104 protein-coding genes, 1 tRNA gene and 5 pseudogenes (2 of these 110 running past the window's edge) are annotated in these 115,343 nt (G+C 47.7%); 63 read left to right on the top strand and 47 right to left on the bottom strand.

The features are described from left to right. Both KUA49_RS08690 and KUA49_RS08685 read left to right on the top strand, forming a co-directional pair. Positions 1 to 287, top strand: partial view of a helix-turn-helix domain-containing protein gene (locus tag KUA49_RS08690; protein WP_008656559.1) — the 3' portion only. The gene continues 25 nt to the left of window position 1, outside the view; the window shows 287 of its 312 coding nt (coding positions 26-312); its start codon lies beyond the left edge, outside the window; the stop codon is at positions 285 to 287. Between the two features lie 82 nt (positions 288 to 369). Then, entirely contained in the window at positions 370 to 678 is a 309-nt protein-coding gene (locus KUA49_RS08685; RefSeq protein WP_008628594.1) for a helix-turn-helix domain-containing protein, read from the top strand. Between the two features lie 232 nt (positions 679 to 910). On the opposite strand, the gene KUA49_RS08680 is transcribed toward KUA49_RS08685, so the two are convergent. The 3 genes from KUA49_RS08680 to KUA49_RS08670 are packed head-to-tail and all read right to left on the bottom strand — an operon-like array spanning position 911 to position 3,754. After that, complete coding sequence (locus KUA49_RS08680; RefSeq protein WP_118355074.1) at positions 911 to 1,273, bottom strand: hypothetical protein; 363 nt, start codon at positions 1,271 to 1,273, stop codon at positions 911 to 913. Further along, complete coding sequence (locus tag KUA49_RS08675) at positions 1,270 to 2,493, bottom strand: site-specific integrase (RefSeq protein WP_318331592.1); 1,224 nt, start codon at positions 2,491 to 2,493, stop codon at positions 1,270 to 1,272. Before KUA49_RS08675 ends, KUA49_RS08680 begins: the two co-directional genes overlap by 4 nt. 31 nt (positions 2,494 to 2,524) lie before the next feature. Continuing rightward, positions 2,525 to 3,754: a tyrosine-type recombinase/integrase gene (locus KUA49_RS08670; protein WP_318331591.1), complete on the bottom strand. Its 1,230-nt coding sequence runs from the start codon at positions 3,752 to 3,754 to the stop codon at positions 2,525 to 2,527. Between the two features lie 290 nt (positions 3,755 to 4,044). Here KUA49_RS08670 and KUA49_RS08665 point away from each other — a divergent pair. From KUA49_RS08665 to KUA49_RS08645, 5 genes and pseudogenes are all read left to right on the top strand, one after another. Further along, positions 4,045 to 4,209: pseudogene (locus KUA49_RS08665) on the top strand (tyrosine-type recombinase/integrase); the annotation flags it as partial. A gap of 163 nt (positions 4,210 to 4,372) precedes the next feature. After that, positions 4,373 to 4,951, top strand: coding sequence for a hypothetical protein (locus KUA49_RS08660; protein ID WP_318331590.1), 579 nt, complete (start codon positions 4,373 to 4,375; stop codon positions 4,949 to 4,951). 311 nt (positions 4,952 to 5,262) lie between these two features. Next, on the top strand, positions 5,263 to 5,631 hold the full coding sequence (locus KUA49_RS08655; protein WP_089542644.1) for a helix-turn-helix domain-containing protein: 369 nt from the start codon (positions 5,263 to 5,265) through the stop codon (positions 5,629 to 5,631). An 11-nt stretch (positions 5,632 to 5,642) separates the two neighbouring features. Then, positions 5,643 to 7,037: pseudogene (locus KUA49_RS08650) on the top strand (YfjI family protein). Between the two features lie 87 nt (positions 7,038 to 7,124). Then, entirely contained in the window at positions 7,125 to 8,195 is a 1,071-nt protein-coding gene (locus KUA49_RS08645; protein WP_318331589.1) for a DUF6371 domain-containing protein, read from the top strand. 418 nt (positions 8,196 to 8,613) lie between these two features. Here KUA49_RS08645 and KUA49_RS08640 read toward each other — a convergent pair whose 3' ends face one another. The 10 genes and pseudogenes from KUA49_RS08640 to KUA49_RS08600 all read right to left on the bottom strand — a co-directional run bounded on the left by KUA49_RS08640 (position 8,614) and on the right by KUA49_RS08600 (position 16,294). Further along, positions 8,614 to 9,135 (bottom strand): immunoglobulin-like domain-containing protein, encoded by a 522-nt coding sequence (locus KUA49_RS08640; RefSeq protein ID WP_218413246.1) that lies wholly within the window; start codon positions 9,133 to 9,135, stop codon positions 8,614 to 8,616. Positions 9,136 to 9,366: 231 nt separating this feature from the next. Then, on the bottom strand, positions 9,367 to 9,849 hold the full coding sequence (locus KUA49_RS08635) for an energy transducer TonB (RefSeq protein WP_194252904.1): 483 nt from the start codon (positions 9,847 to 9,849) through the stop codon (positions 9,367 to 9,369). A gap of 454 nt (positions 9,850 to 10,303) precedes the next feature. Further along, positions 10,304 to 10,472 (bottom strand): annotated as a pseudogene (locus KUA49_RS08630) (DNA resolvase); the annotation flags it as partial. Positions 10,473 to 10,789: 317 nt separating this feature from the next. Continuing rightward, a complete protein-coding gene (locus KUA49_RS08625) occupies positions 10,790 to 11,707 on the bottom strand; it encodes a hypothetical protein (RefSeq protein ID WP_218413247.1) in 918 nt (305 codons plus the stop codon). Positions 11,708 to 11,753: 46 nt separating this feature from the next. After that, positions 11,754 to 12,140: pseudogene (locus KUA49_RS08620) on the bottom strand (ORF6N domain-containing protein); the annotation flags it as partial. Positions 12,141 to 12,330: 190 nt separating this feature from the next. Next, a complete protein-coding gene (locus KUA49_RS08615) occupies positions 12,331 to 13,170 on the bottom strand; it encodes a DUF4377 domain-containing protein (protein WP_256624898.1) in 840 nt (279 codons plus the stop codon). Positions 13,171 to 13,379: 209 nt separating this feature from the next. After that, positions 13,380 to 13,646 carry an Ig-like domain-containing protein gene (locus tag KUA49_RS17640; protein ID WP_367400367.1) on the bottom strand — a complete coding sequence of 89 codons (267 nt, stop codon included), beginning with the start codon at positions 13,644 to 13,646 and terminating at the stop codon, positions 13,380 to 13,382. A gap of 475 nt (positions 13,647 to 14,121) precedes the next feature. Continuing rightward, on the bottom strand, positions 14,122 to 14,220 hold the full coding sequence (locus tag KUA49_RS08610; RefSeq protein ID WP_302349039.1) for an Abi family protein: 99 nt from the start codon (positions 14,218 to 14,220) through the stop codon (positions 14,122 to 14,124). Between the two features lie 468 nt (positions 14,221 to 14,688). Further along, positions 14,689 to 14,967: a KilA-N domain-containing protein gene (locus tag KUA49_RS08605; protein ID WP_238405715.1), complete on the bottom strand. Its 279-nt coding sequence runs from the start codon at positions 14,965 to 14,967 to the stop codon at positions 14,689 to 14,691. 763 nt (positions 14,968 to 15,730) lie between these two features. Continuing rightward, a complete protein-coding gene (locus tag KUA49_RS08600; protein ID WP_203049391.1) occupies positions 15,731 to 16,294 on the bottom strand; it encodes a hypothetical protein in 564 nt (187 codons plus the stop codon). Positions 16,295 to 16,937: 643 nt separating this feature from the next. Between KUA49_RS08600 and KUA49_RS08595 the strand changes: the two are divergent. The 21 genes and pseudogenes from KUA49_RS08595 to KUA49_RS08495 form a co-directional block, all read left to right on the top strand. Then, positions 16,938 to 17,216: pseudogene (locus KUA49_RS08595) on the top strand (YqiA/YcfP family alpha/beta fold hydrolase); the annotation flags it as partial. Between the two features lie 92 nt (positions 17,217 to 17,308). After that, positions 17,309 to 18,343 (top strand): virulence RhuM family protein, encoded by a 1,035-nt coding sequence (locus KUA49_RS08590; protein WP_218413249.1) that lies wholly within the window; start codon positions 17,309 to 17,311, stop codon positions 18,341 to 18,343. Next, a complete protein-coding gene (locus KUA49_RS08585) occupies positions 18,343 to 18,609 on the top strand; it encodes a DUF1294 domain-containing protein (protein WP_218413250.1) in 267 nt (88 codons plus the stop codon). Before KUA49_RS08590 ends, KUA49_RS08585 begins: the two co-directional genes overlap by 1 nt. Before the next feature lie 20 nt (positions 18,610 to 18,629). Further along, positions 18,630 to 19,193: a flavin reductase family protein gene (locus KUA49_RS08580; RefSeq protein ID WP_153114279.1), complete on the top strand. Its 564-nt coding sequence runs from the start codon at positions 18,630 to 18,632 to the stop codon at positions 19,191 to 19,193. A gap of 28 nt (positions 19,194 to 19,221) precedes the next feature. Further along, on the top strand, positions 19,222 to 20,262 hold the full coding sequence (locus KUA49_RS08575) for a winged helix DNA-binding domain-containing protein (protein WP_218413251.1): 1,041 nt from the start codon (positions 19,222 to 19,224) through the stop codon (positions 20,260 to 20,262). Beyond that, a complete protein-coding gene (locus KUA49_RS08570; RefSeq protein WP_118141478.1) occupies positions 20,263 to 20,496 on the top strand; it encodes a hypothetical protein in 234 nt (77 codons plus the stop codon). A gap of 12 nt (positions 20,497 to 20,508) precedes the next feature. Continuing rightward, positions 20,509 to 21,177, top strand: coding sequence for a hypothetical protein (locus KUA49_RS08565; protein ID WP_218413252.1), 669 nt, complete (start codon positions 20,509 to 20,511; stop codon positions 21,175 to 21,177). A 2-nt stretch (positions 21,178 to 21,179) separates the two neighbouring features. Further along, positions 21,180 to 21,860: a DNA alkylation repair protein gene (locus KUA49_RS08560; protein WP_203049397.1), complete on the top strand. Its 681-nt coding sequence runs from the start codon at positions 21,180 to 21,182 to the stop codon at positions 21,858 to 21,860. A gap of 2 nt (positions 21,861 to 21,862) precedes the next feature. Next, positions 21,863 to 22,303 carry a ribonuclease H gene (locus KUA49_RS08555; protein WP_218413253.1) on the top strand — a complete coding sequence of 147 codons (441 nt, stop codon included), beginning with the start codon at positions 21,863 to 21,865 and terminating at the stop codon, positions 22,301 to 22,303. A gap of 337 nt (positions 22,304 to 22,640) precedes the next feature. After that, positions 22,641 to 22,940: a thioredoxin gene (trxA, locus tag KUA49_RS08550; RefSeq protein WP_203049399.1), complete on the top strand. Its 300-nt coding sequence runs from the start codon at positions 22,641 to 22,643 to the stop codon at positions 22,938 to 22,940. Positions 22,941 to 22,944: 4 nt separating this feature from the next. Next, positions 22,945 to 23,493 carry a GNAT family N-acetyltransferase gene (locus KUA49_RS08545; protein WP_218413254.1) on the top strand — a complete coding sequence of 183 codons (549 nt, stop codon included), beginning with the start codon at positions 22,945 to 22,947 and terminating at the stop codon, positions 23,491 to 23,493. Next, positions 23,465 to 23,980 carry a pyridoxamine 5'-phosphate oxidase family protein gene (locus KUA49_RS08540; protein WP_203040704.1) on the top strand — a complete coding sequence of 172 codons (516 nt, stop codon included), beginning with the start codon at positions 23,465 to 23,467 and terminating at the stop codon, positions 23,978 to 23,980. Before KUA49_RS08545 ends, KUA49_RS08540 begins: the two co-directional genes overlap by 29 nt. A gap of 141 nt (positions 23,981 to 24,121) precedes the next feature. Continuing rightward, complete coding sequence (locus KUA49_RS08535; RefSeq protein WP_203040703.1) at positions 24,122 to 24,580, top strand: ribonuclease H; 459 nt, start codon at positions 24,122 to 24,124, stop codon at positions 24,578 to 24,580. A gap of 113 nt (positions 24,581 to 24,693) precedes the next feature. Continuing rightward, a complete protein-coding gene (locus KUA49_RS08530; RefSeq protein ID WP_218413255.1) occupies positions 24,694 to 25,326 on the top strand; it encodes an HAD-IA family hydrolase in 633 nt (210 codons plus the stop codon). A gap of 3 nt (positions 25,327 to 25,329) precedes the next feature. After that, positions 25,330 to 25,563 carry a hypothetical protein gene (locus KUA49_RS08525; RefSeq protein ID WP_117664166.1) on the top strand — a complete coding sequence of 78 codons (234 nt, stop codon included), beginning with the start codon at positions 25,330 to 25,332 and terminating at the stop codon, positions 25,561 to 25,563. Positions 25,564 to 25,577: 14 nt separating this feature from the next. Continuing rightward, on the top strand, positions 25,578 to 26,168 hold the full coding sequence (locus tag KUA49_RS08520; RefSeq protein WP_117664183.1) for a sugar O-acetyltransferase: 591 nt from the start codon (positions 25,578 to 25,580) through the stop codon (positions 26,166 to 26,168). A 28-nt stretch (positions 26,169 to 26,196) separates the two neighbouring features. Further along, positions 26,197 to 26,865, top strand: a complete 669-nt coding sequence (locus KUA49_RS08515) for a hypothetical protein (RefSeq protein ID WP_218413256.1) — start codon at positions 26,197 to 26,199, stop codon at positions 26,863 to 26,865. Between the two features lie 2 nt (positions 26,866 to 26,867). Continuing rightward, entirely contained in the window at positions 26,868 to 27,548 is a 681-nt protein-coding gene (locus KUA49_RS08510) for a DNA alkylation repair protein (protein WP_218413257.1), read from the top strand. A 2-nt stretch (positions 27,549 to 27,550) separates the two neighbouring features. Further along, positions 27,551 to 27,991: a ribonuclease H gene (locus KUA49_RS08505; protein WP_218413258.1), complete on the top strand. Its 441-nt coding sequence runs from the start codon at positions 27,551 to 27,553 to the stop codon at positions 27,989 to 27,991. A gap of 351 nt (positions 27,992 to 28,342) precedes the next feature. Continuing rightward, the gene (locus KUA49_RS08500) at positions 28,343 to 29,233 is read left to right on the top strand and encodes a helix-turn-helix domain-containing protein (protein WP_218413259.1); all 891 of its coding nucleotides are present in this window, start codon (positions 28,343 to 28,345) and stop codon (positions 29,231 to 29,233) included. Between the two features lie 328 nt (positions 29,234 to 29,561). After that, positions 29,562 to 31,523 carry a KUP/HAK/KT family potassium transporter gene (locus KUA49_RS08495; RefSeq protein ID WP_218413260.1) on the top strand — a complete coding sequence of 654 codons (1,962 nt, stop codon included), beginning with the start codon at positions 29,562 to 29,564 and terminating at the stop codon, positions 31,521 to 31,523. Between the two features lie 20 nt (positions 31,524 to 31,543). Here KUA49_RS08495 and KUA49_RS08490 read toward each other — a convergent pair whose 3' ends face one another. From KUA49_RS08490 to KUA49_RS08480, 3 genes are all read right to left on the bottom strand, one after another. Beyond that, complete coding sequence (locus KUA49_RS08490) at positions 31,544 to 32,749, bottom strand: MFS transporter (RefSeq protein WP_203049414.1); 1,206 nt, start codon at positions 32,747 to 32,749, stop codon at positions 31,544 to 31,546. 18 nt (positions 32,750 to 32,767) lie between these two features. Then, on the bottom strand, positions 32,768 to 33,094 hold the full coding sequence (locus KUA49_RS08485) for a DMT family transporter (RefSeq protein ID WP_117586558.1): 327 nt from the start codon (positions 33,092 to 33,094) through the stop codon (positions 32,768 to 32,770). Positions 33,095 to 33,358: 264 nt separating this feature from the next. Beyond that, positions 33,359 to 34,582, bottom strand: coding sequence for a transposase (locus KUA49_RS08480; RefSeq protein ID WP_153093847.1), 1,224 nt, complete (start codon positions 34,580 to 34,582; stop codon positions 33,359 to 33,361). A gap of 171 nt (positions 34,583 to 34,753) precedes the next feature. On the opposite strand from KUA49_RS08480, the gene KUA49_RS08475 reads away from it, so the two are divergent. The 4 genes from KUA49_RS08475 to KUA49_RS08460 all read left to right on the top strand — a co-directional run bounded on the left by KUA49_RS08475 (position 34,754) and on the right by KUA49_RS08460 (position 39,309). Beyond that, positions 34,754 to 35,287 carry a Crp/Fnr family transcriptional regulator gene (locus tag KUA49_RS08475; protein WP_218413505.1) on the top strand — a complete coding sequence of 178 codons (534 nt, stop codon included), beginning with the start codon at positions 34,754 to 34,756 and terminating at the stop codon, positions 35,285 to 35,287. 177 nt (positions 35,288 to 35,464) lie between these two features. Continuing rightward, positions 35,465 to 35,902: a PepSY-like domain-containing protein gene (locus tag KUA49_RS08470; RefSeq protein WP_256624934.1), complete on the top strand. Its 438-nt coding sequence runs from the start codon at positions 35,465 to 35,467 to the stop codon at positions 35,900 to 35,902. Between the two features lie 305 nt (positions 35,903 to 36,207). After that, complete coding sequence (locus KUA49_RS08465) at positions 36,208 to 38,433, top strand: ATP-dependent RecD-like DNA helicase (RefSeq protein WP_218413503.1); 2,226 nt, start codon at positions 36,208 to 36,210, stop codon at positions 38,431 to 38,433. A gap of 15 nt (positions 38,434 to 38,448) precedes the next feature. Further along, positions 38,449 to 39,309, top strand: a complete 861-nt coding sequence (locus KUA49_RS08460; RefSeq protein WP_218413502.1) for a ThiF family adenylyltransferase — start codon at positions 38,449 to 38,451, stop codon at positions 39,307 to 39,309. A gap of 86 nt (positions 39,310 to 39,395) precedes the next feature. On the opposite strand, the gene KUA49_RS08455 is transcribed toward KUA49_RS08460, so the two are convergent. Next, positions 39,396 to 39,845 (bottom strand): PepSY-like domain-containing protein, encoded by a 450-nt coding sequence (locus tag KUA49_RS08455; RefSeq protein ID WP_218413501.1) that lies wholly within the window; start codon positions 39,843 to 39,845, stop codon positions 39,396 to 39,398. Between the two features lie 616 nt (positions 39,846 to 40,461). Here KUA49_RS08455 and tnpA point away from each other — a divergent pair. Next, a complete protein-coding gene (gene tnpA / locus KUA49_RS08450) occupies positions 40,462 to 40,914 on the top strand; it encodes an IS200/IS605 family transposase (RefSeq protein ID WP_218413500.1) in 453 nt (150 codons plus the stop codon). Positions 40,915 to 41,921: 1,007 nt separating this feature from the next. Here tnpA and KUA49_RS08445 read toward each other — a convergent pair. The 4 genes from KUA49_RS08445 to KUA49_RS08430 all read right to left on the bottom strand — a co-directional run bounded on the left by KUA49_RS08445 (position 41,922) and on the right by KUA49_RS08430 (position 43,823). Beyond that, entirely contained in the window at positions 41,922 to 42,251 is a 330-nt protein-coding gene (locus KUA49_RS08445; RefSeq protein WP_218413499.1) for a helix-turn-helix transcriptional regulator, read from the bottom strand. A 223-nt stretch (positions 42,252 to 42,474) separates the two neighbouring features. Continuing rightward, positions 42,475 to 42,942, bottom strand: coding sequence for a DUF5675 family protein (locus tag KUA49_RS08440; protein WP_218413498.1), 468 nt, complete (start codon positions 42,940 to 42,942; stop codon positions 42,475 to 42,477). A 106-nt stretch (positions 42,943 to 43,048) separates the two neighbouring features. Beyond that, positions 43,049 to 43,297 (bottom strand): DUF4248 domain-containing protein, encoded by a 249-nt coding sequence (locus tag KUA49_RS08435; RefSeq protein WP_203038412.1) that lies wholly within the window; start codon positions 43,295 to 43,297, stop codon positions 43,049 to 43,051. An 85-nt stretch (positions 43,298 to 43,382) separates the two neighbouring features. Next, complete coding sequence (locus KUA49_RS08430) at positions 43,383 to 43,823, bottom strand: N-acetylmuramoyl-L-alanine amidase (RefSeq protein WP_218413497.1); 441 nt, start codon at positions 43,821 to 43,823, stop codon at positions 43,383 to 43,385. A gap of 861 nt (positions 43,824 to 44,684) precedes the next feature. Here KUA49_RS08430 and KUA49_RS08425 point away from each other — a divergent pair. The 3 genes from KUA49_RS08425 to KUA49_RS08415 all read left to right on the top strand — a co-directional run bounded on the left by KUA49_RS08425 (position 44,685) and on the right by KUA49_RS08415 (position 46,669). After that, positions 44,685 to 45,737, top strand: a complete 1,053-nt coding sequence (locus KUA49_RS08425) for a hypothetical protein (RefSeq protein ID WP_218413496.1) — start codon at positions 44,685 to 44,687, stop codon at positions 45,735 to 45,737. A 154-nt stretch (positions 45,738 to 45,891) separates the two neighbouring features. After that, on the top strand, positions 45,892 to 46,500 hold the full coding sequence (locus KUA49_RS08420) for a DNA-binding protein (RefSeq protein ID WP_218413495.1): 609 nt from the start codon (positions 45,892 to 45,894) through the stop codon (positions 46,498 to 46,500). Positions 46,501 to 46,576: 76 nt separating this feature from the next. Beyond that, positions 46,577 to 46,669, top strand: coding sequence for a smalltalk protein (locus tag KUA49_RS08415; protein ID WP_203051860.1), 93 nt, complete (start codon positions 46,577 to 46,579; stop codon positions 46,667 to 46,669). A 66-nt stretch (positions 46,670 to 46,735) separates the two neighbouring features. On the opposite strand, the gene KUA49_RS08410 is transcribed toward KUA49_RS08415, so the two are convergent. Next, a tRNA-Arg gene (locus tag KUA49_RS08410) sits at positions 46,736 to 46,810 on the bottom strand. Between the two features lie 353 nt (positions 46,811 to 47,163). On the opposite strand from KUA49_RS08410, the gene KUA49_RS08405 reads away from it, so the two are divergent. Next, on the top strand, positions 47,164 to 48,852 hold the full coding sequence (locus KUA49_RS08405) for an IS1182 family transposase (protein WP_318331588.1): 1,689 nt from the start codon (positions 47,164 to 47,166) through the stop codon (positions 48,850 to 48,852). A gap of 343 nt (positions 48,853 to 49,195) precedes the next feature. Here KUA49_RS08405 and KUA49_RS08400 read toward each other — a convergent pair whose 3' ends face one another. The 14 genes from KUA49_RS08400 to KUA49_RS08335 form a co-directional block, all read right to left on the bottom strand. Then, positions 49,196 to 51,229 (bottom strand): M13 family metallopeptidase, encoded by a 2,034-nt coding sequence (locus KUA49_RS08400; RefSeq protein ID WP_218412249.1) that lies wholly within the window; start codon positions 51,227 to 51,229, stop codon positions 49,196 to 49,198. A gap of 373 nt (positions 51,230 to 51,602) precedes the next feature. Continuing rightward, a complete protein-coding gene (locus KUA49_RS08395; RefSeq protein WP_218412250.1) occupies positions 51,603 to 53,627 on the bottom strand; it encodes an ABC-F family ATP-binding cassette domain-containing protein in 2,025 nt (674 codons plus the stop codon). 446 nt (positions 53,628 to 54,073) lie between these two features. Further along, positions 54,074 to 55,348: an S-adenosylmethionine:tRNA ribosyltransferase-isomerase gene (locus KUA49_RS08390; RefSeq protein WP_218412251.1), complete on the bottom strand. Its 1,275-nt coding sequence runs from the start codon at positions 55,346 to 55,348 to the stop codon at positions 54,074 to 54,076. Positions 55,349 to 55,369: 21 nt separating this feature from the next. Next, positions 55,370 to 56,074, bottom strand: coding sequence for a phosphatase PAP2 family protein (locus KUA49_RS08385; protein ID WP_203038402.1), 705 nt, complete (start codon positions 56,072 to 56,074; stop codon positions 55,370 to 55,372). A gap of 21 nt (positions 56,075 to 56,095) precedes the next feature. After that, positions 56,096 to 58,693: a BatD family protein gene (locus KUA49_RS08380; RefSeq protein WP_218412252.1), complete on the bottom strand. Its 2,598-nt coding sequence runs from the start codon at positions 58,691 to 58,693 to the stop codon at positions 56,096 to 56,098. Between the two features lie 108 nt (positions 58,694 to 58,801). Then, entirely contained in the window at positions 58,802 to 59,575 is a 774-nt protein-coding gene (locus tag KUA49_RS08375) for a tetratricopeptide repeat protein (RefSeq protein WP_218412253.1), read from the bottom strand. A gap of 27 nt (positions 59,576 to 59,602) precedes the next feature. Then, entirely contained in the window at positions 59,603 to 60,643 is a 1,041-nt protein-coding gene (locus tag KUA49_RS08370; protein WP_203038399.1) for a VWA domain-containing protein, read from the bottom strand. A gap of 99 nt (positions 60,644 to 60,742) precedes the next feature. Then, complete coding sequence (locus KUA49_RS08365) at positions 60,743 to 61,741, bottom strand: vWA domain-containing protein (protein WP_218412254.1); 999 nt, start codon at positions 61,739 to 61,741, stop codon at positions 60,743 to 60,745. A gap of 280 nt (positions 61,742 to 62,021) precedes the next feature. After that, the gene (locus KUA49_RS08360; protein WP_218412255.1) at positions 62,022 to 63,098 is read right to left on the bottom strand and encodes a hypothetical protein; all 1,077 of its coding nucleotides are present in this window, start codon (positions 63,096 to 63,098) and stop codon (positions 62,022 to 62,024) included. 76 nt (positions 63,099 to 63,174) lie between these two features. Then, the gene (locus KUA49_RS08355; RefSeq protein WP_203049352.1) at positions 63,175 to 64,044 is read right to left on the bottom strand and encodes a DUF58 domain-containing protein; all 870 of its coding nucleotides are present in this window, start codon (positions 64,042 to 64,044) and stop codon (positions 63,175 to 63,177) included. A gap of 41 nt (positions 64,045 to 64,085) precedes the next feature. After that, entirely contained in the window at positions 64,086 to 65,081 is a 996-nt protein-coding gene (locus tag KUA49_RS08350; protein ID WP_218412256.1) for an AAA family ATPase, read from the bottom strand. 544 nt (positions 65,082 to 65,625) lie between these two features. Continuing rightward, positions 65,626 to 66,846 (bottom strand): MFS transporter, encoded by a 1,221-nt coding sequence (locus KUA49_RS08345; protein WP_218412257.1) that lies wholly within the window; start codon positions 66,844 to 66,846, stop codon positions 65,626 to 65,628. 13 nt (positions 66,847 to 66,859) lie between these two features. After that, the gene (gene panB / locus KUA49_RS08340) at positions 66,860 to 67,678 is read right to left on the bottom strand and encodes a 3-methyl-2-oxobutanoate hydroxymethyltransferase (RefSeq protein WP_203049354.1); all 819 of its coding nucleotides are present in this window, start codon (positions 67,676 to 67,678) and stop codon (positions 66,860 to 66,862) included. A 6-nt stretch (positions 67,679 to 67,684) separates the two neighbouring features. Beyond that, positions 67,685 to 68,371, bottom strand: a complete 687-nt coding sequence (locus tag KUA49_RS08335; protein WP_218412258.1) for an HAD family hydrolase — start codon at positions 68,369 to 68,371, stop codon at positions 67,685 to 67,687. A 227-nt stretch (positions 68,372 to 68,598) separates the two neighbouring features. Here KUA49_RS08335 and rsmG point away from each other — a divergent pair, with 227 nt between their 5' ends. From rsmG to KUA49_RS08295, 8 genes are all read left to right on the top strand, one after another. Next, complete coding sequence (gene rsmG / locus KUA49_RS08330; protein ID WP_203038391.1) at positions 68,599 to 69,222, top strand: 16S rRNA (guanine(527)-N(7))-methyltransferase RsmG; 624 nt, start codon at positions 68,599 to 68,601, stop codon at positions 69,220 to 69,222. Between the two features lie 13 nt (positions 69,223 to 69,235). Continuing rightward, positions 69,236 to 69,880, top strand: a complete 645-nt coding sequence (locus KUA49_RS08325; RefSeq protein ID WP_218412259.1) for an MBL fold metallo-hydrolase — start codon at positions 69,236 to 69,238, stop codon at positions 69,878 to 69,880. Positions 69,881 to 69,889: 9 nt separating this feature from the next. Beyond that, on the top strand, positions 69,890 to 70,531 hold the full coding sequence (gene ruvC / locus KUA49_RS08320) for a crossover junction endodeoxyribonuclease RuvC (RefSeq protein WP_218412260.1): 642 nt from the start codon (positions 69,890 to 69,892) through the stop codon (positions 70,529 to 70,531). 108 nt (positions 70,532 to 70,639) lie between these two features. Further along, a complete protein-coding gene (locus tag KUA49_RS08315; RefSeq protein ID WP_218412261.1) occupies positions 70,640 to 72,124 on the top strand; it encodes an ATP-binding cassette domain-containing protein in 1,485 nt (494 codons plus the stop codon). A 286-nt stretch (positions 72,125 to 72,410) separates the two neighbouring features. Further along, on the top strand, positions 72,411 to 75,620 hold the full coding sequence (locus tag KUA49_RS08310; RefSeq protein ID WP_218412262.1) for a SusC/RagA family TonB-linked outer membrane protein: 3,210 nt from the start codon (positions 72,411 to 72,413) through the stop codon (positions 75,618 to 75,620). Positions 75,621 to 75,627: 7 nt separating this feature from the next. Next, entirely contained in the window at positions 75,628 to 77,595 is a 1,968-nt protein-coding gene (locus tag KUA49_RS08305; RefSeq protein WP_218412263.1) for a RagB/SusD family nutrient uptake outer membrane protein, read from the top strand. A 31-nt stretch (positions 77,596 to 77,626) separates the two neighbouring features. Then, entirely contained in the window at positions 77,627 to 78,526 is a 900-nt protein-coding gene (locus tag KUA49_RS08300; RefSeq protein ID WP_218412264.1) for a discoidin domain-containing protein, read from the top strand. 673 nt (positions 78,527 to 79,199) lie between these two features. Further along, a complete protein-coding gene (locus KUA49_RS08295; protein ID WP_218412265.1) occupies positions 79,200 to 80,834 on the top strand; it encodes an ABC-F family ATP-binding cassette domain-containing protein in 1,635 nt (544 codons plus the stop codon). A 520-nt stretch (positions 80,835 to 81,354) separates the two neighbouring features. Here KUA49_RS08295 and KUA49_RS08290 read toward each other — a convergent pair. Together KUA49_RS08290 and KUA49_RS08285 are read right to left on the bottom strand one after the other, a co-directional pair. Continuing rightward, positions 81,355 to 82,986 carry an OmpP1/FadL family transporter gene (locus tag KUA49_RS08290; RefSeq protein WP_218412266.1) on the bottom strand — a complete coding sequence of 544 codons (1,632 nt, stop codon included), beginning with the start codon at positions 82,984 to 82,986 and terminating at the stop codon, positions 81,355 to 81,357. 147 nt (positions 82,987 to 83,133) lie between these two features. Continuing rightward, on the bottom strand, positions 83,134 to 84,147 hold the full coding sequence (locus KUA49_RS08285) for a hypothetical protein (protein ID WP_218412267.1): 1,014 nt from the start codon (positions 84,145 to 84,147) through the stop codon (positions 83,134 to 83,136). Positions 84,148 to 84,439: 292 nt separating this feature from the next. Here KUA49_RS08285 and prmA point away from each other — a divergent pair, with 292 nt between their 5' ends. Beyond that, positions 84,440 to 85,309 carry a 50S ribosomal protein L11 methyltransferase gene (prmA, locus tag KUA49_RS08280; protein WP_218412268.1) on the top strand — a complete coding sequence of 290 codons (870 nt, stop codon included), beginning with the start codon at positions 84,440 to 84,442 and terminating at the stop codon, positions 85,307 to 85,309. 46 nt (positions 85,310 to 85,355) lie between these two features. On the opposite strand, the gene KUA49_RS08275 is transcribed toward prmA, so the two are convergent. Together KUA49_RS08275 and KUA49_RS08270 are read right to left on the bottom strand one after the other, a co-directional pair. Continuing rightward, positions 85,356 to 86,216: a glycoside hydrolase family 25 protein gene (locus KUA49_RS08275; protein WP_203049460.1), complete on the bottom strand. Its 861-nt coding sequence runs from the start codon at positions 86,214 to 86,216 to the stop codon at positions 85,356 to 85,358. 97 nt (positions 86,217 to 86,313) lie between these two features. Further along, on the bottom strand, positions 86,314 to 87,963 hold the full coding sequence (locus tag KUA49_RS08270) for a diphosphate--fructose-6-phosphate 1-phosphotransferase (RefSeq protein WP_218412269.1): 1,650 nt from the start codon (positions 87,961 to 87,963) through the stop codon (positions 86,314 to 86,316). A 195-nt stretch (positions 87,964 to 88,158) separates the two neighbouring features. On the opposite strand from KUA49_RS08270, the gene KUA49_RS08265 reads away from it, so the two are divergent. From KUA49_RS08265 to KUA49_RS08245, 5 genes are all read left to right on the top strand, one after another. Then, positions 88,159 to 88,428, top strand: a complete 270-nt coding sequence (locus KUA49_RS08265; RefSeq protein WP_203040678.1) for a hypothetical protein — start codon at positions 88,159 to 88,161, stop codon at positions 88,426 to 88,428. A gap of 76 nt (positions 88,429 to 88,504) precedes the next feature. Continuing rightward, complete coding sequence (locus KUA49_RS08260; protein WP_217762995.1) at positions 88,505 to 89,062, top strand: 1-acyl-sn-glycerol-3-phosphate acyltransferase; 558 nt, start codon at positions 88,505 to 88,507, stop codon at positions 89,060 to 89,062. A gap of 160 nt (positions 89,063 to 89,222) precedes the next feature. Then, the gene (locus tag KUA49_RS08255; RefSeq protein ID WP_318331686.1) at positions 89,223 to 91,967 is read left to right on the top strand and encodes a fibronectin type III domain-containing protein; all 2,745 of its coding nucleotides are present in this window, start codon (positions 89,223 to 89,225) and stop codon (positions 91,965 to 91,967) included. 18 nt (positions 91,968 to 91,985) lie between these two features. Next, positions 91,986 to 92,327 carry a hypothetical protein gene (locus KUA49_RS08250; RefSeq protein ID WP_218412270.1) on the top strand — a complete coding sequence of 114 codons (342 nt, stop codon included), beginning with the start codon at positions 91,986 to 91,988 and terminating at the stop codon, positions 92,325 to 92,327. Positions 92,328 to 92,337: 10 nt separating this feature from the next. Beyond that, positions 92,338 to 94,647: a YgiQ family radical SAM protein gene (locus KUA49_RS08245; protein WP_218412271.1), complete on the top strand. Its 2,310-nt coding sequence runs from the start codon at positions 92,338 to 92,340 to the stop codon at positions 94,645 to 94,647. A 60-nt stretch (positions 94,648 to 94,707) separates the two neighbouring features. Here the strand turns inward: KUA49_RS08245 and hisC are convergent, their stop codons facing one another. From hisC to hisG, 3 genes are all read right to left on the bottom strand, one after another. After that, positions 94,708 to 95,742: a histidinol-phosphate transaminase gene (hisC, locus tag KUA49_RS08240; protein ID WP_218412272.1), complete on the bottom strand. Its 1,035-nt coding sequence runs from the start codon at positions 95,740 to 95,742 to the stop codon at positions 94,708 to 94,710. Between the two features lie 9 nt (positions 95,743 to 95,751). Further along, positions 95,752 to 97,035, bottom strand: a complete 1,284-nt coding sequence (gene hisD, locus KUA49_RS08235) for a histidinol dehydrogenase (RefSeq protein WP_203040673.1) — start codon at positions 97,033 to 97,035, stop codon at positions 95,752 to 95,754. An 85-nt stretch (positions 97,036 to 97,120) separates the two neighbouring features. Continuing rightward, complete coding sequence (gene hisG, locus KUA49_RS08230) at positions 97,121 to 97,972, bottom strand: ATP phosphoribosyltransferase (RefSeq protein WP_218412273.1); 852 nt, start codon at positions 97,970 to 97,972, stop codon at positions 97,121 to 97,123. A gap of 105 nt (positions 97,973 to 98,077) precedes the next feature. Between hisG and KUA49_RS08225 the strand changes: the two genes are divergently transcribed. Further along, the gene (locus KUA49_RS08225; protein WP_218412274.1) at positions 98,078 to 99,409 is read left to right on the top strand and encodes a transglycosylase SLT domain-containing protein; all 1,332 of its coding nucleotides are present in this window, start codon (positions 98,078 to 98,080) and stop codon (positions 99,407 to 99,409) included. A gap of 69 nt (positions 99,410 to 99,478) precedes the next feature. On the opposite strand, the gene KUA49_RS08220 is transcribed toward KUA49_RS08225, so the two are convergent. The 3 genes from KUA49_RS08220 to radA form a co-directional block, all read right to left on the bottom strand. Beyond that, entirely contained in the window at positions 99,479 to 100,588 is a 1,110-nt protein-coding gene (locus tag KUA49_RS08220; RefSeq protein WP_218412275.1) for a TlpA family protein disulfide reductase, read from the bottom strand. A 70-nt stretch (positions 100,589 to 100,658) separates the two neighbouring features. Continuing rightward, positions 100,659 to 101,312, bottom strand: coding sequence for a 7-cyano-7-deazaguanine synthase QueC (queC, locus tag KUA49_RS08215; protein ID WP_218412276.1), 654 nt, complete (start codon positions 101,310 to 101,312; stop codon positions 100,659 to 100,661). A 95-nt stretch (positions 101,313 to 101,407) separates the two neighbouring features. Further along, a complete protein-coding gene (gene radA, locus KUA49_RS08210; RefSeq protein WP_218412277.1) occupies positions 101,408 to 102,904 on the bottom strand; it encodes a DNA repair protein RadA in 1,497 nt (498 codons plus the stop codon). Between the two features lie 370 nt (positions 102,905 to 103,274). On the opposite strand from radA, the gene KUA49_RS08205 reads away from it, so the two are divergent. From KUA49_RS08205 to KUA49_RS08185, 5 genes are all read left to right on the top strand, one after another. Beyond that, complete coding sequence (locus tag KUA49_RS08205) at positions 103,275 to 104,522, top strand: phosphoglycerate kinase (RefSeq protein WP_218412278.1); 1,248 nt, start codon at positions 103,275 to 103,277, stop codon at positions 104,520 to 104,522. Between the two features lie 150 nt (positions 104,523 to 104,672). Then, positions 104,673 to 106,367 carry a putative transporter gene (locus KUA49_RS08200; protein WP_203040666.1) on the top strand — a complete coding sequence of 565 codons (1,695 nt, stop codon included), beginning with the start codon at positions 104,673 to 104,675 and terminating at the stop codon, positions 106,365 to 106,367. 156 nt (positions 106,368 to 106,523) lie between these two features. Continuing rightward, the gene (locus KUA49_RS08195; protein WP_218412279.1) at positions 106,524 to 107,546 is read left to right on the top strand and encodes an OadG family protein; all 1,023 of its coding nucleotides are present in this window, start codon (positions 106,524 to 106,526) and stop codon (positions 107,544 to 107,546) included. An 8-nt stretch (positions 107,547 to 107,554) separates the two neighbouring features. Then, positions 107,555 to 108,058: a biotin/lipoyl-containing protein gene (locus KUA49_RS08190; protein WP_218412280.1), complete on the top strand. Its 504-nt coding sequence runs from the start codon at positions 107,555 to 107,557 to the stop codon at positions 108,056 to 108,058. A gap of 7 nt (positions 108,059 to 108,065) precedes the next feature. Further along, positions 108,066 to 109,214, top strand: coding sequence for a sodium ion-translocating decarboxylase subunit beta (locus KUA49_RS08185; RefSeq protein ID WP_203040663.1), 1,149 nt, complete (start codon positions 108,066 to 108,068; stop codon positions 109,212 to 109,214). 111 nt (positions 109,215 to 109,325) lie between these two features. Here KUA49_RS08185 and KUA49_RS08180 read toward each other — a convergent pair whose 3' ends face one another. Next, complete coding sequence (locus KUA49_RS08180; protein WP_218412281.1) at positions 109,326 to 110,129, bottom strand: DUF4738 domain-containing protein; 804 nt, start codon at positions 110,127 to 110,129, stop codon at positions 109,326 to 109,328. A gap of 201 nt (positions 110,130 to 110,330) precedes the next feature. Here KUA49_RS08180 and KUA49_RS08175 point away from each other — a divergent pair, with 201 nt between their 5' ends. The 6 genes from KUA49_RS08175 to hisIE all read left to right on the top strand — a co-directional run. Next, positions 110,331 to 111,530, top strand: coding sequence for an SPOR domain-containing protein (locus KUA49_RS08175; protein WP_318331685.1), 1,200 nt, complete (start codon positions 110,331 to 110,333; stop codon positions 111,528 to 111,530). Positions 111,531 to 111,879: 349 nt separating this feature from the next. Continuing rightward, positions 111,880 to 112,413 (top strand): FHA domain-containing protein, encoded by a 534-nt coding sequence (locus KUA49_RS08170; RefSeq protein WP_177919379.1) that lies wholly within the window; start codon positions 111,880 to 111,882, stop codon positions 112,411 to 112,413. 300 nt (positions 112,414 to 112,713) lie between these two features. Next, positions 112,714 to 113,346: an imidazole glycerol phosphate synthase subunit HisH gene (gene hisH / locus KUA49_RS08165; RefSeq protein WP_218412282.1), complete on the top strand. Its 633-nt coding sequence runs from the start codon at positions 112,714 to 112,716 to the stop codon at positions 113,344 to 113,346. A 70-nt stretch (positions 113,347 to 113,416) separates the two neighbouring features. Beyond that, on the top strand, positions 113,417 to 114,133 hold the full coding sequence (hisA, locus tag KUA49_RS08160; RefSeq protein ID WP_203040659.1) for a 1-(5-phosphoribosyl)-5-[(5-phosphoribosylamino)methylideneamino]imidazole-4-carboxamide isomerase: 717 nt from the start codon (positions 113,417 to 113,419) through the stop codon (positions 114,131 to 114,133). Between the two features lie 140 nt (positions 114,134 to 114,273). Beyond that, positions 114,274 to 115,056 (top strand): imidazole glycerol phosphate synthase subunit HisF, encoded by a 783-nt coding sequence (gene hisF / locus KUA49_RS08155; protein WP_217762982.1) that lies wholly within the window; start codon positions 114,274 to 114,276, stop codon positions 115,054 to 115,056. A gap of 183 nt (positions 115,057 to 115,239) precedes the next feature. After that, on the top strand, positions 115,240 to 115,343 hold the start of the coding sequence (gene hisIE / locus KUA49_RS08150) for a bifunctional phosphoribosyl-AMP cyclohydrolase/phosphoribosyl-ATP diphosphatase HisIE (RefSeq protein ID WP_203040657.1). 544 nt of this gene lie beyond the right edge of the window; the window shows 104 of its 648 coding nt (coding positions 1-104); it begins with the start codon at positions 115,240 to 115,242; its stop codon lies beyond the right edge, outside the window.

Raw genomic sequence — 115,343 nt, 5'->3', positions numbered from 1 at the left:
AGGCATTCAACTATCTTGATGCCCAGTTGGAGAACTTCGTGAAGCGCATGGACAGAATCCGTGAGCGCAGTGAGGACAAGACCATGAACAAGTGGCTCGACACGCAGGACGTGTGTCAGACGCTCAACATCTGCCCACGGACAGTGCAGACGCTTCGGGACAACGGAACTTTGGCTTATACGCAAATCAGCCACAAGACCTACTACAAGCCGGAGGACGTGATGGCTATCGTAGCAGTAGTGGAGGACAAGAAAAAGGACATGCGCTTTCGCAAGCGCACAGGTTAGGCTGTCAATATACAACAGCCACTTAATCCAAAGCAGCAAGTAAACCGAGTAACGTAAGTATCAACAATAAAACGAGACAACTATGAGCAATGAAGTAATGACAAGAAACAGCGAGTGGATGAACCACATCGTGAACCACCTCAACCGAATGGTTGACAATTTTGAACGTGCCGTGATGAACTACCGCCCCATGCTTGGCGGTGAGCGGTTCATGACGGACAAGGAGCTTTGTGCCAGGCTGCAACTGAGCCGAAGAACCCTGCAGGACTACCGAAACAACGGTGTCATCCCGTATATCCAGCTTGGCGGAAAGATACTCTACCGCGAGTCTGACATTCAGAAGATTCTGATGGCTAACTATCGTGAGGCGTACAGAATGAAAGGTGTGTAGGAGAATTCCTTGATGAGTGTGTGAAATGAACAAGGCGACAACGTATAACTTACCGAGTGTGGCTGTTATAGGTTGTCGCCTCGTTTTATTGGCTATACCGAGTTGGTCGTGTTTGCCGAGTGGTCTCCGTATGGTCTGTATAAAATCTAATACCATGCTAAAACACTGCGGTGGTTCGCCCAAGTGGCTGGAGGCGCAAAGCCTCCAAGGAACGTTGCTTTATATGGCTGTTCTATGCCATTGCGTTCTCTGTAAAGATACAGACCAGTTTAGTGCGGCTTGTCTGCTTGCCGATGACGGACTGCATGATGAACTCCCGAAAGGCTCTGCTCTCAATGCTGTCAATACGGAAGGCTACCGCAATGACGAGTTCAAGGCTATACACATCATAGCTGATGCGGTCGTTCTTCCTGACATGACGGCGTACACCCTGCTCTTTCAGAATGCCGTCCTTGAATACAGCCTTGACAGCCTTGCGCACATAGTAGCCGAATACATTATACATGTCGGCAATCTCCTGCATGGTCATCCATACAGTATCGGTCGGCATGGATACCGTTCCGCTCTCGCTGATAGTTATAACTCCTCTGTTCATTTCCCGTCCTCCTTATTTTTATTCTGGTCAGTTTCTTTTGTTTCTCTGCGCTGCATCAGCTTGTCCATGTCCTTGGATATCTTGTCATCGGTGATGACGGCATAGACCTGGGTGCTTCGCAGGTTGGAATGCCCCATCATCTTGGCGATGCTTTCCATTGATATGCCCGAAGTAACCATGTTTACTCCGAATGTATGTCTTGCAACGTGTGCGGTAAGGTTCTCATTTATACCCAAAGCCACACCGAGTGAATGAAATTCAAACCACATGGAATCACGTGAAGAAAGAGGGAAAACAGGTTTGCTATCATCCGCTGTATTGTATAGCGACATTATTTGTTCAGCTATCGGATGCAAGGGAATGAACGCTTCGTTGTTGGTCTTTGCTCTTTTCTCACGGATGTATTTTCTACCGTCTGCCGTCATCCCGATATGGTGTGGATACAGGTTACGTAAATCGACATAAGCCAAACCTGTAAGGCTGGAGAAAACAAACATTCTGCGTGCCAACTCCAAAGCCTTATCCTCCATAGGAGTCTCCATAATGAGCAGCAAGTCATTTCTGGATATATGTCTACGTTTTGGTGAGCCTTTCTTTTCATATCCGACATCTTCCAATGGATTGAATTTCAGCAGACCTCTGTCAACAGCGATATAAACCAAGCGTTGCAGCCAACAAAGATTATGGTTCGTATTGGATGCACTATATCCTTTGCCAATCAAGAACAACTTATAAGATTTGCCAAATTCCTCAGTCAAATCTTCAAATGCAATGTCATTCATTCCTCGTAACCCGATGAACTCTCGCAAGTTGAGCTGCGATGTCTTAGATTGGCGATAAGAAGATGTTGAGTTAATACGGATGGAGCGCAGCCTAAGGCGTTCACGCTCCTCCTCGCCAGTGGCAAGCAATGTCATCGGGATAGTATTTGCATCAACAATAACATTCTTCAGAATCTCGGCGGTAACGATGCCCTTTTCCTTTGTTGCCTGCTCGTAGGCTTCGTCAATTCTTTGTCTGAACGCTTGCAGTTGTCCGTTCACTCTTGCATTCCTGGCTTCACCTTTTTTCGTGTCCCATTCTTCGGGAGCACAGTAAAGACCTGTTGCTATGGCTGACACTTTGCCGTCAATCGTGATACGGCAAAATATAGATGTGGTTCCGTCTGCCTTTACTCTGCCACGGTTGATATAATAAAACTGCTTGTATGTACTTCTCATTGTTATGTTCCTTTCTTATTTTGTGATAATATTACAGGACAAACTTGAAGTCCCTGTTGGCTTCGATGAACTTGTCCATATCCTCAAATAGCTTTTTCGGAGTGACACGTGCATAGATTTGCGTGGTCTGAATGTTGTTGTGACCAAGCATTCTGCTGATAGTCTCTATCGGAACACCTTCTTCGAGCGTAACGAGCGATGCGAAACTGTGCCGTCCAACATGATAGACCAAATCCATACTTATGCCAGATAGTACTCGGAGACTTTTCATGTTACCTCTCAGCACTCGAAATTCCTGTGGCGGTAAAAGAGTAGGTCTTGTCGGGTCTTTGTATTTCTCCAACATGGCAAGCGCCTCTGGCAGTAACTTCACACGTGCAAGCATCTTGTTCTTCTTTCTGTGGTATTTCAGCCAAAGGCTACCCTCCTCATCACGAAAGAGGTTTTCTTCCGTGATAGAAACAGTATCGGCATAAGCCGTGCCTGTATAGCAAGCGAAAAGAAAAAGGTCACGGGTCAAAGCCAACGATTTTCTTCGCTCTGGTATTTCGAGGTCACGAATTTTCAGGAAGTCCTCACGTGTCAATGCCTTTGGTGGATTCTCTTTCTTTTGAGGTAGCTTGAAGTGCATGAAATGATAACGCTCGGAGTGTCCTACCTTGAAAGCTATTCGGCAGGTCTTCTTCAAGATGGCGAGATAGTGGCGGACAGTATCAAGTGCAAGACCTCTCTCGTCCAAGCAAAAGTCCATGTACTCACGGATAAACTGCTCGTCAAGCTCACCGAATGCCACATCGTCAGTTCCATAACGCTTCTTGACGAACAATCCCAATGTCAGGCGAGTGTACTGGTAGTTTGGCAGCGTGCCTTTCTTGTAGTCGATGCCGATTCTTGACTCAATGTCCGCAATGATGGCGTCAAGCTGCTTCAACAAGGTCATCTGAGTGTCTGCACTGCATTGAAACAGATCCTTTATCGCCTTTGCGTCAAAATCCGTCTTGCGCTCCACAAGTGACTCGTAGGCTGAGTTTATTGCCAGCAACAGCTTGTCAATCTTGGCGTTCACTTCCACAGCCTCCTTGCTCTTGCCGTCAAGTCTGCTCTCACGTGGATTCCATAACTTTGGCGTACATGACAACTTGCAACCGAACTGCGCCATTGTTCGGTTAAGGGTGATGCGTCCCATGATGGGAGCCTTACCGTTCTTGTCCAATCCGCTCTTTTTAAGGTAGAGCAGCACCTTGAATTTTTCAACTTTCATCTGCTTACTTTTTTAGTTTGCAAAAATAATCAATCAGTAAGCATTCTCCGTCATTGAAAGTTGTGCAGAACAGTGCAACAAACACTGGTGACAAACTATTTGTTTTTCACCTCGTTAGCAGTGTTGGTTTCGGTAACTGACCGCTAACGGTTTGGTAACTGAAATAACTCAATATCCTGCTCGGCTTTGCTTTGCAGCCAATTGGCAGAATTATGAAATATTGCTCATTCTCAACCACTTGCAGTTCATTCCTCTCATATTCACTTTCCGTTGCTTTTGCTTAAATTGTGCATTGCTTCCGGCACTCGTATGCAACAATCCAAATCGCCTTAGGCACAGACATTTACACGGTTTCGAAGATGCTTACCCATAAGAATGTAAGCACAACACAGATATATGCCGACCTCGTGAACGCAAAGAAAAGAGAGACAGCAAATAAGATTTCTCTTAAATAAATCCATTGCATTCATTTCATGGTGCCCGATATTGAAAAAATGTTCAATATCGGGCTTTTTAGTTAAAGGCTCCTAAAAGTTTTACGTGAGTCACGCGTGACTCACGTGTCTGTTTCTGCAGTTTTTCCTATTTTTGCACCACAAATGATTAATAATACGCAATATGAAACAGTTTAAAAAAGAATTTTTGACACAGCATTTATTGGTTTTGTGTGCAATGTCTATCATTGGTGCACTTGTTCGCAACGAAGCTATGCAATATGGTGTAGACACCTTTAGCTGCAACTTGACGTTCGTTATCTCAACCACCATACTGATGGTTGTTTATCTCCATGCATTAGATAGTATCGTACGATTGCTTGCCCCATGGTTTAAGCATATCTTTTGTAATACAGTAAACAATACAGAAAGAAAGCGTCTGTCTTCTATTGTCATCAATGAAACAAATACATATGACGAGGGAGAAGAGCTAAATCTGGAAGATGTAACTTTCGTCTATGCAGATGAAGCCTCTTCTTGTATTACAAGCTATGAACAGTTGAGACAGGAAGCATTGGAAGACAAAGCCAAGAAGGAAAAGGTCTTGTTAAACTCAGCTATCGATTATACCAGAAGAACTTTTGCTGCCTACATGAAAGAGGAGCATTTGAACCAACTTTGTGACAACATCGCTATTTTCCAGTGTTGTGCCTCTACACACATGAGACATCATTCATTGTTGATAAGGCTATTCGTACTATAGACTTAATGCATTATGCTTGGAATATAGGAAATCTCTTCAAAAAGAAAGGCATTGATACAGCAACCTTTATAAAACAAGTTTTTGCTGATGCGCTGGTTGATGTGGAAATATCCACTATTATAAGGAAGTTAAGAATGGAAGGTACCTGCATCATTGAATTACTACCAAGCTTAGATGTTCAAGGCGGAATCAAGACTAATTATTGTTGCTGATAAGCATTGAGCGGTTATTCAGAGGTTATATCTCAGTGATATTTATCCCCATTACATAACTCATTTACTTTGTACCCGAATAATAAAAAATGAACAGATATGATAAATGAAAGTATCACCTTTGATAAGTTACCACAAGCGGTTTCTTATTTAACAGAACAAGTTATCGAGTTGAAGCAAATGGTATCAGCACTTCAACCTACATCATCAGCAAATAACCATATATTGGTTGAGATTGATGAGGCTGCTATTATTATAATGAAGTCGAAGCCAACCATTTATCGATTGGTTAACCAAGGCATTCTGCCATCCTATAAAAAAGGTAAGAAGCTATACTTCTATAAGGATGAGCTGCTTGCATGGATTGAGAATGGTCGAAAAGCTACCAAGGAGCAGAACCATTCTGAAATGCTAAAAGCCATGCAAGGAGGAATGAAGCGCAAACCCAAGTCAATGTATAATTTTTAACTCTATGCCAAATGACAGCTTTAAATAACAATAAGGAAACTTCCATCAATCCAATGATTATCATGGATAAGGCTATTGATATGAGTACTCGCCTATCAGGTAGCCAGTTTCCCGTAAGCATCTTTCCTGCCTAGATTCAGAGAATCATCAAGGAGGTACACGAATGCCACAGTTTTCCTACCGACTATATATCAGCAGCCATACTCACTGCATTGGCTGTTGGTATCGGCAACACGCACTTGGCACAGATGAAACAAGGTTGGCTTGAAAGTCCTATCTTATACATGGCTCTTATCGGAAGACCAGGAGCCAACAAGAGCCACCCACTTAGCTTCGCTATGAAGCCATTCCTCGATTACGACTATGAGCAAAACAAGTTGTTCGAGGAGCAATACTATAAGTTTGAGGAAAAGATGTGCATGTCTCGCAAGGAACGCATTGAAAATGGAGAGGATGGATTTCCGCAAGAACCTGTACGCAAACGTTTCTTGGTCTCTGATGTCACACCAGAAGGCTTGAGCTATATTCATGCGCAGAACAAGAGGGGTTTATGCCTATGGACAGACGAGTTGTCTGCATGGTTCAAGAACTTCAACCGCTATAACAATGGTTCAGAGGAACAGTTCTGGCTATCTGTCTTTAGCGCCAAGACAACCATATCTAACAGAAGAAGTTCCAAGAGTTCCATCTTCATTAAACGCCCCTATATCTCCGTAATCGGAACCATCCAAAAGAAGATACTTAGTGAGTTGGCGAAAGGCGAACGCTCCAGCAACGGCTTCATCGATCGCATTTTGTTCGTCATGCCTAACCTTCAGCAGAAAGCGAGATGGAGTGACCGAGAGTTGCCCGAGAATATAGAGCGAGATTGGCAAGCCATCATTCAACACCTTATTGATATGGAGTGTCCAATAAATGAGCAACAGGAAATCGAGCCTCATGTCTTATCATTCACAGAAGAAGCTAAGGCAAGGCTCTATGAATGGCAGCATCACTTCTCCGAGCAATGCGACAATGAAACAAATGATACCATTGTCAGCATCTATTGCAAGTTGGAGATATACATCATCCGTTTCTGTCTGATTATTCAATTGGCACGATGGACGTGTGGAGAATGTGATAAGGAAGCCATCGACCTGCTGAGTGTAGAGCGAGCCATCCGATTGACAGATTATTTCAAGAACTCTGCCATATCAGTACAAAATATCCTCAACGAGAATATGCTCACCACTCAACAACAAGCAATCGTCAACCATCTTCCTGCAACATTCACCACGGCCCAAGCTCATGATGTCGCCAAAGAGAACGACATGAAGTCAAGGACATTGGAAAGATTTCTGAATGATAACATCGGAGTCCTATTTCGCAAAGAGAAGCATGGAGAATATTCAAAGATTAACTCGTGACGGTATTGTCGGTTTTGTCGCTTTTGACGGTTTTAATACCAAAAGCGACAAAACCGACAGAACCGCCACATAAAAAAAAGAAATGAAATGAGTACACATAGATTCATATTAGAGCCATACAAAGGCATCGCTACCCGACATACATGTCCTGAATGTCATAAGAAACGTAGCTTCGCCCGATATATTGACACAGAAGGGAAGATTGAGTTTCCTCCTTACGTGGGTCGTTGCAACCATGAGCAAAGTTGTGGTTATCACTTCACTCCCAAGGATTTTTTTGAGAAGAATCCCGAGAAGAATGAGACATTCACAAAGGATGAGACTATTTCATATAAGAAGAGAGAAATGCCGAAGCCATTACCCACTTCTTATATAGACGAGAACATCATTCGAAGTTCTCTGAAATGTTATGAGGCAAACAACCTTTTCTTGTTTCTATCTTCTCAATTCGGTGAAACAGCTACTCTTTCTTTGATGGAGAAATATCATGTCGGAACTTCCAAACACTGGACTGGTGCCACGGTATTTTGGCAAGTTGACAATCAAGGTAAGGTGAGAACTGGTAAGGTAATGCTCTATTATCCCGAGACAGGTAAGCGAGTAAAAGAACCATACAACCATATTTCATGGGTACACTCGCTTATCCCCCACAAGGATTTCAATCTCTGTCAATGTTTCTTTGGTGAGCATCTTATCAATGCAGCCAAGACCAAGCCCATAGCATTGGTTGAAAGTGAGAAGACAGCCTTGATAGCCTCCTACTATCTTCCTCAATTCTTATGGATAGCAAGTGGTGGTAAGAATGGTTGCTTTAACACGAAGTCGTTATCTGTTCTGAAAAACAGAGATGTGATCTTATTCCCTGATTTGGGAGCGACAACAGTTTGGCAAGACAAGCTGCCAATGATGCAAGTTCTCGGCATCCGTGCAACGCTTTTCGACTTTTTAGAGCATCAAGCCTGCGAAGAAGATAAAGCTAAAGGCTTGGACATTGCTGATTATTTGCTCAAAATCAAGCCTGCAGAAGCAAGACTTCAAGCCCTCATCAAACAGAATCCTGCCATTCGGAAGTTGATAGATGTCTTCAAACTCGAAATTGTTGACGAGCCTCAACCACGTTTCCGCACTCCTAAAAGGCAACGTGGTTTCAGACTCTGAGATGATTTGAAAAATCGAGGTATCTGACGATAGCAAGTTATGTTTTGAGTTACTCAAAACCTTTCGAGTTACTCTCGAAAGCACTTGCCTATCGGTAGATACCTCTCCAAAGTCGAGTATCTGAATCAACCTATCGGTAAGCAGAGAATTGCATATATGATGACTTACTGTCGTATAGATTCATTGATTTACTGTCGTATATATATGCATATCATATGATAAAACGTTTTACATGGAATGAGTAGAAAAAGCCAATTTTTTCTTTCTACTATATATGTCATCGATTAATGATTCCTATTCTTGCGACAACTCCCAAGGCATACACCTACTATATGAAGATAAAGGCATTTTTCTTTACAATAGTTTCATAAACAACAATGCCACTTCACACACCTTTTAGTGCGCAAAGTGGCATTAATTATAAGACGTTGAACGAGCAGTAACCCGTTGTATCTCTGTAGCCTTCTGTTGTCTCTATTCTCATTTTCTTCCCAATGCGATATGTCCCTTTCGTATATTTCTGACGTACATTGCCCAGATCAATTTGAAATTTTCTGGCAGTGTTTGGTCGGATGCCAAGACCTATCTCTATAAAGGCAGCATTCTTCAATGGAATCTTTTCCCAACCTTTATTTTCCTTCTCGATAAAGTACTCATAACCAACGATACAAGTCCATGGTGAATTGTTGGTTATAGTCAACGTAACAACTTGAGGTTTATTCGTAAAATGCGTCTGCGAGAGTTCCAAGCCAAGGTTTCCTTGTACAGAGTTGGCCTCTTTTGCTGTTTTGGTCTCTTGCTCGGATTTATTCTCTTGCACATTACTAGTTAAAGCACTTGCTTCCGTTACTTGACTATTACTTTTATCCCCAACAGAGCAAGAAAGAAACAATAAACATGCAATCATGCATCCTAGCAAAAAAATAAAATTAATTTTCATACTCATTATTTTTTATGTTAGACAAAAATGAAAATTACAAAGGTCACTATCACTAACCTATTTTGTTTTGGCTTTATTATTAACAGTTTCTTCATAAACAATCATCTATTAAAATCCTGACTACTACTATTGCTTCCACTTCCAAAAGAACCAAAACCATTCCCACTTGAAGAAGAACGTGTATTTGAATTGCCTTTTTTATTGGACAGTAGTGAATTATGATAAATCGAGTTACTTCATTAAAATTGATTTATTATTGCTGCCATAGCCGATAATCTTGACATCTACTTTTGAATGGATTAAAGTTGGTGAACCTTGTATCTTGTATTGGAAGTAGATTGTATCTATTTTCTCTGTTGTGGCTATTTTAAGAGTTTTAACTTCGTCGAATATATCCAATGTTATCTTTTTGAATTTTTTATTGTCGCAAGCAACCACTTTTTTTTTAACAATATATCCTCGTTGGTCTGTCGTGTATTCAACAGCAACGTATGCTTCCAAATTATTTTTTTGAAACTCAATAGGATATTTACACTTTTTTTCCAATTCGTTTATGAACAACTCTCTATTTCTATAGCCAGGATTACCTGAGCTTACTTGGCGTACACCAAATAGTTGCGGAGATGTTCCCACAAGAGACACATTAGTATTGGAGTTGCATGAACCAAATACTACCAAAACTGTCAATAATATAATACCCACTAATTCCTTCATCTTTATTCTATATGATTTTATCCATGACTCCACTTTAAAAGTGGATTAAATTTGAATTAAACATATGCCTTGGAAAGCCTTTATGCAATCCTCGGCGTTAACTAACTCTGACAACCAGTTGGCGAACGAGTTGTTTATGCAACGTGAAAATGCCTCCTGTAGCCCAAATATAGCCCCAAAGTGGGGCGATTCGCTCTTTGAACTATTTTGTTGCCATCTTGGAGAAACCAAAACACTTTTTGCCTAAGTCCTTAATGGATGCACCTATGTGATATACACAGTTCGCTGCTCTCCTTTTTTTCTATTTTATCTGTCATATTTATATTCATTTTTCCAAAATCACAAATTGTAACTTTGAACATTACCATATTTAACAGCATTCAAAGGTAGTGCTTTTAGCCTTTAAGCCACTATTGCACAACCCCTTTTTGAAAAGAACGTAAAATCAATAGTATTATTGCGGTGATTGCATTTTTAGTAATCGCTTAACTCGTTGCACCATACTCACGCCCCTTCCACTTAACTTTTGCCACATCCCGAATGGAATACCCCTTGCGGAGCAAACTAATAACTTCCCTATATTCGGCTTTCATCTGTTCTGCCGTTTTTACAGAGCCTACCTTGCCTACTGCCACCATTCAAAAGTGTAGAACAAAGTAAGCTCCGTCATGCCTGTCTCTCCAAGAAGAATTGTTCATTCTACTAATCGCCCAACATCATACACTTTGGGGTAATATCGGTGTAATCGAAAGTTAAATACGTTAAATTATTACCTTTTCGTATCTAAACAGAATCCACACAGTCACTTTTCTACCGTTTAGGACGTATAGTATTGATAATCAACTGATAGCAGATTTTGTCATCGCATTTATTACATCTTATATATTCTGCGGCATAGGAGAAATGATGTAGATTCAATTATAATAGAAGAACTTGCCCATTATTGTTTTTCCAGCCATTTTTTAACACACCTTATAGCTCTGATTTGTTCGCTTTCGCTAAACTTAGAATCGTCTTTCGTTTCATTTCCTTCCAGAACAGCTTCATAAAGAACAAGAAAATAAAAATCGGAAGGGTTTATCATTCGTTCCATAATTAATGGAAGTATTTGTTTTCCCATTGATTTGAGAGGAATGAACTCAGGCAATTTTGCATATGAATGTATGCTTGCACTGTATAGTGTCTTAGGATTATGGTCTATTGCAAAATTCCATTTATCCACTAAAACTGCAAAACGATTTCTTATGCTATCTGGTACTTGTGAAGCCAATTCTTTTATTTTCTCTTTCTCTGTATTTGTTAGAAAATCCCTTGTTGATAGGCTGTCTTGTTTGTTGTCAGCATTGGAATTCCAAATGTTCTCTGGTTCATGTACAGTTTGCAATGGAACTTTAACAATAGAGTCAGAAGCCACTTTCTCATAGTCATTTGCAGAATGATCTGTTTGCTCCTTAAAACTTAAAAAGAAAAAATTTCTTCCCCAACCATTACCAAATATAACATCTAATGGTTCCCCTGTATCTTTCCATATTCTGACTCTTGCTGCAAATCCAAAATCAAATTTAACGGCAGTACTATCATATGTAAAAGTTACAGTATAGTACTTTCTTCCTATCAGTTTTTTAATTTCAGGAAAGCTGTCCCCATAATCCTCCTTTTGGAAAACTTGAACATCCGATACGTTAGCCTCTTTAAAAAATGGAACATACGCAGGACCAAAGGTCAAAGCCACGTTTCTTGCGCTATTTACAAGAGTACTATTGTCTAAGACCTCTGGTCGCTTGCATGAACTCAAGAATAGTGTACATAATACCGCTATTCCCCAAACTACAATCATTATAGATGGTATTTTTTTCATAATTCGTAATTTTTAATATTTATATTCTTGAAATATTGCGTATTGATTACTCTCTATTGATCCTTTCCAGCAATTCGTCTGGTGTAAGTATCTCCATCTTAGAGAAACCAAACCACTTTTTGCCCAAGTCCTTTATGGATGCACCTATGTGATATACATCATCGTCTATACAAAGGAAGCGGTCATGTGATAAACGGAATGTTTCAACATCAATCGGTGCATATTGAGCATTATGACGGTCTATGTCGAGTTGGAACTGACGGCTTATCTGCTGAGTGTAGATGATTGCAGACACGTTATTATCTCTTTTATTGAGCAATGTCTGTACAGTCTCGTCAACATAGTTGTCGATAAGGACACTACGTTTCTTCGCACTCTTAATCAAGTCGGACACGAAAGTATAGGCATCATAAACTTGCCCATTGTAGAACACACTACTGGTAATTAGCGAAACCGCCGAACAGCAGAAAGTGATCGGCGCATGGCTCTGTGATTATGCGGAACACCAACAACAATTTGATGAAATAAAACATCGCCACACACTCAATGAGGTTGGCGATGTTACAGAAAGTCGGTATGATTAGAAGATTGATAGGGGGCGAGGGGGAATCAGTCTGTAATGATTATTTCTTTATTATGATAAATTCCACCTTTTGAAGCCCCTTTTTATGGACGTTGGCAAGAATAAGCGCATATCTGACCTCCTCGCCGGAGTTCATGGAGCGGATACGTGTAAACTCGTCTTCAGGAACAACATTCTTGAACATCGGGCCGGATGACTCGTTACGCACCAGACGAATTTTGTCGGTAAAGGGTGAAATGACATACGAGTAAGTTGCTTGATAAGGCACACTATGGAATTTCACCCAGTTCGGGTCTTTATGATCAAGGATATTTACCAGCCATATACGCGCCTTATCGTAAGATGGTAGCGGCGAAACATTGTCATATTCAACTTTACTATCTATTTTACCTTCATCATCAACTACAATAGCGCTACCTACGCCATACTTTTCGAAAGGACACAAGTCATAGTATTCTATGTCTGCTTCCGTTTTTATCTCTTTGTCAATCGGAATTTCAGGGCCAGCTACAAGCCTGTCTTGAAGAACACGGATAAGTTCATATCTGCGGTCGGAAGCATCCGCAGGTGGATTGGCGAGGATTGTGCGCTTTACCGAGAGATAATATTCGTGCCCGCGTTCATAGGTAAAGCCTTTTATCTGTTTAAATCCAAGGTCTTGCCATTCTTCGGAATCACCTTCCGTCTTGACGAGCAAGCACTCTATGGGGTTTTTCTTCATATCATCGCCCCACGCATACGTCACGCCTGTTTCTGCCGACACCAGCATCCTGATTTCTTTGACTGAATCTTTAGGCTCATCATCATCGCTACAAGCAGCCAGTCCTGCCACGGCGAGGAATGTCATGAGCAGCATTCTGAAAAAATTTATATTCATCATTTTTTTTAATTTTAATTGTTCTCTACATACATAATAAACACCGAAAATGCAAAAATATTGCATTGCAAACACATTTTTAATTCCGAGGACTCTGTATCTTAGCCAAAAGCTCCTCTGACACCCATACCCTGTCAGCTCATGGGGAATTACATTTAAAGAAAACGTGATCCAACTATGTCACGTCTTGATTGTAGGTTGAAGGATAAGGTTCAGAGCCTTACAGACGTCTTCTGAATCCATCCACTTAGCCAGACTTCTGTCTTTAAATTTCTCCAATAGGCAGTCCAATTTTTTACTTCTACCTTTAAGATAGCAGAGTTTCCGTCTGAGTCGGTTACGGTTATAGTAGCATTTCCCTCAGAAACGCCACTTACGTATATCTCCTTCTCTGACTCATTTGAAGAACACGAAACCTTGGCAACACTATCATCAGAAGAAGTTGCTGATACTTTACCCTTAGCTCCATTAACATTCACCTTGCTGCCACTATCGGTATAGGTTTGTAAGAGTGTTAATAACAATCTGCTTACCAGTAATTATATCACCGAGTACTTCGTCTTCAGTGAGTTGGATTCCAGAATCATCATCGCTACAACTTGCCAAACAGAGCAAAGCTGCTAATGCCATAAGAATCATTCTAATTTTCATACGCTTCTTGATATTAAAGGGTTATAACTATTCAATAAACGCAAAAGAAATCAAAAACTTGCATGAGATTTCAAGATTATTTTATTCCTTGTGTTATTTCATCAATACAGGCTTATTATCGTAGCCGTTCATCTTGTTTGTCACTATTGGCGTTCCAAATAACCTCTGGTTCATGTACAGTTTGCAATGGTACTTAAACAATAGAGTCAGAAGCCACTTTCTCATAGTTATTTGGTGAGTGATTGGTTTGCTCTACAAAGGTTTTCTTCTTGGAGAGACAGGCATGACGAAGCTTACTTTGTTCTACACTCTTGAATGGTGGCTGTAGGCATTTCGTAACAGTGTCAAAGACGTTATCCAAGATTCTAAGACAATTGGTTGCAAGCCAAAGTAATGCGATATGCGCTTGCGTATCTTGTCTGCTTTCAGATTATGTAAACCATGTTCACATTGCCCATTGTCTGCAACTCATTGACTGTGATACATGAAGTGGTGCGATTAAAATTATCGAAAAAAGCAACTGTGGAATAATATTTTTTAAGATAATAGTTTGCTCTAATCCAAATTAAATCTGTATCTTTGCAACCAGATAAGCGTTCTGTAACACAAGAAACGGAAGAGGCTGAGAAACAATGCATTGCATTTGTTTCCAGAATCTTACAAAAAAGGCTAAAAAGAAGCGGTACAACTTCATCGCTAACAGGCTGAGAATAAGCACATTGCATTTGTCGCCCACTTTCTCTGCACTTGTAAAAAGGGTAGTTGTACCGTTTAAAAGATAAAAGCTTAACTATCAGCAACATCCACATGTTGCATCGGAAAATAACAGAAAATGGTAATAGGGAACGCAGTGCGTTCCCTATCTGTTTATCACGTGTTGCGTCTGTTTTGAATCCATGCCTTAACAGAAAGCACGAAGTTGTTGCTTCCTGCTGCATTTCTAATTGTATCGAATTCGGTACAATTAAAAAACGGATTATATAACTTTTCCCATTCACCGAGGTATTCTATTGTACTTTTGAGGCTCATCCATCTGAAAATAATATGCTCTTGCATTTGGCTATGTGCCATATCGGTCAAAGAGATATAATCCTCATTTTGAACATTAACAACAGATATTTCTGTATTTTCAACTTTTATCTTTGCCATATTCCTTAGTTTTTAGATAACCCAAATCAGTGGTTGCATATTGATAACCATCATGACTTGTATTCGATTAATATCTTTTATCGCCATTTTATAGCGTTTAGCAAAGGTAATAGAAAATTTTGAGAAACAGACTTACTATGCTGAAATTTATTATTTAGCATATCATTTCATCATAAATCCAAGAGAAAGCTATACTATCAGCAACATCTATATGTTGCATCGGAGAAAATAACCTATTTGCTACATATAATAACAGAAAAGTTTTTCATTTTTAATACCACTATTACCACGCATCTTCTAATCATCTGATTATTAAGAAGATGTGCGTGGTAATAAGCGGGTTTTTATTACCACACTATTACCACGCCATTACCACACCAGCTAGGTTCATGATGCTTCCTGCATCATGCAACAGACGTTCTGATCCCTGCAACCATCAGGAAAAGTCATTCCAACCATCAGGCAAACTTACCCGAAGCTTTGCCCAACTTTGCCCAAGGTTTTGGGTACTTGTGCCCAAAGTAATCGGTTAAAAGTGCTCATGTTCTCAGGTATCCGTGCTCATGTTCACGGGCATAAATCCTCATGTACATGGGCATAAACTCAGGACGTCACTTGCTACCCTTTACTATGCGTAAGGGCAGGAATTGGCAACGGAAAAGAAGCGACCGCTCACCTCAGAAATCATGAGTGAGCGGTCGTTTCCGGTCATGAAGGTCAAGGTCATTAAGGATTTCGGGGTATTTCGAAAGTCCCTCAATGCCTAACACAAAGCTTGCTTAATTATTTCATGCCACTGAGAATAAGAGAAATAACAAGATGGGTGATGTACATTTATCATTACACATTTCTTGCCAGAATCAAGAGTGTACTCATATCTTCTAGTAATTATATTTTTAAATTGCAATGGCTCTAGTTCTACACCTTTATACGCAGGGGTATTATCGTATGTTGGCTTTCCCCATACGAAAATAACATCCGGCTCATAACTATTTATAACAGATATAAAAGGCTCTTGAGCTCGGACATAAGCATCATGAGGAACTTGGGTAGTTGGAGTGGGAACGGCCAACTGAAGATAGTTGTAAAACATGATATTGTTCCAAAAGTCTGTTTCTTCAACTTCAGGTTCTGGTTGAAATCCGAAGAAAGCTTTGACAAAGTTGAGGTAAGTCTGAAGCCATTTTTCATATCCTGGAGATGGTATTGTTCCGTTTTTTCTCCAAACAATATAATCTTCCACCACCTTCTGGGTAGAAAAATCATCACACTTTTCAACACCACAATTATCACATCCATCACAAACGTGAACATGGCCTAAAACCATTATACGTTTCCCATTTATGCCCTCGGAGTAATGGCAGCCAACTCAAGGTTCAAAATATACATTGCTCATAAGCTACTATTTTAATTAATATTAATTTCCAATACAATAAAAGTGATTTAGGATTATTCAGATGTTTACAACTATCCATTTACCACTTTTTCTACCGCCTTCACGTTTCAAGATTCCCTTGGCTTAAAGACATCGAAGCTCAACAAATATGCATCCATTTTGCAACTTCTATTTTTTAAGGTACAAAGATAGGTAAAATATGTTAGAAACACGAATGATTATGAAGAAAAATGCAAATTACTCTGCATTTTACTAAGATTATATCTACCATACCTTACGCCTTTTTGTTTTAAGAGGTCATGAAGTGTCAAATTCATTATCGGTCATTTTTCAATACCTAAATCCGGTCATTAAGGTCACGGTCATTAAGGATTTCGGTTTTTCAAAAATCCCTCAACATCCCTCTATCTTATAAAATAAGGTTAAATCAAGTTCGCCCTGCAAACAAAATCCATCCATATAATCACTTTTCTGAATATTTTTTGTATTTTTGCAGATATATTACGCTAATATGGGAGTTGAGCATGGCTTATCCTCCTAGATTACAGGCGCATCATTATCAAATGATTTGAGCATGAAGAAGATATTATTCCTACACGGATTCTTCGCTACGGGCAGCTGTCCGATGGCGAGAGCCTTGAAAGAGGCGTTTGAGGGGACGGCGGTGGTGCTGACTCCCGACCTCCCTTTGCACCCCAAGGAAGCACTGAAGGAGATTCGCTCCATCATCGACCGGGAGCAGCCCGACTTGCTTCTGGGCAACAGCTGCGGCTCTTTCCTCGCCCAGATGCTGGCTCCTGTGGTGGGCATTCCTGCCCTGCTCGGCAATCCGTATTTCATGATGATGGAGTTTTCTGCAAACTTTTAATCGTTTCACAGAGATAGACAGATAATTATATAATAAGGTGTTGCAAAAATATTAGCGACGAGAAAATACGCAGAAAAATGGCAAAGAAATTTGAAATAAGAAATAGTACCGCTGAATTTCTTATCTTCGTGGCTGAGGGTAAGGAGCAAGGCATTCAAGTGCTATATAAGAAAGAAACAATATGGGCAACACAGAAGGCAATGGCAACGCTTTTTGACTGCTCTGCTGACAACATAGGATTGCATCTGAAGAACATATACGATGCTAAGGAATTGGACAAGAATGCAACTACCGAGAAAATCTCGGTAGTTCAACAGGAAGGAACGAGAGAGGTACGACGCAACACTTTGTTCTACAATCTTGATGCTATCATTTCAGTAGGCTATCGCGTCAACTCCCGCCGAGCCACTCTGTTCCGCCAATGGTGCACTTATGTTCTCCGACAGTATGCTATCCGTGGCTATGTGATTGACAAGAAGCGTATGGAAAATGGCTCATTCATCGGCGTGGACTATTTCGAACAACTCTTGGAGGAGATTCGAGAGATTCGTCTATCGGAACGCAATTTCTATCAGAAACTGACCGACATCTACGCCACAGCCATCGACTACAACCGTGATGCTCCAACAACACGCGAGTTCTTCAAGAAGGTACAGAACAAAATGCATTATGCTGTTCATGGACATACTGCCGCAGAACTGATAGTGGATCGTGCTGATGCAGAAAAAGAGCACATGGGGCTCACTACATGGGCCAAGGCTCCTAATGGGAAAATCATAAAGTCCGACGTAAGTATAGCCAAGAACTATCTGAAGGAAAATGAGTTGCAAGCCCTTGGACGATTGGTGAATGCCTATCTTGATATGGCAAAGGATATGGCAGAGCGCCATATTCCTATGACTATGGAGGATTGGGCTAAACGCATCGACAAATTCCTCGATGCAACCGACAGAGAAATTCTGCAAGACGCAGGACACATTACTGCCGAGTATGCAAAGGAATATGCCGAAAGCGAGTTTGAGAAATATAGAGTGATACAGGACCGTCTGTTTCGCTCTGATTTCGACAAGTTTGACGGCGAAGATCCGCAATTACCTTTGGATATTGAATAATGAGTTGCCTCGCCTACTATCTCCTTGCCATCAATGCTGTTGCATTCATCATGTATGGCATTGACAAATACAAGGCGAAGAAAGCCAAGTGGCGCATTCCAGAAACCACGCTTTTGTTACTGGCTGTACTTGGAGGAAGCATCGGGGCATGGATGGGGATGAAAGTCTGGCACCATAAGACGATGCACAAGAAATTCAAATACGCCATTCCTGCTATTCTGCTGATACAGATTGCGCTGATGGCGTATTTACACATGAATAGATAACAATATAAAGAACGAAGTATATGAAAAGTTTTGCACCAAAGCCGTGGTTTGCACCACAGCCTGTGCTGATTATCGGCACATATAATAAGGATGGAGTTGCCAACGCAATGAACGCTGCCTGGGCAGGACAGTGGGACATGAAGGAGATTATGATCTCAATGGGAAATCACGTCACCACAGACAACCTGAAGCTTGGTGGCGAGTTTACCGTTGCCTTCGCTACCAAGAAAACCATGGTGGCTTCCGATTTCGTGGGCATTGTTTCTGCCAAGAACGACCCGAAGAAGATGGAAAAGACGGGATGGAACATCGAGAAGGCGACTATGGTCAACGCTCCTGTGTTCACCGATTTCCCAATGACCCTGGAGTGCCGCATCAAGGAGAAGTACGACGAAAGCGAAACCGGTTATTATCTCGTTGCCGAAATCGTCAATATTCTTGTGGATGAAAAGTATCTGGCAGAAGACGGAAATCCAGACATGGAGAAGATGGAACTGATTGTCTTCGACCCTATTCATCACGGCTATATCCAGCTGGGCGAGAAAGTCGGAAACGCTTTCTCCGACGGCAAGGCTTTGAAATAATCAACGTAATTTTAACGACTCAGAAACAATGAATCCAATAGCAATACGCCTGCTTTCGCAGCAGCTCATCTGCCCTCAATTTGATACTCCCCAAAAGGTGGTGTCTCATTTTGGGGCCATGCAAGCCCAGGATTACCGGATGGTAAGATGGGCTGTGATGATGCGTACTCGCAAACCTTCTTCCTTCGCATTCAAGAATGCATACGATGAGGGTGAGATAATCCGTCTTCACCTGCTGCGTGGCACTTGGCAACTGGTTTCAAATGAAGACTATTGGTGGATGCTGGACCTGATTTCACCTAAGGCAACTTCTGTTGTAAAAGGATGGATGAAGAGTAATAAAATCAGCATTGATGATTCTGAGCTCAATCTGATTCACGAGATATTTGTTCAAAAAACCGATGAGATGCAGTCTGTAACAAGCAAAGACCTGAACGAGGCTTTGCTCGAAAAGGGCATCATCATGGACAAACATCGCCTATCCTACCACATTCGCTTTAACGAATTGAACGGTACTTTCTGCAGCGGCAATCTTCTTCCTACAAAGGCGACATACAGTCTCACGGAAAAGAAGGTTCCAAGAACAGCCAGGCTGGAACGTGATGAAATGCTGATGCTTCTGGCAAAAAAATATTTTCAGAGCCATTCGCCAGCCACATTCGAAGATTATGTCTGGTGGTCAGGACTGAGCACTTCTGATTGCCAACGAAGCATTGAGTTGCTTGGTTCAGAACTGAGGATTGAAAAATGGAAAGACTATCAGTTCTACCTACATGAATCATGTCGAACACGTGGATTCAGAAGTGGAAAGACGCATCTCATTGCTCCCTTTGATGAATATCTGATTGGTTATAAAAGCCGGGAATTAGTAATCCATCCACATCAAATGCCGTCTGCATACACTAATAATGGCATTTTCTTTCCTGTTATCGCCCATGATGGCAGAATTTGCGGCAACTGGAATCCTTGGGAGAAAAATCTCAACATCAGTTACTTTGATTCGATAGAAAAGGATTTGTCATTTGAGAAGCAATGGAATACATTTAATGAAACGATAAAGAAAAAATAAATGACTATTGATACAACAAACCTCTGTTCACATCTTCAGAAGAAGTTGTTTGAACCTGAGGGAGTATATTATCCTATCTGGCAAGCCATGCAGAATGATGAGGAGTTAACAGCCGTAGTTCGCTCACGACAGCTTCATATTTATCGTAATGGAAAAAAGATTCTCATTCTCGCTGGCAAGGCTCAGCCTAAGATTATCAGAGAGGATAAACTGAATGAATTGATAAAAATATAAAGAACGAAGCGTATGAATTTTCCAGAAATATATTCAGCAACAGGCATGATGGAGCTGATTCAGAAGATCGGCTTCCTCCCTCTTCTTGATAGCGGCATTGAAGGATTCTCTGCCGAAGACATCGTGGCGGAAGATTGCCGATATGTAACATTTCCTGAAGGCGGTTGGGACTGGCCGCTATGGAAATGGAAGGGTGAGATTGTGCAGGAAATGCCGTGTATGTACGGAAAGTTCTTCAATAAGAAAGCAGGATTCATCAGCCAGGAATGGTGGCCGGACTTCTGCAACTACAGAAGAAGCAAGTACCCTCGCCCAGATGAAGATTCGATAGAAGGAGCCATTCTCAGCACGCTTCAATCTACCGGTAGTCTCATCACAAGAGAACTTCTGGCAGCATGCGGTTTCACCGGCAAGGGAATGAGAAGCAAGTTTGACGGTTATCTCACCCGACTGGAAATGGCGACTTACATTGTGACCGAGGATTTCATCTACCCTCGTGACAAGCACAATCATGAATATGGCTGGGGTTGGTCGCTGCTCAACACTCCCGAAGATCTCTATGGCAGGGAGGCTTGCCAATGCAACCGTACTCCCCAGGAATCTTATCAAAGAATTTTCGAGCATCTGAAAGAAATCCTGCCTGATGCTTCAGATAAACAGATTATTAAATTAATAGGATAAAAATGACTTCACTTCAAGAAAGACTGTTCGCCATGCAGGATAAGCAGTATGCTGCTTTCCAAGCTAAACTGACACCGGGAGTGCCTGTGGAGAGTTTCATAGGCATTCGTGTGCCTGTGCTTCGCAAGTTCGCAAAAGAGTTTACAAAGGAGGCAGAATGTGAGGATTTCCTTCATCAGCTTCCTCACAAATACTACGATGAGAATATGCTTCATGGTCTCCTCATTTCCGAGGTGAAGGACTACGAGGAATGCATTCGTCTTACTGAGAAATTCCTGCCTTTCGTGGATAACTGGGCAGTTTGCGACATCATGTCTCCGAAGGTGTTTACCAAACACAAAAAGGAGCTGTTGGCGAAGATCAAAACTTGGAGTAAATCGTCACACGTTTATACTTGTCGCTTTGGAATAGAGACACTTATGTCTCATTACCTGGATAAAGACTTCAAGGCTGAACATCTTGAAATTCCAGCATCAATAAGGAGCGAAGAGTATTACGTAAAAATGATGGCAGCCTGGTTCTTCGCCACCGCCCTTGCCAAGCAATGGGACCAGGCGATTCCCTACATCGAGCAACACCGCCTTGCTCCCTGGACGCACAACAAGACCATCCAGAAGGCCATCGAGAGTTACAGAATCACGCCCGAGCAGAAGGAATATCTGCGGACATTGAAGATAAAATAATTATGACACAAGATACTTCTACTTATTACGTTTGGATAGGTGGCTCATGTGATTATGGCCATAAAGAGCGAGCTGGTGGTGCTGCCGTTGTGACTGAGCATAACGGCAACATCATCAGCCGTGATGTAATCAGCGATCTCCACACCACGGAGTTCCGAATGATGCTAACCCTCATGGTGAAGGTAATGCAGGAAATACCGGAAGGTTCCGACATTCTCTTCCTGACCAACGCTGCCTATATTCAGAACTTTGACAAGACTCCAACGGCTAAATCAGCCAATCCAGACTTGATCATTCAATGCATCGAGGAAAAGAAAAGGCACAAGTCAGTCGGGGTCAAGATTGTGCAATACCACAAAAGCCCATTGCTGATAGAAACCCACGATAGGGCTACGGAAGCAATGGCTAAGACAAGGAAGGAGTTTCACCAGAAAAATAAATAAATGTTTAGGGCCGTTTTCCAGTCATTAAGGTCATTAAGGATTTCCGGTTATTCAAGATATCCCCCAAGTTGTCCCTCAATGCTCCTCTATCATATAAAATAAGGTTAAATAAAGTACGCCCTGCAAACAAAATTCATCCATATAATCACATTTCTGAATATTTTTTGTATTTTTGCAGATATATTGCGCTGATATGGAGTTGAGCATGGCTTATCCTCCCAGATTATAGGCGCATCATTATCAAATGATTAGAGCATGAAGAAGATATTATTCCTACACGGATTCTTCGCTACGACGGCAGAACTTTTAATCGTTTCACGAAAATAGACAAATAATTATGGAGACATTCAATAACGTAATAAACAGTGGCCAGCTTGTTCTGGTCGATTTCTTTGCCACCTGGTGCCAACCTTGCAAGGCGATGCACCCCATTCTGGAGCAGGTGAAGAGTGTGTTGGGCGACCGCATCCGAATCATCAAGGTGGATGTGGACAAGTACGGCGAAACAGCAAGCCAATACCGCATCCAATCCGTGCCTACGCTGATGCTTTTCCGCAACGGAGAAGTATTGTGGCGCACAAGCGGTGTGGTAGATAAAGCCGAACTGCTGGCTACGCTTGATCCTTTCTTGAAATAATCTGATGAAAACAGAAAGAATTTTACTTCGATATTGGCAGGAATCAGATGCAGAGGCGCTCTTCAAGTACGCCTCCGACCCTGACGTAGGACCACGTGCTGGATGGCCGACACATAAGTCTGTTGAGGAAAGTCGGAAGATAATCCAGACATTCTTCCATAATGACACGACATGGGCGATTGTGTTGAAAGAAACTGGCGAGGCAATCGGCTGCATCGGCTACTACACCCATGAAACCAGCAACATCCCTATCGGAGAAAACGACTGCGAGGTGGGCTACTGGGTAGGAAAACCTTATTGGAACAAGGGAATCTGCACCGAAGCCTTGAAGCTGATGCTTGACTACTGCATCAACGAGAAGCATTTTGAAAACATTTGGGCAGACCATTTCACAGGCAATCCTGCATCAGGAAGAGTCATGGAGAAATGCGGTTTCGTCGATACAGGTATGTTGAATAAATGTAGCCAGCTCGTAGGTGGCGACAAAGATATGGTTAAAGTATTTAAGTACAAAGGATTAAAAAATGAGAAAGAAATCAAGAGCAATGGATAGTGAGTGGGCTTTGGAAGTAATGCACAAGGCTCCGTATATAACTGTCAGTTTTATTGACAAAGACGGCAAGCCTTATGGTTTACCTCTTTCACTCGCATCAGATGATGATGTGAATTGGTATTTTCATGGTGCCTTGGAAGGCAAAAAACTGGAGGTGATCAAGACTCATCCCGAGGTTTGCCTTTCAGCCGTAACCCGTTGTGCGCCTACGGTTGGTCCGAAGGACGGCAGTTTCACCCTGCAATACAAATCAGCCATTGCATTCGGCAAGGCAGAAATTGTGACCGAGGATGCAGAGAAGATTCATGGTCTCCGACTAATCAGTAAATGTTTCCTTCCTCAACACATGGATGCTTTCGACGAGAGCATCGCCCGTTCCCTTTCACGCACGGCTGTAATTCGCATCACACTTACTGAGCCACCAACCGGCAAGCGCAAGCAGTATGATAAAGAAGGTGTGGAAATGAAATATGGAAGAATGGAATAAAAAGGCAATTGCTCCTTTGATGTTGCATTATAAAACAAAGAATTTATGACTTCACTTCAAGAAAGACTGTTCGCCATGCAGGATAACTACCACACTTAGCAATATTTGTGGTACTTTTGTACGGAAATCAAGCGAATAATTATGAAACAAGATACTTCTACATATTACGTTTGGATAGGTGGTTCATGTGATTATGGCCATAAAGAGCGAGCTGGTGGTGCTGCCGTTGTGATCGAGCATAACGGCAATATCATCAGTCGTGATGTAATCAGCGATCTACACACCACAGAGTTCCGCATGATGCTAACCCTCATGATCAAGGTAATGCAGGAAATACCGGAAGGTTCCGACATTCTCTTCCTGACCAACGCTGCCTATATTCAGAACTTTGACAAGACTCCAACGGCTAAATCTGCCAATCCAGACTTGATCATTCAATGCATCGAGGAAAAGAAAAGGCACAACTCTGTCGGGGTCAAGATTGTGCAATATCACAAAAGCCCACTGCTGATAGAAACCCACGATAGGGCTACGGAAGCAACCTCTAGATTAAGAATAAGGTTAAATCATGTTAGCTCTGCAAACAAAATTCATTCATAAAATCACATTTCTGAATATTTTTTGTATTTTTGCAGATATATTGCGCTAATATGGGAGTTGAGCATGGCTTATCCTCCCAGATTATAGGCGCATCATTATCAAATGATTAGAGCATGAAACAGATAGAAACACTCGTCTTTGATTATGGAGGTGTCATCGTGAACATTGATGATGCCTCTGTTGTAAAAGCCATGGAGAGCCTGGGCGTTACGGCGTTCAAGCGACTAATCCATGTCCGCAAAATCAAGAGACTGATGCACCAATATATCAATGGTCTGGTGGCAGAAGCAGAAACATTGAAAGAGATGCTGAGCCTTTGCCGCAAAGGAGCCTCAACTGAGGATATTGAGAAAGTCCTGGAAGAGTTGTGTGGCAATCTGCCTGTGGAAAGACTGGAGGCATTGGTCAAGCTTCGGAAGCGATACAAGGTCTATCTGCTCAGCAACATCAATGACACGCTTTGGCAGAAATCGGTCAGTCTGATGAAGCAGTTGGGATATTCCACGGACGAGCTGTTTGATGAAGTTTTCCTCTCATACGCCATGCGGAAAGAGAAGCCATCTATCGAAATCTATGAAGAGATGACGCAGCAGACAGGATTGAATCCTGCCACCACCCTCTATTTCGATGACCGTGCCGAGAATGCCGAAGCAGGCAAGCGTTTTGGTTTCCAGAGTGTACTGGTAAAGACCAATCATCTGGAAGAGCATCAGGAATGGCAAGAAATTAACAAGAACATAGAATAGCTTATGACTATTGATACAACAAATCTCTGTTCACATCTTCAGAAGAAGTTGTTTGAACCTGAGGGAGTATATTATCCTATCTGGCAAGCCATGCAGAATGATGAGGAGCTGACAGCCGTGGTTCGCTCACGACAGCTTCATATTTATCGTAATGGTAAAAAGATTCTCATTCTCGCTGGCAAGGCTCAGCCTAAGATTATCAGAGAGGATAAACTGAACGAATTGATAATAACATAAAAAAGGCGATGATTATGAAAACAGAATCAGAGAAGTGTTTGGCAGGTATGCTTTATAACTGCCATTCGCCCGAATTTATAGAACGTAAATCCTTGGCTACAGAATGGATGCAGCGTTACAACTCTCTGCCATACACTGACCGAAGCAAGCGATATGAAATGCTAAAAGAGTTGTTTGGTAGTATTGGAAATAATGTAAGCGTAGGGGATGGTATTATTATTGGATTTGGTGACAATATATTTATTGGCAACAATGTAAGCATCAATTATCGTTGTATGCTGATAGACTGCAATAAGATAACCATAGGCGATAACGTGCTTATAGCTCCAGGAGTACAGATAAATACTGCTTCTCATCCAGTTGACCTGAATGAGCGTCTCACCAAGGATTGGAATCCTGATTCGGGAGAATACCGTTGGCGCACATATGCCTTGCCAATTACCATAGGAAATGGTTGTTGGATTGGTGCTAATGCAACTATTCTTGGAGGTGTAACGATTGGTGATGGAGCTGTTGTAGCCGCAGGAGCCGTAGTAACCCAAAATGTTGATGCAAATACTCTAGTTGGAGGTGTACCATGCAAGGTTATTCGTAGCTTAATATAGCTAGTACAAAGGATAAAAATAGATGAACATGAATTTTCCAGAAATATACTCAGCAACAGGCATGATGGAGCTGATTCAGCAGATCGGGTTCCTCCCTCTCCTTGATAGTGGCATTGAAGGATTCTCTGCCGAAGACATCGTGGCGGAAGATTGCCGATATGTAACATTTCCTGAAGGCGGTTGGGACTGGCCGCTATGGAAATGGAAGGGCGAGATTGTGCAGGAAATGCCGTGTATGTACGGAAAGTTCTTCAACAAGAAAGCAGGATTCATCAGTCAGGAATGGTGGCCGGACTTCTGCAACTACAGAAGAAACAAATACCCTCGCCCAGATGATGACTCAATAGAAGGAGCCGTTCTCAGTACACTTCAATCATCGGGTAGTCTCATCACAAGGGAACTTCGAGCTGCCTGCGGTTTCACGGGCAAGGGAATGAGAAGCAAGTTTGATGGTTATCTCACCCGACTGGAAATGGCGACTTACATCGTGACCGAGGATTTCGTCTACCCTCGTGACAAGCACAATCATGAATATGGCTGGGGATGGTCGCTGCTCAATACTCCCGAAGATCTCTATGGCAGGGAGGCTTGCCAATGCAACCGCACTCCTCAGGAATCTTATCAGAGTATTTTCGAACATCTGAAAGAAATCCTGCCAGATGCTTCGGATAAACAGATTATTAAATTAATTGGATAAAAATGACTTCACTTCAAGAAAGACTGTTCGCCATGCAGGATAAGCAGTATGCTGCTTTCCAGGCAAAACTGACACCGGGAGTGCCTATGGAGAGTTTCATAGGCATTCGTGTGCCTGTGCTCCGAAAGTTCGCAAAAGAATTTACAAAGGAGGCAGAATGCAAAGATTTCCTTCATCAGCTTCCTCACGAATACTACGATGAGAACATGCTTCACGGTCTCCTCATTTCTGAGGTAAAGGACTACGAGGAATGCATTCGTCTTACAGACAGATTCCTGCCTTTCGTGGACAACTGGGCTGTTTGCGACATTATGTCTCCGAAGGTGTTTGCCAAACACAAGAAGGAGCTATTGGCGAAGATCAAGACTTGGAGTAAATCGTCACACGTTTATACTTGTCGATTTGGAATAGAGACACTTATGTCTCATTACCTGGATAAAGACTTCAAGGCAGAATATCTTGAAATTCCTGCATCTGTAAGGAGCGAAGAGTATTACGTAAAGATGATGGTAGCCTGGTTCTTCGCCACCGCCCTTGCCAAGCAATGGGACGCAACGATTCCCTACATCGAGCAAAGCCGCCTTGCCCCCTGGACGCACAACAAGACCATCCAGAAGGCTATCGAGAGCTACAGAATCACGCCCGAGCAGAAGGAATATCTGCGGACATTGAAGATAAAATAATTATGATACAAGATACTTCTACATATTACGTTTGGATAGGTGGTTCATGTGATTATGGCCATAAAGAGCGAGCTGGTGGTGCTGCCGTAGTAATTGAGCATAACGGCAACATCATCAGCCGTGATGTAATCAGCGACCTACACACCACAGAGTTCCGAATGATGCTAACTCTCATGGTGAAAGTAATGCAGGAAATACCGGAAGGTTCCGACATTCTCTTCCTGACCAACGCTGCCTATATTCAGAACTTTGACAAGACTCCAACGGCTAAATCAGCCAATCCAGACTTGATCATTCAATGCATCGAGGAAAAGAAAAGGCACAACTCAGTCGGGGTCAAGATTGTGCAATACCACAAAAGCTCATTGCTGATAGAAACCCACGATAGGGCTACGGAAGCAATGGCTAAGACAAGGAAGGAGTTTCATCTGAAAAATAAATAAATGTTTAGGGGGCGTTTTCCGGTCATTAAGGTCACGGTCATTAAGGTCATTAAGGATTTCTGTTTTCAAAATATCCTCAGGCACTCAAGACATCCCTCAGCATCCCTCTATCTTATAAAATAAGGTTAAATCAAGTTAGCCCTGCAAACAAAATCCATCCACATAATCACTTTTCTGATTATTTTTTGTTTTTTTGCAGATATATTTCGCCAACATGGGAGTGAGCATCGCTTATCCACATTACTGGTAATACTTTCCGAATTTCAGGTATAAAGAAATATAGATAATGTGCGTATCTTTGCACCCGTAAAAAATGAATTAGAACGTTTTAGAAAATTAAAGCATAGGATTATGAAGGAATTTTTCTTTAATACCATACAGGAGTTCAATGACTACATAGGGGTGAAAACACTTCATCCTCTGGTAAGCATTGCGCGTGTAGAGAACACCTCTCCTATTCAGGAGGCTGTGCATCACTACGGACTTTATGCCCTCTTTCTGAAGGAAAACAAGGGGTGCAAATTGTCATACGGCAGAACAGAATATGATTTTGACGAGATGACCGTAACCTCGTTTGCTCCAGGACAATCGATTAAAGTAGAACCCATTCCAGGAGTTCCGCTTGCCAAATATACGGTATTGGTTTTCCATCCCGAGCTGCTCAACCGCACCCAGCTTGGCAAGAACATCTCCCGCTATGAGTTCTTCGACTATACAAGCAACGAAGCACTACATTTATCCGCTGCCGAGGTAAATATCTTCCGTGACGTGCTCTCAATGATTGGGCAGGAACTCGAGCATCCTATAGATAAACATTCGCGTGAACTCATCGTTTCTAACATCGAGTTGCTGCTGAACTATTGTCTGCGTTTCTACGACCGCCAGTTTATCACTCGCGAGGAGATCAACCACTCGGTGGTAAAGAAATTCATCTCTCTGCTCGATGAATACATTGCCCGGAAAGCGATGCGTGAAGGATTGCCTACCGTAGCCTACTTTGCCGACAAATGCTGCTATTCAACTAAATATTTCGGTGAATTAGTCAAGACTGAGACTGGCAGAACTGCAAAGAGTCTGATCAACGACCGGCTGCTTTCAGCTGCCCGCCAACTGCTTGTGGATGAAACCTTAACCATCACGCAAGTCAGTCAGCATCTCGGTTTTGAGTATCCTCAGCACTTCGTCCGCTTTTTCAAGGTGCAGACGGGCAAGACACCAAGCGAATATCGCAAAACTGCGTAAATATGTAGACATGTAAATATGTAGATATGTAGATATAATGATGCATCAAAGTTGGTGACCTTCATCAGATGAACCCCACCAACTTTCTTTTTTTACATCTTCCAAACAGTCATTTACAGTCGATTAAAACGAAAGTTAAAACGGATAAATCTTGTTAAACAAATCATCTTTTACCACTTATGTTCATACCTTTGCACCCAAATTTATAATCAAAAAAGGGATATTTTATGTTCACATAAGGATAATTCCTTAATGTAAAAAGGATAATACAAAGGATAATTCCTTAATGTAAAGAAGGATAATATTTTAATTAAATAAGAGAAGTTATATGAGAGAAAATTCGGAAAGTTCAGTAGCCTGCCATCATCGAGTAGGCTTCCTGGGATTGCTCATCACTCTGGGCATCGTGTTTGGAGATATAGGTACATCCCCACTCTACGTGATGAAGGCCATCCTGCACACGGGTGAAGCCATCAACGAGAGCACCATCCTGGGCGCATTGTCGTGCATCATCTGGACACTCACCCTGCAGACCACCATCAAATATGTATGTGTGGCTCTGCGCGCCGACAACAATGGCGAAGGAGGCATTCTCGCCCTCTACGCCCTGTTGCGCAAGATGAAGAGAAAGTGGATTTACCTGTTGGCCATCATCGGTGCCAGCACCCTGCTGGCAGATGGAATCATCACCCCTGCCATCACGGTTACCACAGCCATCGAAGGACTCGAAAGCATTAGTCCCCACCTGCCAGTCATCCCCATCACACTGGGCATCATCACCATCATCTTCTTCGTGCAACGCTTTGGCACAGAGAGTATTGGCAAGTCGTTCGGAGTATTCATGCTGATATGGTTCCTGCTGCTGGGCGTAACGGGAGCTTTCAGCATCACCTCTTACCCATTGATTCTGAAGGCCTTCAACCCCTACTATGCTGCCATGCTGCTGGCAAAATCGCCAGAGTGGTTCCTGATTCTGGGCGCCGTGTTCCTCTGTACCACCGGTGCTGAGGCTCTTTACTCCGACCTGGGTCACTGTGGCAGAAAGAACATCACCATCAGCTGGCTTTTCGTAAAGGCCATGCTCATCCTCAACTATCTGGGGCAGGGAGCATGGGTGCTGAACCATATTCATACTGCCTCCTCCGTGAATCCGTTCTTTTCCATCATGCCACAGAGCATGCTGATTTTTGCCATCATCATGGCCACAGGTGCGGCAATCGTTGCCAGTCAGGCACTTATCAGCGGCACCTTCTCCATATTGAGCGAAGCCATGAACCTGCACTTCTGGCCACGCATGCGAATCAAGCATCCTACCCATGTTAAGGGTCAGCTCTATATCCCGGTAATCAACCTCGCCATGTACATCGGTGTGGTTCTCATCATCCTGCTCTTCCGCGACTCCTCGCACATGGAGGCAGCCTACGGTCTCGCCATCACCATCACCATGCTGATGACCACCCTGCTGCTCGGTTTCTACCTGCGCACCAAGGGTGTGGCGCGCATCTTCATCCTGCTCTTTATGGGCGCATATTGCGTTATCGAGGGCATTTTCCTTGCCGCCAACCTGTCAAAATTCCTCGCAGGAGGATGGTGTACGATGCTTATTGGCGGAATCCTGTTCCTGATGATGTATGTATGGGTCCGCGCCATCAAGATCCGTCAGGATTACATCAGCACCAAACCGCTGGATGAGTATTATCAGATTATCTCCGATATCAAGGCCGACGAGAGCATCCCCAAGTACGCTTCCAATCTGGTTTATGTGAACCATGCAGACAAGGAAGGTGCGGTGGATGACAAGCTGCTCTATTCCATCATCAACAAGCAGCCCAAGCGTGCTGACCATTACTGGCTTATCAATCTGGAATTTGCTGATACTCCTGACACACTGGAGTACAGTTGCGAGACCCTGGTTCCCGACACCCTCTACAGTGTAACCATGCGCATAGGTTTCCGCATTGAGCCTAGGGTGAGCCTCTATCTGCGACAAGTGGTAGAAGACCTGGTGGCAAGCAGGAAGGTGGATTTGAGAAGCACCTATCCTTCGCTCCGTAAAAACGGAATTCCTGGCGATTTCCGCTTCATCATTATCCACCGCGTGTATTACCCGGAGAGTTCCGACAACCGCCAACAGAACCTGCTGATGACCATCTACGCCCTTATCGGCAAGATAGGCATTGACGAGCCTAAGGCTTTGGGCCTCGACACATCCATGGTGGTGGTAGAACGTGTTCCGCTCATCATCAACCATCGCAACAGAAGCATCAGGCGCATTGCGCAGATATCTTAGCGGTCTTATGTATTAATTTCCTACCATTTGTGGTGGTGGGGTTGGGGCTTGCCACTAGGCTTGATGCAGTTTACGAGCAAGGAAGCCACGGTAAAGGCAACCCCTACCCCCACCACGCCTGTCCATCCATAATGCTGCCAGGACAGGCCAGAAACGAAAGTTCCGGCAGAACCACCCAGGAAATAAATGGTCATATAAACGGTATTGATACGGTTGATGGCAGATGCGTCAAGGGCTACTACGCTGGTCTGATTCGACAAATGGATGCATTGCATACCGGCATCAATCAGCAAGATGGCTATTATTATCCACAAGTAGCTGTCATTCCCCCAAAATGCCAGCAGCCAGGCAGCCAACAAGACACATCCTCCGGCAACAGAGAAGAACCTTGCACCATACTTTTGGACGTAGCCGCTGATGAAGACCACCGTAGATGCACCTGCCAGTCCGCACAAACCGAGAGCTCCAATCATGTCGTCGCCAGCAAAGAAAGGCGCCTGCTTCATCCGGAAGGCCAGGCAACTCCATAAGGCGAAGAAAGAACCATACGCCAATGCCGCCCTTAGCGACGCGATTTGCAAGTATGGGTATTTGAGGAGCAGGCGCAACAATGATTTCATCAACCCTGCATAGTTTTCCCGCGAACGGGCAGACAACTCTGGCAGCATCCTGTGAATGAGCAGAAAACATCCGAGCATAAACACACTAGCCACAAGATAAACAGAACGCCATCCCCATTCATCGGCCAGCAGGCCGCTGAAGACACGTGAACCTAGAATGCCTATGAGCAGGCAGGATTGTATGATTCCCACATTGCGCACCTTGCGTGAAGGCGTGGAATGGTAAGACACCAGCGGGATGAAGAACTGCGGCATTACCGAAGATGCGCCAGCAACCAGGGATGCGCCCCACACCCAATAGATGTTCGGAGCAAGGGCTATGGCAAGCAAGGCGCACAAAGAAATGATGTAATTGGTCTGTATCAGTTTCTTTCGTGAATCCAGATCACCAAGCGGAATGACAAATACAAGTCCTACCACATAGCCTATCTGGGTCAAGGTAGCTACCATGCTGGCAGAAAAGTCTGATACCGCTAACTCTTTTGCCATACTGCCCAGCAAGGGCTGGTTGTAATAGCAGTTGGCAACGGAAAGTCCGGTAGCTACTGCCATTAGAGCCAGCAGGGGTGCCGGAATACCTTGGTTCTCTCTCAATTCATACTTCATTTTTCGCCTCTCTTTTTTTTAATATGACACAATCTTCAATCCAATCAAGGAAGCAATGAGTGTGAAGAGGAAGAAAAGCCTGATGGGAGTGGCTGGTTCCTTGAAAACGAATATTCCTATCAAAACCGTACCCACTGCCCCGATGCCTGTCCAGATGGCGTAGGCCGTGCCCAAAGGCAAAGTCTGCACCGCCTTGGCGAGCAAAGTCATGCTCAGAATGGTGGAAGCAAGGAAACCGCTCCCCCACAGATAAAACCAAATTCCTGATGCTGCTCTCGCTTTTCCCAAGCAGAACGTGAGGCTCACCTCAAATAATCCTGCGAACAATAAAATTATCCAATTCATACTTACTAATTTATTTGTTTGTTATATTTACTAATTAATTTGCTTATTTCATTTATTAATTCATTTTATATTTTTAACTTCGGGTGCAAAAGTAAGCAAAAAAAAACTAAAAGCTTTTTGCATTTGACAAAAACGGATTTTGCATTTGCAAAAAAATAACCATTTACTTTCGTTTTCGTGTGAAATTTTATAATTTTGCACACCAAATACAGCAAAAAAGAATATGGATATAAAACAATAGTTCGTTAATAATTCAATAATGTGCTAAGCAGCTATACGCTGTAAGCACGAGAGATCTTTGAAAATCTTGCTAATTAAAGTTCGGTTCGGGGTGTACCCGCTTGCTTTAAAAATTCGTTTCACCAGATAAATATTGGTCATCAGTGACTTGAATGAAGACATAGAATATTCCATTCCCATCTCCTTCATAGTTACCTTGGCAACATTTAGTGATGTGAACGAAGCATTGAAAGCAAAATCGAGTTTCCACTTATCGCGAGCCTGGCAGTCCATAAGACCAGTATAGCCTTTGGCGTCACGAAAGCAAAATTCGATCTGGAACCTGGTTCTATAATAAAGAAGTACTTCTTCACCCGAAAGTGAGGTGTCTGTAGAGAAGAATAGTTTCTTCTTGCCATTCGGCATCTGCCAGATGACAAGTCTAACTTTACACCTGAGTGCCTTGGAATAGGCTATCAAAGTATAAGCTGTTCCTTCTATATCTTTCATCTCCATCTTCTCCATTCGAGTGAGGTCAAGATTCTTCATATCAATCTTGCCATCCTTGGTCTTGGGGCGACCACGTTTTCCAGTACGTGGACCAGCATAGACATAAAAGAGACAAGCATTGTCACGAAAGCGGCTTATCAAAGAGAACCCTTCTTTCTTTATCCCATTAACAAATGTACTTGTAGAGAAGTAAGCATCTGCAACTATGAGGGTTGAGAGTTTAAGAAGTTCCTTGCGGTAACGCTTAATGACGCTGATATAGAAATCTACCATAGTCTTGTTTCTAAGACTCAGTTCTTTATTACTTAGCGACTGGTGTGCTTTTAACATCATGCAGTCTTTGGCATCAATATCAATGAGGCCAATACCCATGATTTCGAGACCATGTTTAACAGACTGTGCACATCCCGACCAAAAACGACCGATATGTGGAGTCTTCTTGCCAGCTTTGCTGATGTAGCTGGGATCAATGGCAATAGCCCATCTTCCCTGTTTACCAAAGAAGCGCTTGGCAAGTGAGACATTAAGTTTGAGCCAGTCAATGCTTTTCGACTTTTTTAAGCCGAATGCGTTGCGATAGGTTTGCTCAACATGCGAGCCATACCTCCCCATTTGGGTGAAATTTATCTTTCTTGGTATTACCATGAACAAAATTATCACCTCGATGAGTATTTTCTCGAAACTTTTTGTTAACTTTGCAGCCGAATCTTCAACTGCATCTTTAAAGATATCCATATATTGGTCAAGTCCTGTATTCATATAATTTTGCGTTTGTCGTGATTTGCAAAGTTACTGAAAATCAGCGACTTGACCAACTTTCTATAGTTAAGTTTTCATAAGCATTTCTTAATATAAGTTATTGATTTACAGACGATTAAATATTAATTTAACGCAGTATTGATAAAAGAAATCATTAATAAAAGATACGCCATGCCGGATGCGTCTTTGCAGAAATTGCAGCAATGCTTAACGGAAGTTTCATATCCCAAAGGATTCCAGGTGTTGAAAAGAGGTAAGGTGGAGAAGAACATCTTTTTCATCAAGAAAGGCATTGTCCGCGCATATACTCCGGTGGACGGAAAGCAAATTACCTTTTGGTTTGGCAAAGAGGGAGCGACTATTGTTTCCTTGAAAGGCTATGTGAACGACGAGCCAGGATATGAGACGATGGAGTTGATGGAAGATTCGGTCTTATATAAATTGGAAAGAAAACAGCTGAAAGAGTTGTTCTTGGATGATTTACACATCGCCAATTGGGGGCGGCGTTATGCAGAGATGGAGCTGCTTGCCACCGAGGAACGACTGATTTCCATGCTATCCGCCATCGCTTCGGAAAGGTACAAGGAGCTGCTAGAGAAAGAACCAGACTTATTACAAAGGTTGCCATTGGGAAGCATCGCCACCTATTTAGGTGTAACGCAGGCAAGCCTGAGCAGGATTAGGGCAAAAATCACACAGCCGTAATCCGAATCATCATCCACCGTGAGCAGCCTGTGCTGATGACGCATTTACACATTCTCTTTAAACTTTCAGGCACGAGTTAAACTTTCAGGCACGAGTTGCGTCTAATTATAAGATGATGTTTAAACATCCATCACAACTTAAGTATTATAAAATTTTAATTTGTAGCTTATGAAAAGAATGATGAGAATTTTGATGATTGCCATTTGCTGCATGCTATCATGCAATATGGCTGCAAATGCAGGCAATGACAAGCCTATCGCCGTTAATGCACTCCCAGTAAAGGCTCAAACCTTACTCAGCAACCATTTCAACAATCAGAAGGTGATGCTTGCTACCATTGAGACGGGGGTTATCAACAAGAGCTATGATGTGGTTCTGCAGAACGGAACCAAGCTGGAATTTGACAAAAAGGGAAATCTCACCGAGATTGACTGCAAGCAGGGAAAAGTGCCAGCCAAGCTGATTCCGCAGGCCATCAGAAACTACCTGAAGGAGAATTATCCAGCTCAAGCGGTAAAGAAGATTGAAATGAACAAGAATGAATACGAAGTGGAATTGGTAAATGGGTTGGATTTAACCTTCAACAAGCATTTCCAGGTAATCGACATCGACTGATAAGACAACCAGATATTGACGGATTGTTTTCAAAAGGTTCACCCGAAAAAATGTGGTGACCTTCATCTGATGAACCCCACCAACTTTCCCATTCCGATAAGGATGCGGATGGTTGGTGGGGATTTTCATTTTATAAAAGGAAGATTTTCATTTTATAAAAAAAGGGGGAAAGTTTTGTATAATTCAGTTTTTTTTTCTAACTTTGCAGCAACATCGCCCTGCTTGAACAGCATGTGAAGATGCAAAAATATAGACAATAAATATATATAATAAATATATATTATATACAATAAATATATTCAGAAATGATCAAGATACGCTGCGTGGTAGAAAGGATTACCTACCAGAACCAGGAAAACGGATATTCCGTGATGAAAGTCAAGGTGAAAGGATATTCCGACCTGGTTACCCTGGTGGGAAACCTGCTGGATGTTCCAGTGGGGGCGGTATTGCTGTGCAATGGCGAATGGAAGATGGACAAGCGATACGGGCAGCAGTTTGCCTGCGAAACCTGGGAAGAGGTAATGCCCGCCACAGCGTATGGAATAGAAAAATATCTGGGCAGCGGACTGGTAAAAGGCATCGGTCCGAAGTACGCCCACCTGATAGTGGAGAGGTTCGGAACGGAAACCATCGAGGTGATTGAAGACGACATAGAACGACTCTACGAAGTGCCGGGAATCGGCAAGAAACGTGTAGAGAAAATACGCGACAGTTGGGAGAAGCAGAAAGACATCAAGAACGTGATGATCTTCCTGCAGCAGTATGGAGTAAGCACAGCCTATGCCGCCAAAATCTACCGGCAGTATGGCAAGGATAGCATCGACAACGTGAAGGAAAATCCCTACCGCCTTGCCGACGACATCTGGGGCATCGGATTCAAAACTGCCGACAGCATCGCCAGCAAGATGGGTTACGAAAAAAACGACCTGAGACGCTGCAAGAGCGGCATTAACTACACTTTGAACGAACTGTCAAACGAAGGCCATGTATATGCTGTAGAAGAGCAGCTTATAGAAGCCGCCAAGAAACTGCTCGAAGCAGACGAAGAGCCGATTACGCAAGCCATCACAGAGATGATAGCCTCCGAAAATCTCATCCGTGAGAACGAAGCCATCTATCTGCCACCCTTCTATTATTCAGAACGGGGAACGGCGAAGAAAATGCTCGCCCTGATGCAGGGCCAGAGCCCTACCCTCTTCAATATGCAGGCCGACATCAAGGCGATGGAAAAGGCTTCGGGCATCAAATACGATGAGGTGCAGATAGCCGCCATAGAGCAGGCTGTACGCTCTAAGGTGATGGTGCTTACGGGTGGTCCAGGAACAGGAAAAACCACGACAACGCAAGGAATCATCACCGCCTACAAGACGGCAGGAATGAGGATTCTGCTGGCGGCTCCTACGGGCAGAGCTTCCAAGCGAATGAGCGAGGCCACGGGCATGGAAGCCAAGACCATCCACCGCCTGCTGGAGTTCAATCCGCAGGACGGATACAAGCGCAACGAGGAGAACCCGCTGGAGGGCGATGCACTGATAGTAGATGAGTGCTCGATGATAGACATCATCCTGATGTATAATCTGATGAAGGCAATTCCGGAGCACATGCGCCTGGTGCTGGTGGGCGACATAGACCAGCTGCCGAGTGTGGGAGCCGGAAACGTTTTGCGCGACATCATCGACTCCGGGAAAATTCCGGTAGTCCGCCTCACCCGCATCTTCCGGCAGGCGCAGTCGAGCCGAATCGTGATGAGTGCCCATGCCATCAACCAGGGATATTATCCTGACACGAGCAATGGCAAGCAGACCGACTTTTTCTTTATCAAGAACGAAGACCCGGAGCAGGTGGCTGCGGAAATCGTGAATCTCGTAAAATACCGTCTGCCCAAGGCCTACAATCAGCCCCTGAGCAATATCCAGGTGCTCACGCCGATGCAGCGCAGCGTGGTGGGTGCAGCCCATCTGAACATGATGCTGCAGCAGGCGCTCAACCCATCTACCCTCGGTATCAGCCGTGGCGGAACCACCTACAAGCAGGGCGACCGGGTAATGCAGATAAGGAATAATTACGACAAGAACGTATTCAACGGCGACATCGGAACCGTGGAGAAGGTAAATATGGAAGACCGCACCATCTCCGTTGTCTTCGAAGACCATCTGGTAGAATACGAGAGCACGGAGCTGGATGAGCTGACCTTGGCCTATGCCACCACCATCCACAAGAGTCAGGGTTCGGAATACCCCGTCGTGGTCATCCCCGTACTGATGACCCATTTCGTGATGCTCCAGCGCAACCTTATCTATACGGGCATTACGAGAGCCAAGAAAATCTGCGTGCTGATAGGTCAGCCCAAAGCCCTCGCCTATTCGATAAGAAATCTGACGGTGAGCAACAGGAACACAAAGCTGAAAGAAAGATTGCGTGGGGAGATAGAGGCAAAGCCGCATGTTCTGCCAGGAAGCCAGCCGTATGTTGTGCCTGAGAATCAGCCAATGATGGCAGCAGAACCGGAAATTAAAAGACAAGAATAAAACGACAAACAAATAATGGAAAATAAAATTACAACAATGGAACGGGGAATGCTGCGACGCACAGAGCTGCTCCTGGGTAAGGATAATCTGGAAAAGATACAATCGGCACGCGTGCTCATCTTCGGCATCGGAGGTGTGGGATCATGGTGTGCCGAGGGACTGGTAAGAAGCGGCGTGCGCAACATCACCATCGTGGACAGCGACCGAGTGTGCGTTACCAACTGCAACCGCCAGCTGATGGCCACAAGCCGAACCATCGGCGAGGTGAAGGTAGATGCGCTGCGCAACCGACTGCTGGAAATCAACCCGGATGCCAACATCACCGCCTATCAGAAAATCTATCAGGCAGAAACAGCCGACGAGTTCCACATGGAGGAATACGACTTCATCATCGATGCCATCGACTCGCTGAAGGATAAGGCGGATCTCATCCTGCGTGCCACCGCCCTGCCCAAGCATATCACCTTCGTATCATCCATGGGTGCCGCCCTGCGCCGCGACCCCTTCATGATCAGGAAGGCAGAATTCTGGAAAGTAGACGGCGACCCGCTGGCAAGAGCCCTGCGCAAGAAATTCAAGAAGAACAAGACGTTTCCTCGCCGCAAATTCCTGTGCGTATACAGTGAGGAAAAGCCGATGCAGAACCTGGGTGTGAACAAGGCCTGCGGCACGGACGATTGCATCTGCTCAAAAGCCAAGCTGCTGAGCGGCGAGCGAGGCACGGATAGTGCCATATATGATGCTCCTGGCGACCAGCGACTTGTGGAGCACGATTGGAACTCAACGAAGGCGCAGATCAATGGTTCTCTCTGCCACATCACCGCCTCTTTCGGCATGGCAATAGCGGGAATCGTGATTAATCACATCATTGAGTGATAGCATGTATAAAGGATTTGCAAAATACACGCCCCCAGCCTACTTTCCTAAGTGGGCTGGGGGCCTTTCTTATTGGTTCACATTCTTTATCTGTCAATTTCAGCACGGATGAATTTTCCGTTACTGCTGTAATACAGGTCAAAGCCAGGGATATCGATTTCGTATCCTCCCGTTTCTTTCTCTATCTTATATGGTTGCTGCGAAGGATAGCGCTGTGCAATATCGGCAACGATAGCATCCGGGATGATGCCGGCAGGCAATATGGAGTATTTGCAGTCCACGCTTTTCCATTCTCCCTTATTGTTGAAATCAATTTTGGTTCCGTCGCTCAGCAACACTTCATATTCCCACTTTCCGTGATCCTTCTCCTTCTCTACATGGGAATAGGTTGCAGAAGGGAAATACTGCTTTACAAACTGCTGTGCCTGTACTGGCAACTCAGCATAACCTATCTCTTTCTCATCGCTGCTGTGGCAAGCTATAGCTACCATCGCAAAAACAATCGACAAAACTGTCGCTAAAAAAGTTCTCTTCATGTCGTTTCAATTTAAATTTCAGAGTTACTACTATAATTATTTATCACTTATTATTATACACTATTGTATTACCCATATATTGACATATACGAGGTTGTTTTACTTGCTACAAATATACTACAATATTTTTAAACCACAAAACTTAAATGCTTATTTTATAGAGTTTTAACTATTTTCTCTGTAATTTTTCCACAGTGTATTAATTACGGAAACACTTTTTGTGAAAAGTACAAAACATTTGCGGTCTGGCCACAGCAGACGTTGCTTATATTATCCTGTGAAAAAGCCCCCAACCTACTTTCTCAAGCGGGCTGGGGGCTTATACTTTCCAGGAATTTTGCCTTGCAGCAGATTCCGGGAAAATATTTGTAATTCTACTGAAGTTTCGCAAGTAGCATCCTTCCGTCCCCGAAGGGGGCGAACTCCCAATAACCGCAGGTGGAATGACCGAAGGGAATGGAACCTGCGGATAGTGACAGATACTCTCTTACCGTCCCCGAAGGGGGCGAACAATAGAAAATCAAGCTCCTATATCCAAAAAATATTAAAACTAAAAGAAATCTTTGCTGGTATCATATAATATATATATCTTTGCGTGAACTAAACAAGAAAGCTTATGAGCTACAGACAATTATTCTATCACATCGTGATAAGACCCAAAAACAGCGAACCCGTAATAGTACAAGATTACGAGGAAGCATTATATCGCTACATCTGGGGATTCATCAAAGATAAGGGCGCAGTACTTTATCGAATTGGGGGTATGCCCGATCATATCCACATGTTTGTTTCATTGCCAGCAACACTGTCTGTTGCCGACTTTATGAGAGACCTCAAAACTGCTTCCAACAAATTTCTGCAAGAAGAAAAGGAAAAGTTTCCTCATTTCAAGGGCTGGGCAAAATCTTATTGCGCCCTAACCTATTCTATCAACGAAAAAGACAAAATCGTGAATTACATCAAATCTCAAAAAGAACATCATAAGAAGGTATCATTTCGAGATGAATATCTTGCCTTGCTCCAAGCCAATGGCATAACAATAGATTTCAACTACTTTCTGAAAGACTGATTCATCACATCAGTTTCCTCCGTCCCCGAGGGGGGCGAATGTGAATAACCGCTGGTGGAATGACCGAAGGGAATGGAACCTGCGGATAGTGACAGATACTCTCTTATCGTCCCCGAAGGGGGCGAACAGGAGCAAGACTGGATGCGGTTCGCCCCCTTTGGGGACGCTTTCTCCCTACTATTGGTTGTCCGCAGGTTCCATGACCTTCGGTCATTCCACCAGCGGTTATTGAAAGTTGGCCCCCTTCGGGGACCGGAGGTTACTTGCGAAACTTGATTTTTTTATACGATATTTGCATCTAGAAAAATCTTTTCATCACCCTTATATGATGATATAATGCGTAATGGAATAGCTGTATAAATAAAACAACAGCCCCCAGCCTAATTTTTCAAGCGTGGGGGCTTATACTTTCCTGGGATTTTGCCTTGCGGCAGATTCCGGGAAAGTATTTATAATTCTACTGAAGTTTCGCAAGTAGCATCCTTCCGTCCCCGAAGGGGGCGAACTCCCAATAACCGCAGGTGGAATGACCGAAGGGAATGGAACCTGCGGATAGTGACAGATACTCTCTTATCGTCCCCGAAGGGGGCGAACAGGAGCAAGACTGGATGCGGTTCGCCCCCTTTGGGGACGCTTTCTCCCTACTATTGGTTGTCCGCAGGTTCCATGACCTTCGGTCATTCCACCAGCGGTTATTGAAAGTTGGCCCCCTTCGGGGACCGGAGGTTACTTGCGAAACTTGATTTTTTATACGATATTTGCATCTAGAAAAATCTTTTCATCACCCTTATATGATGATATAATGCGTAATGGAATAGCTGTATAAATAAAACAACAGCCCCCAGCCTACTTTCTCAAGCGGGCTGGGGGCTTATACTTTCCTGGGCATTTGCCTTGCGGCAGATTTCGGGAAAGTATTTATAATGCATAAAGTCCCCTTGAGAGGGAATAACATTTAATACTATGTTTTTCCCTTTCAAGGGGACTTTATTGAAAAATTACCGGAATTAAAGAGCTACACGATTTCTTGAAAACTTATCAAAGAACGATCGAAAACTACCTTTATTCTGACTTTGATTCAAATCCTCTTCGTAGGCAGACTGCAAGGAAAGCCAGAAAGAAGCAGGAATGCCTAAAGCTTTATCTAAAGAGTTTGCAATCTCAGAACTTAAAATAAGTTTTCCATTCAACAGCTCTTCCAATGTCAATTTATCAAGACCTATTTTTTCTGCAAAAACTTCTACTGGAAGACTGCGAGCCTCCAGTTCATCCTTTAATATACTACCTGGACTAACAGGTGTAAATGGACGAGAATTGATATTATTTTTTATTTCCATAATGAGAATCGTCTAATTTTAATAACTTAATTCCTCGAAGTTTTCATCGTCATATTCAATTTTCATTGTTTATATATTTTTCTGCAAATATACGACGAAAATATTAAACTACCAAGACTTTTCGTGATTTTAACATTAACAAGAAGCCCCCAGCCTACTTTCTCAAGCGGGCTGGGGGCTTATACTTTTATACGAAGGTAAAAAACATTCAGGCGGCTGCCGTTTACGCCGCATCCACGAAATCGGGGGAACGGGAAATCTTCACCACGATGGGGCGATGGCGGACCAGCTGCATGCGGAGACGGGGCAGAAGCTGATCGTAATGCTCCTGACTGCGGATGAGGAAGCCCAGATGAAGGCACTCGCCCACGATGATGCAACGGCGGCGCCAGCCATGAATGCCATTCCCCATCGACAGAAAAACCTTCCTGTTTTTCTCCTCCGGAACACAATCTGATTTCTGCTCCTTAGCACAATCTGCTTTCTGCTCCAAACCGCTGCCTATATCCTCCTTTCCACTATATATATAATAAGGTAATGCCGATGCCTTGTTGCGGCACATGACATACTCCCCCTCGGGCAGACTGCCGGTATCCTGCTCCAAGGTATCGCAAACGTGCTGACCATCTATCAGCAACCTGCCACTTACGGCATGATGATATCTACCAAAACGAATGATTTTAATCTCCATGATCTTACTCTTTTAATTGTTTTCAGTACGAATGAAATATTTAGCCTTAAGGGAAAATATTTTTTGCCTTAAGGATAAATATTCTTAGCCTTCAAGAAAGGGGGAATCATACCCCGTCGGGCTCCCCCAGATAGTAGAAGATGTAATCCACCATCTTGGGCGAGAAATCATGAACCGATGGCGTGTAGCCCAGTTCCAGCAGTTTGGCATAAAGCGGATGACATCCCTTTACCCAATCCATGAACTTATCCCTTGCCGCATGCCCATTCTGCTTGCTGTGGGGGAAGTAGAGATGAGCAAGCTCCTGCTTGCCCATCATTCTACGTTCTACGAAATGTTGTTTTGTAACACTCATCTAGTTTAAGTTTTTAGTTATTGATTCTGTTCTGATGGCAAAGTTACATAAAAATTCCGTTACTTGTATCAAAAAGATACATTCTTTAAGATTTACATTTCAGATGTAACAGTGGCTGAAGCGTGGTGGCATCGAAGCATGGGCATGCTTTCTGCACACCTGGCAGGTCGCGATGGCCCAGCACCTTGTGGATGGTAGGAAACTGCTGCTTCAGTTGCACGATGAGTTTCGCCATCGCCTTCTTCTGCTCCTCGGTGCGGGTGTCGGCTATCTGTCCCTGCTCGTCGAGTCCTCCCTCGTAGCAGATGCCGATGCTGTGGGCATTGTGCCCCTTGGCATGTGCGCCCGTTCTCTCCAGAGGTCGGGTGGTCTCCACTCTGCCACTTCTGGTGATGTAGAAGTGGTAGCCGATGTAGCGCCAGTGGTTCACCTCCACATGGTCGTGAAAGAGTTGCTGCACTGGGTAAGGTTGGTTGCAGCGGGTAGCGCTGCAGTGAACCACAATCATTGTAATCAATCTAGCCATAATCTTGCATTTTAAAGTTAATAATCTACGATGTCCATTGGTTTGAACACTGCAAAGTTACAAAATCCGTTTTTGAAGAACTGACGCTATGCGGCGGTTCCCGACGATTTCCGCAAGCGGGGCTTGTTTTTTACGTTTCCTTAACTGGTTGCTTTTGATAAGAGAGTTGAAGATTTTCCTAAGCTGGTTACATCTGATAAGAGAAATTTATGGATAGTTACCCCGGATAAGAAAAGCGGAAAAAGTATTACCTGCCGACAGTGGAAACCCTTACCTTTGATCAGATTCCCGGGAGGGACTGTTACATCTGATATGAGGAGAAAAATATATCTACCTATCAATCAGACGGTTATCAGCGAAAATTGCGCTTCTAGAATTATGATTATATGATATATAGAGAAAAAAGAGAGAAAGATGGTCATGACGGTTTCGAAGTTTTTTTCGGTAAAAATGAAAAAAAACTGGTAAAAACTTGTTTGTTTCAAAATAAATATTTATCTTTGCAGCGCACTTTGGTTGTAAAAGACCATTGGCAGACATAGGGCAGGCTATCAATAGGCTGCCAACGTTGCAGAGTTTATCTCTGAATTTGAAGCAAAAGCCTCTAGGAAAAGGTTCGGCAATAATTCCTTATCCTAGGGTATCCAAAAATCAAATTCAGACTAGAGCATTCGTGCGCAAACTCATGATATGACATGGGGGTGCGACAAGCGAAGATTTCTGGTCTGATTCGACGATTTTTGGATAAGTACCAGAAAAAAAATGCCGAATAACACTGGTGCATACTTTCGCTCGTCGTATCCCCATGATTTTTTTCATTGCCACCCCCACTTTATATAAACTATCCTAATTATGAGGACAATGAAAAGAATAGACAACTATTTTACTATTACCGAAGCCACAGAGCTTGGTACTCATTGCGCCCTGCACCACAGCTACAGCCCGCAAGAACAGAAGTATCTGTTCAGACTTGATGTGTTTGACCAGAAGGAGATCAGGCTGGCTATCAGCCAGAAGGCTCACCATGGCGAAATGGATTTCAGCGCTTTTGAGCGCATTGACAACATGCTGCGCCTGGAAGTTCCTTACAAGGCATTGGAGCCTTGCAAGTCGCATTACCGCAACCTGGAGAAGGCGTTGAAGGACATCGGCAAGAAGCCGGTGAGCATCCCTTATACCGACTCTTCGGGTTCCTCTCCTACCCTGTGTTACAGGGAGTTTGCCTATCTTCTGCGCTACGTGAGGGATCACAAGGTGGGTCAGGAGAAGAGAGTTATTCTGGAGATGCCGATAGAGGTGGCGAAGTATTATTTCGCCTTGGATTTGGGTTATTTCAAGGTGTTGCCTCAGGTTTATGAGTCGTTCCGCCACCAGTCGGCCCGCTGTCTTTATCTTCTGAGCGAGAGTCGCCTGAAGCAGGGTTACGTGAAGTTTCGTCCTGCCGAGATTCTGTCTCTGCTCACCAGCAAAACGGTGTATCGAGGCACGGGGAATCTGGAGTATTTCCAGTTGTCCGTGGCTGAGGAGGAAATCAAGAATGCTTACAATTATAATCTTCTTGATTACATTGTCATTCATACGATAGCCACCTGCCGCAACCAGGTGGTTGGAACTTATGGGAGTCTTGTGATATTTGAAATCAAGTTTCGCAACGAGGATGAGAATGCGCTGAAGCCTGCAGATAGGCAGGAGTTGGTATTCATGAAATTTAAGCTCAGAAAAGTACTTACCGAAGCTCCCTGGAATGTAAACTCCAAAGTGGCGTATGACTTGAGCGAACGCCTCACTCTGGAAGACAGGGACCCCGTGAATCAGTGTTTCAAAGCAGCCTATAGGGCGATGGCGAAGCATCAGGTGGATACGCCTCCGGCCTATATCGTGAAATGTCTGGATAATCTACTGAAGAAGAAATAATCTACGCTTGATATTCATGTTTTTCTGATGAACTGGCGAACATTCCTTGTTTTTGGGCTCCAAATTTTGTATCTTTGCATTGTCGTTGAAACACAACGGCTTGCAGAGATACAAAGGAATCTGCAATTTTATTGAACTAAAAACTTAAAATGTTATGGGAATTAATGTAAAAGCAGTGGAGCGCAAGATCGCTTATTTGAGTAAGGAGAAGGATGTGTACATGTACGTGATGCAGCCTATGTTCTACAACAAGCTCACCCCGGAGAAGGTGATTCAGGAGGCTGCCATCCGTGGCGGACTGACCACCGCCGTGATGAAGGTGGCCTACTCAGCCTTGAGCGAGGTGCTGAAGGCATGGGCCACAGAGGGTCACTCGGTGGCTATCCCGGGGTTGGGCACCATGCGTTTCGGTCTGCGTGCCGACGCGGTGAAGTCGGTGGATGAGGTGAGCAGCAAGCTCATCACCCTGCGCCGCGTGATTTTCACCCCGAGTGTGGAGATTAAGCAGGAGCTTGCCAACACGAGCATCAGCATCACCTGCTACGACCGCAACGGCAAGATTGTGAAGAACGTATCTTCCAAGGATTCGAATGATGTGGAGGATACTGAGGGCGACGGTAAGGAGAACGGCGGCACTACTGGTGACACAGCAGGCGGCACCACTGGCGGCACTACTGGCGGCACTACCGGGGATACCACTGGCGGCGGTTCGCAGACCGGCAAGGACGAGGGTAATGGCGACTCTGCGGATGTAACCATCTAGAAGACAGCCCCCCAGAGCGGGGGCTCCTCTCTCCTGTTCTATTCACGTAATTATCAATCACTAAACGGAAAAGCCTATGTCGAAAGAAAACTGGAAACTTGTACTTAAGGTTTTGATTTCGCTTCTCACAGCCATCGGCGCCACGCTGGGCGTAACGAGCTGCATGTGAAACGGATAGATGGATATGTAGAAAAAAAAGGTGGACTGGTCGTTATGACTAGTCCACCTTTTTTCGTGATTCCGTTGGGGTTCGAACCCAAGACCCACAGCTTAGAAGGCTGTTGCTCTAATCCAACTGAGCTACGGAACCATCCTTGCTAATTTTGTTAAGCGAGTGCAAAGGTACTGCTTTTTTTTGAAACTACCAAATTTTTCGGAAACTTTTTTCTAGAAAAATATCTGAATCTAGTTTTACTTGTTACTTACGGTCCCCGAAGGGGGCCAACTCTCAATAACCGCAGGTGGAATGACCGAAGGGAATGAAACCTGCGGACAAGTATCGAGAGAGAATGCGTCCCCAAGGGGGAGGCCGTCCGAAAACTTAATTAGGGAAGCAAACAACTGAATTGGGCATTTTTCTTTTGCTCTTTATAGTTAATTAACTTCGTATCTTCTTGATTCTCAATTATTTTATGTATCTTTGTAGTAAAAAACAAGAAAGATATGGCATATAAAAAAGGACAAGATAGACGACAGAGGGTTCTTTTCCCTGATTGCATTGACGAGTATGTAGAGGCTGACGCCCCTGTTCGCTTGTTTGATGCTTTTGTCGATAATCTCAAAATGGATGAACTGGGATTCGTCCGCAGTACTCCTGCAGAGACAGGTACTCCTGGATATGATCCTCGCGATCTCCTCAAACTCTATATTTATGGTTACTTCTATCAGGTACGTTCCTCTCGCAAACTTGCTCGTGAGTGCAAGTGTAACGTAGAGGTAATGTGGCTGCTCAACAAGCTGACTCCTGACTTTCGTACAATCTCCGATTTCCGCAAGGACAACAAGAAGGCTATTACTAAAGTTTTTAAAGAGTTCAACAAGTTTTGTATGGGACTGAAGCTCTTTTCCAAGTCGTACATCTCTATTGATGGAAGCAAGTTTAAGGCTGTAAATGCTAAAGACAACAACCTTACTCTAAGCAAACTCGATGACCGAATCAAGCGTCTTGATGAACATATTTCAATCTATATGGAAGAACTTGAAGCATACGATCATGAGGAAGGACGCAGGCTCTCTAAAGATGAGTTGCAACGTAAGCTTGATGTTTGCAAGGAGCGCAAGGAACGCTATGAGGGATACCGTGATACACTTGAGAAAAGTGGTGAAAGCCAGATTTCCTTAACCGATCCTGATTCCCGACTAATGAAAGCCAACGAAGGCTTTTGTGTCGGTTATAATGTGCAAACTGCAGTTGATGCGGAGAGCCATATGATAGCAGGCTTCCTGGTAACCAACAGTCCAACAGACCATGGTCAGCTTACAAGCGTAGCATCTGAGGTGAAAGCCGATTATGGTGTTGACGTTCTTGAATCAACTGCAGACAAGGGGTACGAGTGTCCCGAGGATCATGCAGATGCATTGGCTAATGGTATCGTACCAAATGTCATCCAACGTGATGGCAGCTGCACGGAGCAGGTTCAGTTTGACTATAACGAAGCTACCATAACTGACGAACAAAAGTCAAGTACTAATCCAGAAGATTTGAAGGCATGTCTTGAAGCTGCAGTCATACCGGAAGCCTACAAGGATTTTTTAACCGATGCACAGATTGTAGAGGTCAAGGAGTACACTTCTGATGTAGCAGAGTCTGCTGTACTGAAGATGACTCCCGGGCAGATGCGTGCCAAGGCTCTTGAAGGATACTTCGTGAGGGATGCCGAACGCAATCTTGTCTATTGTCCGCAAGGAGAAATCCTGAGGCAAAAGTCTATCAAAAGAAACGGTATGATCCGCTATTGCAACAAGCTTGCATGTAAAAAATGCAAGTGCAAGTGTACCATCCAGAAGTTCAAGGAGGCAGACTTCAACAAAGACACCTTGATAAAGGCAACCGAAGCAAAACGCAAGCAACTCAAAGAAGAGAATAAGGACAAGCCAAAACCTCCAAGAATGAAGATCGTGAAGAAGGTTGTCCGTTACGTTTTACATCTAGATCAGAACAAGATGGACAATCGCAAATGCCTCTCCGAGCATCCTTTTGGAACCATGAAGCGAGCACTTGGGCAATACTACTTTTTACTGAAAGGCAAACTGAAAGTAACTGCTGAGATGGGTCTCTTTTGCCTATCTTATAACCTTCGTCGTGCCATATCTCTCAAAGGTGTACCTGCTTTGATTGCTTCTCTTGGATAATGACCTGTAGGGATCAATACCATCGAAAAACACGCTCTATTAGTGTTCATATCGGCCATTTTAAGCCCTTATGACGAATTGTTTAACATAAACTAAAATTTTAAGATGAAAAAAGATATGCCCTTAGAGGGACTTAGGTGGAGTCGTGATAGCGGTTCTGCCCTCTATGATACACCCCAAAACGGCCGTTCTCGGACGGGCTGGGGGGGCGAACAATACCTATCTTACTCCTGTTCGCCCCCTTCGGGGACGATTGAGTGGATGAGTTTGCTATCCGCAGGTTTCATTCCCTTCGGTCATTCCACCAGCGGTTATTGGAAGTTCGCCCCCTTCGGGGACGGAATTACCAAAGCTCCAAACGATTGTTCTTTGGAATGAACATCTTGTCGCCCTGCTTTACGCCGAATGCCTCATACCAGGCATCGATGTGAGGGAGAGCTCCGTTAACACGCCACTTACCAAGGGCATGAGGATCGTTCTTCACACGGTTGCGAATCTCCTTTTCGGTGATGTTCTGACCCCAAACACCGGCATAGGCGAGGAAGAAACGCTGGTCGGCTGTGAAACCGTCCTTGTTCTTCAATGGCTTCTTGGCTGTCGCATTCTTGAAGGCATTGAAGGATACCATCAAACCGCCGTGGTCGGCAAGGTTCTCACCCAGAGTGAAACGCCCGTTGGCATTCAAATCAGGCAATACCTTGATGTTGCTGAAGAAATCAGCATACATATCCGCACGCTTGTTGAAACCCTCGGCATCAGCTGGCGTCCACCAATCCTTCAGGTTACCGCTGGCATCATACTGGCGACCCTGATCGTCGAAGCCGTGGGTCATCTCATGACCGATTACCACACCGATGGCACCATAGTTGAATGCCTCGTCGGCCTTGGCATCAAAGAATGGATACTGAAGAATACCGGCTGGGAAGCAGATTTCGTTGGTGGTTGGGTTGTAATATGCGTTCACGGTCTGAGGAGTCATGAACCACTCTTCCTTATCCACTGGCTTACCTGCCTTCTCGGCTATCATCTTGTCGGCACGGAACTTACGGCACACCAATACGTTCTCGTAGAAACTCTTGGATGGGTCGATGGTCAGCTTGCTGTAGTCGGTCCACTGCTTTGGATAACCAATCTTCACGTAGAACTTGCTGAGCTTGTCGTGGGCTGCAGCCTTGGTTTCAGCGCTCATCCATTTCTGAGCGTCGATGCGCTGACCGAGACTAATCTGCAGGTTCTTCACCAGCGTCTCCATCATCTTCTTAGAACTCTCAGGGAAGAATTTCTTGCAGTAGATTCTTCCGAGTGCCTCGCCCATCTGAGCCTCTACCTGCGCTGTGGCACGCTTCCACAATGGGTGATCCTCCTGACGGCCGCTCATGGTCTTGCCGAAGAAATCGAAGTTTGCCATGCGGATATCGTCGCTCAGGTATGAGCATGAATTGCAGATAACGCCCCACTCCATCAACGCCTTCAAGGTCTCGGCGTTTTCGGCAGCAGAAATCTTATCGTATCCGGCGAGGAAAGCAGGCTGACCTACCACCATCTGCTGGATATACTCGCTCTTGATGCCCTCAGCGTTGGCAAGTGCCTCCAGCGGAATGTTAGGATAGTTCTCCTTGAACTCCTTCAGGGTCATCTTGTTATAGTTTGCCTGAGGGTCGCGCAGTTCGGTGCGGCTCTTTGAGATGAGGGCGAGATTGGTTTCGTGGAGGAATACCTTCTCAGCCTTCTTCTGAGCATCGGCAGCAGAGAATCCGTAGAGCTGGAACATCTGGGCGATGTACTTCTTGTATGCCTCACGGATAGCTACTGTGGCAGCATCGTTGTTGAGATAATAATCCTTGGCACCGAGGGTCAAGCCGCCCTGGAGCACATTGAAGATGTTCATGGTTACGTTCTTCTCGTCGGCTGCGAAGTAAGAACCGTAATCCACGCCGAGACCCAGGGCAGCATACTTGATTTGCAGTTTCTGCAAATCAGCCTTAGTCTGTGCTGCAGCGAGTTCTGCGAGCAGAGGCTTCACTGGGGCGATGCCTTCCTTGTTGCGGCGGTCGGCATCGAGGGCCATCTTGTAGAAATCAGAGAGTTTTCTCTCGATGGTTCCTTCCTTGTAGGTCTTCTTCTCGAGTTCTGCAAGGATTGAGTTGATACGTTTGTTGTTGTCTTCTGTGAGCTTGTCGAAACTGCCATATCGGCTGTAGGCAGCAGGCAGTGGGTGGCTCTTCTGCCATCCGCCTGTGGCAAACTGGTAGAAATCATCAGCCGGCTTGGCTGTCTTGTCAAGATTGCTCATGACAAGTCCCGATTTGTTCTGAGCGTCAGCAGCCAAAGGCATGGCAGCGAGCATCATCATCGGAAGAATGTACTTCATTTTCATTTTCTCGTTATTTTATTGATTTAATTATGAATTCAAGTTTCGCAAGTAACCTCCGGTCCCCGAAGGGGGCCAACTTTCAATAACCGCTGGTGGAATGACCGAAGGTCATGGAACCTGCGGACAACCAATAGTAGGGAGAAAGCGTCCCCAAAGGGGGCGAACCGCATCCAGTCTTGCTCCTGTTCGCCCCCTTCGGGGACGACAAGAGAGTATCTGTCAATATCCGCAGGTTCCATTCCCTTCGGTCATTCCACCCGCGGTTATTCACATTCGCCCCCTTCGGGGACGGTAGAATGCTACTTGCGAAACTTCAGTAAATTATAATTCAACACCATGGATTCCCCTCTGGTTGATTCTTCTGACTCCTGGAAATTTATGAATTCTTCACTTCCTCCAGTTCTTCTGAGAGAATCATCCAGCGGTCGTTTTCCTCATCGAGGGTCTTCATCAGATTGGTGTATTCCGTAACCAGCTCCATGTTGGTGGCGTTCTCCGGCTTCATCAGCAGGGCATCGATTTCGGCTTTTCGGGCTTCCAGCTTCTCAATCTTCGCCTCGCATTCCTTCACTGCTTTTTCTGCCTTGCGAATCTTCTTCTGCTGCTCCTTGTGCTCGGCATAACTGATTTTGCCGGAAGATGACTCGGAAGAGGAAGAGGATGATGAGGCGGATGAAGAGGATGAACCCGATGAGGATGAACCTGATGAACCTGCCGAAGCGGATGAACCCGATGGAGATCCGGCTGATGCCATGCCCTTGCCACCCTGATTGGCGAGTGCCTGGTTGATGCTCTCGGCATTGTGGGCACGCAGGTAATCATAGATGCCGCCCAGGTGCTCACGAACCTTGCCGCCACCAAACTCATATACCTTATCTACCAAGCCATCGAGGAACTCACGGTCGTGGCTCACGATGATGGCGGTGCCGTCGAATGCCTTGATAGCTTCCTTCAGCACATCCTTCGACTGCATATCCAGGTGGTTGGTAGGCTCATCGAGAATGAGCAGATTCACCGGCTCAAGCAGCAGCTTGATCATCGCCAATCGGCTGCGCTCACCACCGCTCAGCACCTTGACATACTTTTCTGATGTCTCGCCGCCAAACATGAAGGCACCCAGCAGGTCGTTTACCTTGAGACGCATCTCGCCCGTAGCCACATTGTCGATGGTCTGGAAGATGGTAAGGTTCTCATCCAGCAGCTGTGCCTGGTTCTGTGCAAAGTAGCCTATCTGAACATTATGTCCTATCTTCAGATTGCCCGTAAACGGAATCTCGCCCATGATACATTTCACCAGGGTAGATTTACCCTCGCCGTTCTTGCCCACGAACGCCACCTTCTCGCCACGCTTGATGGTAAGGTTCACGTGGTCGAACACGGTATGCGAGCCGTAATCCTTCCGCACCTCATCGCAGATAACCGGATAGTCGCCGCTTCTGAGGCAAGGAGGGAACTTGAGATGCATCTGCTTGTTATCCACCTCATCCACCTCGATAGGAACGATTTTCTCCAACTGCTTGATGCGGCTCTGCACCTGCACAGCCTTGGTTGGCTTATAGCGGAATCGCTCTATAAAGTCCTTGATATCAGCTATTTCCTTCTGCTGGTTCTCGTAGGCACGCAACTGCTGCTCACGGCGCTCGGCACGGAGCACAATGTACTCATCATATTTCACCCTGTAATCCTCTACCCTGCCGCAGGTAATCTCCAGCGTGCGGTTGGTTACATTATTAATAAAGGCACGGTCGTGACTCACCAGCACCACAGCCTTGGCACTCTGCGCCAGAAATTGCTCCAGCCACTGGATACTCTCGATGTCGAGGTGGTTGGTAGGCTCATCGAGCAAGAGCACATCCGGCTTCTGAAGCAGGATTTTCGCCAGCTCGATACGCATGCGCCATCCTCCGGAGAACTCACGTGTAGGTCGCTCGAAATCCTCGCGGGTGAAACCGAGTCCGCTCAGGGTTCGCTCTATCTCAGCCTCGTAGTTTTCGCCGCCCATCATCATGTAGCGCTCGTGCTCCTGAGTGAACTTCTCCACCAGCTGGGCATAGCTTTCGCTCTCGTAATCAGTGCGGTCGGCCATCTCCTGCTGCATCTTGTCGAGTCGGGCCTTCATCTCGGTATTGTGGGCGAAAGCCTTTCGGGTTTCCTCCTTCACGGTGGTATCATCCTGCAGTTTCATCACCTGTGGCAGGTAGCCGATGGTGGTTTCGTTAGGGATAGCCACCACGCCATCCGTAGGTTTCTGCAATCCGCAGAGTATCTTGAGCATCGTAGATTTGCCGGCGCCGTTCTTACCCACCAGGGCAATGCGGTCGCGGTCGTTAATGACGAAGCTTACATCATGGAAGAGTGGCTTTACGCCAAACTCTACTTTCAGTCCTTCTACTGAAATCATACTATTTTATATAGTTTATAGTTTACAATTTATAGTTTACAATTTATAGTTTATTGAAGTTTCACAAGTAACCTCCGGTCCCCGAAGGGGGCCAACTTTCAATAACCGCTGGTGGAATGACCGAAGGTCATGGAACCTGCGGACAAACTAATAGTAGGGAGAAAGCGTCCCCAAAGGGGGCGAACCTCATCCAGTCTTGCTCCTGTTCGCCCCCTTCGGGGACGGTAAGAGAGTATCTGTCACTATCCGCAGGTTCCATTCCCTTCGGTCATTCCACCCGCGGTTATTCACATTCGCCCCCTTCGGGGACGGTAGAATGCTACTTGCGAAACTTCAGTAGTTTATAGTTTGCCTAACTACTTATTTCTTTCTTCCTACGAAAGAGTTTCTTCCTACGAAAGAGTTTCTTCCTATGAAAGAGTTTCTTCCTATGAAAGAGTATCTCCTTACGGAATGAGCAGGGATGAATCGCCGTAGCTCAGGAAGCGGAAATCGTGAGAGAGGGCGTAATCATATACCTTCTTCCAGTCGCCATGCAGGAAGGCACTCACCAGAAGCAGCAGGGTGCTCTGTGGCTGATGGAAATTGGTTACCAGCATCTTCACTATCTTATAGGTGTAGCCCGGAGCAATGATGATCTGCGTGCTGGAGTGAAGGGCTTCCAATCCGTTGCGGTCGAGGTAATCGATAATCGCCTGGATGGCCTGCATCGGGGTGATGCCATCCACCAGGTTGCCATCTGCCGACTGCTCGTATGGGTCCCACTGCTTAACATGCAAATCTTCCTCGCTTGCCTCAGGGTGCCTGATAAGATGCACGCCCATGTAGTAAAGGCTCTCGATGGTGCGCACGCTGGTGGTACCCACGGCGATGACCTGGCAATCGTGCTTGATCAGCTTTTCCAAGCTGCGGCGGTGAACCACGATATACTCGGTGTGCATCTGATGGCCCTCAATCTCTAGACTCTTCACAGGCTTGAAGGTGCCGGCACCCACGTGCAGGGTTACTTCCTCACGGTCGATGCCATGGGCATCCAGATCCTTGAGCACGGCATCGGTGAAATGCAGACCGGCTGTTGGGGCTGCCACACTACCCTTTATCTTTGAATAAACAGTCTGATAGGTAGTCTTGTCGCTCTCCTCGGTCTTGCGGTTCAGATATGGAGGGATAGGCAACTCGCCCACTGCCTCGAGGATTTCGGCAAAGGAAACGTGCTCGTTGTCCCAGTCGAAATCCACCCAATAGTTGGTGCCGCCGCCCTTGGCTACCATTTCTGATGCTTCTGCGCTGAGGGCATCGCCACGGCGCATGGTGGCAGAAAGGGTAAGCTGATGACCCTTGATTTCGAAGTCACGCTTCAGGCTGCCCTCCTTCCACTTCTTCAGGTTTCCAATCATGCAGAGCCAAGAGCAGTGACCCGAAGTCTGGAACATCAACTCATAGTCGGTTGGTGCGGCAGGCTCCATGAGGAACACCTCGATGAGTGCGCCCGTCTCCTTGCGGAAGTGCATGCGTGCCTGGATTACCTTGGTGTTGTTGAACACCATCATGGCGCCCTTAGGCAGATATTCAGGAAGATGATAGAACACATCGTCGCTCACCTCGCCGTGCTTGTAGACCAGCAGTTTGCTGTGGTCGCGCTGGGCGATAGGGAATTTGGCAATGCGTTCATCGGGTAACTCGTAATTATAATCGCTAATCTTAATATGTTTTGTTTCCATTATTCTACTTTATAAATTTTATTAAACTGCCGTCATCATGCAGAGGGCACGGATGACTACATAGACCAATACCACCATCACTACGGTCATGATCATGTCGATGTCGTCGTGGTCGTAGCCCGTGCTGGTATACTGGTTGGAGATATACTTGATTTCCGGAGAGATGCGGCGATACATGCGATGGTAGAAGAGATAGACCAGAAAACCTACCACGCAGCCGAGGAGAATGCCCGTCAGCACATCGAGCGGATAGTGGACGCCCAGATAGAGGCGCGTCCAGCAGTTGACCAGTGACCAGATGACCATGGTGATGGTTATCATCCTGCTCCTGATGAGGAGCGAAAAGAACACGGCTAACGACATGGTGTTGGCGGCATGGGCTGAACAGAAACTGTAGTCCTTCATGCGCAGGTTGTCTACCACCTGCACGGAGTATTTCACCAGCGGGTCGTTGGATGGTCGCCATCTTTCAGCCAGTGGCTTGATGATGCCGTCGGCGAATCCGTCAGCAAAGAGGATGCAGAGGAAGGCGGATCCCACCACGAGTGCTATCTGCGACATGGTTTCGTTGTTGCGCATCACGACGATAAACAATACCACATAGAGTGGTATCCATGTAACGCCCGATGTCAGCACCACCGCCAACTGGTCGAGAATCACATTGTTGCTGCCGTTGAACCACTGCAGCACCTGAAAATCTATGTTTTGTATCGTACTAAAATCCATTACTATCTACTTTGAACTTCATTAAATCTCCTCTATTGCCTTGGTCTCTATCCAGCCTTCGCGGCCATCTCCTACGCGGATGCAGCGCCAGTCGGTCATGCCCTTGTCAATGATATCAACACGGGTTCCCTCGTGGAGCACAAACTGGTCGGTGCTGTTCTTGGCAGGCGTCTTCTTGATGTTCACCGATGGAGAAATGATGATGGCACCGGTTCTGTTGTCGAGCGCCTGCTTCTGCTGGAAGGCGAAGAGATTGCTCAACAGGAATATCACGAAGAAGGCAAGTCCGCCGAAGAAACCTATCTTGCGGAGCATGAGCTGCGGACCGAAGAGATAGAGCAATACCAGCAGCAGCGCCATCACAATGCAGAGGATGCCGGTCTTCGCCCAGTTGTCAACGCTCGTGAAATTCACCAGCGACTTATACCAGGTGATGAAAAACATCTCGCTCTGCGGGGTAATCTTGTCGATGGTCTTGCTGCGGGCAAACTGCAGGTTGAAGTTGATATCGTCATCGCCCGGCGAAAGGAGGTGGGCACGCTCGTAGTTGAGCACCGCCTTGGTGATATTGTCCGTGCGATAGTAGGCGTTGCCGAGATTGAAATAAATCTCGGCAGATTCGCCATTCTTCAGAATCTCCTCGTAGTCGCGGATGGCCTGCTGATAGTTGCCCTTCTGGTACTCCGTATCGGCATTGTTCTTGGTCACCGCCTTGGCAGAGGTGCCGCCGAAGCAGATCATTACCAGAAGCAGCCATACGAAGGAGTAGCCTGCCGGATGCTTCTTCTGGTTCTTGCGAGCCTCATTGATTGCATTTTCTATATCCATAATCGCTGTCATAGCCGACTCGAATGTGCGGTTCATGTTGCCGGCGGCATCGCCTGGCGCATAACGCTCGAACTCGCACTCATCCAGAGCCGTGGTAAACTTCTCTATTGTTGCATCATCCACGAAGTGGCGACCCAGGGTTTCACGGATGTTGTCGCGGTTGAGCTTCTCGGCTGGCATATTGAGCTTGTAGCTCATGTAGCCCCAGAGTGCTCGCATCACCTCATCGTAGAACTCGCCCTGCTTACCCTGGAGCATCAGCTTGTTGGCAAGGCGCAGACGCTTGGTGGCTATCTTGCCCGCCCTGTTGGAACGCTTCTTCACGATGTCGGCATTCTCGATGGCACGGCGGCGGAACACGATGAGCAATACCACGAAGGCGATGAGCGGCATGAGGAGACTGATCCAGTAGCCGAAGCTGCCGAAGAACATCTCGTCGGCCTTGTGCTGCACCACCTTGCCCAACTTGATGGTGTGGATATCCTTATCCTGGCTGGCGAAATCCTCAGACTCTGCCGATGTGCCATCGCCCTTCTCCACCTCTACCTTGAACGGCTGGGTCTTGATAGTCTTGTAGGCATTCTTGCTCGTATCATAATAAGTGAGCTCCACCGATGGGATGGTATAGCTGCCCTGGTTGCGAGGCACGGCAAGGAAATCGTAGACCATGTTGCCCTCTACGCCGTTGGCGGTGAGGCGGGTCTTGTCGGTTACCTTGGCATCATACTTGTCGAAATCCTTAGGGAAGTTGACCACCGGCTGCTTCAGCAGTTTCAGGTTGCCGATGCCGCCCACCACTACTCTCAGGGTGATAGGTTCGCCTGCCTTCACTTCCTTTTTATCGAGCGAAGCAGAGATATTGAACTTGCCCACGCCGCCAGAGAAGTTGGCTGGGCGCTGTGGCAGCGGATCCACCTGCAGGGTGATGCCCGGTGCCTTGATATCCTTCTTTACTTCTACGTAGCCAGAACCGCCGTTGAAGAACGCCTCCATCGGGTCTACGTTGCGGTTCTGCTGAACCACGATGCCCTTGAAGGTGATGGATGGAATCTCCAGCCTACCCGTCATCTGAGGGTACATCACGTACTGGCTCCAGGTGACGCACTTGTATGGTCGGCCATTCACGGTTTCCGTGTGGAAGGTTTTCTGCTGTGGCAGCGGCACTTCCTGGGTGTGGAATCCCTTCAGGTCTGGCATCTTGCCTTCCAGCTGCGTGAGGTCCACCTGTGTATATACCTTATAGGTAAGGAGGATAGGTTCCTGCTCGTGAACTCTCTTCTTGCTGGCAGAGACCTTGATGAAGAGGTCGCTGCCCGAGATGGCAGATCCGGCAGAGCGCATACGAGGTTGGTCGTAGCTGTCCTGTCCGTGCATGTTGGGAGCGCCGTTGGTGCGCTGTGCATGTCCCGACACCTGAATCTTCACGGGGCGTGAAGACAGTCGTTTTCCTCCCACCAGGGCGTGCGAAGCCCCGATGGTGAAGCTGCCGTTCTTGGCGGCATAGAGGGTGTAAGTGATGGTTACGGATGATGAGGACGAGGTATGCCCGTTGATCATCTGGTAACTGGACTGCGAGGAAGTATACGGTCCTGCAATCACTTCCAGTCCATCCTGCACCCCACCCATTCGGAATTCCTCCACATCACTGGTGTTGATGGTATAGGCAACACGGAAGTTCTCTCCAGCCGCGACGTGCGACGGAGCCGACACTGAGATATGCTGGGCATCTACATGCACATGGTAGCCCAACATCATCAGGAGCAATATGATATACCAACCTATTTTTTTCATATCAACTTTCTTTTATCTTATATTTGTTCCAATTTTTAAAACGTAAGTACACCTTATTATATATATAGGCAAGAATCCCTGTTTTGTGAAGGGAAGCGGTTACGCTTTTTACCAATTCTTGTCGTAGGCCTTTCTGCGAGGCTGGCTCATCGCCTTCTGGAGCTTTCGCTTGGTGGCCTGTTCCTGCTGAATCGCGGCATTGAGGAGCTGTTCGGCGTTGTCGCGGCTCATCTTGTCCTGATTCTGCTGGTTCGGATTCGAATTCTTGTTTTTATTCTTGTCTTTATTCTTATCCTTATTATTCTTGTTCTGATCGTTCTTGTTCTGATCGTCTTTGTTCTTATCCTTGTTCTTGTCTTTATCCTTGTTCTTATCGTTCTTGTTCTTGTCTTTATTGTTCTTGTCCTTGTTCTTCTTGTCCTTGTTGTTCTGATTCTGCGGGTTGTTCTTGAGCAGTTTCTTGCAGAGGGCAAGATTATAACGGGTTTCATTGTCCTGCGGATTGCATCTCAGCGCCATCTTGTAGTATTCGATGGCCTGTGCGTACTCGCGGTGGTTCTGCATCACCACTCCCATGTTGTGATAGCTCTTGGAGCGGCGGAAGAGGTTGTTCTCCAGCTGCGCGGCATTGCCAAACTGCACCATCGCCAGCGAGTCTTTCTGCTGCATCAGCAAGGCACACCCCAGGTTGTATATCGCCTGCGGATTCTTCTGGTTCTTGGAGATAGCCTTGCGATATTGGGTCTCGGCAGCTGCCCATTTCTGGGTCTTGAACGCCCTGTTTCCCTGACGAATCAAGTTGCGGTCGGTCTGTGCGGCAGCATTTGTCGCACCGGCCAACAGGAAAGCCACAGTTACTATGATATAATGTATCGTGTTCATTTTAAAACATTTTATGCTTTTGCCCTTTCAGGGCATTTTCTTGAATGGCGTTTTCTTGAAGAACTTAACGTTCCTGAGCAACGGATTCCTTACTTCCATCATGCATACCTCGATGATGAGGAGGAGGATAACCAGGATGCCTACAGCCTGGAACTGCTCATCGTAGGCGCTGTAGATTACACTGGTCATTTCGCCCTTCTGCAACTTGGTGAGCTCGTTGTTCAGCGCCTTCTCTGCATCGCTGGTATTATCCACGTGGATATACTGACCCTTGCCAGCCTGTGCCAGCTGGCGGCACATCTGCTCGTTCAGGGCAGTCATCACCGTGTTGCCGGCGTTATCTTTCAGATAAGAGCCGTCGCCCATCGGGATGGGTGCTCCCTTGGCATTACCTATACCCAGGATAAACACGTTGATGCCCTTCTTGTTGGCCATCTGCGCAGCCTCCTGTGCACCCTCTTCGTGGTTTTCGCCATCGGTAATCACGATGATGGCCCTGCCCACGTTGTCTTGCTGGGTGAAGCTCTTGGTGGCGAGGCTTATGGCCTGTCCGATGTTGGTGCCCTGAGTCTGGATGAGACCAGGGGAAATGTTCTGCAGGAACATCTTGGCAGAAACGTAGTCGCTGGTGATAGGCAACTGCACGAAGGCATCGCCTGCGAAGACGATGAGACCAATCTTGTCGTTGGTGAAGTTATCAACCAGATTCTCTATCAGCATCTTGCTCTTGTCGAGACGTGACGGAGCCACATCTTCGGCAAGCATGGAATTGGAGATATCGAGACAGATCATGGTTTCGATGCCATTTCGCTTCTCGTTAGAAATCTTGCTGCCCATCTGCGGGCGTGCCACCATCACGATGAGCAATGCCAAGGCTGCGAGCATCAGCACGAACTTCACCGTGGGGCGGTATTTAGATATGTGGGGCATCAGCTGCTTGAGCAACTCGGGGTCACCCAACTTTCTGAGCTTTGCCCTTCTCCTTCTCCAACCTATCAGGCGAACCAGCACCAGTGCCGGTATCACCCACAACAGCCAGAGAAATGCGGGATCTTCAAATCTTAACATGGTTATATTTATATTATTTCTTTAATTCCATCAAGTCAACACCCTGTAAATCTTATCGATACCAGGAAGTCTTTCTCTTCGTTGAGAAATCTTCTCCTTTTAAGGGATGCGGCGGAGCCAGGTGATGCGGAGCAGAATCTCTACCAGCAATATCAGCAGAGCGGCAAGGGCGAAAGGCTGATACGCCTCATAGCGCTTGGCGAAATGCTTCACATTGAACTTCGATTTCTCCAGTTTATCAATATCCCGATAAATCTTCTTCAGTTCGGCATTGTTGGTAGCACGGTAGAAGTTTCCGTCGGTGGTCTGCGCTATGTCGCTAAGCGTCTGCGTATCAATCTCCACAGGGATGTTGACATACTGCACGCCTCCTGCCACCGGCATCGGATAAGGTGCCACCTTGTTGGTGCCCACGCCGATGGTGTAGACTCGGATGCCATAGCTCTTGGCTATTTCGGCTGCAGTCATCGGCGAAATGTCGCCCATGTTGTTACTTCCATCCGTGAGCAGGATTACCACCTTGCTCTTCGACTTGGAGTCCTTCAGTCGGCTCACGGCATTCGCCAGACCCATGCCCACTGCGGTACCGTCGTCGATGAGTCCGCGGGCGGCAATATCGGTTCTTGTATCCTGCAACAGGCGCAGGAGACTGGCGTGGTCGGTGGTCATCGGGCACTGGGTGAACGCCTCGCCCGCAAAGATGGTCAATCCGATGTTGTCGGTAGGACGGCCCGAGATAAACTCGTTGGCCACATCCTTCGCCGCCTCCATGCGGTTAGGCTTCAGATCCTCGGCAAGCATGGAGGTAGAAACGTCCATGGCAAGCATGATATCGATGCCCTCCACCGTCTTGTTGTCCCAAGAATAATGCGTCTGCGGACGGGCCATGGCGCAAACGATGAGCACGAAGGCGATGCATCTCAGCACCATCGGCAGATGGATGAGTCGCACGCGCAGGCTCTTGGGCGCAAACTGATACATTCTTGTATCGCTCATGCGCATCGTTGGCTCGCTCTTCTTCCTGCTCAGGAAATACCATAATATATAAGGTATCAGCAGCAGGAGCAGCAGAAAATATGCTTTACTTGCAAATTCCATTTTTCTTTTTATTTAATAAAGTTACTGAACTTTCGCAAGTATCTCACCAACACGCCCTGAAAGGGCAGAAGCCCCTAGCCCAAGGCAACGCCCTGGGTAATGATGGATGCAAGCCTGTCGCCCTGTAAGGGCAAAAGCCTTCAAGTACCAGGCAATATACAAAGCTTTTGCCCTTACAGGGCGCCTTGCTGATTGCTTGTATACCCAGGGCGCTTGCCCTGGGCTAGGAGCTTCTGCCCTTTCAGGGCGTGTGGAGCATACTTACGAAACTTGAACAAAATTACATCACGAGCATGACTACCTGGTAGATGATATAGCCCAGGATGCCGACTACGCTGAAGCCTCCCACCCAGAGCAGGGTCTTGATGAGGCGACGCTGCTGCTGACTCTTCTGGTCTTCGCTGCTGAGCGTAGGAACTATCTTCTCTTCCTTAGGCTGCTCATCGGTCTTCGTCTGGTCGATGAAGTTGATGGCGTTCACCAGGTTGGCATCGTTCTCGTTCATCGGAATCTCATACTTGGCAAACTTCACGAGGTCGGCGGTGGAGAAGAGCATTCTCAACTCGTCTATCATCTTCTGGTCGCCCGAAGCACGCAGGTTGTCGATAATCTCAGAACTGGTCATCTCCATCGCATTGAATCCGAATCGGCTCACGATATATGCGCGCAGCGTATTGGTAAGATGGGTGTAGTACTCCTTCTGGGTTTCCTGGTTGGATGTGGTGTGATGCTGCTTGATGTCGTTGATTTCCTTCAGTGCCTTCTCGTGGGCAGGAACCCGCTTGATGATGCGGATGCGGGTGATGATAGGCTTGTTCTTCTTCAGTCGGTTGCGCAGATAGAGCATTGCGCCACAGATGATTATCATCAGAAGACTCAACCAGAAGGCGAAGCTCCACTCACTCCAAAGGAATGGGTTATCCTGCACCGTCTTGGGAGGATAGAACTGGTTGGGATGCACCGTATCCACGGGCACCGTGAGCACCTTCAGCGCCAGGGGATTGCCGTGGAAGCTTTTGCCGTCTATCTTCACATTGAGTGCCGGGATGGCATACACCTTCTCATCAAAGGAGGTGATGGTATAGTCGCGGCTCACCACCATCTGGTCGTCGCCCACCTGCGATGTATCCCCCTTCTGCTCCACCACCTCGATGCCAGGAATAATCTGGTCTTGCGGCTTGAAGGATGGCATCACCACCTTGGCACCTTTTCGGGCAGTAGCCTTGAGGTGCAGGATGGTCTGCTGTCCGATGAGCATCTGCAAGGAGTCGATGCGCTGCTCCACGGTCTGACCGAAAGCCAGTCCCGAGCAGCCCATCAGCACCATCGTCAATATAATATTTCTTATTTTCAACATTGTTGCTTTACTTTGAACTTTGAGCTTTATGATTAGTAAAGCCGTAGAATTCTTCATTCTTCACTCTTCACTCAATTTATCCTCTTTGTTTGAACAGTGTCAGGAGCGACTTGGAGAAATCCTCGTTGGTCGCTATCGAAGTCCAGTCTACCTTACTCTTGGCAAAGAGCTGGCGCAGCTGGTCCTGGCGTCGCAGCCAGTTCTGGGCATGCGCTATTCTCAGCTTCTTCGAACTGGTATCGATATACATCTCGTGTCCCGTCTCAGCATCCATCACCTTGATCAATCCCACATCGGGCAACTGCTTTCCACGAGGGTCGTATACCTGGATGCCCACCACATCATGCTTCTGGTTGGCAATCTGCAGGGCATGCTGGTAATCCTTCTGGTCGTAGAAGTCGCTGATGAGGAAGGCGGTGCAGTGGCGCTTCATCACGCGGGTGAAGTATTCCAAGGCGCAGCCTATGTCGGTGCGCTGGCTCTGAGGATGGAAGTCGAGCATCTCCCGGATGATATAGAGGATATGCTTTCTTCCCTTCTTGGGCGGGATATACTTCTCAATTCTGTCGGAAAAGAAGATGACACCTATCTTGTCGTTGTTCTGAATGGCACTGAAGGCCAAGGTGGCAGCTATCTCGGTTGCCAAGTCGCGCTTCATCTGGCGCATCGTACCGAAGTCGAGCGAGCCACTCACATCCACGAGCAACATGACGGTGAGCTCTCGTTCCTCTTCGAACACCTTGACGAAAGGGCGATGGAAACGGGCTGTCACGTTCCAGTCGATGTCTCTCACGTCGTCGCCATACTGGTATTCGCGCACCTCGGCAAAGGCCATTCCCCTGCCCTTGAAGGCTGAGTGATACTGGCCTGCGAAGATATTCTGGCTCAATCCGCGAGTCTTGATCTCAATCTTCCGAACCTTCTTTAAGATATCTTGTGTATCCAAAATCCTAATCTATTAACTATTAACTATAAATTATTACCCAATCAAGGCACTTCCACCTTGTTGATGATGCGGCTAACGATTTCCTCGCTGGTGATTTCGCTCGCCTCTGCCTCGTAAGAGAGACCGATGCGGTGGCGGAGCACATCGTGAGCCACGGCACGCACATCTTCTGGAATCACATAACCGCGATGCTTGATGAAGGCGTAGGCACGGGCTGCCTTGGCAAGCGAGATGCTGGCACGAGGACTGCCGCCGAAGGTAATCATATCCTTCAAGTCGCCCAAGCCGTAACGCTCAGGATAACGGGTGGCGAAGACGATGTCGGCAATATACTGCTCTATCTTCTCGTCGATATAAACCTCGTTCACGATGCTGCGTGCCTTCAGGATTTCCTCTGCTGTGGTTACAGGAGTAACGGTTGGCAGACCGCCCTGGATATTCTCACGGATGATGAGCTTCTCTTCCTCGATGGTAGGATAGTCGATGATGACCTTGAGAAGGAAACGGTCTACCTGCGCCTCTGGCAACTGATAGGTTCCCTCCTGCTCCACCGGGTTCTGGGTAGCCATCACCAGGAATGGATTAGGCAATTTGAATGTCTGCTCGCCGATGGTAACCTGATGTTCCTGCATCGCCTCGAGCAAGGCACTCTGCACCTTGGCAGGCGCACGGTTGATTTCATCTGCCAAAACGAAATTGGCGAACACCGGACCACGCTTTACATGGAAGGCTTCGTCTTTCTGCGAATAGATCTGCGTTCCCACCACGTCGGCAGGCAACAAATCGGGTGTAAACTGTATGCGGCTATAGTCTGCACTGACCAGCTGTGACAATGTCTTGATTGCGAGTGTCTTCGCCAAGCCCGGCACACCTTCGAGCAAGATGTGACCATCAGAGAGAAGACCGATGAGGAGACAGTCAACGAGGTGCTTCTGACCTACGATGACCTTGTTCATGCCCATTACCAGGTTGGTAACGAACTGACTCTGTTGTTCAATCCGGATATTCAATTCACGGATATCAATAGCTTCTGCCATAATTCTTATAATATTATTTTACGTTTAATTCAACTTTTGCAGGAAATTAGGGTGTCTTTTTACACCCTCAACCTTAAATCAAACGCAAAAGTACTGAATTATGAGCACAAAAGCGAAAAAAGCAAACTAAATAATATTAAAAATGTTTCACAAAAGCTATTTTTAGAAACTTTTAATGAAACCACTCTCATTTTTTAAAGAAACCTTTCCGTATTTTAAACAAACCATTCTAACTGTACGGTTAAAACGGGCTGAAAGCCCAAAAGCTCCTAGCCCAGGGCATCGCCCTGGGTATAATAGCAATCTGTAAGACGCCCTGTAAGGGCAAAAGCTTTGTATATAGCCCAGTATTTTAAAGCTTTTGCCCTTACAGGGCGACAAGTTTGTGTCCGTAATTACCCAGGGCGATGCCCTGGGCTAGGGGCTTCTGCCCTTTCAGGGCGTATTGGGTAATTTCAACCGTACAGGTCGAAAACATTCCCATATATGAAATGAATCTTAAACAAAATATCATATATGGGAATGGTTGAAGATAAATCAAATACTAGCGGTTGCGATGTTTCATATACCAGGGATGTACTAAGAAATTATACAAGATTAGCGACAATCCTGTGAGTATCATGCCTGGATAAAGCAGTTCGTGGATGGTGGAATTGAAGATGACGCTATGCTCGCCGGGAAGATGCTGACAAGCACTATCCTGAAGCACAAAGCCCAGGGCTATGCCCAGAGTTATACCCAACTCCCATGCCAGAAAGAAGGAACTGGTGCTCGTTCCGCGCTGGCAATGCTTGGCCAGCTTGATGTAGAAAAGCAGGAAACGGCTGCCGATGACACCCATTCCCAAGCCCAGCAACACGGGCACAAGTACTTCTACAGCAAAGTCTTGGTCGTTCAGCGACACGAACTCTGCCGCACCTATCAATATCAGTCCCACGACAACCTGGCTCTTCAGGTCGGCATCGGCAAAGACGTATTTCTCTGCAATCACAGCCACCACCAAGCCTGCCAGCAACATCAGATAAACCGTCAGATTATGCGGAATGGCGAAATACATTCCTGCACTTGCCATAATCAGTACGATGTTGACAAACAGCGGGATTCCCTGAGGCAGGAAGAAGCGGTCGGAACTGAAAAGCGGCATGTGATCAGCAGGAGCCTTGAAAGGAAACTTTACCCGGGACACCAGCACCAGAGCACCCAGCGCCAACAGAAAAGCCACCGGGAAGGTGAGGCGCATATTAAAAAAAGTGCAAATGAGCCACTCCAGCACGGGACCCGTAGCAATGGAGAAACGGGCAAACCAGGAGGTGATGTAGTTCGCCTCCGTGCGCTGAAACGATTCGCAGGTATCTATCACCAGCGTACTGGCAAGCGTCATCTGAGCCAAGCCCAGGAAGGCACCCAGCACCACCCGCATCGCCACTAGCACCTCGAACCCGAACTTGATGTTCCAGAAGGTATCCAGATAGTAGAGGACAACGTGGCAGACGGCTACGCAGCAGATGGAAAACTGGCATACCCTGTTGCGGCGGTAGCGCTGCACCAGATAGGAACAGAAACCGCCGAGCAGGAAGATGCCCAAGCCGTAGGCTCCCACCACAACACCAACCTGCCAAGGGCGATAGCCTTCCTTCGTCATAAAATAAGGTATGCCAAGGATGAGCATATAGACACTCGTCATCAGCAGCAGGTTGGCAAAGCAGAGTCGCCAGAAGTCACGATGCCACAAATTCACGTGTATGGGTGTATTTTGTGTATCCATAACCAATTTAAAACTAATAACTCTCCTCTACACTTGGATATTCTGTGCTCTTAACAGCATCGATGTAAGCCTTCACGCCTTTCTGCATCTCCTCGCCTACCTGGGCGAAGTGGCGCAGGAACTTAGGCTTGAAGCCCTGGGTCATTCCCAGCGCATCAGCATAAACCAGCACTTGACCATCACAGCCGTTACCCGCTCCAATACCGATAGTTACGGCTTTTACCTGACGTGTTACTTCAGCCGCTAATTTAGCAGGAACCTTTTCCAAAACGATGGCAAAAACACCTGCCTTATCCAGGGCGATGGCATCGCTGATGAGCTTCTGGGCCTCAGCCTCTTCCTTGGCACGGATGCCGTAGCCGCCAAACTTGTTGACGCTCTGTGGGGTCAACCCCAGATGACCATGCACCGGAATACCGGCATCTACCATCGCCTTGACGGTATCAGCAATCTCCACTCCACCTTCGAGCTTCAGGGCATCCACGCCCGTCTCCTTCATCATGCGGCAAGCGTTGCGCAATGCTTCCTCCTTGCTGATCTGATAACTGCCAAACGGCATATCGCATACCACAAAGGCATGCTTGCAGGCACGTGCCACGCTGCGGGCATGGTAAATCATCTGGTCTACGGTGATAGGCAAGGTATCAGCATTACCTGCCATCACGTTGCTGGCTGAATCGCCAATCAAGATACTATCGATGCCTGCTGCATCCAGAATGCCTGCAGTAGTAAAGTCATAAGCTGTAAGCATCGTCACCTTCTCGCCTGCCGCCTTCATCTCGGCAAACGTCTTGGTTGTAATCTTCTTCTTATCTGTAGATAAATATCCCATGATTATTTATTTTTTGTAATTATCAACGATTTTCACTAAGTCGGCAAAGGTGAAGCCTTCGTAGTCCGGAATCACGTAGTCGCTGTAAGGGGCGATGGATTCCGCAGAATTGGTGGTAGAGAGACCGAGGGTGAAAGCTCCCGATGCACGCACCGCCTTCAAGCCATTGAAGCTGTCTTCCAGGCCCACGCACTCCGATGGCTGCGCGCCGAAGCAGGCGGCACCCTTGAGATAGCAGTCTGGATCCGGCTTGCTCTTGGCGAAGTCCTCGCTGGTCAGCACACGGTCGAAGTAGCCCTTGAACTCAGGGTGCTGCTTATACACATTGAGCATCTTCTGAATATTGCTACTCGTTACTACAGCGCACTTTACGCCATTCTGCTTCAACTCTTGGATGAAGTTCTCTACGCCCGGAATATACGGATACTTCATATTCTGCTCAAACTCATTGAGTCGAGCCGTAATCTTGTTCTGTTCTGATTTCGGGTCGGTATAGCCTTCGATATGAGCGAAGACTGAGTCATCAGAGAAGTACTTATCGTAGATTTGCACCAGAGTTTGCCCCTTGATTCTATACTCGAAGTCAGGAATTTCCGGATGATACTCTCTTCCTATCATTCCCCAAAAGATGGAATACTGTGATTCCGTCTCGAAGACCACGCCATCCAGATCGAATAAAGCTGCCTTTATCATTATAGTATTTCTTATCTTTTTATTTATATTTATTATTATCTATGTTCACGTTTTCGAGCCTTTTTCTGCTCTACAACATCTTTTTCGGGTGCAAAGGTACACATTTTTTTAATAAGTCGAGCCCAAAATCATAATAAATATATAAAAAAAGCTATATTATTTTGAATTGTCACCAATTTGAGTTAACTTTGCACCTTATTATATAAAATATAAAGCATTAAACAGGAATGAACATCATAGAGAAATATTTCACTCATCTCACGGATGAGCAGAAGAAGCAAATCGCTGCACTCGACGAGCTGTACCGCGACTGGAACAACAAGATCAATGTCATCAGCCGCAAGGACATCGACAACCTCTACGAGCACCACGTGCTTCACTCCATGGCCATCGCCAAGGCCATCAACTTCCGTCCGGGCACCGAGATTCTCGACTTCGGTTGCGGTGGCGGCTTCCCTGGCATCCCGCTCGCCATCCTCTTCCCTGAGTGCAAGTTCAAGCTCATCGACGGAACCGGCAAGAAGATCCGTGTATGCAACGAGGTAGCCTCAGCCATCGGACTGAAGAATCTCGTGGCAGAACACCTGCGTGGCGAGGACGAGAAGGGAAAGTACGACTTCGTGGTGAGCCGTGCCGTGATGCAGCTGCCCGACCTGATGAAGATTATCAAGAAGAATTTCAAGAAGAAGGGGCAGAACGCCCTGCCGAACGGTCTGATCTGCCTGAAAGGCGGCAACCTGCAGGAAGAGCTCAAGGATTATCGCAACGTGGCGGAAATCACCCCTCTCAGCACCTTCTTCGAGGAAGAATGGTTCAAGCAAGACAAGCAACTCATCTATGTTCCAGCATAAATACAAAGTAAAAATGTTACATATCGAAAGATTCCAAGTCAACATGTTGCAGGAAAACTGCTATGTTGTAAGCGATGAGACCAAGGAATGCGTCATCATCGACTGCGGTGCGTTCTATCCAGAAGAGCGCAACGCCATCACTCACTATATCCAGAAGAACGAACTGAAGCCAGTACATCTGCTCGTTACCCATGGCCATCTGGACCATAACTTCGGCAACGACACCATCTACAAGGAGTTCGGACTGAAGCCGGAAGTTTCACAGGGCGACGAGAAACTGATGAAGGGACTCAAGCACCAGGCAGAAACCTTCTACCAGATGCAGCTGGACACCGACTTCCCTCCTATCGGTCATTTCTTCGAGGAAGATGAAGTCATCAAATTCGGCAATCACGAATTCAAAATCATCGAGACCCCAGGCCACAGCAACGGATCCGTCACCTTCTATTGCGAGGCAGAGCACGTAGCCTTCACGGGCGACACTCTCTTCAAGAGCTCTATCGGCAGAACCGACTTCCCTGGCGGCAGCATGTTCCGCATCATCAACAGCCTGCGCCATCTGGGCTTGCTCCCAGACGAGACCCAGGTGCTTCCGGGTCACGGCGAGGCAACCAGCATCGGCGAGGAGTTGGCACACAACCCATACATGGACCGATAAGCCATCAAGATGATTCAAAAGAAAACAAATACGGAGAAGATAATCCTGGGCATTGACCCGGGTACCAACGTGATGGGCTACGGCGTGATTCGCGTGATGGGCAACAAGGCAGAGCTGGTGGTGATGGGCATCATCGACATGCGCAAGGAGAAGGACCCCTATCTGAGACTGGGCAAGATCTTCGAGCGGGTGACGGGCATCATCGACTCCTACCTGCCCGACGAGATGGCGATTGAGGCACCTTTCTTCGGAAAGAACGTGCAGTCGATGCTCAAGCTGGGAAGAGCCCAGGGCGTTGCCATCGCTGCCGCCATCCACCACGACGTGCCCATCCACGAATATGCTCCGCTGAAAATCAAGATGGCTATCACCGGACAGGGACAGGCTTCCAAGGAGCAGGTGGCAGCAATGCTGCAGCGCATGCTCAACATCAAGGAAGACGAAATGCCGAAGTTCATGGATGCCACCGATGCCCTGGGTGCCGCCTACTGCCACTTCCTGCAGATGGGAAGACCCGAAACCGGTGCCAAGCACTACAGCAGCTGGAAGGATTTCGCCCAGAAAAACCAGGGACGCATAGGCGGAGGCAACGGCATGACCGGACCGCAAGCCAAACTCCTGGCTGCCATCAACCGCACTACGCACAAGTAGCATTCGTTGCAAAACGCTTCAAGCACACAAGTAGCATTCATTGCGAACACATATATAACATATATAATATGTGTATTGCACAACACATAAATCACAATTTTAAGAGAGATGCAAAAGATTATTAGCATTAAGGATGGCGTGACTCGTATGCCGGAATGGCGTATGGCCGAGCCAGTGAACTTTGAATCTTGCGAAGGCGAGCACATCGCCATCGTAGGACCAAACGGTGGTGGAAAGTCGATGTTTGTTGACATCATTGTCGGCAGACACCCTCTGTTAATGCACGACCCGGATTATGATTTCTCGCCCAGCACCAAGACGCTGGTGAGCGACAACATCAAGTATATCACCTTCCGTGACACCTACGGAGGCGATAACGACCGCACCTATTTCCTGCAGCAGCGATGGAACCAGCTGGAAATAGACGAGAATACGCCGATTGTGAAGGATAAGCTGGAAGAGGCTTACGGCATGGCGGGCGAGGAAACTCCCGAGCGCCGCGCATTGCAGAAGCACATCTACGAGCTCTTCCACATGGAGCATCTGCTCGATAAATACACCATCCTGCTGAGCAGCGGCGAGCTGCGCAAGTTCAAGCTGGCATCTACCCTCTTCTCTGAACCACGTGTCCTCATCATGGACAATCCGTTTATCGGACTCGATGCCGACACCCGCGACCAGCTGAAGGAACTCCTCAAGACGCTTGCCCAGGAGCATGCCCTGCAGATTATCCTCGTATTGAGCAAGAGCGACGACATTCCTGATTTCATCACCCACGTAGTGGAAGTGAAGGATATGAAGGTGATGCCGAAGCTGACCAAGGAGGAATATCTTGCCCAGCGCACCCCTATCCCAAGCAGAATGCTGAGCCAGGAACTGGAGCAGCAGATCATCAACCTGCCTTACAGCGACCGCGAGTACAAGAGCCAGGAAGTGGTGAAGATGAACAAGGTTCGCATACAGTATGGCAAGCGCATCATCCTGAAAGACCTCGACTGGACCGTGAACAACGGCGAGCGATGGGCACTGAGCGGACAGAACGGAGCCGGCAAGAGTACCCTCTTGAGCCTGGTCTGTGCCGACAATCCCCAGAGCTATGCCTGCGACATCGCCCTCTTCGGCAATCCTCGTGGCAGCGGCGAGAGCATCTGGGACATCAAGAAGCACATCGGCTATGTATCGCCAGAGCTTCACCGTTCCTACCAGCGCGACCTTCCAGCCATCCGCATCGTAGCCAGCGGACTGATGGATTCCGTAGGTCTCTACGTAAAGCCTAAGGAGGAAGATATGGGCAAGTGCCGTTTCTGGATGAAGGTATTCGGACTGGAAGGATTGGAAGATAGAGGCTTCCTGAAGCTCTCAAGCGGCGAGCAGCGCCTGGTTCTCCTTGCCCGTGCCTTTGTAAAGGACCCGGAATTGCTCATCCTGGATGAGCCATTGCATGGTCTCGACAATCACAACCGCCGTCTGGTGAAGGACATCATCGAGGCGTTCTGCAAGCGCAACAACAAGACGATGATCATGGTGACACACTACAAAGAAGAACTACCTGCATGCATCGACCACAGCATCTTCCTGACGAGACATGCATAAACATGAGAGATGCATTACCATAAAATATGCATAAACATGCATCAAGACAAGAAAAAATCTAAAGATATCCCCCCAGCCTGCCAGCTTCAAGCAGACTGGGGTTTCTGTTATTCTGAAGCAGAACATGTACCCTTAAAAGAGAATTTTGTAGACTATAACTATAATATTCAAACATTTCTAGTTAAAAAAGCTAAAGGTTTTACATTTTTACTTATTTTTTTGCTACATTTGCACTCAAAAAGAGATTTATATCTAAATAGTATTCATTCTAATCTAACATCAGCTTATGCAAAAAGAAGCAAGAAAGCAGCTGGGTGTGATTGGAGCAGCAATGCTTTTGCCAATGTCAGCATTGGCAGCAGACAACAACTTTGTTGGAAGTACAGGCATTGCTGGTTCCCTGAAACCCAAGACTGAAAGCGTTTTCAACGCTACGCAGCAGGCAAAGCACCAGCGTATCACTGGTACCGTGTTTGACGAAGCAGGTGAACCTGTTATTGGTGCTACGGTTGTTCTGAAGAACAACTCGAAGCAAAGTACTGTAACCGATGTGGATGGTAACTTCAAACTCGACGTGAATTCCACAAGTGGAGTTATCGTCGTTTCTTACATCGGTTGCCAGACCCAGGAAGTGAGATTCAACGGCAACAAGCCGCTGAGCATTCACCTCAAGGAAGACTCACAGACCCTTGGCGACGTGGTAGTCACTGCCTTCGGTGCCACCCAGAAGAAGGAAACCGTGGTGGGTTCCGTGCAGCAGGTAAGACCAGAGTCGCTGCGTGTGCCATCGGCTAGTATTTCATCATCTTTCGCAGGACGTCTCTCGGGTGTCATCGCTACCCAGAGCAGCGGTCAGCCAGGTGCCAACGGATCTGACTTCTACATCCGTGGTATCGCCACCATCAGTGGTGCCAAGTCGCCACTCATCGTCATGGATGGTATGGAGATTTCGCAGGACGACCTCAACCACCTCGACCCAGACGTTATCGAGAGTTTCTCTATCCTGAAAGACGCTTCAGCCACCGCCATGTATGGTTCGCGCGGTGCCAATGGTGTGCTCATCATTACTACCAAGAGTGGTCAGGACCTCGACAAGCCGAAGATTTCATTCCGCGTTGAGGCCAACGTAACCATGCCTACATCCAAACCTAAATTTGTTGACGGTGCCCGATTCATGGAGCTCTTCAACGAGGCTGTTACCAACGAAGGTACGGGTAACACCCTCTACACGGCAGAGCAGATTGCCAACACACGCAATCACGTGAACGGCGAGATATTCCCAGATGTCAACTGGTATAAGGAGATGTTCAAGTCGGCTTCATACAACCAGAAGGCGAACATGAACGTGCGTGGTGGTACCAGCAAGATCGTGTACTTCATGAACCTCAACGTGAGCCATGAAACCGGTATGCTGCGCAACCGCAGTAAGGAGTACTATTCTTACAACAATAATATCGACTACATGCGATATGCGTTCCAGAACAACATCGACTTCAACATGTCGAAGTCGTCGAAGATTTCGCTCCACCTCTATGCCGGACTTGACAACATGCACGGTCCGCTGGCAGGCAGCAACGACATCTCTCGTTCTCTGAACGACCTCTATTCGCAGATGATGAATGCCAACCCAGTGCTCTTCCCTATCTCATATAACAATGAGGGCGACGAGTGGGTTCACTGGGGATACCGCCAGCTTGCCAACGGAGGTAACTCCAACCCGATGGCACGACTCGTGAGCGGATATCAGGATTCATTCGCAAGTACCATCAATGCCAACCTGAACTTCGACCAGAAGCTCGACTTCATTACCAAGGGTCTGGGCTTCCACCTGATGTTCTCGTTCAAGAACTGGTCTAAGAGTACCACCTTCCGCTCGCTCAACTACAACCATTACGAGCTGAAGAACTATACCCAGAACGAAGACGGCACCTATACCTACGTGCAGACTCCTAAGGGCGACCCTTCGAAGCCTGTGCTCAGCAACTCGGGTCAGAATGCCGGCGACCGCCGCTACTATGCTCAGGCATACTTCGACTACAACCGAAGCTTCGGCGACCACACCGTTACGGGTATGCTCCTCTGGAACATCAACCAGTATAACTCCAATATCTTTGTAGATAATGTGCTCTCGTCTCTGCCACAGCGCAAGATTGGTTTCGCAGCACGTGCCACATACGACTACAAGCACCGCTACCTGATTGAGTTCAACGCAGGTTACAACGGTTCCGAGCAGTTTGCCAAGGGTCACCAGTGGGGCTTCTTCCCATCTGTGGGTCTGGGTTACAACCTCAGCGAGGAGAAGTTCTGGGAGCCTATCAAGCAAACCGTTTCCAACTTCAAGATTCGTGGTACTTACGGACTCGTAGGTAACGACCAGTATGGTTACGAGCGCTTCATCTATCGTGAGGACGTATCGCTCACCGGCAACGGTTCGTTCACCACCGGTTTGCCAGGCAACTTTGTAACCTATTCCGGTCCGGGATGGAACCGTCTGCGCAACGAGAACGTATCATGGGAGGTGGGCCATAAGCTCGACATCGGTTTCGACCTGCAGCTCTTCAATGCCCTCGACATCACCGTCGACTGGTTCCGCGAGCGCCGCAGCAACATCTTCCAGCAGAAGCTCTCCATACCAAACTATCTGGGTACAGCCAATACCAAGATCTATGGTAACCTTGCCGAGGTAATCAACAAGGGTGTGGATCTGGCAGTGAACTACAGCAAGCGCATCAACAAGGATCTCTCCGTACAGTTCCAGGGCACATTCACCTACAACAACAACGAGATTTCCGTATACGATGAGGCTCCGGGCAAGCGCGATGCCATGAAGAGCCAGGGCAAGAACGTGAAAACCGTATGGGGTTACGTAGCCAACGGACTCTACATCGACAAGGCAGATATCGCCAACAATCCAACCTCTACGCTCGGTAATATCGCCATTGCTCCTGGTGACATCAAGTATGTAGACCAGCCAGACCGCGATGGCAAGTACGATGGCCGCATCACAGCCGACGACCAGGTGCCATTGGGCGTAAGCGTTCCGAAGATTATCTACGGTTTCGGACCATCAGTAGGTTACAAGAACTGGGACTTCTCCGTATTCTTCCAGGGCCGCGGCAACGTAGCACTGATGCTCAGCGATATCCAGCCATTCGGTTCATCCTATCGCCGTGGCGTACTGAAGTTCATCGACGAAGACCACTGGAGCCCGGACAACCAGGATCCGAATGCGAAGTATCCACGCCTCACGGACAACTACAACAACCACAACACAGTATCATCAAGCTACTGGTTGCGCAACGGTAGATTCCTGAAGCTGAAGAACGCAGAAATCGGTTACACGCTCAAGAACATGCGATTCTATGTCAACGGAACCAACCTGCTCACCATCTCACCTTTCAAGGAGTGGGATCCTGAGATGGGCGGTGGTAACTACACCACCAAGTATCCGACACAGATGACAATCAACGTAGGTTTCCAACTCACATTAAATTAAAGAAGATATGAAAATACTCAATAAAGCATTCATAGGCTGCTTGCTCGCTGCGGGTTTCACGATGACATCGTGCGACTATCTTGATGTGATTCCTGCCGAGACAACCACTGGCACCGACATGACCAAGGACCGCCAGGCAGCCCTCAACTATCTGTACTCCTGCTACGGATATTTGCCTACCCCTAACGCCGGACCGACATCGCTCGACTTCCTTACCGGAGACGAGGTGGTTACAGCCTTCGAGCATGAGACATTCGCCGCATTCCCTAAGGGCAACTATTCAGCCTCCAACCCAGTGATCAGCTACTGGAACACCCTGTATCAGGGAATCCGCCAGTGCTACATGTTCCAGGACGAGCTGAACAAGACCGGCAACTTCAACGGACTTGCTGATAAGGACCGCGAGGACTACAAGGCACAGGTTACCTTCCTCATCGGATACTACCACTTCCTGCTTTCACGCTGCTATGGCCCTATCATCATCGTTCACCAGACTCCAGACCCGATGCTTCTGCCATCCGACTATCAGGGCCAGGAGCCTTACGACGACTGCGTGAACTTCATCTGCGAGAAGTTTGACGAGGCAGCCAAGGGTCTGCCTGCTACCCGCACCGGTGCACAGGCAGGCGAGTTCGGTCTTGCCACCAGCGTAGCAGCCAAGGCGATGAAGGCAAAGATGCTGCTCTATGCCGCATCCCCACTGTTCAACGGCAACAGCAAGTTCTATTCCGACTTCAAGGACAAGGAGGGAAAAACTCTCATGCCGCTTACCCCCGATGAGAGCAAGTGGAGCAAGGCTGCCGCAGCCTTCAAGGATGCCATCACCGCTGCCGAATCTGCAGGCTACCACCTCTACGACCGTAGCGACTGCAAGCTCAACAAGAACGGCTATCCTGCCGACCCAAAAGTGCGTGCTCTGCGCTACACCATCACCGACTACTCGGCTGAGGACGAGAAGGCAGGTGCCAACTCTGAGGTTATCTGGGCTGACTCACGTGGTGAGGGCTACTATGGATTGCAGAACAAGAGTATACCGTACATCAATGGTGGATGGGGTTGGAATGGTGTGGCTCCTACTATTGCCATGCTTAGCCGCTTCTACACCAAGAACGGTCTGCCTATCGACCAGGACAAGACATTCGACTATGCCAACCGCTGGGATCCGGTAGAAGTGGATGAGGCTCACAAGGACGAGGCATATCCAGGCCGCAAGACTCAGAAGTTCAACCTCGACCGCGAGCCACGCTACTATGCTTGGGTTGCCTTCCAGGATGGCTACTACGAGATTCTGAGTGCTTCCAACAACGGTGCATATAGTGAAGATGCCAACTACACACTCACTTCAGACAACACTCACGGTCGACTTATCTGCGACTTCGTGCTCGGTGGCAACTGTAGCCGTGGTGTAGACGCTAACTCTAAGCGTACCAGCAACTATTCACCAACAGGCTTCCTGAACAAGAAGTTCATCAATCCAGACCTGGTGAAGTCGAAGACAGGTGCCGACTACACCAATACCCCTTGGCCGCTCATCCGACTGGCAGAGCTTTACCTGAGCTACGCCGAGTGTCTTGCCGAGACTGGCGACCTGACCAATGCCCGCCTCTACCTTGACAAGGTGCGCACCCGTGCCGGATTGCCAGGAGTGAAGGAAGCTTACGAGCAGTTTGGCAAGGACCCATCCAAGGCTACCACCAAGGAAGGCTTGCGCGACATCATCCGCAACGAGCGCATGAACGAGTTCTATCTCGAGAATCAGAACTTCTGGGATATGCGCCGCTGGCTGCTTGCCGAGAAGTACTTCAACGTGAAGGCGAAGGGTCTGAACATTGATGCCGAGAACATCAACGACTTCAGCGAGGTACAAGAAGTAGTATTCGAGCGTAAGTTCCAGTCGCCGATGAACTATCTGATGCCTATCCCATCAGCCGACATCAACCGAAACGACCACGTGGTACAGACTCCGGGTTATTAATTTTAAGCATTGTAACAAATAAAAAGACACAATGATGAAAAAGAATATCATAAAAATGCTTGCGGCTGTGGCCCTTGTCGGCACAATGGCAGCATGCTCTGATGATGACAAGACTGCACCGGCAGTGAACATCAAAGAGCAGACCGTCACCATCGACAGCCTCCAGCCAGGCAAGGTGGTGTTCCACTGGACTACTCCAGAGCACCCAGACTACTATTATATCAAGGTGGCTTACGACGACCCCGTTAAGGGCCACCGCGTGCTCAACGCCAGCGCCTATGCCGATTCCCTCATGATCGACGGACTCTTTGCCAAGTATGGCGAACTCGCCTACACATTCACGGCAGTGAGCAGAGACGGCGGCGAGAAGGTGCTCTTCACCAAGAATGCCAAGGCGGGCTACGTGCCTGCCGACATCAAGGACTACGAGGTGGGACCTATCAGCCTGACCGCAGCACAGCTCTGGACCGACAACCAGGAATCATCCGAGGGTCCTATCGCAGCCCTCATCGACGGCAACAACGGCACCTACTTCCACATGAGCTGGAGTGCTCCAACTCCATGGCCTCACTACATTCGTGTAGACCTGGGCAAGAAGGTGAAGGGCGTATCGTTCTGGTATAAGGGCCGTAACAACAACAACAACGACAACCCTAAGCACATCACCATCTGGGCAAGCAACAAGGCGGCCGACAACCCTACTGATGCCGAAGCATGGAAGATTGGTGAATTGGGTAGCGATGTTCTGCCGAAAGGCACGGCTCCTGAGTATACATCTCCTGGTCTGTTCAGTGAAAAAGATGAGTTCAAGTATCTCTGGCTGCAGATTGACGAAGCTTATTCCGGCAGCCAGTGGATTGCTATGGCCGAGCTGAGCATCAAGGAAATGACCCGTTCTATCTACGATCCTGAGAAAGAGCCAATGAAGTAAAGAAGAAATCTTTCAAGGGGGGATTCAAGAAGCCCTGAAAGAAAATCTTTCAAAGGGGATTCAAGAAGCCCTGAAAGAAAATCTTTCAAAAGGGGATTCAAGAAGCCCTGAAAGAAAATCTTTCAAAAGGGATTCAAGAAGCTCTGAAAAGAACAAAAACATCAGATAAAAGGAGGAAAGCGCAAGTTTTCCTCCTTTTTTTGATTCCTATCCGATAATTTTTCGTATCTTTGCAAAATGATAATCAGAGTGATGGACTTATGCTATACCTCATTCTAGAATAATTTTGAATTTAGTAATTCAAGTTTCGCAAGTAACCTCCGGTCCCCGAAGGGGGCCAACTTTCAATAATCGCTGGTGGAATGACCTCCGGTCCCCGAAGGGGGCCAACTTTCAATAACCGCTGGTGGAATGACCGAAGGTCATGAAACCTGCGGACAACCAATAGTAGGGAGAAAGCGTCCCCAAAGGGGGCGAACCACATCCAGTCTTGCTCCTGTTCGCCCCCTTCGGGGACGATAAGAGAGTATCTGTCACTATCCGCAGGTTACATTCCCTTCGGTCATTCCACCCGCGGTTATTCACATTCGCCCCCTTCGGGGACGGTAGATGCTACTTGCGAAACTTGAATTAAGTAATAAAATATAATAAAATAAAGATTTAAGAAAGAAATATGATTACAGTTGATGGATTGACCGTCGAGTTCGGCGGCACCACCCTATTCAAAGACATTTCCTTCCAAATCAACGAGAAGGACCGTATCGCCCTGATGGGCAAGAATGGCGCAGGAAAGAGTACCCTGCTCAAAATCATCGCAGGCGTGAGAAATGCCACCCGTGGCACCGTATCCGCCCCGAAAGACTGCGTCATCGCCTATCTGCCTCAGCACCTGATGACCGAAGACGGCAGAACCGTGTTCGAGGAAACCTGCCAGGCCTTCGCCCATCTGCACGAGATGCAGGCGGAGATAGACCGCATCAACAACGAGCTTACCACCCGCACCGACTACGATAGCGACGACTACATGCAGCTCATCGAGAAGGTTTCTTCCCTTTCAGAAAAGTTCTACGCCATCGACATGACCCATTTCGAGGAGGATGTAGAGAAGACGCTGCTCGGACTGGGCTTCGAGCGTTCCGATTTCAACCGCCCTACCAGCGAGTTCTCGGGAGGATGGCGCATGCGCATCGAGCTGGCAAAGCTGCTGCTGAAATCGCCTGATGTATTGCTCCTCGATGAGCCTACCAACCACCTCGACATCGAATCCATCGGATGGCTCGAAGAATTCATCATCAACAGTTCCAAGGCAGTGGTAGTGATCAGTCACGACCGCAAATTCGTTGACGACATCACCACCCGCACCATCGAGGTGACCATGGGCAGAATCTACGACTACAAGGCCACCTACAGCCAGTATCTGGAACTGCGCAAGGAGCGCCGCGAGCAGCAGATGAAGAAATATGAGGAGCAGCAGAAGATGATAGCCGAAACCAAGGACTTCATCGAGCGGTTCAAGGGCACCTACTCCAAGACCTTCCAGGTGCAGAGCCGCGTGAAGATGCTCGAAAAGCTGGAACTCATCGAGGTGGATGAAGAGGATACCAGCCGACTGCGACTGAAGTTCCCGCCGAGTCCGAGAAGCGGTGCCTATCCGGTGCAGATGAGCGACGTGGCGATGTCGTTTGATGACAAGCAGATATTCAGCGGCGTGAACCTCACCGTGGAACGTGGCGACAAGATTGCCTTCGTGGGAAGAAACGGCGAGGGTAAGTCTACGCTGGTGAAATGCATCATGGGTCAGCTGCAGAACGAGGGCAAGCTGGAGCTGGGGCATAACGTGCAGATAGGCTATTTTGCTCAGAACCAGGCTTCTTTGCTGGATGGCGAGCTCACGGTGTTCCAGACCATAGATGATGTGGCAAAGGGCGAGATAAGAAACAAGATTCGCGATTTGCTGGGTGCCTTCATGTTTGGTGGCGAGGATTCTACCAAGAAGGTAAAGGTATTGTCGGGTGGCGAAAGAACCCGTCTTGCCATTCTGAAGCTGCTGCTGGAGCCTGTGAATCTGCTGATTCTCGATGAGCCGACTAATCATCTGGACTTGAAGACGAAGGATGTGCTGAAGCAGGCGCTTCTTGATTTCGACGGCACGCTCATCGTGGTGAGTCACGACCGTGATTTCCTGGATGGATTGGTGAGCAAGGTATATGAATTCGGTCATGGCAGGGTTCGTGAACATCTGTGCGGCATCTACGAGTTCCTGGAGTCGAAGAAGATGGAAAGCCTTCAGGAATTGGAGAAGAAATAGGAATCAGAGAACTTCAGAATTTGGTAAAGAAATAGGAATCAGAAGCCTTCAGGAGCCGTAAGAAAGCGGCATCTCCTGAAGGCTTATTTTATTTAGCCTTAAGGCTAGGAATATTTACCCTTAAGGGAAAATATATTTTGCCTTAAGGCTAGATATTTTTTCCCTTAAGGCTAGATATTTTTTGAGTCTAGAACTGATATCTTTTCACATCAAGAACAGATGTCTTTTCACATCATATTGCTTACGTCTGGACATACAAAAAATAGGACCTGTTTCACAACAGATCCTATCACATACTTACTAAAACTAAATTAACCACTAAAAAAACTAATATCTTTTTTTCCCTAGAGGGAAAATCTCCTAGACTTACAAAACAACAAAGAGGACGCCACCTCTTTAACGCTTAACGATGCCTATGATCCATCATAGACTGAAATCCACTTGCAAAGTTATTCAATTTATTTGAATCCACCAAATTCTCTAAACTTTTTTAAAAGAAAGTGGCGTATATTAATACATTTTAAAACTTATACCCCACAGTCATCAGCAATTGATGGCGATTGTTATCCACTTTGCACGAAGTTGGGATATTGCTCAACGCTTCATTCTTATTCACATAGCTCATAAACGGATAGAAATCGCCCTTCTGGGTAGTATACTGATAAGCTACATCAATATTCAGATTCTCGTAGTTGAAACCCACACCGCAGGTAATGCGATTCATCGCCTTCCAGTTGGTATAATCTGTAGAAGTAGCGATATCTACTCCATTGCTGCCAATCGACTGATCACGATAGGCATTCTCTCTGAACATCGGCGATACATAGTTGTAACCCAGGCGCAGAGAAAGCATGGAGGTTGGCTTGAATTCCGCTCCCACCTTCAAGGTGCTTACGCCCTTCAGGTTGGCACGGGTATCAGCATTCATCACATCATCGCTGCTGCTGGTCTCGTAATAATCGCCCCAGTAGTAATCGTAGTAGCCGCCATCCTTCACGCGGTTGTCCATGTGGTCGTACCAGGCATACTCGTAGGTAGCACCCAGGGCAAGATAGTTGCCCACGGTATGACCCATGCTGACACCCACCTTCCAAGGAGTGTTCAAGCGGAAGTCGTAATCCACAGTCTGTCCCTTATCACCCTTTGTGTAGCAAGGCACATTGACGATATTGCCGGCTGCATCCTTATCCTGGAAAGTAGCTGGTGCTTCACCGCCATACATACTCAGATCGTGGGCTGCGCTGAGCGAGAGATCGTAGAACACAGGAGAATTGACGTAGGCACCGATGCGGAAAGGAGACTCCTCTACCGGACGGAAGATGACTCCTGCCTTCACGTCATAACCCGTACCCGTAATCTTGATCTCCTCGTAGGAATCGCTATAGTTGCCATCCACCAGATTCTCTGCATAGAGGGAATTACTGTTGTAATGAACATCATGCAAACCGATGGTAAGACCGAGCCATACTCTATTGCCGATAGAACCGCTGATATTGAAATCGTAGCTGCCGATGTAGCCATGCTGATACTGTCCGAAGAGATAAGACTGGGCGTCGGCGAAAGCCAGGGCACCATCGGAAGTGACATTGAGCAGACCATTCTGATAATTGCCTGCATTATCCTTGTAACCGCCAAAGTTTGCATCTACGGCACTCCATCCATCAACACCCTCGGCATGCTTGGCTGCAGTCAACTTGTTCTGCGAAGCCTTCGTGAGCGTATTGGCTGCGTTGAGGAGCTGTCCGAAGTCGGTACTCTTATGATAATTGAATGCGAGATTGAGCGCACTGGAGTTTCTCATCTTCGTAGACCAGACGATGCCTACCTGGTCGAAGGTTGGATGACTCTTCTTGCCCTTGATATCTATGGTAGAATAGCCAAGGGAAACACTGTTGTCTGCACCGCTCTGGGCGATGACGCCAGCAGAGAGGGAAATCTGATTCTTGCGGAAAAGACCCACACCGGCTGGGTTGGTGCTGATGGTGGAGATGTCGGCACCCAAGGCCTCCATCGCTCCACCCATACCTACATAGCGGGCGGTACCCGTGAGTTGGCTGGCAGCCAACTTGGTATCCTGATAGGTTTCCTGCGCAGCGGCACTCATGGAAGCCACGAGCGCACTGGCAAAAAGTATATGTTTCAAATGATTCATATTATTTCTAATTTTAATTGTTTATAAAGCTTTTGCCCTTTCAGGGCGTATTCATAAAAACCACTATAACCCAGGGCGATGCCCTGGGCTAGGAGCTTCTGCCCTTTCAGGGCGTGCTGGCAAATGGCAAATCCTTTCAGGGCGTATTTATCGGCGACCTCCGAAGCTGCCGCCACCAGAGCGACCGCCGCCTCCAAAGCTGCCACCACCGGAATGGCCACCACCGAAGCTGCCACCTCCGCCTACGCTGCCGCCACTGAAGCTGCCGCCATTACCAAAGCTGCCGCTGTTGCCGAAGCCGGAATTACTGCGCGTTCCGAAATTGGAATTATTGTTGAAGCCATTGTTGTCACGGCGCTGACCGAAACTGCGGTTGGAACCGCTTCTGCGGGTATAGGTATTCCTGTTGCCCTGGGATCCGCCATAAACATATCCATGAGAAGCATCAATGCGACCCGGATTGTTATATCTCTTGCCGCCGGCAAAACCGCCATAGCTTACATGCCCTATCATCGGACCACCCCAGTACCAAGGACCATACCAGCCGCCCCAGCCGTAATACCATGGGTCATACCAGCCACCATACCATCCGGCATAGCCATAATACCAAGGATCATACCATGGGTCGAACCATGGGTCATACCAGCCCGCATAGTAGCCGTAGCGCCAAGGATTGTGCCATCCCCACATGCGCGAACGCCAGTAGTACGGACCATAGCCATAGTAGCCGTAGAACCACGGATCATAATAGCCATCCCAGCGGCTCATGCGGCGGGTGTAGTCGAAATCCTCATCCTGGTTGATGTATTTCTGGGCAAAATACGCATCATCATAGATGCTGTCGGGTCTTACCCCCTTGCCCACATGAAACTGGATGATGTCGTTGCCCAGCGAATCGGTGCCCACATGCTCAAAATGACTGAAGATGCGTCCGCCACGGTTATACTCATCCACATCACGCCCGCTCCCACTCCAATAGAGTGAGTAGATGCTATCTCTAAATGCACGCTGCGCAGCATACTGCTGCTGGAGGCGTGCTCGCTTCTCAGCTTTTTCCTTCGCCTCTTTCTTCGGGTTGAAGTAGAGGTCGTCGTCCTGCGCCATCGAAGTCAATGGCATGGCTGCTGCCATCAGGACTGCCAGAAGATACATTTTCTTCATCGTATATTTCTCCTATTCTTTAGTTTCGTTTCCCGAATCATCACGGCCTGCATATCCGTGAATCATCTGCTGAATTATATATGCAAGTGAGGGCTGAAAAACAGCCTTTTTCTATCTATATAATAATTCTAGTGCAAAAATATTGCTTATCTTTATGCAAAAATACAGAATTTCCCTAAAATAATGTAGGTTTTCCCCTATTTTTTTATAATTTTGCAGAAGATTTAAAATAATTCTAGCTTTTTTGAACATTCAAAGGCGTTTTATGACAAGAAATTAATACATATTAAACATGAAATATTTAGTAGCGACATTCAACATCGAGACCACTGCCGACTTGATGCAAGCCTGCCAGGACCTGCTTGCCGACGGAGCTGCCGAGGCAGGATTCGAATCTTTCGAGGAAACGGAAACGGGCATGGAGGCTTACGTGCAGAAGGACCTCTTTGACAAGGAGGCACTGGACGAATACATCGCCGACTTCCCTATCATGGATACCCGCATCACCTACGACATCAAGGATGCCGAGGACAAGGACTGGAACCAGGAATGGGAGGAGCAGGGCTTCGCCCCTATCTTCGTAGCCGACCAGGTGGTCATCTACGACGCCAAGCATCCTGAGCTCTACCCCGACACCAGCAACCGCCCCGACATCATCGAGATAGGCATCGAAGCGAAACTTGCCTTCGGAACCGGCAACCACGAAACCACCCGCATGATCATCTCGCAACTGCTGCAGATGCCGGTGAAGACCAAGCGAGTGCTGGATTGCGGCACGGGAACGGGCATTCTGGGACTCACCGCCTCCAAACTGGGTGCCAAGGAAGTGGTGGGCTACGACATCGACGAATGGAGCGTGGAGAACGCCAAGCACAATGCCGTGCTGAACGGCGTAGACAACATGGAGGTGCTCTTCGGCAACTGCAATGTGCTGAACCACGTGAGCGGCGTTTTCGATGTGGTGATGGCGAACATCAACCGCAACATCCTGCTCAGCGACATGCGCCTCTTCCGCAGCGTGATGAACATCGGCGGAACCCTGATCCTGAGCGGTTTCTACGAGGAAGATGTGCCGGTGCTGCTGGAAAAGGCGGCAGAACTGGGACTGCACGAAGTAACGAGACAGGTGGATAACAACTGGACCTGCCTGGTGCTGGGATAAAAAAACGAATAAAGGCTGATTTTCCGGATTTACGGGAAATCAGCCTTTATTCGTTCTCATCAAATACCTTTTCGCTCTTGTTGCTTCCGATGCAGAGCTGTTTCAGGTCGTAATAGCTGCCGTTGTAGATGTCGAAATCCACGTAGCCCTTGATGCCAGGCAGCTTTCCGGCATCGGTATGCTGCCAGAACTTCCACTTGCCCTTGTATTGCACCTTATCCACGTAATAGTGGGCTATCCAGTAAGGATAGTCATCGAAAACAGGCGCACTCAGGTATTGCTCCTTAAACTTATAATAGGTGTAGATGATAGGTTTCACATGATACCTATCCTCCACGATATGCAGCCACGTAAGCACATCACGCTGGAAATCTTCCACACTCTTGTCATCAGGCTTATGCTCGATGTCGAGCACCGGAGGCAGGTCGCCATCCGTAAGATGCACCTGATCCAGGAAATAATACGCCTGGTCGCGGGCAGAAGATTTGTTGCTCCAGAAATGATATACGCCACGGATGAATCCGAAATCACGCGCCTGGTTGAAATTAGACCGGAAATTCTCGTCCAGTCGGCTGGAACCCTCGGTGCTCTTGATGATGACAAAGCGCACAGGGCATCCCTTGATCATCGCACCCTTCAAGCGCTCCCAATCAATCTCACCCTGATAATGGGAGATGTCGATGCCATGAATCTCATAACCCTCGGGATAAACCTCGTCGCCATAGAGCGCACGCCAGCGGAATCCCGTAGGACTGACGAAGAAATGATAAAACAGGAAGACGTAGAGAACGACTACTGCCGTTCCGCCTATCCACCAAGCCCAGCGGGGATAGCGTCTGAAAACAGAAGACGAACGCCTTCTGCCACGAGAGCCACCACGCCGAGCAGATGTACTCTTCCTCGCCATAGTCCCCTTTTTCTGTGTAGAAGCCGTTCGTCTTGTTGACATATAAAATATATGAGTATTTTTATATTACTTATATAATATACTTATATATCGTATATTACTTGGCCTGCTCCAACTGGAGAGTCTTTGTGGTCTGATCGCAAACCTCAGATGGACCCCAGTACTGGATAGGACCTGGATATACATAAGCTGTCTCCTTAGCCCACTGCTCACGCTTAGAAGCGAAGAACTTGAATGGAGCACCGTCGAGCTCTACGAGAGCCTTGCGGATAACTGGCTTGTTAGCACCGTTACGACGCTCGATGTTCATCATCATAGTGATAGGCACACCACCGGCAATCCACTCAGCAGCAGGAGCTGTTGTGTTCTTGATGATTGACATGTAACCGGTCTTGCCGTTAGCGATGAGGCGAGAAGCGTTGAAACCGAGTGAGTAGCAGTAGTCAGCATCGTAGTTAGAAGGAGCTGCGCAACGTCCCTCGTAACCGAAGAAGTGGTGCTGAGCAGAGAACTTACCTACGTACTTGCCTTCCTTCTTCCAAGCAGCCAACTTCTCAGCTACCATGCGAGAGAGCAACTTCTCTGTCTCGATGAGAGATACCTGTACGTTTCCGTGAGGGTCACGGTCGAGGCAAAGCTGGCGAGCTACGTCTGCTGGCAATGACTCCAATACAGCGAGGTTGTCCTTAGCGATGGCGCCCTTAACGAAAGCAATCTGCTCCTCAGCGCTGGCAAACTCACGGCTCTCGCCTGTTGCAGGGTCTGTAAGAACCTCGTTCAACTCTGCGATGAGCTTCTTGATAGCTGGGATGAACTCGATCAAGCCCTCTGGGATGAGAACAGTACCGAAGTTGTTGCCCTCAGCAGCACGGTTAGCTACGGCTGTAGCGATGTATGTTACAACGTCATCCAAAGACATCTCCTTAGCCTCTACCTCCTCAGAAATCAAGCAGATGTTTGGCTGGGTCTGGAGAGCGCACTCAAGAGCGATGTGAGAAGCTGAACGACCCATCAACTTGATGAAGTGCCAGTACTTGCGTGCAGAGTTACAGTCGCGCTCGATGTTACCGATGAGCTCAGAGTAAGTCTTGCAGGCTGTATCGAAACCGAAAGATGTCTCAATCTGCTCGTTCTTCAAGTCACCGTCGATAGTCTTAGGGCAACCGATTACCTGAACGCCATACTTCTTGGCAGCATAGTACTCAGCGAGAACGCAAGCGTTGGTGTTAGAGTCGTCACCACCGATGATAACGAGCGCCTTGATGCCGAGTTCACGGAGAATCTCGATACCCTTCTCAAACTGGTCTTCCTTCTCCAGCTTGGTACGGCCAGAACCGATGATATCGAAACCACCAGTGTTGCGGTACTCGTCCATGATCTCAGAAGTAATCTCCATATACTTGTGATCTACGAGACCACCAGGACCGAGGATGAAGCCATAGAGCTTGTTAGCTGGGTTGAGAGACTTCACGCCGTCGAAGAGACCAGAGATAACGTTGTGACCGCCAGGAGCCTGACCGCCAGAGAGGATAACACCTACGTTGAAAGCAGGGAGTTCCTTAGCCTCGCCAGCCTCGAAAGTAATGACAGGCATTCCGTAAGTGTTAGGGAACAACGCCTTGATTTCATCCTGGTTACCTACTGACTGTGTTGCCTCACCTTCAACAGCCTTTACTGGACCCTGAAGAGCCTTTGGCAACTTTGGCTGATAAGCCGCTCTTGCAATCTGCAATGCACTTTTTTCCATAATTCCTTTTTATATTTTAATTAGTTGAAACTTCAAAAACACTGCAAATTTAAGGTTTTTCTACGAGATACGGAAAGAAAAATGCTAAAAATGCGTTAATTAAGATATTTTTTTTGATTTTCTATTGCTTTTCCAGAGATTTTTATTATCTTTGAGCATTGTTTTCAACCAATTATTAATTTAGAGAAAAGAATTATGGCTAACAAAAGAGATTTAAAACGAACAATCAACTACATCACCAGCGAGCTTTTCGCTGAGACTGTAGCAGCGTCTTTGTACAACGGCACACAGCAGGCCGACGTTGATGGAATCCTTTCTTCCATCGTCATGGTGAACGATGATTTCATCAAGAGAGTGTCTCATCCTGAGCCGGGCATCAAGGCGGGTGATTACTACAAGAACCTGACCAAGGACTTCAACAAGCAGGTGAGCGAGATTATCGACCAGATTGCTACCTTGGGATAAAGAGGATTGCTGAGCCTGGGATAACAGGATTTTAGCAGATACACCTATTTTATATATATAGAACAAACGATAAGGAATGATAAAAGACATTTGTCAGTGGGTATTATACAAACACTTGGGATGGAAGAAGGATATAACCGTAGGCCATCCCAAGAAGTTTATTATTTGCCTGGCTCCCCACACCAGCAACTGGGATTTCATCATAGGCCTGCTCTTCTCCAGAGCTGAGGGCATCAAGAGCAACTTCCTGATGAAGAAGGAGTGGTTCTTCTGGCCGCTGGGTCCCATCTTCAGGAAGCTGGGCGGTGTGCCGGTATGGAGAAGCAAGCATACGAGCATGACCGACAATCTTGCCGAGACTGCCCGCAAGCGAGATACCTTCGGCCTCTGCATCACGCCAGAGGGCACCCGTTCGCTCAATCCGGAATGGAAGAAGGGTTTCTACTTCATTGCCCTGAAGGCTGGCATCCCTATCCTCCTCTACGGTGTGGATTACGAGAAGAAGCTCATCCAGTGTACCAAGGTCATCATCCCTTCGGGAGATGTGGAGAAGGACATGAAGGAAATCAAGCTCTACTTCAAGGATTTCAAAGGAAAGAAACCCGAGAAGTTCACAATTGGAAATATCGACTGATGGAATCGCCCTGAAAGGGCAAAAGCTCTGGATCCAGCTGGCGATTAGCAATACGCCCTGAAAGGGCAGAAGCTCCTAGCCCAGGGCAGCGCCCTGGGTTTAATCGGCGATTAGCAATGCGCCCTGTAAGGGCAAAAGCTTTAAAATATGATTTAAGAAAGTGAAACAAAACAGAATTATAAAATATTGTCTGATAAGCAGTTTGCTTATTCCGGCTGGAGCAGGAATCCAAGCTGATGCCGCTGCAAAAGTCTCGCCCAAAAAGGCGAAAACTGCCGCTGCAAAGGCTGCCGCCAAAAATGCAAACCGATATGACGAGGGCAACAGCAACGCCTGGGAAGACATCGAATACGATGACGACCCATGGGTGTTCAACAGCTCCCGCCCCTACTTCGTGACTGCCGGCTTGCAGAACCGACACCTCTCATTGTGGGCTTCTCACGGACGATATTGGGATGCGGAGCGCGGATGGAAATGGCAGCGCCCCAACCTGTTCTGCACTAACGAAGACCTCTTTACGCAGACCATCGTGGTGCCCTATCTCATCCCCATGCTCCAGAATGCAGGAGCCATCGTCTTCACACCTCGTGAACGCGACTGGCAGCAACAGGAAATCATCGTCGACAACAACGACAGAAGATCCATCTCTTACATCGAAGTGGATAACTCCAAGAAATGGAAGGATTGCGACTCCCTGGGATTCGCCAATGCCAAAACCCTGTATAGCGATGGAGAAAACCCATTCACCATGGGTACAGTAAGACAAGCCAAAGCCACTAAGAAAAAGAAGAAATATAGCCTCGTCAGCTATCAGCCTAAATTCAAGGAGGCTGGTAAATATGCCGTATACGTAAGCTATCAGACCCTGCCGAAGAGCGTGCCCGATGCCAAATACATCGTGTACCACAAGGGACAGGCCACCGAGTTTACCGTGAACCAGCGAATGGGTGGCGGAACCTGGGTGTATCTAGGAACCTTCGACTTCGACAAGGGATGCAACGAGTTCAACCGGGTGGTGTGCACCAACCAGGCTTCCAAAAGAGGCGTTGTCACCACCGATGCCGTACGATTCGGCGGAGGCATGGGCAACATAGAGCGCGGCGGCGACGTGAGCGGACTGCCACGATGCCTGGAGGGAGCCAGATACTACGCCCAGTGGGCAGGTGCTCCCTACAAGGTCTATGGCGGCAGACAAGGCAAGAACGACTATGCTGACGACATCAACACCCGTTCACTGATGACCAACTGGCTGGGCGGAGGCAGCGTATACATGCCTGCCCTCAGCGGAAAGAAGGTGCCGATAGAACTCTCGCTCGCCCTGCACAGCGACGCAGGCTTCAACCCCGACGGCAAATCTACCTGGGGCGCACTCGCCATCTGCACCACCGATTTCAACGACGGGATGCTCAATAGCGGAGTTTCGAGATTCACTTCAAAGGATTTCGCTAAAGCATTGCGTGACAACCTGGTAGAAGACATGTCGCAAACCTTTGGTGCATTCAACAAGCGATACCTCTGGGACCGCAACTATTCGGAAACTCGACTGCCCGAAGTGCCATCGGCTATCCTCGAAATGCTCTCTCACCAGAGCTTCCCGGATATGCTCATCGCCCAGGATCCGATGGGCAAGTTTACCATCGCCCGCTCCATCTACAAGACCATCCTGAGATTCGTGAACAGCAACCACGGCGAGGATTATGTGGTGCAGCCACTGGCGCCCAACCACTTCAGCGTGGAGATAGATGAGTTCGGATACGCCAAACTCACCTGGAGTCCGCAACTGGACAAGCTGGAGCCTAGCGCCAAGCCTACCCGCTACATCGTTTACAAGGCAGAGGGCAACGGCGGATTCGACAACGGAACCCTGGTGCGTTCGCCACAGCACTTCGTGAAGCTGGAGCCGGGAAAGCTCTACAACTTCCGCGTGGCAGCCGTAAACCAGGGTGGCGAGAGTTTCCCATCAGAAACCCTCTCGGCCCTCTACAATCCATCAGCCTCGCAAAAGGTATTGGTGGTCAACAATTTCCATCGTCTGGCTTCGCCACAGGTGGTGGATAACGACACCTTCCAGGGCTTCGACTTCGACAAGGATCCGGGCGTAAGCTACGGGCTCACGGCAGGCTGGAGCGGCAAGCAGCTGATGTTCGACATCAACAAGATGGGGCTGGAAACCACCAGCGGACTGGGCTATTGCGGCAACGAGATGGCAGGTCAGTTTGTGGCAGGCAACGACTTCAACTACACCGAGGAACATGCCCGTGCCATCGCATCGAGCAACAAATATAGCATCGCCAGCTGTTCGAGCGAAGCCATCGCATCGGGCAAGGTGAAGATGACCGACTATCAAGTGGTAGACCTCATCAACGGACTGGAGCGCAACGATGGCTACACCCATCAGTACTTCAAGACCTTCACCCCAACCCTGCAGAAGCGCATCAGATATTACGCGCTGAACGGCGGCAGACTGCTGGTAAGCGGTTCCTACAACGGCAGCGACATGCAGACGGAAGAGGAACAGAATTTCATGAGCGACATCCTGAAGGTGCATTACGAGCCAACGGGCACGAAATTCATCGTTCAGGACATCAACCCCGAGGATTCCACCATCACCGAGCGAGACAGCATCGTAGGCACCGACCCTATCATTGAGGGACTGGGCAAGGAATTCAGCTATTACAATCAGCTGAACGCCCGCCACTATGCCGCCACTCATCCCGAGATTCTCAAGCCGGTGGGCAGCACCGCCTTCTGCGCCATGCGATACCTATCGGGCACCAGTGCGGCTGTGGCCTACAAGAGTAGCAGCTACCGCACCTTCACCATGGGCATCCCGCTGGAGTGCATCAGCGATGAGAAGACCCGCCACAGCATCATGCTGGGTATCCTCAATTTCCTGACGGAATAATTTAAAATTAATAATTATATGTATAAGATTCAAGCAAACCAGTCTGGCACACGCTCTATCGAAGTGAGCGACCAGCATTTAGAGACTATTGACAAGTATCAGTTGCTCCGCAACCTCGTAGATAGCAACGGCATCATCGACGAGGAAGTGCTCGACAAGTTGAAGTTCAATGTACGCGCCCTCCTGGAGAGCAGCGACATCAAGGACAAGGAATTGCTCGACCTCTGCCTCGACGTGATCTACAACCAGAACATGAAGGCTTTGGGACTCCACAACCTCGTATTGCTCTACGTGGATTGGAAGGAGAAGAAGGATGCACAGGAATCTGCTGATGCAGAGCCAGATGCAGTAAATGATTAAAGCATTTTGAATGGAATATAAGTTAACAGATTTCCTGCCAACAACCAAGAAGGAGTGCGAACTCAGGGGATGGGACGAACTGGATGTCATCCTCTTCTCGGGCGACGCCTACGTAGACCACCCATCCTTCGGACCTGCCATCCTGGGACGAATCCTGGAGGCGAACGGCTACCGCGTGGCCATCGTTCCCCAGCCCGACTGGCATGGCGACTTCCGTGACTTCAAGAAGCTGGGTCGCCCTCGCCTCTTCTTCGGCGTATCGCCGGGAGCCATGGACTCGATGGTAAACCGCTACACGGCAAACCGCCGTATGCGCAGCGAGGACGCCTTCAGTCCCGACTCCCGCCACGACATGCGCCCCGACTATCCGTCTATCGTCTATACCCAGATACTGAAGAAACTCTATCCCGACGTACCTGTGGCACTGGGCGGTATCGAGGCGTCGTTGCGCCGCATCAGCCACTACGACTACTGGAAGGATGAACTGCGCAAGTGCATCCTCTGCGATTCGGGTGCCGACCTCATCCTCTACGGCATGGGCGAACGCTCTATCGTGGAACTTGCCAACGCCTTCGCCGAAGGCAAGACCATGGACCAGATTCACGAGATGCCGCAGGTGGCTTTCTACTGCAAGGAGAAGGACATTCCGGGCGGATTCAAGGACGATGACATCATCCTGCACAGTCATGAGGAGTGCCTTCACAACAAGAAGGGACAGGCTGAGAACGTGCGCCATCTGGAGGAGGAAGCCAACAAGATGCATGCCCAGCGCATGATACAGGAGACCGACGGCAAGTATGTGGTGGTGAATCCACCATTCCCGCTGATGACAACCGAGGAACTGGATGCTGCCTTCGACCTGCCTTATACCCGTCTGCCTCATCCTAAGTACAAGGGCAAGACTATTCCGGCTTACGAGATGATCAAGTTCTCCGTGAACCTGCATCGCGGCTGCTTTGGCGGCTGCTCATTCTGTACCATTTCGGCACACCAGGGCAAGTTCGTGGTTTGCCGAAGCAAGGAGAGCATCTTGAAAGAGGTGAAGAAAATCATAGAAATGCCTGATTTCAAGGGATATCTGAGCGATCTGGGCGGTCCTTCGGCAAACATGTATGGCATGCATGGCAAGAACCAGAAGGCGTGCGAGGTGTGCAAGCGCCCATCGTGCGTGAACCCGCAGATTTGTCCGAACCTCAATACCGACCACAGCAAGCTGCTGGAGATTTACCATGCCGTGGATGCCCTGCCGGGAATCAAGAAGAGCTTCATAGGCAGTGGTGTTCGCTACGACCTGCTGCTGCACAAGAGCAAGGACGAGAAGGTGAACCAGGCGGCAAGGGAATACACCCGCGAGCTGATTACCAAGCACGTGAGCGGCAGACTGAAGGTGGCGCCGGAACATACCAGTCCTGAGGTCTTGAAGTTCATGCGCAAGCCATCGTTCGATCTGTTCTACGAGTTCAAGCGCATCTTTGACAAGATCAACAAGGAAGAGGGTCTCAACCAGCAGATCATTCCATACTTCATCAGTTCGCATCCGGGCTGTCATGAAGAGGATATGGCGGAGCTGGCGGTAATTACCAAGGGCTTGGACTTCCATCTAGAGCAGGTGCAGGACTTCACTCCTACCCCAATGACGATTTCCACCGAGACTTGGTACACGGGATACGACCCATACACCCTGGAGCCTGTGTTCAGTGCCAAGACGCAGAAGGAGAAGCTGGCCCAGCGCATGTTCTTCTTCTGGTACAAGCCAGAGGAGCGCCGTGCCATAGAGAGCGAGCTTCGCCACATAGGCAGAGCGGATTTGATAGATAAGCTATACGACAAGAAGAGCTTTGGCGGAGGCTTTAAGGGTAAGAATACCCATTACGACGACAAGGCTATCGGTTCTACCTACGATAATCCGGGCGTGGGCAGAGGAGCCAAGGGCAAGCGTGGTGCTGGCAGAAATGCAGCAGAGCCAAAAGCCGAAAAAGGCCGTGGCAGAAATGCACAAGACCGCTTTGCGCCAAAGGGATATGGCAACGTGGGTTGCTATGATGAGGAGAAATACCTGAACAATGGAAAATCTCTAAAATCATGTAAGCCTTCGAATGCCAACATCCGTGATGCCGTGGCAGCAGCCAGAGCCGAACTGAGAAATCAGAAAGAACAGGGTGCCGGCTTCTTCAAGGACAAGAAGAAAAAGAGTTTCAACCCTAATTTCGATGACAACAACCACAACCGCAAGAACCGCTACAACAGCGGCGACAGGAACGAGCGTGGCAGTGGTCGTGGTAACCAGGGAAGAAATGAAGGAAGAGGCAGGAGAAGATAAGATGAAATAAATGAAAAAATCGCCGTTTATCCCAAACATGAGATAAACGGCGATTTTTTATTAATATTGTCTCAACGCCCCAAGCAACTCGGCGTTCTCCGTCTTGTTACCAATGGTGATTCTCAGACAGTTGCCGCAAAGTTGAACCTTGTTGCGGTTTCTTACGATGATGCCCTGAGCCACCAGATAATCGTAGATGGCCTGCGCATCCGTCACCTGAACCAGGAAGAAGTTGGCATCCGTAGGATGAATCTTCACGGTGATAGGCAAATCCAAGAAGGCTGTCATCACCTTAGAACGCTCCTGCAGGATGTTCTTCACCCACTCATCCTTCTTCAGCGGTGCCTTCAAAACCTCAAGCGCCTGCTGCTGGGTAAGCAGATTCACATTATAAGGATACTTCACCTTATTGAAGATATCAATAATCTCCTTGCTCGCATACGCCATACCCAGACGCAATGCCGCACAACCCCATGCCTTGCTCATCGTATTGAGCACAATCATGTTAGGGAAATGCTTCAGCACGCCACGGAAAGTTCGCTCGGTAGAGAAATCGCTGTAAGCCTCATCTACCACCACGATGCCATCAAACAGACGGAGCACCTCTACTATCGCCTCGCGATTGATATGGTTGCCCGTAGGGTTGTTAGGACTGCAGAACCAAACCACCTTGGTATTCTCGTCGCAGGCATCGATGATTTTCTCGGCAGAAATCTGATAGTTCTCGTCGAGCAACACGGAGCGATACTCCACGTCGTTCACATCGGCACACACCTCATACATTCCGTATGTAGGCGCAATCGCTACCACATTGTCCTTGCCCGGACGGCAGAACACACGATAAACCAGGTCGATGGCCTCATCCGAACCGTTGCCCAGGAAAATCTGGTCTTCCGGAACCCCCTTGATCTTGCTCACCTGCTTCTTCAGTTCCAGCTGAAGCGGATCAGGGTATCGGTTGTACGGGTCATTATATGGATTCTCGTTGGCATCGAGGAAGACACGGGCATTTCTGCCAGCGAATTCCGTGCGAGCGCAACTGTATGGTGCCAAGTTCCAGATGTTTTCTCGGCACAAGTCTTTTAAATCTTTCATTCTTTTAAATTATTTTAGGCTATTAACTCTCAATCTCATGGCATTTGCATGCGCCTCCAACTGTTCATTCTCCGCCATCGTCACCACAGCATCGCCTATGTTACGAATACCTTCTTCCGTGAGATGCTGGAAGGTGATCTTACGATTATAACTGTCGAGGTTCACGCCATTATATGCCAAGGCATAGCCATGGGTCGGAAGGGTGTGGTTGGTACCGCTGGCATAGTCGCCGGCACTCTCGCACGCATAGTTGCCCAGGAACACGCTGCCCGCATTCACCACCTTCTCGGCAAGCTGCCCGTAATCGGCAGTTGCGATGATGAGATGCTCTGGGGCGTAGGTGTTGCAAAGGTCGATGGCCTCCTCTTCGTTCTCAACGAGGATGAACTTGGAGTTGTCCAGCGAAGTCTGCGCCATCTCCTTGCGTGGCAATCGCTCCAACTGCACTTCCACTTCCTTCTTCACTGCTTCCAAAACCTTTTCGGAGGTAGTGATGAAGAACACCTGCGAGTCGAAGCCGTGCTCAGCCTGCGACAGCAAGTCGGCAGCAGCAAACACAGGGTTGGCAGTTTCATCTGCAATAAGACAAACCTCTGATGGTCCAGCCGGCATATCGATAGCCACATCGTGCAGGGAAACCTGCTGTTTTGCCGCCATGACAAACTGGTTGCCCGGTCCGAATATCTTATATACCTTAGGCACGCTCTCCGTTCCGTAAGCCATCGCACCGATGGCCTGCACGCCGCCCGCCTTGAAGATCTTGCTCACGCCTGCAATCTTAGCCGCCATGAGGATAGCCGGATTCACCTTTCCCTCCTTGTTAGGAGGAGTACAGAGCACGATTTCCCTGCAGCCTGCAATCTTGGCTGGGGTAGCGAGCATCAATACGGTGCTGAAGAGAGGCGCCGTTCCGCCCGGGATATACAATCCCACCTTCTCTATCGCCACGCTCTTCTGCCAACAGGTTACGCCAGCGCAGGTCTCCACCTTGCTGCCCTCAAACTTCTGGCTCTGATGGAATGCGGCAATGTTATGATGGGCGAGGTGCAAAGCGTCTTTCAGATCTTGAGAAACCAGTTGCTCAGCCTCATCGATTTCAGCCTCAGTCACAGCCAAAGAATCGAGATGGGCATGGTCAAACTTCTCCTCGTAACGCTTCACGGCATCATCGCCATGGTTCTTCACATCGTCGAGTACACCCTGAACGGTAGCATTGAGCTGCGACACGTCAAGGTGTGGGCGTTTTACTATCTCGCTCCATTCCTCCTTTGCAGGATACTTTATTACCTTCATTCCAAATTTAATTAATAATTTATAATGGATAATTAAGAACTAGACCTGCGCATAAGCTGGTCGCTACTCCTAATATCTAACTTTCTTACAATATCATCTTCTCGATTGGTGTTACAAGGATGCCCTGTGCACCGAGTTCCTTCAGTTTACCGATGATTTCCCAAAAACGCTTCTCGTCGAGAACGGTGTGTATAGAGCACCACTCCTCGTCGGCCAATGGGATGACGGTAGGACTCTTGATACCTGGCAATACCTGGGTAATCTCCTCTACCTTCGCCTTAGGGGCGTTCATCATCACGTACTTCTTGTCCTGAGCAGAACGTACTGCCTCGAAGCGGAACAGCATCTCGTTCAAAATCTGATGCTTCTCCTCATCCATCTTCCAGTTGCCGATGAGCAAAGCCTCGCTCTTCATCACAACCTCCACTTCGGCAAGATTGTTGCTTACCAATGTAGAACCAGAGCTGACGATATCGAAGATACCATCTGCCAGACCGATGCCCGGACTAATTTCCACAGAACCTGTAATGACGTGGATATCGGCATTGATATTGTTCTTCTTCATGAAATTGCGCAGGATGTTAGGGTAAGAAGTGGCAATCTTCCTGCCATTAAACCACTGCAATCCCGGATAATCAATCTTCTTAGGGATGGCAAGGCTCAGGCGGCATTTGCTGAAGCCCAACCGGTCGATGATCTGGGCATTCTCGCCACGCTCCACGAACTCGTTCTCACCTACGACACCGATGTCGGCTACTCCAGAGGCAACGCTCTGAGGGATATCGTCATCGCGAAGGTAAAGCACTTCGAGAGGAAAATTACTTGCCTGCACCAAGAGGGTGCGCTTTGAGGCGCTGACCTTGATGTCGGCCTCTGCTAAAAGATTCATTGTGTCGTCGAACAAACGACCCTTACTTTGTACTGCTATTCGTAACATATTTCTGTATTTTGTTTGAAAAACATTGCAAAAGTACATAAAATTGTTAGAATATGCAAATAATTTCGTACTTATATTCAATTTTTTAGTACTTTTGCAGTCGCAATGAGGAAAAAGTTATATTTATACGCATTATATTCACTGTTTTTGCTCTCAAGTTGCGCTGACAAGAAACCGCAGCAAGAGCTCACGCCCTGGGGTACTCCCGTGGGCGAAGTGGATGGCATCGACGGTTCTGAAGAAGATGGAAACGCCGATGGAGATGGGTTGGATGATGCCAACGGAAAGGCAAACCGGCAGCGGGGTTTCTCGCTGGAAGATATCCAGGAGAACGGCGAGCTCATCATGCTCACCGTGAACGGTCCTACCACCTATTATGATTATCACAACCACGGCATGGGTCTGCAGTATCTGCTCTGCGAGAAGTTTGCCCAGCAGATTGGCGTATCGCTGAGGGTGGAGGAATGCAAGGATACCACCGAGATGATTCAGAGACTGCAGAAGGGAGAAGGCGACATCATCGCCGTGCCACTGCCCCGCCATATATCAAAAGGTGGAAAGACTCTTCCTGATGGGAATCATGCAGCAGACCTGCAATTCTGCGGCGTTACTCCCGACAGCGGAAAGACGCAGTGGGCAGTGATTGGCGGCAACAAGAGTCTTGCCGATACCCTGAACGGATGGTTCAAGCCGAAGATGATAGCCGAGGTGAAGAAGGAGGAATCCTTCCTGCTATCTACAGCCAGCATCCGCCGCCACGTGTATTCTCCGTTCCTGAACCGTTCGAAGGGTGTCATCTCACGCTACGACCATCTCTTCATGAGATACAGCGGAACGGCTCGCATGGACTGGCGACTGATGGCGGCTCAGTGTTACCAGGAGAGTTGCTTCGATGCGAATGCCAAATCGTGGGCGGGTGCCTGCGGACTGATGCAGATTATGCCATCCACCGCCTCGCACCTGGGCTTGCCGATGAGTGCCATCCACGATGCCGAGGCTAATGTGGCTGCGGCTGCGAGATACATGGCAGAACTGCAGGGCCACTTCAGCGATGTGGGCGACCCAGGGCAGCGCGTACTCTTCGCCCTTGCTGCCTACAACGGCGGCTTCCATCATATCCGCGATGCGATGGCGCTGACCCGGAAGCACGGTGGCAACTCGCACAATTGGGGTGATGTAAGGGAATATGTGCTCCGACTGTCGCAACCAGCCTATTATTGTGACCCGGCAGTGAAATACGGTTACATGCGAGGCACCGAGACGGCTGATTATGTGGATAGAATCCGTGCCCGCTGGAGCGAGTACTGCGGTGGAGCCAGCTTCCACGAGAGCTATCGTGGCGGCAGCCGTGGCCCGCACATCGGAAGAGGAACCGACTCCTTTCATGGGGCACCGGTGAAATCAAAGAGAAATTATCAGAAGAAATACCATATATAATAATAAAGGCTTCTGCGAATCCGCAGAAGCCTTTATTATTATATATGGTGGGCAATATTTGCCAAACATTTATTTCAACACTTCATCGAGCAAGGTATAGAATGCAGGATCCTCACCCACGATAGTCTTCACAATCTTGCCGTCAGGACCCACAACAATCTTGGTTGGGAAACCCTGGATAGCATACTTGCTGAGCACATCGCTGCCCTTTGGATTATATACGTGAATCCATGGCAACTGATGCTTCTCAACGGCAGCCTTCCACTTAGCCTCGGTATCGTTGCAGTCAACACCCAGGATCTCGAACTTGCCCTTATACTTCTCGTAGTACTCCTTCATCTTAGGCATACCCTTGATACACCAGATACACCAGGAACCCCAGAAGTCGATGACAACATATTTGCCACGCAAACTTGAAAGGCTGAATGGCTTGCCATTGATGTCATTCAGAGTGAAGTCAGGAGCCTCTACACCGGAAGCCTGAACCACCTTAGCCTTCTCCTCCATCTCAGCCTGCTTCTTGGCACGTTCAATAATTGGCTCATAGTATGCCTTCATTCTACCGTTCTTGACGTTATCTGCCATCAGACTGATCAAAGTCTCCTTATCTTTGACATCGTCCAGCTCGTCGATGAGAAGAGCGATACACTCCTGATCGGAATGCTGCTTGGCATAAGCAAGAAGGTCGGCAGCATACTTTTTCTGCAAAGGTTCCATACGCTCATCTACAACTTTTTTGATAGAATCGCGGTTGCTATCATTCACATTACCAGAATACCATTTCCAGAGCGCTTGGATATCCTTGTAAGCCTGATCCCTATACTCATTCATCAAATCCTGCTCCTGATAGAATTTACCTCCCTTGATATCGACACCCCCAGTGAAGTTACCCTTCATCTCAATAGTCTCACTCGGAATGGCAAAGACTGGATAGGCTTTAAATACTCCACTCTTGATGAGCTTCTGGTCACAGAGATAAACCCATTGAGGCTTATCAAAGTTCTTGGAGTACACAAACTTCTTTTTCTTAACCTCGATGTTTTCCGTCTTTCTTCCAATCATAGCTACCAGAGAATCAGGCAACCCCTCTACGTTACCCTTGATCTGAAAGGTTCCGCTCTGAGCCATCGCTGCTGCAGATGCCAGCATCATAGCAGCTGTAAAAATCATTTTCTTCATTTTGAATTATGTTTTATCTTTTATATTTCCACATTTACTTTTATCTATACCTTATTATATAAGGCATTCTTTATTCTTCATACTCCGTGGTATCCTCGATGCCCGCCGCAGCCAGTGCTTCCTTGCGCTCCACGCAGGTGCCGCACTTTCCGCAGTGCTTCTCGCCACCCTTGTAGCAGCTCCAGGTCTCGGCATAATCAATGCCGAGCTTCTTGCCTATCGCCGCAATCTCGCCCTTGGTGATGTTGGTGTACGGAGCCACCACGCGAACATCCACGAAGGTGCCAGCCTCGGCAGCCTCATCGATTGCCTTGATAAATTCAGGGCGACAGTCCGGATAGATGGTGTGGTCGCCGCCATGGTTGGCGATGAGCACCTTCTTCAGGTTGTTGCTCTCGGCAATGCCGATGGCGATGCTGAGCATGATGCCGTTACGGAAAGGAACCACGGTAGATTTCATATTGTCGTCGGCATAGTGACCCTCTGGGATGGCATCGGCACCCTCCAGGAGAGAACTCTTGAAATACTGATGCATGAATCCCAGGTCGATGGTGATATGCTTGATGCCCAGTCGCTCACAATGCATCTTGGCGAAAGGAATCTCTCGCTCGTTGTGGTTACTGCCATAATTGAAACTGATACCCAGGGCTATCTCGTCCTTCTTGTCATAAAGCAGCGTGATGCTATCCATACCGCCGCTCACAATAATTACTGAATCCTTCATTTACTTTGAACTTAATATTTATAAAATCAGATTATATTTATAAATTCAGACTATACACAAAAATCTGCGGAATCCGCGAAATCTGCGTGAGTTCCTTACCCGAACAGGCAGCGGAATGCCTCCTCCACCTTCCTTACGGGATGAATCTCTATCTGATACTTCTTATGGTCGAAACCATGATTGTTATATTTCGGAATGATGATGTGCTGGAATCCCAGCTTCTCGGCCTCAGCGATGCGCTGCTCGATGCGGCTCACCGGACGAACCTCGCCGCTCAGTCCCACCTCGCCACACATGCACCACCCCTGTTCTATCGGAGTATCCACATTGCTGCTCAATACGGCTGCCAGCACACTCAGGTCCATCGCCGGGTCGGTTACTCGCAGTCCGCCCGCGATGTTCAGGAACACGTCCTTCGCCATCAGTTTGAAGCCCACTCGCTTCTCCATCACGGCCAGGAGCATGTTCAGTCTGCGCTGGTCGAAACCCGTTGCCGAACGCTGCGGGGTTCCGTATGCCGCCGTGCTCACCAGTGCCTGCGTCTCTACCAGGAACGGGCGGACGCCTTCGATGGCAGCACTGATGGCAACACCCGAGAGTCCGTCGTGATCTTCCGTAAGGAGCAGTTCCGACGGGTTGCTCACCTGTCGGAGTCCTCCCTGCTGCATCTCGTAGATACCCAGTTCCGAAGTACTTCCAAATCGGTTTTTGATGCTTCGCAGGATGCGGTACATATAGTGCTGGTCGCCCTCAAACTGGATGACGGTATCCACGATATGTTCCAGAATCTTCGGTCCAGCCAGGGTTCCCTCCTTATTAATATGTCCTATCAGGATAACAGGGATGCCACTGGTCTTGGCAAACCGCAAGAGCGACGCCGCACATTCCCTCACCTGCGATATAGAGCCTGGAGAGCTGTCCACTTCCTCTGTAGCAATGGTTTGGATAGAGTCGATAACTATCAGTTCTGGAGCCACTTGCTGAATATGAGTGAATATTTTCTCCAACTGCGTTTCGCAGAGAATCGTAATATGGTCGAAAGCCGCTTCAGGAGAATCATCACCAGCAGCCGAAGCACCTCCAGCAGCCGAAGCAGCAACCGAAGCCCTCATCAGCGCCTGTCCCTTTGCCAATCTGTCGGCACGGAGCTTAATCTGATGGGCACTCTCCTCACCGCTTACATAAAGCACCCTTCTGTTCCTCATGTTCAGAATGGTTTGCAGGGTGAGCGTACTCTTTCCGATGCCCGGCTCTCCACCCAGCAGGGTGATGCTGCCGGGTACCATTCCGCCACCCAGCACACGATTCAGTTCCTCGTCCATCATATCGATGCGAGGTTCATCAATCGAGGAGATGTCTCGCAACTTCATCGGCTTGGCATCGCTATCCGAATGCTGTCCTCCAAACATGGTGGCAGCACCTCCATGCCTCATGGTCATGCCGGCATTCTTAGCCGCCTGCGACCCCGAATCGGCTGCTATTCTAATCTCCTTGAACGTATTCCATTGTCCGCAGCTAGGGCATTTGCCAATCCATTTGGCACTCTCCTGCCCGCAGTTGCTGCAAACGTATGCAATTTTATCTTTAGCCATCTTTCGCAAATTTTCGGCAAAGGTACAGCTTTTTTCTCTAATCACAAAAACTTTTCCCTCTAAACACAAAAACTTTGTTTCAAAAACAGGAAAGAAGTCGTGAAATAGGCGGTATTTTGCTATCTACACGTTACAAAAGATGTGTACTATGACAAAAAATCATTAAAACATGATGCAAAGATTTGGTGATACCAATTATTTTTGTTACTTTTGCGTCGGATTGAACGAAGGATGCCCTGCTACCAGATTCGCTTCAGCCTGCCGAGCCCGATTAGCTCCACAGACGGCGGAATGGAAAGCCCCATCAACTGAGTTCAGTTTCAATCGTTAATTAAATCAATAATAATAACTAATATAAAATTTAGGAAAAATGAAGATTGAAAATTTTAACTTTGCCGGTCACAAGGCAATCGTACGCGTTGATTTCAACGTGCCATTGGATGAAAATGGTAATGTAACAGACGACACTCGTATCCGTGGTGCCCTCCCTACTTTGAAGAAGGTACTCGCTGACGGCGGTGCGCTCATCATGATGAGCCACATGGGTAAGCCAAAGGGCAAGGTTAAGCCAGAGCTTTCTCTCTCTCAGATTGTAAAGAACGTTTCTGACGCTCTCGGTGTAGAGGTTAAGTTTGCCAAGGATTGCGGTAACGCTGATGCTGAGGCTGCTGCCTTGAAGCCAGGTGAGGCTCTCCTGCTCGAGAACCTTCGTTTCTATCCAGAAGAGGAAGGCAAGCCAGTTGGCGTAGAGAAGGGTACACCTGAGTTCGACGCTGCTAAGGCTGAGATGAAGGAGCGCCAGAAGAAGTTCGCTGCTAAGTTGGCTTCTTATGCTGATGTATATGTAATGGACGCATTCGGTACAGCTCACCGCAAGCACGCTTCTACAGCTGTTATCGCAGATTCATTCGACAAGGATCACAAGATGCTCGGCTTCCTGATGGAGAAAGAGGTGAAGGCTGTTGACGCAGTTCTCGGCAACATCAAGCGCCCATTCACAGCTATCATGGGTGGTTCTAAGGTTTCTACCAAGATCGGTATCATCGAGAACCTGTTGACTAAGGTTGACAACCTGATTCTCTGCGGTGGTATGACTTATACATTCTCTAAGGCTCTCGGTGGCAAGATCGGTATGTCTATCTGCGAGGATGACAAGCTCGACGTAGCTCTTGACGTAATCAAGAAGGCTAAGGAGAACGGTGTAAACCTCGTACTCGGCACAGACTCTATCTGCGGTGACGACTTCAAGAACGACTGCAACACCCAGGTTTGCCCATCTAACGACATCCCTGAGGGTTGGGAGGGTATGGACGCAGGTCCTGAGACTCGCAAGGCATTCGCTGCAGCTATCAAGGGCGCTAAGACTATCCTCTGGAACGGTCCTGCAGGTGTATTCGAGTTTGACAACTTCGCCGGTGGTTCTAAGGCTATCGCTGACGCAATCGCTGAGGCAACTAAGGAGGGTGCATTCTCACTCATCGGTGGTGGTGACTCTGTAGCTTGCATCAACAAGTTCGGCTTGGCAGACCAGGTATCTTATATCTCTACAGGTGGTGGTGCTCTCCTCGAGGCTATCGAGGGCAAGGTATTGCCAGGCGTAGCAGCTATTGAGAAGTAATCAATAGGTAATCTATATAAAGCGGTTCGGGGGCATCCCATAGTGGATGTCCTCGAATTTTTCAGTATATAAGATACCCCACCCCTAACAATCTAACGATACTCCCTTTATTCAAAATTATTCATATTAAAAACCATTTAACGCAATTTAATGGATTGGATTATTAATCTTTTCACCAACACAGAGTCGGTGGCGCACATCGCCCTGCTCTACGCAATAGTCATTGCGATTGGTGTTTACCTGGGAAAAATCAAGATTGGTGGCATCTCGCTGGGTGTTACCTTCGTGCTCTTCGCAGGTATCTTAGCCGGACACGTGGGCTTTACAGGTCCTAAGGAAATCCTCACCTTCGTGCAAGACTTCGGATTGATCCTCTTTGTCTTCATGATTGGTATGCAGGTGGGTCCTGGCTTCTTCGAGAGTTTCAAGAAAGGTGGCGTGACATTGAACATGCTTTCTGCCACAGCCATCCTGCTCAACATCCTCGTGATGTTCGGATGCTATTATCTCTTCTTCGACACCAGCAACCCACATAACCTGCCTATGATGGTGGGTACACTGTATGGTGCGGTTACCAACACCCCGGGTCTTGGTGCTGCCAACGAGGCGTTGCTCAGCGTCTTCCCTAACGGTGCTCCTAGCATCGCCAACGGTTACGCCTGTGCTTATCCTCTGGGTGTGGTTGGTATCATCGGTGCTACCATCCTCATCAAGTACATCACCCGTGTTGACTTGACAGAGGAAGAAGCCCAGCTCAACGAGGAGGAAGCTGCCAACCCTCATGCCAAACCTCACAACATGCACTTGCGTGTGGAGAATGCCTACATTGCAGGCAGAACCTTGAGAGAGGTTTCTGAGTTTCTGAACCGCGACATCGTCTGCTCAAGACTGCTCCACGACGGAGAGGTGAGCATTCCTAACAGCAAGACCACCTTCGAGGTAGGCGACGAGCTGCTCGTGGTTTGCGCAGAGGCTGATGCCGAGGCCATCAAGGCTTTCATCGGTCCGGAAATCGAGGCAGAGTGGGACCGCGAGAAGGATGAGGTACAGCACTTCGTATCAAGACGAATCATCGTTACCCGTCCAGAGATGAACGGTAAGACTTTGGGTAAGATGCACTTCTCCAGTGTGTATGGCGTGAACGTAACCCGCATTTCCCGTCAGGGCATGGATCTCTTCGCAAGCCGTAACCACCACTTCCACGTGGGCGACCGCGTGATGGTAGTAGGTCCTGAGGAGAACGTAAACCGTGTAGCTGAGATTATGGGTAACTCTGTGAAGCGCCTCGATGCGCCTAACATTGCTACCATCTTCATCGGTATCATGGTGGGTATCATCTTCGGTTCCCTCCCATTCGCTATCCCAGGCATGCCAGTGCCTCTGAAACTGGGTATCGCCGGTGGTCCGCTCATCATCGCCATCCTCATCGGCCGTTTCGGTTATCGCATGAAGCTGGTTACCTACACCACTACCTCCGCCAATATGATGCTGCGAGAGATAGGACTGGTACTCTTCCTGGCGAGTGTGGGAATCAAGGCGGGTGCCGGATTCTGGGACACAGTGGTTCAGGGCGACGGATTGAAATATGTGGGATGCGGTTTCCTCATCACCATCATTCCTATCCTCATCGTGGGTACCATCGCACGACTGAAGTTCAAGTTCAACTACTTCACCATCATGGGTATGCTTGCCGGTACTTATACCGACCCTCCTGCCCTGGCTTATGCCAACGCATCATGCTCTAAGGAGGCTCCAGCCGTAGGTTACTCTACTGTATATCCATTGAGTATGTTCCTCCGTATCTTTACAGCCCAGATTGTGGTGCTGTTCTTCTGCGGAGCATAAACGCTTATAAATGTTAACAAGACAACTGGAAATAGTTATAAATTATAAAAGAGGTGCACAAAGATAAAAATTTGTGCACCTTTTTTGTTTTCTTTTCAGAATTTATTCGTACCTTTGAGCACAATAAACAAACAACCCTAAAAACGTTAGATGCGTATGAATAAATTAGGATTTCTGATAACCATGCTGGTCATCGCATCCTTGCCCACTTGGGGACAAGGTGCCAGGAGCATCCGTATCACGGAAGTGATGACCGACAACCGCACGAGTCTCATTGACGAGTACGGTCAGCACAAGCCATGGGTGGAATTGAGCAATTCCTCCTTTACCACGTACAACGTGCGTGGTATGTTCCTAACCACCGACAGACGAGTTCTCAACAAGAACCTGTCGCCCGAAGTACGTCGGCAAATGATGTATCCGTTGCCGAACAATGAACCCCGAACCATGCTGGGCGGCAAGAAGAGCATCGTAATCTTCGACAGCAGTAGCTGGTACAAGGACGGTTGGAACGGGCAGGATTGGAAGGCAAAGGATTCTTCCAACACCGGACCTTTTCATCTCAATCTTATTCTGCAGGAAAAGAAGCCCAATTGGATAGCACTTTATGATGGAAACGCCGTAGACCTGATAGACTCCGTGAGTGTGCCTGTATTGGAACCCGACGAAAGCTATGCACTGAGCAGTGATTTCAAGACATGGGATAAAGCCATTGCCGGATTCATCACCCCGGGCTATCTGCCACAGAATGTGGGCTTGAGCAAGGCACAGCTTCTGAAGAAACAGGATCCCTACGGCATCGGAATCTCCGTGCTTTCGATGGGCATCGTGTTCTCGTGTCTCACCCTCCTTTTCTTGGTATTCTGGGCATTCGGAGCCTACATGAAGCACAAGCAGCGCATCGCCCGTGCCACCGAGAAGCACGCCTCCTTATTATATAAGACGGGTAAGAAGACCATCGAGGTAACGCAAGACCTGAGTCATAAGACCAACGTGATTCTGAAAGATGGTCTGAAAACCAAGGGTATTGACAAGGAGATTTACATGGCTGTGATTTCACTCGCCCTCAAGGAATACCTGGAGGATGTGCATGATGTGGAATCCGGCATCATCACCATCAAGCCTAAACAGACCAGATGGAATGCCCCAAAATTCAATAATACCAACAACTCTAAATAACAGAAACTATGGCTAAGTATCAATATACAGTGAAAGGAGTCGATTATGAAGTCGAAATCCAGGATATAGAAGGCAACATCGCCAACGTAACCGTGAATGGCATCCCATTCGAAGTAGAGATGAAGCAGCCAGTGAAGGCTGGCAAGCAGAAAGTGAAATTAAGTGAAGAACGAAGAGTGAAGAGTGAAGAATTCAACAGTTCTTCAGCCTCTCAGAGCGCGAAGGCATCTGCGGATTTGCAATCCGCAGCAAGCAGCGGGCAAACAATAAATGCAGGAGACGCAGGAAAGACAGCCTCAGGCAAGCCAGTGGTAGCCCCTCTGCCTGGTACCATCAACGAAATCAAGGTAAAGGTGGGCGACAAGGTGAACGCAGGCGATACCGTCGTCATCCTCGAAGCCATGAAGATGCAGAACAACATCGAGGCTGAGACTTCCGGAACCATCACCAGCATCAACGTGAATAAAGGCGATGCCGTGATGGAAGGAGATACGTTAGTAACCATTAAATAGATAGCTTATGGATTTCATCATACAAAACTTCAATGAGTTCCTGACCTATACGGGCTTTGCAAATGCCACGGCAGGAAACCTCGCCATGATAGTAATAGGAGTCGTCTGCATCTGGCTTGCCATCAAGAAGGATTTCGAACCGCTCCTCCTGGTGCCCATCGGATTGGGCATCATCCTGGGCAACATCCCCTTCCGTGCCGATGCCGGACTCGAAATCGGCCTGTACGAAGATAACTCGGTGTTGAACATCTTCTATCAGGGCGTAAAACAGGGCTGGTATCCCCCACTCGTATTCCTGGGCATCGGAGCGATGACCGATTTCTCGGCATTGATTTCCAACCCAAAACTGATTCTGATTGGAGCCGCCGCCCAGTTTGGCATCTTCGGTGCCTACATGATAGCCCTGGCGCTGGGCTTCGAACCGAACCAGGCTGCTGGTATCGCCATCATCGGTGGTGCCGACGGACCTACCGCCATCTTCCTGAGCAGCAAGCTGAGTCCTAACCTGATGGGTGCCATCGCCGTTTGCGCCTACTCCTACATGGCATTGGTACCAGTGATCCAGCCACCATTGATGCGCCTGCTCACTACCAAGAAAGAGCGCGTCATCAAGATGAAGCCAGCCCGCCAGGTATCTCAGACCGAGAAGATTCTCTTCCCTATCATCGGTCTGCTGCTCACCACCTTCATCGTGCCATCCGGTCTGCCATTGCTCGGCATGCTCTTCTTCGGAAATCTTCTGAAGGAAAGCGGAAAGACTACCCGACTTGCCAAGACGGCAGGCAGCAGCCTGAATGATATCGTGGTGATGCTGCTCGGACTCACCGTGGGCTGCTCTACCCAGGCATCGGAGTTCCTCACCCTGAACACCATCAAGATCTTCGCCCTCGGTGCTCTGGCATTCATCATCGCTTCAGCCAGCGGTATCCTCTTCGTGAAACTGATGAACCTCTTCCTGCCAAAAGGCAAGAAGCTGAACCCACTCATCGGAAACGCCGGCGTGAGTGCCGTGCCAATGAGTGCCCGCATCAGCAACAACCTGGGTTTGGAGTACGACCGCCACAATTTCCTTCTCATGCATGCCATGGGTCCGAATGTAGCAGGCGTCATCGGTTCCGCCGTAGCAGCAGGTGCCCTGCTGGGATTCTTCAATTAATCAATTAGAATTCTTCAATAAACAACATGAAAAAAGGGAACTTGCATTTGAGCAAGTTCCCTTTTTTCATATCTTCTTTTTTCTAGAAGAACTAGGTTTTAAAAACAAAAGCTAGCCCCTCTTAATCGTCATTTTACCCTCAAGCGAGATGATAACCTCCACCTGATAGCTCATGCTGCTATCAGGCATCGCCAGCACCACTTTGAAATGAACACCATCAGCATCCACCTTCTTGAACACGATATCGCTCAATATCGACTGCTTCAAGAACTCATGAGGCACCTGCTCCTTGAAATCTTCCTTGCGGAAATCGCGGCCGAAAATCTTGCGCGAACCATGATAGATGTTCACGTTCACGATATTGTCGTGGTAAACATTGTCCACCTCTACGCCATCGTCGTTGTAACTGCTCTTAAACACCTTGTATGTGGTAGGATTCACCTGCACATAGAGGTGCAGCTTCTCCTCGCCCGCATTCACCACCGTATCACGCTTCACCAGCTTATTCTGATTCAGCGTCACAGGCTGTGCATGCTGGAATTGCTCCAGATACATCGGGTCGGAAGTCTTGACGAGCTTCACCACATCCCCATTGGCTACCTTGAACTGAAAGATGTGTGCCGCCTGCTTCACAATCGGATATTTCGCAGTATTCGCACCCTTCATCACCAGCGTATCGCCAATGATGCAGAAATAAACCGGGCGGCTGGTAGAATCGGGATAATAGATGGTATCGCCCTTCACGCGAAAGGCAACATCATCCTCGTCGTCGCTGTCAATCCAGACACCCTGAAGCATCTTCTTGGCAGCGACGTCCTCCTGCTGGTCGGCTTTCTGGGCAGACTGCTTCTGTCCGCAACCCACCATAGCCGCCATGAGGCAAGCACCTAACAATATGTTGTTCGATTGTTTCATATACCTAAATTTAGTCGCAAAGGTACTACTTTTTAGTGGAATAGCAAAATAAATTAAACTTTTTATCATTTCAGCTGAAAATTTCACAAAAAATAGTTGTCTATTTCCTAAAAAAGCCGTACCTTTGCAAGGTGAAATGTACCTGAAATGTAGAATTCAGGTTTCACGAACAAGAATAACAGATAAAACGAAAGGTAAGAAGTGATAGAAATAAACAGACATATTGAGATTCTGCTCTTGAGCAACGACTGCGTGATTGTGCCAGGCTTCGGCGGCTTCATGGCTCATCATGTAGATGCAAGATACGATGGCACCGACAACATGTTCCTGCCACCGCTTCGCACCGTGGGCTTCAATCCGCAGCTCACAATGAACGACTCGTTGCTTGTACTTTCGTATGTGGAGACCTACGACATGAGCTACCCAGAAGCTTTGCGACGCATTGAAGATGAGGTGGCTGAGATTCGCCAGACCCTTGAAAACGAGGGAAAGTATGAGGTGGACAACGTGGGAATCCTTTCGCTCAATGAGGATGGAAACATCGAGTTTGAGCCACACGAGGCAGGAATCCTCACCCCTGATTTCTATGGATTGGGCGGATTTGACATGATGCCTGTGGCGCAGCTCACTGCTGGCGAAGAGGCGAATGCCAACAAGGCTGCAACAAGCAAGACGGCAGCTCCTACAACAGAAAGCAAACCAAATGCAAACCTTGTAGAGATGCCTGTCAAGCCAATGCAGAAAGAGAAAGAGGCAGCAGTCAACAACTCCGTGTTCATCAACGACGATGAGGAAGAGGAGACCAGCGCAGAATTCATCAGCATCAGAAAAAGCTGGCTCAGAAATCTGGCAGCTGCCTGCATCGCCATCATCGCCTTCTTCACCATCTCTACCCCATTGGGTGCTCCTACCATGCAGAAGAGCCAGATTGACACTGGCATGCTGAACCGCATCATGCCGAAGGAAATCGACCAGATGAAGAAAGCCAAGGAACTGGTAATCAATGGAGATGGAACCAAACTGATGGAGACATCTGAGAATGCTGCGCAGAATACAGAAAACGCTGCGCAATCTGCAGGAAGCTCTTCACAGATAGCAGGAAATGCTGCGCAGAATGCGGGAAATACAGCGCAAAATGCCAACCAGGACGCCGAGCTATCCCTCCCTTCCACTTACTACAGCATTGTTCTGGCTAGCCGTGTCACCAAGCACAACGCAGCCAACTATGCCGAGCGCCTGCAAGGCAAGGGATTCAAGCAAGCCCGTGTGCTCATCACCGAAAACAACGTCAAGGTGATTTACGGCACATACAACTCTGAAAGCGAGGCTCACGCTGCCCTGAAGAACCTGAGAGACAACGAGGCTTTCGCTGATGGTTGGATTACAAAGGTTAAGGAATAGTTTTTAGAGTTAAAAGAAATTTCACAAGTGACATCCAGCCGTCCCCGAAGGGGGCGAATGTGAATAACCGCGGGTGGAATGACCGAAGGGAATGGAACCTGCGGATAAGTCGATATACACTTTTATCGTCCCCGAAGGGGGCGAACAGGAGCAAAACCGGATGTGGTTCGCCCCCTTTGGGGACGCTTTTTCCCTCCCGTTGGTTGTCCGCATGTTCCATGACCTTCGGTCATTCCACCAGCGGTTATTGAAAGTTGGCCCCCTTCGGGGACCGGAGGGTACTTGCAAAAGTTGAATACATTATTATATATAGAATAAAGAAGTTAAAGAAAAGAAACAAGAATAAGATATGAAAAGAGTACGTTGCCCGAAATGCGATAATTTCATCACGTTCGACGAGACCAAGTATGAGGCAGGACAGAGCCTCGTCTTCGTTTGTCCTAACTGCAACAAGCAATTTGGCATCCGAATGGGTGTTTCCAAGCTTCGCGAAACCCGTAAGGAGGAAAAAATCGACGAACAGGCCAATGAGCATGGCGTGGGTTCCATCGTGGTTATCGAGAACGTGTTTGCCTACAAGCAGGTGATTCCTTTGCAGATGGGCGACAACGTGATTGGCAGATACATGAAGAACAGCGGCATCAACTGCCCTATCGAGACCGTTGACCCAAGCGTGGACATGAACCACTGCGTCATCAACGTGAGCCGTGACAAGAAAGGCCGACTGAAGTATGTGCTCCGCGACGGACCAAGCTACACCGGAACCTTCGTGGATAACGAAATTCTGGGCGACCGAGAGCGCCGCGTCATCGAAGACGGCACACTCTTCACCATCGGAGCTACCAGCATCATCCTCCGCACCGCCGACAGCGAGGAGGAATAAGCAACCGTTTCGGGGGCTTCCGGAGGGCATTCAAGCCATCTTGCAAGACATTTCAAAGATTGAAATAAATCGAAGGGTTAGAGTAGGAAAAATCTTACTCTAACCCTTTTTTGCTGATAAACACGTATAATTATACCGTTTTCTCTTACTTTCTGCAAGAAATTCCACTAATATCGTAATCTTTTTGATAATATTTTCTTTAAATTGAAAGAAAATGTGTACCTTTGCAACGGAAAATAAGAATGACGTGGGAGGCAACTCCCAAAACGTACAAAAAAAACAGAAGAAATACGTTAGGTTATGGATGTAGCAATCGTAAAATACAATGCCGGGAATATCTATTCCGTGGTCAACGCCATGAAGCGTCTGGGCATCGAGCCTGTGCTCACCGATGATGCCGAAATGCTCCAGAAGGCAGACCGTGTGCTGTTTCCAGGACAAGGTCAGGCAAGGGAAGCCATGGAGTACCTCAAGGATCACCAGTTGGACCAGGTAATCAAGAATCTCAAGCAGCCCGTCCTGGGCATCTGCGTGGGACAGCAACTCCTGTGCCGACATTCGGAAGAGGGAGATGTAGACTGCATCGGCATCTTCGATGTGGATGTCAAGCGATTCCAGCCACAGAAGCACGAAGACAAAGTGCCGGCAATGGGATGGAACGAAATCTATGATTTGAAGACGGAGCTTTACAGAGGATTCGGGAACAGAATCGATGCAGAAGATGCAAACATGGCAGAAGCCCTGCAACATCCCTACTCCTATTTCGTCCATAGCTACTACGTGCCGCTCTGCGAGGAGACCATCGCCAAGGCTGATTATATCCTCCCCTACAGCGCATCGCTCCACAAGGACAACTTCTATACCTGCCAGTTCCACCCGGAAAAGAGTGGCAAGGTGGGAGAACAGATTTTAAAGAACTTCCTTGAAATATAGTAGAGACATTCTGCAAAGCCAGGCAGATTTCCCGATGATATAGAATAGGATTAAACGCAATAAAAGAAATATGATAGAATTAATTCCTGCCATCGACTTGATTAACGGTCAGTGCGTGCGCCTGACCAAAGGCGATTACGACCAGAAGAAGGTCTATAACGACAACCCGGCAGAAGTGGCAAAACACTTTGAGCAGCTGGGATTTAAGCGACTCCACGTAGTGGATCTGGATGGAGCCAAGTCGAAGCATATCGTAAACGATGCGGTGTTGAAATCCATCACCACGGAGACGAATCTCGTGGTAGATTTCGGAGGCGGCATCAAGACCGAGGAAGACATAGAGAAGGCTTTCGCCGCTGGTGCCAGTATGGTAACCGTGGGCAGCATCGCCGTCACCAATCCCGACCTCTTCATGGAGTGGATGGATAAGTATGGTGCCGACAAGCTCATTCTGGGAGCCGACGTAAGAAACGGCAAGATTTCTATCAACGGCTGGAAAGAGGATTCATCAGAAGACCTCCTTCCGTTCCTCAAGAAATACATCGACAAGGGTGTGCGCTACGTGCTCTGCACGGAAATCAGCAAAGACGGCACCCTGCAAGGTCCTGCCATCGACCTGTATAAAGAGGTAATGGCAGCCTATCCTCAGCTCCACCTCATCGCCTCGGGCGGCGTAAGCTGCAACGAGGACATCGAGGCCCTGCAAGCCGCCGGCATCCCAGCCGTAGTCTTCGGCAAGGCATTCTACGAGGGGAAAATCGACGCTGACAAGCTAGTTAAAAGTTAACAGTCAATAGCTCGGAGCTATTCTCGACACGCCCTGAAAGGGCAGAAGCTCCTAGCCCAGGGCAGCACCCTGGGTATAACAAAGATATAGGCAATCGCCCTGTAAGGGCAAAAGCTTCAATCGATAAGAATTTAAATACAATGGTCAAAGTTCAAAGTAAAAGCAAAGGCTTGGCAAAGCGAATCGTTCCTTGTCTCGACGTGAAGAACGGAGAAACCGTGAAGGGAACGAACTTCGTGAACCTGAGAAGTGCAGGCGACCCGGTGGAACTGGGAAAGGCCTATAGCGATGCAGGTGCCGACGAACTCGTGTTCCTCGACATCACCGCCAGCTTCGAAGAGCGCAAGACCTTTACAGACATGGTAACTCGCGTGGCTGCCGAAATCAATATCCCATTCACCGTGGGCGGCGGCATCAACGAGCTGAAGGACGTGGAACGACTCCTCAATGCAGGAGCCGACAAGGTAAGCATCAACAGTGCTGCCATCCGACATCCCGAACTCATCAACGAGATTGCCAACCATTACGGTTCGCAGGTCTGTGTATGCGCCATTGATGCCCGCCTCGACCCAGACGGCTGGCATTGCTACGTAAAAGGCGGAAGAGAGAGAGTAGAACTGGGCTTGTTCGACTGGGCTAAGGAAGTGGCCGACCGCGGTGCGGGTGAGATTCTCTTCACCAGTATGGATCACGACGGTGTAAAACAGGGATTCGCCAACGAAGCCCTCGCCCGTCTTGCCGAAGAAGTAAGTATTCCGATCATCGCTTCGGGTGGTGCCGGCAAGATGGAGCATTTCCGTGATGCCTTCACCCTGGGAAAGGCAGATGCAGCCCTTGCTGCCAGCGTCTTCCACTTCGGAGAAATCGCCATACCTGACCTGAAAAAATACCTCCGCAGCGAAGGTATCAACGTCAGACTGTAAAGGCAGGGAAATCAAGGCAGGATACCCTGATTATATTTGCCTTAAGGATAAATATATTTAGTCTTAAGGATAAATTTATTTAGCCTTAAGGGAAAATATTTCTAGCCTTAGCGAGACGTTTTCCCCAAGAATATGGGGATAAGGACAAAACAAAGGACAAACAGATAAAATTGTAAAGATAAAATGGAAATAGATTTTGAAAAAATGGGCGGACTTGTTCCAGCCATCATCCAGGATGCCGTAACCAAGAACGTCCTGATGCTGGGCTTCATGAACAGGGAAGCATA

Source organism: Segatella copri (assembly GCF_019249655.2).
GTDB lineage: Bacteria > Bacteroidota > Bacteroidia > Bacteroidales > Bacteroidaceae > Prevotella.
The sequence above is the reverse complement of the archived record's forward strand: the minus strand, read 5'-3'. Positions and strand labels throughout refer to the sequence as shown.

What these genes read in the sequence shown, in the direction of transcription:
- KUA49_RS08305 (WP_218412263.1), top strand. Translation starts at nt 75,628, where the DNA reads ATGAAAATACTCAATAAAGCATTCATAGGCTGCTTGCTCGCTGCGGGT.
- KUA49_RS08520 (WP_117664183.1), top strand. Translation starts at nt 25,578, where the DNA reads ATGAAAACAGAATCAGAGAAGTGTTTGGCAGGTATGCTTTATAACTGC.
- KUA49_RS08510 (WP_218413257.1), top strand. Translation starts at nt 26,868, where the DNA reads ATGACTTCACTTCAAGAAAGACTGTTCGCCATGCAGGATAAGCAGTAT.
- KUA49_RS08250 (WP_218412270.1), top strand. Translation starts at nt 91,986, where the DNA reads ATGTATAAGATTCAAGCAAACCAGTCTGGCACACGCTCTATCGAAGTG.
- KUA49_RS08580 (WP_153114279.1), top strand. Translation starts at nt 18,630, where the DNA reads ATGAAAAGTTTTGCACCAAAGCCGTGGTTTGCACCACAGCCTGTGCTG.
- KUA49_RS08385 (WP_203038402.1), bottom strand. Translation starts at nt 56,074, where the DNA reads ATGGATTTTAGTACGATACAAAACATAGATTTTCAGGTGCTGCAGTGG.
- KUA49_RS08455 (WP_218413501.1), bottom strand. Translation starts at nt 39,845, where the DNA reads ATGAAGAGAACTTTTTTAGCGACAGTTTTGTCGATTGTTTTTGCGATG.
- KUA49_RS08535 (WP_203040703.1), top strand. Translation starts at nt 24,122, where the DNA reads ATGAAACAAGATACTTCTACATATTACGTTTGGATAGGTGGTTCATGT.
- KUA49_RS08475 (WP_218413505.1), top strand. Translation starts at nt 34,754, where the DNA reads ATGCCGGATGCGTCTTTGCAGAAATTGCAGCAATGCTTAACGGAAGTT.
- KUA49_RS08370 (WP_203038399.1), bottom strand. Translation starts at nt 60,643, where the DNA reads ATGTTAAGATTTGAAGATCCCGCATTTCTCTGGCTGTTGTGGGTGATA.
- tnpA (WP_218413500.1), top strand. Translation starts at nt 40,462, where the DNA reads ATGAGCTACAGACAATTATTCTATCACATCGTGATAAGACCCAAAAAC.
- KUA49_RS08190 (WP_218412280.1), top strand. Translation starts at nt 107,555, where the DNA reads ATGGCTAAGTATCAATATACAGTGAAAGGAGTCGATTATGAAGTCGAA.
- KUA49_RS08225 (WP_218412274.1), top strand. Translation starts at nt 98,078, where the DNA reads ATGAGGAAAAAGTTATATTTATACGCATTATATTCACTGTTTTTGCTC.
- KUA49_RS08515 (WP_218413256.1), top strand. Translation starts at nt 26,197, where the DNA reads ATGAATTTTCCAGAAATATACTCAGCAACAGGCATGATGGAGCTGATT.
- KUA49_RS08425 (WP_218413496.1), top strand. Translation starts at nt 44,685, where the DNA reads ATGAAAAGAATAGACAACTATTTTACTATTACCGAAGCCACAGAGCTT.
- hisA (WP_203040659.1), top strand. Translation starts at nt 113,417, where the DNA reads ATGATAGAATTAATTCCTGCCATCGACTTGATTAACGGTCAGTGCGTG.
- queC (WP_218412276.1), bottom strand. Translation starts at nt 101,312, where the DNA reads ATGAAGGATTCAGTAATTATTGTGAGCGGCGGTATGGATAGCATCACG.
- KUA49_RS08680 (WP_118355074.1), bottom strand. Translation starts at nt 1,273, where the DNA reads ATGAACAGAGGAGTTATAACTATCAGCGAGAGCGGAACGGTATCCATG.
- KUA49_RS08575 (WP_218413251.1), top strand. Translation starts at nt 19,222, where the DNA reads ATGAATCCAATAGCAATACGCCTGCTTTCGCAGCAGCTCATCTGCCCT.
- KUA49_RS08600 (WP_203049391.1), bottom strand. Translation starts at nt 16,294, where the DNA reads ATGGTTTTAGGCCATGTTCACGTTTGTGATGGATGTGATAATTGTGGT.
- KUA49_RS08415 (WP_203051860.1), top strand. Translation starts at nt 46,577, where the DNA reads ATGTCGAAAGAAAACTGGAAACTTGTACTTAAGGTTTTGATTTCGCTT.
- KUA49_RS08540 (WP_203040704.1), top strand. Translation starts at nt 23,465, where the DNA reads ATGAGAAAGAAATCAAGAGCAATGGATAGTGAGTGGGCTTTGGAAGTA.
- KUA49_RS08325 (WP_218412259.1), top strand. Translation starts at nt 69,236, where the DNA reads ATGTTACATATCGAAAGATTCCAAGTCAACATGTTGCAGGAAAACTGC.
- KUA49_RS08625 (WP_218413247.1), bottom strand. Translation starts at nt 11,707, where the DNA reads ATGAAAAAAATACCATCTATAATGATTGTAGTTTGGGGAATAGCGGTA.
- KUA49_RS08420 (WP_218413495.1), top strand. Translation starts at nt 45,892, where the DNA reads ATGGGAATTAATGTAAAAGCAGTGGAGCGCAAGATCGCTTATTTGAGT.
- KUA49_RS08485 (WP_117586558.1), bottom strand. Translation starts at nt 33,094, where the DNA reads ATGAATTGGATAATTTTATTGTTCGCAGGATTATTTGAGGTGAGCCTC.
- KUA49_RS08380 (WP_218412252.1), bottom strand. Translation starts at nt 58,693, where the DNA reads ATGAAAAAAATAGGTTGGTATATCATATTGCTCCTGATGATGTTGGGC.
- KUA49_RS08200 (WP_203040666.1), top strand. Translation starts at nt 104,673, where the DNA reads ATGGATTGGATTATTAATCTTTTCACCAACACAGAGTCGGTGGCGCAC.
- KUA49_RS08615 (WP_256624898.1), bottom strand. Translation starts at nt 13,170, where the DNA reads ATGATGAATATAAATTTTTTCAGAATGCTGCTCATGACATTCCTCGCC.
- prmA (WP_218412268.1), top strand. Translation starts at nt 84,440, where the DNA reads ATGAAATATTTAGTAGCGACATTCAACATCGAGACCACTGCCGACTTG.
- KUA49_RS08400 (WP_218412249.1), bottom strand. Translation starts at nt 51,229, where the DNA reads ATGAAAATGAAGTACATTCTTCCGATGATGATGCTCGCTGCCATGCCT.
- panB (WP_203049354.1), bottom strand. Translation starts at nt 67,678, where the DNA reads ATGGGATATTTATCTACAGATAAGAAGAAGATTACAACCAAGACGTTT.
- KUA49_RS08435 (WP_203038412.1), bottom strand. Translation starts at nt 43,297, where the DNA reads ATGAGTGTTACAAAACAACATTTCGTAGAACGTAGAATGATGGGCAAG.
- KUA49_RS08675 (WP_318331592.1), bottom strand. Translation starts at nt 2,493, where the DNA reads ATGAGAAGTACATACAAGCAGTTTTATTATATCAACCGTGGCAGAGTA.
- KUA49_RS08345 (WP_218412257.1), bottom strand. Translation starts at nt 66,846, where the DNA reads ATGGATACACAAAATACACCCATACACGTGAATTTGTGGCATCGTGAC.
- KUA49_RS08375 (WP_218412253.1), bottom strand. Translation starts at nt 59,575, where the DNA reads ATGAACACGATACATTATATCATAGTAACTGTGGCTTTCCTGTTGGCC.
- KUA49_RS08170 (WP_177919379.1), top strand. Translation starts at nt 111,880, where the DNA reads ATGAAAAGAGTACGTTGCCCGAAATGCGATAATTTCATCACGTTCGAC.
- KUA49_RS08360 (WP_218412255.1), bottom strand. Translation starts at nt 63,098, where the DNA reads ATGTTGAAAATAAGAAATATTATATTGACGATGGTGCTGATGGGCTGC.
- KUA49_RS08505 (WP_218413258.1), top strand. Translation starts at nt 27,551, where the DNA reads ATGATACAAGATACTTCTACATATTACGTTTGGATAGGTGGTTCATGT.
- KUA49_RS08555 (WP_218413253.1), top strand. Translation starts at nt 21,863, where the DNA reads ATGACACAAGATACTTCTACTTATTACGTTTGGATAGGTGGCTCATGT.
- KUA49_RS08655 (WP_089542644.1), top strand. Translation starts at nt 5,263, where the DNA reads ATGATAAATGAAAGTATCACCTTTGATAAGTTACCACAAGCGGTTTCT.
- KUA49_RS08495 (WP_218413260.1), top strand. Translation starts at nt 29,562, where the DNA reads ATGAGAGAAAATTCGGAAAGTTCAGTAGCCTGCCATCATCGAGTAGGC.
- KUA49_RS08290 (WP_218412266.1), bottom strand. Translation starts at nt 82,986, where the DNA reads ATGAATCATTTGAAACATATACTTTTTGCCAGTGCGCTCGTGGCTTCC.
- KUA49_RS08635 (WP_194252904.1), bottom strand. Translation starts at nt 9,849, where the DNA reads ATGAAGGAATTAGTGGGTATTATATTATTGACAGTTTTGGTAGTATTT.
- KUA49_RS08445 (WP_218413499.1), bottom strand. Translation starts at nt 42,251, where the DNA reads ATGGAAATAAAAAATAATATCAATTCTCGTCCATTTACACCTGTTAGT.
- KUA49_RS08430 (WP_218413497.1), bottom strand. Translation starts at nt 43,823, where the DNA reads ATGGCTAGATTGATTACAATGATTGTGGTTCACTGCAGCGCTACCCGC.
- KUA49_RS08585 (WP_218413250.1), top strand. Translation starts at nt 18,343, where the DNA reads ATGAGTTGCCTCGCCTACTATCTCCTTGCCATCAATGCTGTTGCATTC.
- KUA49_RS08685 (WP_008628594.1), top strand. Translation starts at nt 370, where the DNA reads ATGAGCAATGAAGTAATGACAAGAAACAGCGAGTGGATGAACCACATC.
- KUA49_RS08365 (WP_218412254.1), bottom strand. Translation starts at nt 61,741, where the DNA reads ATGGAATTTGCAAGTAAAGCATATTTTCTGCTGCTCCTGCTGCTGATA.
- KUA49_RS08500 (WP_218413259.1), top strand. Translation starts at nt 28,343, where the DNA reads ATGAAGGAATTTTTCTTTAATACCATACAGGAGTTCAATGACTACATA.
- KUA49_RS08285 (WP_218412267.1), bottom strand. Translation starts at nt 84,147, where the DNA reads ATGAAGAAAATGTATCTTCTGGCAGTCCTGATGGCAGCAGCCATGCCA.
- KUA49_RS08315 (WP_218412261.1), top strand. Translation starts at nt 70,640, where the DNA reads ATGCAAAAGATTATTAGCATTAAGGATGGCGTGACTCGTATGCCGGAA.
- KUA49_RS08195 (WP_218412279.1), top strand. Translation starts at nt 106,524, where the DNA reads ATGAATAAATTAGGATTTCTGATAACCATGCTGGTCATCGCATCCTTG.
- KUA49_RS08460 (WP_218413502.1), top strand. Translation starts at nt 38,449, where the DNA reads ATGGAAAATAAAATTACAACAATGGAACGGGGAATGCTGCGACGCACA.
- KUA49_RS08640 (WP_218413246.1), bottom strand. Translation starts at nt 9,135, where the DNA reads ATGAAAATTAATTTTATTTTTTTGCTAGGATGCATGATTGCATGTTTA.
- trxA (WP_203049399.1), top strand. Translation starts at nt 22,641, where the DNA reads ATGGAGACATTCAATAACGTAATAAACAGTGGCCAGCTTGTTCTGGTC.
- hisH (WP_218412282.1), top strand. Translation starts at nt 112,714, where the DNA reads ATGGATGTAGCAATCGTAAAATACAATGCCGGGAATATCTATTCCGTG.
- KUA49_RS08570 (WP_118141478.1), top strand. Translation starts at nt 20,263, where the DNA reads ATGACTATTGATACAACAAACCTCTGTTCACATCTTCAGAAGAAGTTG.
- KUA49_RS08525 (WP_117664166.1), top strand. Translation starts at nt 25,330, where the DNA reads ATGACTATTGATACAACAAATCTCTGTTCACATCTTCAGAAGAAGTTG.
- hisC (WP_218412272.1), bottom strand. Translation starts at nt 95,742, where the DNA reads ATGAAAGATTTAAAAGACTTGTGCCGAGAAAACATCTGGAACTTGGCA.
- KUA49_RS08660 (WP_318331590.1), top strand. Translation starts at nt 4,373, where the DNA reads ATGAAACAGTTTAAAAAAGAATTTTTGACACAGCATTTATTGGTTTTG.
- KUA49_RS08185 (WP_203040663.1), top strand. Translation starts at nt 108,066, where the DNA reads ATGGATTTCATCATACAAAACTTCAATGAGTTCCTGACCTATACGGGC.
- radA (WP_218412277.1), bottom strand. Translation starts at nt 102,904, where the DNA reads ATGGCTAAAGATAAAATTGCATACGTTTGCAGCAACTGCGGGCAGGAG.
- KUA49_RS08440 (WP_218413498.1), bottom strand. Translation starts at nt 42,942, where the DNA reads ATGGAGATTAAAATCATTCGTTTTGGTAGATATCATCATGCCGTAAGT.
- KUA49_RS08335 (WP_218412258.1), bottom strand. Translation starts at nt 68,371, where the DNA reads ATGATAAAGGCAGCTTTATTCGATCTGGATGGCGTGGTCTTCGAGACG.
- KUA49_RS08560 (WP_203049397.1), top strand. Translation starts at nt 21,180, where the DNA reads ATGACTTCACTTCAAGAAAGACTGTTCGCCATGCAGGATAAGCAGTAT.
- KUA49_RS08565 (WP_218413252.1), top strand. Translation starts at nt 20,509, where the DNA reads ATGAATTTTCCAGAAATATATTCAGCAACAGGCATGATGGAGCTGATT.
- KUA49_RS08395 (WP_218412250.1), bottom strand. Translation starts at nt 53,627, where the DNA reads ATGATTTCAGTAGAAGGACTGAAAGTAGAGTTTGGCGTAAAGCCACTC.
- KUA49_RS08670 (WP_318331591.1), bottom strand. Translation starts at nt 3,754, where the DNA reads ATGAAAGTTGAAAAATTCAAGGTGCTGCTCTACCTTAAAAAGAGCGGA.
- KUA49_RS08265 (WP_203040678.1), top strand. Translation starts at nt 88,159, where the DNA reads ATGGCTAACAAAAGAGATTTAAAACGAACAATCAACTACATCACCAGC.
- KUA49_RS08245 (WP_218412271.1), top strand. Translation starts at nt 92,338, where the DNA reads ATGGAATATAAGTTAACAGATTTCCTGCCAACAACCAAGAAGGAGTGC.
- rsmG (WP_203038391.1), top strand. Translation starts at nt 68,599, where the DNA reads ATGAACATCATAGAGAAATATTTCACTCATCTCACGGATGAGCAGAAG.
- KUA49_RS08480 (WP_153093847.1), bottom strand. Translation starts at nt 34,582, where the DNA reads ATGAATACAGGACTTGACCAATATATGGATATCTTTAAAGATGCAGTT.
- KUA49_RS08590 (WP_218413249.1), top strand. Translation starts at nt 17,309, where the DNA reads ATGGCAAAGAAATTTGAAATAAGAAATAGTACCGCTGAATTTCTTATC.
- KUA49_RS08645 (WP_318331589.1), top strand. Translation starts at nt 7,125, where the DNA reads ATGAGTACACATAGATTCATATTAGAGCCATACAAAGGCATCGCTACC.
- hisG (WP_218412273.1), bottom strand. Translation starts at nt 97,972, where the DNA reads ATGTTACGAATAGCAGTACAAAGTAAGGGTCGTTTGTTCGACGACACA.
- KUA49_RS08390 (WP_218412251.1), bottom strand. Translation starts at nt 55,348, where the DNA reads ATGGAAACAAAACATATTAAGATTAGCGATTATAATTACGAGTTACCC.
- hisD (WP_203040673.1), bottom strand. Translation starts at nt 97,035, where the DNA reads ATGAAGGTAATAAAGTATCCTGCAAAGGAGGAATGGAGCGAGATAGTA.
- KUA49_RS08180 (WP_218412281.1), bottom strand. Translation starts at nt 110,129, where the DNA reads ATGAAACAATCGAACAACATATTGTTAGGTGCTTGCCTCATGGCGGCT.
- KUA49_RS08220 (WP_218412275.1), bottom strand. Translation starts at nt 100,588, where the DNA reads ATGAAGAAAATGATTTTTACAGCTGCTATGATGCTGGCATCTGCAGCA.
- KUA49_RS08205 (WP_218412278.1), top strand. Translation starts at nt 103,275, where the DNA reads ATGAAGATTGAAAATTTTAACTTTGCCGGTCACAAGGCAATCGTACGC.
- KUA49_RS08275 (WP_203049460.1), bottom strand. Translation starts at nt 86,216, where the DNA reads ATGGCGAGGAAGAGTACATCTGCTCGGCGTGGTGGCTCTCGTGGCAGA.
- KUA49_RS08270 (WP_218412269.1), bottom strand. Translation starts at nt 87,963, where the DNA reads ATGGAAAAAAGTGCATTGCAGATTGCAAGAGCGGCTTATCAGCCAAAG.
- ruvC (WP_218412260.1), top strand. Translation starts at nt 69,890, where the DNA reads ATGATTCAAAAGAAAACAAATACGGAGAAGATAATCCTGGGCATTGAC.
- KUA49_RS08350 (WP_218412256.1), bottom strand. Translation starts at nt 65,081, where the DNA reads ATGGCAGAAGCTATTGATATCCGTGAATTGAATATCCGGATTGAACAA.
- KUA49_RS08260 (WP_217762995.1), top strand. Translation starts at nt 88,505, where the DNA reads ATGATAAAAGACATTTGTCAGTGGGTATTATACAAACACTTGGGATGG.
- KUA49_RS08300 (WP_218412264.1), top strand. Translation starts at nt 77,627, where the DNA reads ATGATGAAAAAGAATATCATAAAAATGCTTGCGGCTGTGGCCCTTGTC.
- KUA49_RS08470 (WP_256624934.1), top strand. Translation starts at nt 35,465, where the DNA reads ATGATGAGAATTTTGATGATTGCCATTTGCTGCATGCTATCATGCAAT.
- KUA49_RS08295 (WP_218412265.1), top strand. Translation starts at nt 79,200, where the DNA reads ATGATTACAGTTGATGGATTGACCGTCGAGTTCGGCGGCACCACCCTA.
- KUA49_RS08490 (WP_203049414.1), bottom strand. Translation starts at nt 32,749, where the DNA reads ATGAAGTATGAATTGAGAGAGAACCAAGGTATTCCGGCACCCCTGCTG.
- KUA49_RS08405 (WP_318331588.1), top strand. Translation starts at nt 47,164, where the DNA reads ATGGCATATAAAAAAGGACAAGATAGACGACAGAGGGTTCTTTTCCCT.
- hisF (WP_217762982.1), top strand. Translation starts at nt 114,274, where the DNA reads ATGGTCAAAGTTCAAAGTAAAAGCAAAGGCTTGGCAAAGCGAATCGTT.
- KUA49_RS08310 (WP_218412262.1), top strand. Translation starts at nt 72,411, where the DNA reads ATGCAAAAAGAAGCAAGAAAGCAGCTGGGTGTGATTGGAGCAGCAATG.
- KUA49_RS08465 (WP_218413503.1), top strand. Translation starts at nt 36,208, where the DNA reads ATGATCAAGATACGCTGCGTGGTAGAAAGGATTACCTACCAGAACCAG.
- KUA49_RS08605 (WP_238405715.1), bottom strand. Translation starts at nt 14,967, where the DNA reads ATGGCAAAGATAAAAGTTGAAAATACAGAAATATCTGTTGTTAATGTT.
- KUA49_RS08530 (WP_218413255.1), top strand. Translation starts at nt 24,694, where the DNA reads ATGAAACAGATAGAAACACTCGTCTTTGATTATGGAGGTGTCATCGTG.
- KUA49_RS08545 (WP_218413254.1), top strand. Translation starts at nt 22,945, where the DNA reads ATGAAAACAGAAAGAATTTTACTTCGATATTGGCAGGAATCAGATGCA.